This window comes from Amycolatopsis sp. NPDC104863 (assembly GCF_055582965.1).
The window spans coordinates 677,837-790,408 of sequence record NZ_JBVJOW010000004.1 but is presented as its reverse complement, the minus strand read 5'-3'; the positions used below and the strand labels follow the sequence as shown (position 1 = coordinate 790,408).

Here is a 112,572-nt window from a genome sequence, read left to right as displayed (position 1 = left end):
CGGCGCAGGGGGTCTTCCCCGGCGAGCGATCGGGTACCAGCGACTCGACGGTGGCAAAAGCAGCCCGCGGCAGTGCCCCCGGCGAGCGATCGGGTGGCCGAGCCGGCGATCATGAGCGGCTCGACGGTGGCGAAAACGGCCCGCCGAAACGCCCAGCGAGCGATCCGGTAGCCGAGCCGGCGGCCATCAGCGACTCAACGGTGGCGAAAACGGCCCGCCGAAACGCCCCGACAAACGATCGGGTAGCCGAGCCAGCGATCATGAGCGGCTCGACGGTGGCGAAAACGGCCCGAAGCGCCCGGCGAGCGATCGGGTAGGCGAGCCGGTGATCATCAGCGACTCGACGGTGGCGAAAACGGCCCGCCGAGGTGGCCCGGCGAGCGATCGGACACCCGAGGCCATCGAGGAACTCGCACCGCCGGCCAGGGTGAAGCCGCGGTTCAGCCGCCGACCGCCCTGCTGCCACCCGAAACTGTCGGTGCCCTCCGGTAGCGTGGAAATCGGGGGCTGCTCAGAACGGCGCCAACGCCGTAACCGCGTCCGGCGCCAACGAAGTCGTCAGAATTCCGCCAGCCGCGAGCGGCGTCCGCGACCACCACTCACCGGATTCCGCCGGCAGCTCCGGCCCCCCGACGACCAGATCCGTCGCCAGCACCCGACGCCCCGCGAGCACCGCCAGACTGGAGTCCAAAGTAGAATCCCCCACCGTCAAAGTCTGACGCAGCACCGGCACCGAACCCCGCGTCACGTTCTGCGTGGTGGTCAACAAACCCGGACGCTCCCCCGCCCGCCCCAGCACCAGCACCTCACGCGTGTGCAAATACGCGTCGGCAGCCAGCGACGCCCGGAACACGGCAGTGTGTCGAGCACGGGCCGTGACCACCGTCGGCTCAGGCAGGTACTCCAGCGAGCCACCATCCTCCACCGAAACCTCCACTGTGGACAGCGAACCCTCACCCCGAAGCCCCGGCAGCGCCAAAGTCGCCGCCACGCCCGAAAGGCGCAACGACGCACCCGGGCCGACATGAACAGTCAGCAGCAGGTCGTCGCCACCCAAAGGCGCCGTCGCCGAGTTGACCAGGTGGACCACCGCCGTCCTTCCGCCGCCGCGGCGGGGGAACAGCGTCAACGGCGCCATCGAACGCAGCTCGCGCAACACCGTGCGCGAGCCGTCGAAGCACGCCGTCAGCCGGGCGTGGGCCTTCACCCCGCGCGGACCGGCAGCAACGAGCGGACCCAGTCGGCCACCGCCGGGGCGTCCGGTGTGTCCACAAGGGACTGGGTGATGACCGGCAGCGATCCGCGCATCCGGTGCGCGTCCGACGTCATCACGTCCATGTCCGCGCCGACCAGGTGCGCGATGTCGATCTTGTTGATCACCAGCAGGTCCGCCGTCGTGACACCCGGGCCGCCCTTGCGCGGCACCTTGTCGCCGCCCGCGACGTCCACCACGAACACCTGGCTGTCGGCCAGGCCGCGGCTGAACACGGCGGTGAGGTTGTCGCCGCCGCTTTCGATGATCACCAGGTCCAGGTCCGGGAACTTCTCCTCCAGCCGCTCGACGGCGTCGAGGTTCGCGGTGATGTCGTCGCGGATCGCCGTGTGCGGGCACGCTCCCGTCTGCACCGCCTCGATCCGCTCCGGGTCGAGGACACCCGCGCGGCGCAGGAAGTCCGCGTCTTCGGTGGTGTAGATGTCGTTGGTGACCACGGCGAGGTTGACCTCGTCACCCAGCGCGCGGCACAGCGCCGCCGTCAGCGCCGTCTTGCCGGAGCCGACCGGGCCGCCGATGCCGATCCGGTACGCGCGCCCGGCCGTCGGCGCCGCGTCGTAGTGGTCGGGTTCGGCGGCCGTCGGGTCGAAGTTGACCTCGTGGAAGTGACCGTGGCCGTGGCCTTCAGCTGGCAAAGAGACGCACCTCTTCCTGGTGGTGCCGGGCGTGTGCCTCGGCGAACAGATCCAACGCGGGTGACCCCGGCGACGGCAGCGCCGCCGGATCGTCCCCGGCGACCGCGGCCGCGGCCTCACAAACCGAACGAAGATCGAGCCGCGCGACGACGGCGTTGACGGCGAACGGATCCAGTCCCAGCAGCCGCACCGCCGCACTGGCCGGCCCGCTCACCGCCAGGTAGGCGACGGCCATCGCGGCGTCGTACGGCGAACCGCCCGCACCACCGGCCAGCGCACCCAGCACGATCGGGTGGTGCGGCCGCGGAGTTTCCTCCAGCAGAGCGGAAAGCACCGGTGACGGCCAGGCGATCCGCCCGGCCCGCGCGGTTCCCCGCCCCTGCGCCCGCGACGCCTCCCGCTGCGCGAGTGACGGCGTTCGCGCGTCCAGCTCGGCGTCCAAGCGCGTCCAGTGTCCACTAGCGACAGACCGAGCGGCCGCATGCGCCGAGGCAGCAGCAAAAACCGCCGCCAGCGAGCCCGCCGTCCGCAACCGTCCGGAAAGGAATCCCGGGAGGTCGCGCACCGAAGTCACCAGCCGACGGGCGACGACTTCCTCGAGCCCGCCACTGTGGACGTGCCCGCCGCCGGGGAAGCGGGAGTCCGCGAGAATGAGCGCCGAAAGGTCCATCAGAACAAGAAGTACCGTTGGGCCATCGGCAGTTCCGTCACCGGCTGCGGCTCGATCAGCTCACCGTCGACGTGCACGGCGAAGCTGTCCGGCTCGACCCGGACGTCCGGGGTGGCGTCGTTGAGCACCATGTCCGCCTTCGTCCGCGCCCGCATGTTCGACACGGCGACGAGCGGACGCGTGATGCCGAACGTCTCCCGCAGACCACTGTCCAAAGCGGACGGCGCGACGAAGTGCAGGCTCAGCGCCGCGCCGATCGAAGCGCCGAACATCGGGCGCGCCATGACCGGCTGCGGGGTCGGGATGGACGCGTTCGCGTCGCCCATCGCCGCCCACGCCGGAAAACCGCCCTTCAGCACCACATGCGGCCGCACGCCGAAGAACTTCGGCTCCCACAGGACCAGATCCGCGAGCTTGCCGACCTCGACCGAGCCGATCTCGGTCTCCATGCCGTGCGCGATGGCCGGGTTGATGGTGTATTTGGCGACATACCGACGTGCACGCAGGTTGTCCGCGGCGCCGTCGCCGGGCAGGGCACCGCGTCGGCGTTTCATCACGTGCGCCGTCTGCCAGGTCCGGATGATCACCTCGCCGATCCGGCCCATCGCCTGCGAGTCCGAGCTCATCATCGAGATCGCGCCCATGTCGTGCAGGACGTCCTCGGCGGCGATGGTCGACGGCCGGATCCGGCTCTCGGCGAACGCGAGGTCCTCGGGCACCGACGGGTTGAGGTGGTGGCAGACCACCAGCATGTCGAGGTGCTCGTCGAGGGTGTTGGCCGTGTGCGGCCGGGTCGGGTTGGTCGACGACGGCAGCACGTTCGGCAGCGAGACGACCTGGATGATGTCCGGCGCGTGCCCGCCGCCGGCGCCTTCGGTGTGGTACGCGTTGATCGAACGGCCGCCGATCGCGTCCACAGTGGATTCCAGGAACCCGGCTTCGTTCAACGTGTCCGTGTGGATGGCCACCTGGACCCCGGCTTCGTCGGCCACCGTGAGACACGCGTCGATCGCGGCGGGCGTCGTCCCCCAGTCCTCGTGCAGCTTGAACCCGCCCGCGCCGGCGGCCAGCTGCTCCCGCAGCGCCTCGTGCCGGACGGTGTTCCCCTTGCCCAGCAACAGGACGTTGACCGGGTAACCGTCCATCGCGGACAGCATCCGGCCGAGGTTCCACGCGCCGGGCGTGACGGTCGTGGCCTTCGTGCCCTCGTTGGGCCCGGTGCCACCACCGACCAAAGTGGTCAGTCCGGCCGCCAGAGCCGTGTCGACGAGCTGCGGGCAGATGAAGTGGACGTGGCAGTCGATGCCGCCCGCGGTGAGGATCTTCCCGTTGCCGGACAGCACTTCCGTCGACGGGCCGATCACCAGCGCTGGGTCGACGCCGTCCATCGTGTCCGGGTTGCCCGCCTTGCCGATGCCGACGATCCGGCCGTCGCGCACACCGACGTCGGCCTTGACGACACCCCAGTGGTCGAGGATCACGGCGCCGGTGATGATCAGGTCCGGCGCGCCCTCGGCGCGGGTCGCCGTGCCCTGGCCCATCGACTCGCGGATGACCTTGCCGCCGCCGAAGAGCACCTCGTCGCCCGAGCCGCCGGGGCCCATCGAGCGGTCCTCGGTGACCTCGATCAGCAGGTCGGTGTCGGCGAGCCGGATCCGGTCACCGGTGGTCGGCCCGAAAAGCTCGGCATAACGCTCGCGGTCGATCTGCGGCATTTCAGAACTCTCCCGAAAATTCGGACCGCAGGCCCGGAACACGACGAGCCCCGGCGAGCGGCACCAGGTCGACCTCACGCTCGACGCCCGGTTCGAACCGCACGGACGTGCCGGCCGGGACGTCGAGCCGGTGCCCGCGGGCGGCGTCGCGGTCGAATTCGAGGCCCGGGTTCACCGCGGCGAAGTGGTAGTGCGAGCCGATCTGCACCGGCCGGTCGCCGAGGTTGCGCACGAGCAGCCGGACGCGGGCGCGGCCCGCGTTCAGCTCGACCGGCTCGTCGCCGGGGATGATCTCGCCAGGGTGCATCGCGGACCTCTCAGACGATCGGGTCGTGCACGGTGACGAGCTTCGTGCCGTCCGGGAAAGTGGCCTCGACCTGCACGGAGTCGACCATCTCGGGCACGCCGTCGAGCACCTGCGCCCGGGTGAGCACGGTCCGGCCGCTCGCGACCAGCTCGCTGACCGTGCGCCCGTCACGGGCCCCTTCGAGGACGTGGTCGGTGATCAGCGCGACGGCCTCCGGGTAGTTGAGCCGGACGCCCCGGTCCAACCGCCGCCGCGCGACGTCCGCCGCCACGTGGATGAGCAGCTTGTCGCGCTCCTGCGGACTGAGGTGCATCGCTCAGGTCTATCACCCGGACCACGGTCCCGCCTGGTTCGGAAACATACCTTTAACCTGGCTTTCGTCACAGTCCGTGGCGAAAATTCTCCGGTCGGACGGCCTCGGTGACTGAATCGTTCTCGTAATCGTGACCGAAACCACCGCTTCTTTCGATTGCCCCCCGGCGATCGAGGGAGCAAGGTCTATCCATCCGTGCGATGGCGCGCGCGTTCCGTGCGCATTTCCGTCCGCGCGAGCACCACCACCAAGACGGGGAAAAAGCGCACCGAAAGGTTCCGCGAAACAGTGACTACCTCCACGATCAGCAAGCCTCAGCCGTCCGGCCAACCCGACGACGGCTTCCGACCGGGTCTGGAGGGCGTTGTCGCCTTCCACACCGAGATCGCCGAACCCGACCGGGACGGCGGTGCGCTGCGCTACCGCGGCGTCGACATCGAGGACCTCGCCGGAAAGGTGACCTTCGGCGACGTGTGGGGCCTCCTCGTCGACGGCCGCTTCGGCCACGGCCTCCCGCCCGCCGAGCCGTTCCCGCTGCCGGTGCACACCGGTGACGTCCGCGTCGACGTCCAGGCCGCGCTGGCCATGCTCGCCCCGATCTGGGGCTACCGCGCACTGCTCGACATCACCGACGAAGAGGCGCGCGAGCAGCTGGCCCGCGCCTCGGTCATGGCGCTGTCCTACGTCGCGCAGTCCGCGCGCGGCATCGGCCAGCCCGCCGTCCCGCAGACCCGCGTCGACGAGGCCCACTCGATCACCGAGCGCTTCCTGATCCGCTGGCGCGGCGAGCCGGACCCCGCGCACGTCCGGGCGCTGGACGCCTACTGGGTGTCGGCCGCCGAACACGGCCTCAACGCCTCGACCTTCACCGCCCGCGTCATCGCGTCCACCGGCGCCGACGTCGCGGCGGCCATGTCCGGCGCGATCGGCGCGATGTCCGGCCCGCTGCACGGCGGCGCGCCGGCGCGCGTGCTGCCGATGATCGAAGAAGTCGAACGCACCGGTGACCCGGCGGGCCTGGTCAAGGGCATCCTCGACCGCAAGGAACGCCTGATGGGCTTCGGCCACCGCGTTTACCGCGCGGAGGACCCGCGGGCGCGCGTGCTGCGGCGCACGTGCCAGGAGCTCGGCGCGACCCGCTTCGAGGCGGCCGCCGCGCTGGAGCAGGCGGCGCTGAAGGAGCTGCGCGAGCGGCGTCCGGATCACCCGATCGAGACGAACGTCGAGTTCTGGGCCGCGGTCATCCTGGACTTCGCCCAGGTCCCGCCGCACATGATGCCCGCGATGTTCAGCTCGGCCCGCACCGCCGGCTGGGCCGCGCACATCCTGGAGCAGAAGCGCACCGGACGCCTGGTGCGGCCGTCGGCCAAGTACGTCGGCCCGGCGCCGCGCACCCCGGAAGAGGTCGAGGGCTGGGAGCTCGTCACCAAGCACTGACCCGCTCGGAGGCCGTCACTTTCCCGGGAAGGTGGCGGCCTCTTCGTGGGTGGCGGTCGCGCCGAGCATGGCCGTGAGCTGGTCGACCAGCCAGGTGTCCAGCAGCTCTCGCGGGACCGTGCGCTCCTGCAGCCAGCTGAGCAGGGCGCCTTCGACCACCGCCGTCCAGCAGCGCAGGGTGAGCAGCAGCAACGGCGAAGGGTGCTCGACGGCCAGCGCGTCCAGGATCAGGGCCACCGCGCGGTTGCGGACCTCGTCGACCGCCGCGTCCGTTTCGGACGTCGCGATCACCGAACCGCTGCGCAGCAAGGCGATGTAGCCCGCGCGGTAGTGGTCGGCGACGTCGACCAGGCCACGCACGGCCGCGCGCAGCCGCACATCCGGCGGGCCCTCCTCGAGCCCGGCCAGGCCGTCGATCAGCCCGTCGGTGACCGTGCGCAACGCCTCGACCTGCAGCTCGCGCAGGCTGGAGAAGTACCGGTAGAACAACGGCCGCGACACTTCGGCGCGCGCGACGATGTCGTCCACCGTCACCAGCTCCGGCGCCCGCGAGCCGAACAGGTCGAGCGCGGCGCGGATCAGGTCGTCCCGGCGGGCCTGCGGGGACATCCGCCGCGGTCGGACGGTCAAGGTGTCAGGTCCAGCTTGGCCGCCTGGCGCAGCAGTCCCGGTGTCAGTCGCGAAAGGACCAGGGCGGCCTTGGCCTCCGGTGTGGACGGTGCGATCGCGGTGTCCTTTTCGACCGCCCGCAGGATATCCTTCGCGACGCCTTCGGGGCCGAACCCGCGCCGGGCGTAGAGCTTCGAGCTCTCCTTCTGCCGCCGTCGCTGTTCCTCTTCGGACACTCCGACGAACGTCGTCGTGTTGGTGATGTTCGTCTTCACGATGCCCGGGCACACGGCCGTGACGCCGATGTGGTGCTCGGCCAGCTCGGCCCGCAGGCAGACGCTCAGCGTCAGCACCGCGGACTTGGTTGTCGCGTACGCGGTGAGGATCTTCGACGGCAAGTAGGCGGCGGCCGAGGCGAGGTTGACGATCTGGCCGCCCTCGGCGCGTTCGGCGAGCATCGGCGCGAACGCGCGGCAGCCGTGGATCACGCCCCAGAGGTTGACGTCGATGACACGTTCCCAGTCTTCGACGGACGTGTCGAGGAACGGGCCGGACATCCCGATGCCCGCGTTGTTGACCACGATGTCCGGCACACCGTGGTTCTCGCGGACATCACGAGCGAAGCGGTGCACGGCTTCACCGTCACTGGAGTCCACTGTGTACTCAGCGACCCCGTGGTCTTCCAGGAGTTTCAGGGTTTCCGCGGCCGCCGTCGGGTTGATGTCGGTGATGACGACATCGGCGCCCTCGGCGGCGAAGGCGAGCGCGGTGGCCCGGCCGATGCCGCTCCCGGCGCCGGTGACGACGACCAGCTTGTGTTCGAAGCGGCCGGCGCCCACCCGCGACCGCTTCAGCGCGCGGCTCTCGACGCCGGTCTCGACGTACTCGATCAGCTCGGCGGCGGCGCCCGCGATCACCGCCGGCCGCGCCCGGGTCACCCAGTGCGTCCCGACGATCGGACGAACACGCAGGTCGGGCACCCAGCGCGCGATCTCGGTCTGGAGCGGTGTGGTGACGTAGGCGTCGCCGGTCGGCGCGAGGACCTGCACCGGGACGTCGGCGGCGCGCGGCGCCGGGCGCGAGAGCCGCGTGAACATGTTCGCGCGGTAGAGCTCGAGACCGTGGATGCCGTCCTGGACGCTCGGCTTCGCCGCGTCCGGCTCCATGCGCTGGATCTGCGCGCCCAGCAGGCCCGTGCGCCAAAGCAGCTGCGGGACCAGCGGGATCTGGAACGCGAGGATGTACCAGGAGTGCAGGAACTGGCTGAGCGCGTTCTTGAGCCGCTTCGGCGTCGGGCGGGTGACCTGGGCGCGGAACCACGCGCCGGCGTGGTCGAGGCTCGGCCCGGAGATGGACGTGTAGGACGCGATCCGCCCGCGCAGGCCGTCGCCGGTGACCGCGTGCCAGGTCTGGATGGAGCCCCAGTCGTGGGCGACGAGGTGGACCTTGCCGTGCGGCTGGACCTCGTCGACGACGGCCCGGAGGTCGTCGGCCAGCTGGTCCAGCCGGTAGGACGCGCGTCCCGACGGCTTGTCCGACTGTCCGGCCCCGCGGACGTCGTAGGTCACGACGCGGTGGTTCGGCGTCAGCTCGGCGGCCACGCCACCCCACATCGAGCTGTTGTCGGGATAGCCGTGCACGAGCACGACCGTGGGCCCGTCTTCGCGGCCTTCGACCTGGACCGAGAGGCGGACACCGTCGCTGGCGGTCACCCACTTGTGAGACATTCTGTCATGTTAGACAACTTGTCAACAGTGCGGTTCACCCACGCGGCGGCTGGCGGACCGCCGCCGTTCATGCAGAAGGCCCGTTTTTGCTTGTATGACAGCGTTTTTGTGGTTCCACGGGAAACCAAGCCGGGTCCGGCTGACACCGCTGTCCACCGATCGGTGGACAGCCGGATTCAGCTGGCCGTTGCTCCTCTCCGCGGCTCCGGGCGACCAAGCTTGAGCCATGACCACAGCAGTGAGCGTGCGCGGCCTGCGCAAGCAGTACCCCGGTCACCTCGCGGTGGCCGGGCTGGACCTGGACATCGCCCCGGGGGAGGTCTTCTCCCTGCTCGGCCCGAACGGCGCCGGGAAGACCACGACCGTCGAGATCCTCGAAGGCCACCGGCAGCGGACCGCCGGCGAGGTCACCGTCCTGGGTGAGGACCCCGGGAAGGCCGGGCGCGCGTGGCGCTCGCGCATCGGCATCGTCCTGCAGACGGCCAACGACGCCGCCGAGCTGAGCGTCGCCGAGACCGTCCGGCACTTCGCGAAGTACTACCCGGACCTGCGCGACCCCGACGAGGTGATCGAGAAGGTCGGGCTCACCGAGAAGGCGAAGGCCCGGGTCAAGTCGCTCTCCGGCGGCCAGCGGCGCCGCGTCGACGTCGCCCTCGGCATCATCGGCCGCCCCGAGCTGCTGTTCCTCGACGAGCCGACCACCGGCTTCGACCCCGAGGCGCGGCGGCACTTCTGGACGCTGATCAGCGAGCTCGCCGCCGAAGGCACCACCATCCTGCTGACCACCCACTACCTCGACGAGGCCGAAGCGCTCGCCGACCGCGTCGCGGTGATCGCGCGCGGCGAGATCGTCGCGCAGGACACCCCGCAGAAACTGGGCGGGCGGGCCGCCGCCGAGGCCACCGTGCGGTGGACCGACGACCGCGGCGACCACGTCGAGCGCACGTCGTACCCGACCAAGCTCGTCAACGAGCTCTCTGCTGGGGGTAGAGAGCTCGCCGGGCTGACCGTGACGCGGCCGAGCCTGGAAGACGTCTACCTGGACCTGATCGGAGACAAGGCATGACCACGCTGACGCTGCCGGGCACACTGTCACTGGGGCTGGCCCGCGGCGGCACCGAGCTGCGGCAGTTCTTCCGCCACAAGGAGCAGGTGGTCTTCACCTTCTCGCTACCCGCGGTCCTGATGATCCTGCTCGGGTCCATCCTGGACGGTCCGACCGCGCTCGCCGGCGTCACGTCCGGGCAGCTGCTGGCGGCCGGCATGATCGGCTCCGGCATCGTCTCGACGTCGTTCAACAGCATCGCGACCGGCGTCTCGGCCGACCGGGAAGCCGGCGCGCTCAAACGCCTTCGCGGCACGCCGATGCCCTCGGCGTCCTACTTCATCGGCAAGATGGTGCTGGTCGCGGTGTCCAGCCTGGCGCAGACCGTGCTGATGTCCGCCGTCGCCGTGCTGCTGTTCGGGCTGAAGCTGCCCACCGAGCCGGCGAAGTGGCTGACGCTGTTCTGGATCTTCCTGCTGGGGATCATTTCGTGCACGCTGCTCGGGATCGCGCTCAGCTCGGTCGGGAAGTCCTCCACCGGCACGGTCGCCGTGGTGCAGATGGTGTACCTGGTGCTGCAGTTCATCTCCGGCGTGTTCGTCAGCCCGATCACGAACCTGCCGAAGATCATGGTGGACATCGCGTCGTTCTTCCCGCTGAAGTGGATCTGCCAGGGCTTCCGGTCGGTGTTCCTGCCGGACGGCGCGGTCGGAATGGAGATGGCTGGGTCATGGGAACTCCCGCGGGTGGCGTTGGTGCTGGGGATCTGGTGCGTGGTGGGCGCGGTGCTGGCGCGGCTGAGCTTCCGGTGGACCGACGCGAAGTGAGTGACGCCTGGGACCGGTTCAACTGGCTCTGGGAAATCCTCTTCGCGGTCGCCTACGCCGCCACGACGGCGTTGGTGATCCTCGACGAAACCGATCCGGTGCGGACGGTGGTCGCGGTCGGGGCGCTCACCGCACTGGCCCTCACCTACCTCGTGTGGGGCCGCCGGGTCGTGCGGGACGACGGGCACCCGGTACAGCGGTGGACGCTGGCCGTGCTCGTCGTCGTCCTGGTCGCGGTCGCGCTGCTGGCCAACACCACCGCCAGCTTCATCCTGTTCATGGTGTGCCCGCTGCTGTTCACGACGCTCACCTTCCGCCCGGCGGCGGTGCTCACCACGGTGGTGATCCTGATGTCGCCGGCGTCGTCGATCGTGAACGACGGGCTGCGGGGCCCGGTGCTGCACATCCTGCTGCCGATGACCGCGATCCTCATCGTGTTCGGGGTGCTGTCCGGCAAGTTCATCCTGCACGTCATCGAGGAGAGCCGGGCGCGGGCGGAGCTGATCGACGAGCTCGAGGCGAGCCGGGCAGAGGTGGCCCGGCTCTCGCGGGAGGCGGGCACGGCGGCCGAGCGCGAACGGCTGGCCCGCGAGATCCACGACACCCTGGCCCAGGGTTTCACCAGCATCGTCACCCTCGCGCAGGCCATCGAGTCCGAAGTGGACACCGACCCGGCGGCGGCGCGGCGGCACGCGGAGCTGGCCACCCGCACCGCGCGGGACAACCTCACCGAGGCCCGCGCGATGGTCGCCGCGCTGGCGCCGGCCGACCTCACGTCGGGGTCGCTCGTCGACGCCGTCCGCCGTCAGGCCGACCGGCTCGCCGACGAGACGGGGCTCGCGGTGCGGTACGAAGTGGACGAAGGACTGCCCACGCTGGCCATGGCGAGCGAAGTCGTGCTGCTGCGCGGCGCGCAGGAGGCGCTGAACAACGTCCGGCGGCACGCGTCCGCGGCCGAAGCGGCGGTCCGGTTGTCCCTTGTGGACGGTGCGGTGCGGCTGTCCGTCCGCGACGACGGCGTCGGCTTCGACCCGGACCGCACCGCCGGGTTCGGGCTGCGTGGCATGCGGTCCCGCGCCGAACAGGTCGGTGGCACACTGAGCGTCCGGAGTGGCCCCAGCGGCACCGAACTCACCTTGGAGGTGCCCGCTTGATCCGCATCATGCTCGTCGACGACCACCCCGTCGTCCGCGAAGGGCTGCGCGGCATGCTCGAAGCCGAGCCCGACCTCACGGTGGTCGGCGAAGCGGGTTCGGGGGACGAAGCCGTCGCGCTCGACCGCGTCGCCCGGCCCGACGTGGTGCTGATGGACCTGCGGATGCCCGGCCTGGACGGCGTCGGCGCTACCAAGCGGATCCTGCGCGAGCAGCCCGGCCGCCGGATCGTCGTGCTCACCACGTACGAGACGGACGCCGACATCCTGCGCGCGGTCGAGGCGGGCGCGTCGGGCTACCTGCTCAAGGACGCCTCCCGAACGGAGCTGGCGAACGCGATCCGCGCGGCCGCCCGCGGCGAGACGGTGCTCGCGCCGTCGGTGGCCGGGAAGCTGGTCAACCGGGTCCGCAACCCGGAGCCGCAGACGTTGTCGGCCCGCGAAGCCGAGGTGCTGCGGCTGGTCGCGACGGGCGGCACCAACGCGGACATCGGCCGGGCGCTGCACATCAGCGAGGCCACGGTGAAGACCCACCTGCTGCGCGTGTTCGGCAAGCTCGGCGTCTCGGACCGGACGGCCGCGGTGACCACCGCCATGGCCCGCAACCTCCTCGGCTGACCCCGGCGCTCGTCGTCCCGGTGGCTGCCGGGTCCGGCGCCGCGCGGCAGAATGCCCCCATGCTTGAGTCGACCGAACACGTCCTGCTCCGCCGGATCGCCCATGAGCAGGCGGCCTGTCGCGCGCCGTCGCTCGTCGCCGCCGTGGTGCGGGACGGGGAGATCGTCTGGTCCGGGGCCCGCGGGCGCGTCGGGGACTCCCGGCCCGGCACCGACACGCAGTACCGGCTGGGTTCGATCACCAAGACGCTCGTCGCCACCGCCGTCATGCGGCTGCGCGACGAAGGCCTGCTCGACCTCAACGACCCCCTCGAAAAGCACGTTCCCGGCACGCCCTTCGGCGCCGCGACCGTCGCCCAGCTGCTCTCCCACACCTCCGGCCTGACCTCGGAGTCACCCGGGCTCTGGTGGGAGCGGACGCCGGGCGCCGACTGGGACGCGCTCGCCGGCAGCCTCGCCGACGGCGCCACCAAGCACCGGCCGGGCGCGCGGTTCCACTACTCGAACGTGGGCTACGGCGTGCTCGGCGAGCTCGTCGCGCGCCACCGCGGCAAGGGCTGGCTCTCCGTGCTGGACGAGGAGATCCTCGGCCCGCTCGGGATGACCCGCACCACCCCGCACCCGGTCGGCGCGCACGCCGAGGGCTTCGCCGTGCACCCCTTCGCCGACGTCCTGCTGCCGGAGCCGCACCCGGACGCCGGCGCGATGGCCCCGGCCGGGCAGCTGTGGTCGACCGCCACCGACCTCGGGCGCTGGACGGCGTTCCTCGGCGGCCACGGCGGCGGGGTGCTCGCGCCGGAGACCATCGAGGAGATGCGGACGATGGTGACCGTCGACGACACCGACGTCTGGACGACCGGGTTCGGCCTCGGCCTGATGCTCGTGCGCTACCAGGGCCGGCGGCTGGCCGGGCACACCGGCTCGATGCCCGGGTTCCTCGCCGCGTCGATCATCGACCCGGTTGCGCAGACGGGGGCGCTGGTGCTCACCAACTCGACGTCCGGGGTCGGCATCACCCAGCTCTGCCTCGATCTGATCACCACAACCGACACCCTCGAGCCGCGCGTGCCCGCCGAGTGGGAGCCGTCCGCCGTCGACCCCGCGCTGCTCGCGCTGACCGGGCTCTGGCACTGGGGCCCGACGCCGTACCACCTGCGGATCCAGGGCGACGGCCTGCTCCAGCTGGCCCCGGCCGAGGGTCCCGGGCGCAGCTCCCGCTTCCAGGCGACGGGCGAAGACACCTACCTCGGTCTCGACGGCTACTACGCCGGCGAGACGCTCGTAGTCGGGCGAAACACCGAAGGCGTCGCGACGCACCTCGACCTCGCCACGTTCGTCTTCACACGCACGCCGTACGACCCGGCCGCGCCGGTGCCGGGCGGCGTCGAGAACTGGCACTGAGCCCGAGCCGGGCCCCGCTCACACCCCCAGAGTGAGGTGAGCGGGGCCCTCAGGTCAGTGCCGGGACGCCGGCGGCCTGGGCGACGGCGGCCCCGAGGCGGTTGCCCCCGGCCCAGTCGAAGAGGCCGAACTCGAGGTTCGCCTGGACGATGGGCGTCGATCCCGGCCGTCGACGAGACCGCCCCAGCCTGGACCCGCCGGGAGCGCGTTCCACAGCACCTCGGGCGGCGCCGCGAAGGCCAGCTGCACAGTCGTCACGACCGGGAACCTAGCGGCCGCCGGGCCCGCCGGTAACCGTGTTTTTACGGTCACGGCGGGTTCCGTCCGGACCGGTCCCACTGCGCGGAACAGCCGCTATTCCACATACCGGGCAGTTCCGCACCGCTTCGACCTGCCGCGTCCCGACCTGAGAGACTGGCGGCATGACCGACGCTGAGTTGACCATCCCCGCAGACCTCAAGCCGGCCGACGGCCGCTTCGGCTGCGGACCGTCGAAGGTCCGCGCCGAGCAGCTGAGCGCCCTGGCGGAGTCCGGCTCCACCTACCTCGGCACGTCGCACCGGCAGAAGCCGGTCAAGTCCCTCGTCGGGCGCGTCCGGGCCGGGCTGTCCGAGCTGTTCTCCCTCCCCGAGGGCTACGAGGTGATCCTCGGCAACGGCGGCACCACGGCGTTCTGGGACGCGGCCGCGTTCGGCCTGGTCCGCGAGCGCTCGCAGCACTTCACCTACGGCGAGTTCTCCTCGAAGTTCGCCTCCGTCACCAAGGGCGCGCCGTTCCTGGCCGACCCGATCGTCGTCAAGGCCGACGCCGGCAGCGCGCCGGACATCGCCTACGAAGCCGGCGCGGACCTGGTCGGCTGGGCGCACAACGAGACGTCGACCGGGGTCGCCGTGCCCGTCCGCCGCCCCGAGGGCAGTGACGGCGCACTGGTCGCGATCGACGCCACCTCCGGCGCCGGCGGCCTGCCGGTCAAGGCCGAGGACTTCGACGTCTACTACTTCGCGCCGCAGAAGTCGTTCGCCGCGGATGGCGGCCTGTGGATCGCGCTGGCCTCGCCCGCCGCGGTCGAGCGGATCGGTGAGATCGGCGGCGGCGACCGCTGGATCCCCGAGTTCCTCTCGCTGACCACCGCGCTGGACAACTCCCGCAAGGACCAGACGTACAACACCCCGGCCGTCGCGACGCTCTTCCTGCTCGCCGAGCAGATCGAGTGGATGAACGGCCAGGGCGGCCTCGAGTGGACGACCTCGCGCACGAAGGACTCGTCGTCGCGGCTGTACGAGTGGGCCGAGAAGACGAGCTACACCACGCCGTTCGTGAAGGACCCGGAGCTGCGCTCGCAGGTCGTCGGCACGGTGGACTTCAGCGACGACGTCGACGCCGCCGCGGTGGCGAAGGTGCTGCGCGCCAACGGGATCGTCGACACCGAGCCGTACCGCAAGCTGGGCCGCAACCAGCTGCGCGTCGGCCTGTTCCCGGCCATCGACCCGGACGACATCTCGAAGCTCACGCAGAGCATCGAGTACGTCGTCGAGCGGCTCAGCTGACCTGAGGCTCCTTCGAGGGGACCTTCGCCGCTTCGGTGGCGGAGGTCCCCTTTTCCGTGCTCAGGCGACGGGCGCCGAACGCGGCCAGGACCAGCAGCGCGAGGCCGAACAGCTCGTAGGACTCCGTCGCCAGCCACCAGCCGGCCGACGGCGCCGGGCGCGGCGCGAACCACATCGGGCCCCAGATGAACAGCGCGAGCCCGGCGACGACCACCGCGGTCGCCGTCCACCGGATCGCCCGGCCGAAGCGCCACGCGTACCACCCGGCGAGGACGAGGATCGGCACGCACCACGTCCAGTGGTGGGTCCACGAGATCGGCGAGACCAGCAACCCGCCGAGCGCGCAGGCGGTGAGCCCGAGCACCGGCTCGGCACGCGCGACGACCACCGCGACCAGGGCCATCACCACCAGCGCAGCCAGCACCCAGGCGAACTCCGGCCAGCCGGCGCGCACGGTCAGACCGTGTAGCGACTGGTTGCCGACGTAGTCGACACCGCCGATCCGCCCCGCGTCGAAAACGAGCTTCGTCCAGTAGGTGAAGGACGCCGACGGCCGGACCAGCCACAGCAGCGCGCCCGCGGCCAGGAACCCCACGACGACCCGCGCGGCCGACTTGAAGTCGCGGCGGAACAGGAAGTACACGACAAAAACGGCGGGCGTCAGCTTGATCGCCGCGGCGACGCCGATGAGCAGGCCCTTCGTCCGCCGCCGCTCCCCGGGCAGCAGGACGTCGAGCACCACCAGGACCATGAGCAGCGCGTTGATCTGGCCGAAGCCGAGCGTCGAACGGACCGGCTCGAGCAAGGCCCCGGCGAGCTGCGCGCCGATGGCGACCAGCGCGGCCACCGCGCGGCCACGGACCTTCGACGCATCGGTCAGCGAGCCGTTGAGCGTCGCGACGTAGAGGTAGGCGACCACGCCGGTCGCGAGGATCGACGCGATGCTGACCAGCTTCATCGTCGCCGCGAACGGCAGCAGCGTGCCGGGCAGGAACACCGCGGCGGCGAACGGCGTGTAGGTGAACGGCAGCAGGATCTGGTGCGTGGTCGGCACCCAGGCCTCGTACGGCGAGCCCTGCTCGGCCAGCGCCTTCGCGCCGCCCAGGTAGACCTCCAGGTCGAGGCCGTCGAACCGCTTCAGCAGGAGGACCAGCACGACGGCCGCGATCTCGAGGACGGCCAGCGACCATGCGAGCTTCCGCCCCGACAGCACCACGCGTCCCCCTCAGCCAGGTCTTCGACCGGCCGAGATTACCGGGCGCGCGGCGGCCCTCTCCCACCGGCAACCGCACTGACCTGGCGTTCACCGCCGCCCCGGGGCGACGAGGCGTCACCCCGGGACGTCGGTCAGGCGAGGGCCTGGGTGGGGGCGAGCCGCGCCGCGCGCACCGCCGGGTAGGCCCCGGCGACCGCCCCGACCAGCGCCGCGACGCCGACACCGCCGGCCAGCGCGCCCCACGGCAGCACCGCCGGCCAGCCCTGGCTCAGCGCGTACCCCGCCGTCACCAGCACCCCGGCCAGCACCCCGGCGAGCCCACCGAGCCCCGACAGCAGCACCGACTCGGCCAGGAACTGCCCGCGGACCTGCCGTTTGGTGGCCCCGAGCGCGCGGCGCAGGCCGATCTCACGACGTCGTTCGAGCACCGAAATCACCATCGTGTTCGCCACCCCGACCCCGCCGACGAGCAGCGCGACCCCGCCGAGGCCGAGGAACAGCGCGCTGTAGGTCGTGTCCGTCAGCTTCTGCGCGGCGAGCGCGTCCGACGGGCGGCGCACCTCGACCTCGTTCGGCGCCTGCGGGCTCAGCGTCGCGGCCAGCACCGACCGCACACCGTCCACTTGGGACTCTTCGGCGCGGACGTACACGGTGGACGGGTGGCCGTCGAAGCCGAGCAGCCGCTTCGCGACGTCCCAGCCGACCAGCGCCGACCGCTCGACCTCCGGCGCGAGCGGCATCGGGGAGAGGATCCCGACGACGGTGAACCACTGCGTCCCGATCAGCACCTGCGGTGGCCGCGCCGGGTCGACGCGGTCGATGCCGAGCCGGGCCGCCGCCTGCGAACCGAGCACCGTCACCGGGTAGTCCTGGTTCCCCGCCGCCAGGAACGACCCGACCCGGACCTTCCCGCCGAGCACGCCCAGCAGGTCCGGCCGCGCGGCGAACACCGCGAGCCCGGAGGTGTCGTCCACCGCGATCTTGTCGCTGCGGCGGACGTTCGCCGACGTGTTCCCGGTGCCGCTGGCCGCCTGCACCGGGCCGATGCGCTGGGCCATCGGGATGGCGTCGTCGGGCAGGGTCGCGTCCTTGCCGAACAGCGTCTGGCCCGGCCCGGCGGTGAGCAGGTTGGTGCCGAGCGCGGCCAGCCGGTCGTGCAGGGCCTGCGCGCCGGACGCCGGGATCGCCAGCACCGCGACCATCGCCGCGACGCCGATCGCGATGCCCAGCGCGGAAAGCACCGCGCGCACCGGCCGCGTGCGCATGCCGTGGGCGCCGAGCGCGACGACGTCCGGCGGCTTGAGCCGGGCCGGCTCCGGGAGCGTCACCATGGTCATCGCGCACCCACCAGACCGGTGTCGAGCCGCAGGTGCCCGTCGAGCAGCTCGATCCGCCGCGGCATGCCCGCGGCGATCTCCCGGTCGTGGGTGATCACGACGATCGTGGTGCCGTCGGCGGACAGCTCGCCGAGCAGCCCGAGCACGGACGCGCCGGTCCCGGTGTCGAGGTTGCCGGTCGGCTCGTCGGCCAGCAGGATCGCCGGGTTGTTGACGACCGCCCGCGCGATCGCGACGCGCTGGCGTTCCCCGCCGGACAGCTCGCCCGGCCGGTGCCACGCCCGGTGCCCGAGCCCGACGCGGTCGAGCGCGGCCAGCGCCCGCCCGCGCCGCCGTCGCCGCGGCACCCCCGCGTAGAGCAGGCCGGTGCAGACGTTGTCCACCGCGCTCATCCCTTCGTCGAGGAAGAACTGCTGGAACACGAACCCGATCCAGCGCGAGCGCAACGCGGAGACCTTGCGGTCCGACAGCGCGGCGACGTCGTGGCCGTGCAGCTCGACCCGGCCCGACGACGGCCGGTCGAGCGTCCCCATCAGGTGCAGCAGGGTCGACTTCCCCGACCCGGACGGCCCGACGATCGCGACCATTTCGCCGTCCTCCAGCGAAAGCGAGACGCCGTCGAGCGCGGCGACCCCGCCGGGGTAGGTGCGCGTGACCTCGTGGACGCGCAGCACGGGCGTCACGACGTCGTCACCACCCTCATGCCTTCGGTCAGCCCGGCGCCGGTGACCTCGACCTTCCCGCCGCTGAACAGTCCCGTTTGGACACCGATCAGCCGGCGCTGCCCGTTTTCGTCGACCTCGACGGCGTAACCGCCTTCGGCGAGCGCGAGCAGCGCGCCGACCGGGACCGCGAGCACCCCGGAGTGGACGCTCTTGGTGAACCGGACGGTTGCCGGGGCCGAGTCGAGCGAGCCGGCGACGGCCGGGTCGTCGAGCCGGACGGTCACGGTGATCTTGGGCTTGCCGTCGTCCTGGCCCGCCGCGTCCTTGCCCTCGACGGCGGTCCGCCCGACGTCGGTGATCGTGCCCTGCGTCGTCTTCCCGTTGATCGTCACCGACGCCTTCGCGCCCTGCTGCGCGAGATCCTGCTTCGCCGCGTCGAGCTTCACCTGCACCGAGCGGACGGTGCCGGTCGTCTTGAGGACGTCACCCTGGGCCGGCGCGCCGAGCTTGGCCGACAGCGCGGACACCCGGACCTCGCCGGCCGCGAGCACGACGTCACCCTGGCCGAACGCGCCGGTCTGCTCCAGCCCGAGCGACTTCTGCCACTTCTTCAGCGCCGACGCCGTCGCCGACGTGAACTTCTTGTCCGGCGTGCCGAAGCCGCCGAACCCGCACGCCTTGAGGTTCTCCTCCAGCTGCTTGACGTCGGCGCCGTCGGCCGCGCCCGCCGCGAGGTCGCGGTAGAACGGCAGGGTGCCGTAGAACAGCGGCACCGGCTTGGCGTCGACTCCGTACACCGGCTGGCAGCGGGTGAGGGTGGCGCCGGCGGCGGGCAGCGACGTGATCGTGCCGGGCTTGCGGCCCTGGACGCCGTCCTCGTCGCCGTACCCGAGCGTGCCGTCGGCCTCCTCCTCCTCGCTCAGGTCGGTCTTGGCCACCTCCGCCGTCTCGACGGACGGCGGCGCGGCCTCCTTGACGGGGGTCGCGCTCGAAACCCGCGTCAGGATCACGACGGAGCTGGTGCCCAGCACCACGACGATCACCGCGGCGGCGACGAACCAGCGCGTCCGGCCACGACGGCGGGGCTTCAGGTGGGTCACTTCGCTCATTGGTCCGCCCCGCGGGCGCTGATGCTCGCGCCCATCCCGCAGGCCTTCGCGGCGGCTTCGAACTTCTTCGGGTCGTCGCCCGGCCCGCCGAGCCGCGTCGCGCCCTTGCCGCTCGGGTCGGGGTCGGGCATGTCGATGCCGTGCTCGCGCATGCACTTGGCGTCCTTGCGCATCTTGTCGAGCTCCTCGGCGCTCGGCGGCTTCATCTCGCCGCCGTTGGGCATAAGGTGCTTGCACGCCTTCTGCGCGGCCTCGATCTTCCCCATGTCGGCGCCGTCGCCGCCGAGGGTGACCGCCATCCCGCCGCCCTCACCGGCCGGCTTCGGGTCGGGCATGTCGACGCCGTGCTCCCGCATGCACTTGGCGAAGTCGCGCATCTTGTCCTCGTCGCTCTTGCCGCTGTTGTCCGCGGCCGTGGGGCCGCCCGGCTTCGGCGGCGTCGAGATCGACGCGACCTTCGACCCGTCGTCGCCCTTCGCGCCGCAGCCCCCGAGCAGCAGGGCCGCCCCGAGCGCCGCGACGACGATCCGTGTCCGCATGGCTCGCTCCTTTCTCCTTCGGTTGGGTGCCAGGTCTACGGATCGGGGGATTCGGGCGCGCTAAGCGACGTCGCTTATGCGGTCCTTATGGCCCTCCTGCGCAGACTGGGCGGGTGCGGGTGCTGGTGGTGGAGGACGAACGGCTGCTGGCCGACTCGGTCGCGGAGGGGCTGCGGCGGTTCGCCATGGCCGTCGACGTCTGTTACGACGGCGAGCAGGCCCTCGAACGCGTGGGGGTACACGGCTACGACGTCGTGGTCCTGGACCGCGACCTGCCGAAGGTGCACGGTGACGACGTCTGTGCCGCCGTGGTCCGGGCGGGCGGCGAGGCGCGGGTGCTGATGCTGACCGCGGCCGCCGACGTCACCGAGCGGGTGGCCGGCCTGGGCGCCGGCGCCGACGACTACCTGACGAAGCCGTTCGCCTTCGCCGAGCTGGTCGCCCGGGTGCAGGCGCTGTCGCGGCGCGCGCGGCCCGCGTTGCCCCCGGTGCTGGAGCGCGACGGCGTCGTGCTCGACCTGCCGCGCCACCAGGCCGCCCGTGACGGCCGGTTCCTGCTGCTCTCGCCGAAGGAGTTCGCCGTGCTCGAGGTGCTCATGCGGGCGGAGGGCGCGGTCGTCAGCGCCGAGGCCCTGCTGGAAAAGGCGTGGGACGAGCACGCGGACCCGTTCACCAACGCGGTGCGCGTCGCGGTGATGACCCTGCGGCGCAAGCTCGGCGACCCGCCGGTGATCGAGACCGTGCCCGGCGCCGGCTACCGGTTCGGCGCCCGGTGAACGGCATTTCGGTCCGCGCGAAGCTCACCGCCTGGTACGGCGGGCTGTTCCTGCTGGCCGGGCTGGTCCTGGTCGTCATCAACTACCTGCTGGTGCAGAGCACGCTGCCGGACCCGGCCCGGGTCGCCTCCTCGACGATCGGCACGGCCGACCTGACCTACGGCGTCCCGGCCGACACGGTGGGCTCCCAGGGTGTCGCGGTGCGGCTGCTCAGCGGTTCACTGGCGGACTACCGCTCCTCGACGCTGTCCTCGCTGGTGGTGGGCTCGGCGATCGCGCTGGTCGTGACGGCGGCGCTGGCGGTGCTGTTCGGCTGGCTGATGGCGGGCCGCGCGCTGCGGCCGCTGCACGACATCACCTCGGCCGCGCGGCGGCTGGAGGCGGGCAAGCTCGACCGGCGGATCAACCTCGAAGGCCCGCCCGACGAGCTGAAGGAGCTCGCCGACACTTTCGACGGCATGCTCGACCGGCTCGCGGAGTCGTTCGACAGCCAGAAGCGGTTCGTCGCGAACGCGTCCCACGAGCTGCGGACGCCGCTGGCGGTGCAGCGGACGCTGATCGAGGTCGCGATGGCCGACCCGGAAGTGGCGCCCGAGCTGCGGAAGCTCGGCACGCACCTGCTGCACACCAACGAGCGCAGCGAACGGATGATCGAGGGCCTGCTGGTCCTCGCCCGCAGCGACCGGGGACTGACCGCGCGCACCCCGGTCCGGCTCGACGAGGTGGTGGCGTCGGTCGTGCGGGCGACGTCCGCGCAGGCCGAGTCGGCCGGGGTGAAGGTGGAGACCCGCCTGCGGCCGCGGGTGGTCGCGGGCGACCCGGTGCTGCTGGAGCGGCTGGTGACGAACCTGGTGGTCAACGCGATCACGTACAACGCCGCGGGCGGCTGGGTGTACGTCGAGGTCCGCGGGGATCCGGCCCTGGAGGTGCGCAACTCCGGGCCGGTGGTGCCGCCCGAAGCCGTGCCGACGCTGTTCGAGCCGTTCCGCCGGGTGGGGTCGGAGCGGACCGGGGACACGCGCAACGCGGGGCTGGGGCTGTCGATCGTCCGGTCGGTGGCCCAGGCCCACGGCGGGTACGCGGACGCCCAGCCCGGCCGGCGCGGCGGCCTCACCGTGGTCGTCCGGCTGCCGCCGGCGTGATCCACTCGATCGTGACTGACCGTGTCCGGCGTGTCACCCGGCGGCCGCCGACCTGGGTGATCCATGATGCGGACGTCGCTAAGTGAACAGTGGGCAGTTCGGTGCGGACTCGGCGCGCCTCGCACGTCAAGCCGACGCGCCGTTCTAACGTGGGCACCCACAACGGTGAAGCATCGGGGAAGGCGAACAATGCGCGCGCTTCGGGTAGTCGGGTTGCACGAGGACGGTAAGTCCATCGTGTGCGAAGACTCGGCGAGCGGTACGCGCTTCCTCCTCCCGGCCGATGAAAGACTGCGCGCGGCGGCGCGGGGTGACCTCACCCGCCTCGGCCAGATCGAAATCGAGTTGGAGAGCCAGATGCGGCCACGCGAGATCCAGGCGCGAATCCGTGCCGGCGAGTCAGTCCAGCAAGTCGCGGCGGGCGCCGGGATTTCGGAGCAGCGCGTCGAGCGGTACGCCTACCCCGTCCTGCTCGAGCGGTCCCGGACCGCCGAGCTCGCCCAGAGCGCCCACCCCGTCCGCGAGGACGGCCCCGACGTGCAGACGCTCGGCGAGGTCGTCGCGTACGGCTTCGGCGTCCGCGGGCACGACTACTCGAAGGCCGCCTGGGACGCCTGGAAGGGCGACGACGGCCGCTGGGTCGTCGTGCTGCAGTGGAAGGCCGGGCGCTCGGACAACCGCGCGCACTGGGCGTTCGCACCCGGCGCGCACGGCGGCACGGTCGTGGCGCTCGACGAGAACGCCGAGGTCCTGCTCGACCCGAACGCCTACCGCGCCCCCCGCACGGTCCGCGCCCTCGACCCGGCCCGCGACGCGGAGTTCCAGCCGACGCTGGACTCCGTCACGCCGGAACGCGCCGAGCTGCCGGCCGCCGAGCCGGACCCGGACGACGACACGCGCGAGATCCCGCGTGTCCCGGCCGACCCGGAGGACGACACCGCGGCTAACGACGAGCCGCGGCCGAAGGCCAAGAAGAATCACCCGATCGTGCCGTCCTGGGAGGACGTGCTCCTCGGGGTCCGCTCGCAGCGCGGTTAGTCCACCAGCGCCGCGAGTGTCTTCGGCGCGACCAGCCGGTAGGCCTCGCGCACGATCCGGTCGATTTCAGCCCAGTCGACGTCGACGTCCAGCCGCACGCCCAGCCAGCCACGATGCCCGACATAGGCCGGCCGGAAGAACCGCCCCGGCTCGGTGCGCACGAGTTCCTCTTGCGCCCCGGGGCGGAGCGGGACACCAGAAGGCGAGCCGGCCATCACCGTGGTGGTCGTCGGCGAACATGACGAAGGTCTTCTTGCCGCGCACGAACCAGGCGGGCGAGCCGTGACTGAGGCGCTCGGTCGCTTCCGGCAGGGCCAGGCACACCTTCCGCAACGCGTCGAGCTGCTTCATCCCGCCAGGTTACGACCTGCGTCCGACGCCGTCTGCTGAACAGGCGCCGCGGTGAGCTGAAGTTCCGGTTGTTCTCCCGTGGCATCCGGACAGTGGGGGCTCGACCCGGCACCTCTGGGTCGGTCGGGCCACTGGTTCTGCTCGTCGCCAGACTGCCGATGCTCGGCGGCGGGTCGTCGTCTGGAGGTCATCGCACCCGCTAAAGCGCGATGACCAGCACCCCGATCCAAGCGATGACCACACCGCCCGCCGCCCCGTAAGCGGCCCAGCGCAAAATCGGCGTCCGGCGGACCAGCCACAACGACGGCGCGATCCCGGCCGTCACGACCACCGACGCCACCAGCGCCAGCCAGCCGCTGGTCTCGCGGGCCAACGTCGAGGCCAGCGCCAGCATGGCGACCACGACCACCGCCGCGATGAACGCCGAGACCGTCAGCCCGGTCAGCCACGGCGTCGGCTCCCCCGGCTCGCCCGGCGGGCCGAGCAGCGAGCGGACCAGGCGCTGGCCGGGTTCGGTGGGCCGCGGCGGGGGCTCGACCACCGTGTCGGCGCCGGTGACCGGGTCGACGAACCGGACCGTCGTGCCCATCACCGAGGCCAGCCGGCCGGCCAGCTGGCGGCCGCGTTGGGAGACGACCGCGCCCGCCTCGGCGCCGGAGTCGACCGACACCGCGGCCGCCACGCGCGCCCACTCGTGCAGGGCCTGCGCCAGGTCGGCGCCGATCGCGAGCTTGTGCGGGTCCACCTCACGGGCGTGTTCCCCGCCGGGGCCGGCCAGCACGGCGCGCTCACCGCGGATCCGCAGCTCCATGGGGTCCTTTCGCGCCGCTCGACCAGTCCCGAGACCAGAACCTTAGTCGGCGTCCGCCAGTTCGTAGAAGGCCACGGCGGCGGCCGTGGCGATGTTGAGGGAGTCGACTCCCGCCGGCATGGGTATCCGGACCGCGTGATCAGCCGCCGCCAGCGCCGCCTCGGTCAGTCCGGGGCCTTCGGCGCCGAACAGCAGCGCGACCCGTCCGGGCGCGTGCTTCCGCAGCTCGCGCAGCGGAACCGAGCCCGGCCGAGGGGTGAACGCCGCGACCGAAAAGCCGTGCGCCCGCAGCTCGTCCAGGCCGCCGGGCCAGTCCGTCAGGTGCCCGAACGGCACCCGCAGCACGTGACCCATCGACACGCGCACGCTGCGCCGGTACAGCGGGTCGGAACAGCCCGGGCCGAGCAGCACCCCGCCGACGCCGAGCGCGGCCGCGTTGCGGAAGAGCGCGCCGAGGTTTTCGTGGTCTCCCACGCCTTCCAGCACGGCGATCGTGCGCGCTTCGGCCACGACGTCGGAAACCGTGAGCGGCGCGGGCCGGCCGGCGACGGCGAGGATCCCGCGGTTGAGGTGGAAGCCGACCACGTCGGCCATCGTCTCCGCGGAAGTGACGTACTGGGGCACATCCGTCCCGTCGAGATCGCCGGCCAGCTCGGCGAACCGCCGTTCGACGCCCAGCAGCGCCCGCACCGGGTACCGGGACGCCAGCAGCCGGGACACCACGACGGTGCCCTCCGCGATGACGAGTCCCTTGCCGCCCGGGCGGTCCGGGCGGCGGTCCGCTGTGGACAGGTCGCGGAAGTCGTCGACGCGCGGGTCGCCGGAGTCGTCGATGTGGATCACGCCCATCCGCCCAGTCTGTCATCCGCCCACCGGGTGCCCGACTGGTCCGAACGTCGATCCCGGAGTGGTACGAACGGGTCTATTTTGCTGTCGGTTAACCCCTCGTGACGGAGAGCACCAGTTTGGCCGCTAGCCCGGTTGCAACGGCTGTGAAACGGTTGTCCGCCAGGACTTGAAACACGTCCTAGTTCCACACCGACACAAAGCAGGGATGGTCATGGGGATGGACCTCGCGGCTCAACCGTTCAACACGCTCGACCGCGGACGGTACCGCCGCAAGGTGCAGCGTTGTCTCGACACGTTGGCCCGCATGCTCACGGACGGCAGTTTTTCGTTCCCCCGCAAGAACATCGGCCTCGAGGTCGAGCTGAACCTGGTCGACCGCGAGATGCGCCCGTCGATGACGAACGCCGCGGTGCTGGAGGCGCTCGACGACCCGTCGTTCACCACGGAGCTGGGCCAGCACAACCTCGAGCTGAACGTGCCGCCGCGGCCGCTGGCCGGCGATTCGGCCCTCCAGCTGGAAGACGACCTCCGCGCGTACCTGGCGACGGCGTCGGCGAAGGCGCGCGACACGGGATCGGCGCTGGCGATGATCGGCATCCTGCCGACGTTGAAGCACGAGCACTTCGACCAGAAGTGGCTCACCAACAAGACCCGGTACTCGACGCTGAACGACCAGATCTTCGCCGCGCGCGGCGAGCGCACGGTGCTGGCCATGGAAGGCGCGCCGCTGTCGGGCCAGCAGCCCGAGCGGTTGCGCAGCTACGCCGAGTCGATCCTGCCGGAAGCCGCGTGCACCAGCGTGCAGCTGCACCTCCAGGTCGCGCCGGAGGAGTTCGCGGCGCACTGGAACGCGGCGCAGTGCCTGGCCGGGCTGCAGATCGCGCTCGCGTCGAACTCGCCGTTCCTGCTGGGCAAGGCGTTGTGGCACGAGACGCGCATCCCGCTGTTCCTGCAGGCGACCGACACCCGGCCGGAAGAGCTCAAGAACCAGGGTGTGCGGCCGCGGGTCTGGTTCGGCGAGCGGTGGATCACGTCCATCTTCGACCTGTTCGAAGAGAACGTCCGCTACTTCCCCGGTCTGCTCCCGGAAACCGACGCCGAAGACCCGATCGAAGCGCTCGACGCGGGGCAGGCGCCGAAGCTCACCGAGCTGCGCATGCACAACGGCACCATCTGGCGCTGGAACCGGCCGGTGTACGACGTCGTCGACGGCCTGCCGCACCTGCGCATCGAGAACCGCGTGCTGCCGGCCGGGCCGACGGTTGTCGACACGGTGGCGAACGCGGCGTTCTTCTACGGCGCCCAGCGCGCGCTCGCCGAGGCGGAACGCCCGGTGTGGAGCCAGATGTCCTTCCAGGCCGCGGAGGAGAACCTCTACGCCGGCGCGCGCCGCGGTTTCGAAGCGCAGCTGTACTGGCCCGGCATCGGCTGGATCCCGCCGGACGAGCTGGCGCTGCGCGTCCTGCTGCCGCTCGCCCACGAGGGGCTGCGCCGCTCCGACGTCTCCGACGAGGCCCGTGAGCGCTACCTGGGCATCATCGAGCGCCGGTGCCTCGCCCGGAAGACCGGGGCGACCTGGCAGCGCGACTACGTCGTGCGCGCACAGGAACGCGGCCTCGACCGCGAGGCGGCGCTCACCCGGATGCTGGCGCGCTACCTGGAGCTGTCGGAGTCCGGTGAGCCGGTGCACACCTGGCCGCTCGACGACTGAGCGCTAGCCTGGGCCGATGCCGAAGATTCTCGGTGAGTCGCTGGAAGCGCACCGGCGCGAGGTCCGGGCGCGGGTCTTCGACGTCATGCGCGCGCAGCTCTACGAACGCGGCTTCGACGCGATCACGCTCGCCGGGGTCGCCGCGGCGGCCGGCGTGGGCCGCACCGCGCTGTACAACCACTTCCCGGACAAGGAAAGCCTGCTGGTCGCCTTCGTCGAGGACGAGGCCGCCCGGTACGTCACGCGGCTGACCGAGGCCGTCGAGGCGCAGGCCGACCCGGTGGACCAGCTGGCCACCTTCGTCCGGCTGCAGCTGCGCGTGCTGGCCGAGTACCACATGCCGCCCGGCGCGGCGCTCGCGTCGGCGCTGGCGCCCGCGGCGTACCGCCGGATCAGCGCGCACGCCGACCCGATCACCGACCGGCTGCGCGCGATCCTCGCGGGCGGCGTCGACCTGGGGCGCTGGCCCGCGGCCGACCCGGACGTCCTGATCCCGATGATCACGGCGGCGCTGGGCAACCGGACGCTGGTCGACGGGCCCGCCGAGCAGCTGGAAGACGTCGTCGAGGCGGCGGTCCGGTTTGTGCTCCGAGCGGTCGGAGCCGCCATTTAGGGTAGCCTAACCCGGAAATATGCCCTACGATCTTTCTGACAGCGTGTCAGATCGATCGCCGGGAGGCTGCCCCATGTCGGTGACCACGGATGCTCGCCCGTTCTCGGCGACCCTGCGCGCGTCGACGCTCGAGGTGCACGAGAAGGCGAACTACTCGACGTACATGCGCGCCCTGCTCGGCGGCGAGCTGACGCAGGAGGGCTACACCCAGCTCGCGATCCAGTACTACTTCGTCTACGGCGCGATCGAGGCCGCGAGCGACCGCATGGCCGGCCACCCGGTCGGCGGCGAGTTCGTCTTCGACGAGCTGCGGCGGCTGCCCAACCTGGAGCGCGACCTCGCGCACCTGGTCGGCCCGGACTGGCGTTCGACGATCTCCCCTCTGGCCTCGACGCAGGCGTACGTCGCGCGAATCGGCGAAGCGTCTTCGTGGGCGGGCGGGTACGTCGCGCACCACTACACGCGCTACCTCGGCGACATCGCCGGTGGCCAGGCGATCCGGCGGCTGCTGGAGAAGAAGTACGACGTCGCCGAGTCCGGCACGCTCTTCTACCACTTCGAGGGCATCGGCAGCGCGCCCCGCTTCCGCGACCAGTACCGCGCGAAGCTGGACAACGCGCCGTGGGACGAGGCCGAGCGCGCCCGCGTCATCGACGAGACGCTGGTGGCGTTCGAGTGCAACGTCGCGGTGTTCGAGGAGCTCGCTTCGCGGCTGGACGAGTACCGCGCCTGAATGATCGTCGTCACAGCTCGTTGACCTCCAGTTAGGTCCAGGTAGCAGGCTCGGTTTCGGGTGGCGGACCCCCGGGTACGCCACTGTCGAGCCCCGGTCGTCCCACGCAGTGACGGCCACGCGCCCCCGCTCGCCGCGAGCGGGCGTGTGCTACTAGGTTCGATACCGGAAACTTGTGTCGAAGACAGAAGGAGGGCCAATGGCCCGCTACGAGCTCCCCGATCTCGACTACGACTACAGCGCCCTCGCGCCCCACATCTCCGGCGAGATCAACGAGCTGCACCACAGCAAGCACCACGCGACCTACGTCAAGGGCGCGAACGACACGCTCGACAAGATCGCCGAAGCGCGCGACGCCGGCGACTTCGGTTCGATCGTCGGCCTGGAGACCACCCTGGCCTTCAACCTGGCCGGCCACGCCAACCACGTCGTGTGGTGGAAGATCCTGTCGCCGGAAGGCGGCGACAAGCCGACCGGCGAGCTGGCCGCGGCGATCGACGAGGCCTTCGGCTCCTTCGACAAGTTCAAGGCGCAGTTCACCGCCGTGTCGACGACGATCCAGGGCAACGGCTGGGGCGCGCTCTCCTGGGACCCGATCGGCAAGACGCTGATCACCCAGCAGCTGCGCGACCACCACAACAACCTGATCCTGCCGACCGTGCCGATCCTGCTGGTCGACGTCTGGGAGCACGCGTTCTACCTGGACTACAAGAACGTGAAGCCGGACTACGTCAAGGCTCTCTGGAACATCTTCAACTGGGCGGAGATCTCCAAGCGCTTCGACAACGCCGTCGCCGGTGGCAACGGCCTGCTGCTCGGCTGAGTTTCTCCCTCGGCAACGGGGTCCTTCCACCCGGAAGGGCCCCGTTTTTCGTCGGCGGGTGAAATCGCTTGACCTCGAGTGCGGTCGAGGTGTGAGAGTGGCGGCATGGACGTTGACGCGTATCTGGCCCGCCTGGGGGTCGCGTGGCCCGCGACGGCCGACCTGACGACCTTGCGCCATCTGCAGGAACGCCACCTCACCACGGTGCCGTTCGAGAACCTGAGCATCCACCTCGGCGAGCCCGTCGAACTCGGCGAAGAGGCGTTGTTCGACAAGATCGTCCACCGGCGTCGCGGTGGATTCTGTTACGAGCTGAACGGCCTGTTCGCGGCGCTGCTGCGCGAGCTCGGCTACGACGCCTCGCTGCACGCGGCGCAGGTGTTCCGGCCGGACGGGACGCTCGGCCCCCCGCTGGACCACGCGGCGATCATCGTGTCCCTGGATGAGCCCTGGCTGGTCGACGTCGGCTTCGGCCGGTTCTCCCGCCACCCGCTGCGACTGTCCGGCGTGGACGGCCAGTCCGATCCGGACGGTGAGTTCCTGCTCCTGGACGCGCCGCACGGCGACGTGGACGTCGTCATGGACGGCAAGCCCCAGTACCGCCTCGAGCGCCGGCCGCGGCCGCTGTCCGACTTCGTCCCGATGGCCTGGTGGCAGGCGACGTCCCCGGAGTCCCACTTCACGAAGTCGCTGACGTGCTCGCGGCCGACGTCCCAGGGCCGGGTGACGCTGTCGGGCAGCAAGCTGATCGAGACGGTCGACGGCGTCCGGCACGAAATCACGCTGACGGGTGAAGCCGCGATCCGCACGGCGTACCGCGTCTACTTCGGCCTCCCGCTGACGCGGCTGCCCACTCCGCCGGGTGAGAGCCCCTTGACGAGCGGATCGCTCAGCCCGACACTTCCCGTGCAATGAACGAAGCCCCGGCCTGGGGTTCCCAGGGCCGGGGCTCCGTCCGTTCCCGAACTGACTGCCGCTCCCACCACGAAGCGGACATGTATGAGGTTAGCCTAACCTCATCTCCCGGGCAAGAGGCTCCTTGCGGAGACCCCGATCTCACCCGTTCGTGTGGCCTCAGGTGTGCGAAAACGCCGGATTCTGTCGGTGCGTGCCGATACGGTCACAGCGTGAACACCAGGGGGAAGTACAAGGACCACACTGTGTTGATCGCGGTGACGACGGCTGCCGCGGTCAGCTTGCTGGGCACTGCGGCCTGGTTCCTGACCCGTGATCCACCGGCGGAACCACCACGAGCACTGCCGTTCTCGTGGCCGTCGGCGAACGGTGAGGCGATCCGCCCGGTCCCGATGCCGACCGGGGAAATGGCCGCGGCGCTGCCGGCCGGAAGCCGGGGTCAGGTGCTGTGCAACGCCGTCCCGGAAGAAACTTGGCGCAGGGTGCTGGGCGGCCCGGTCCTCCGCGAAGTGTCGGGCACCTCGTGCCACGTGGTCACCGCCGAGCTGGAGGTCACCGCGAGCACCTACGACCGGCCTCCGGTCGACGGCGTCGAACCGGCCCCGGTCACCGTGGCCGGGCGCCAAGGGAAGGTGGCGAAGAGCCCGACCCGGCCCGCCATCGACGCCGTGCTGACTGTCCGGCTCGCCGACACCGGTGACCCGTGGGCGGCGCCCGAACTCCAGCTCCGCGTCGCGAACCAGGTCGGCGTCCACGCCGAGCGCGACTTCCGTGGGATGGCGGAGGAGCTCGGCACCACGATGGTCCGCGCGATCACCACGCCGGGGCCGGCACTGCCGAGTCAGGAGGAGCAGGCGCACCCACCCGAGATGACCCCGATCACCGGTACCGGCATCGCCGACACCGCCTACCCCCTGATCATGCGGCAGCTCTGCACCCAGCTGGCCCGGGCGCTGGGCCTCGGTCCCGACGCCGTCGAGCCGAAATGGCCTGGCACCTGTGAGCACAACACGGACGGCGCCGAGGTCGAGCTCTCGTACAACCCGGCCAGCTCGACCCGGGCTTTCGGCGATCGCTTCGCGGGCCGGCCGGCGGACGTGAGCGAGCCAGGCGGGGTCATCGAGGTCCAGCTCGTCGACGGTTCCGCGCAGACCCTCGTCATCCGGAGGTACGACTTCGAACGAACCCTGCCGGGGATCCGCGACCTGGCCGAGAAGGTGGTGCCTCCGCTGCTCGGTCGCTAGACCTTCGCCCGCTTCAACACCCGAAGCCCGAACCCGCGCTGCACCGGCCAGGAAACCCCGCCCCGCCGGATCAAAACCACCGCGCACACCACCGCGGCCAGCGCCGAAACCGCCCCGCCGATGTAGAAGGGAGACCGTCCGCCGAACGCCTGCGCCATCCAGCCGACCATCGGCCCGCCGATCGGGTTGCCGCCGATCAGCACCAGCACGTACAGGCCCATCACGCGGCCGCGCATCTCGGGGCTGACCGAGGTCTGCACCAGCGCGTTCGCGGTGTTGAGGAACGTCATCGTGGCGAAGCCGAGCGGGATCAGGCCGAGACCGAACGTCAGGTACGTCGGCATGAACGCCGTGAGCAGCTCGAACACGCCGAGGAAGAACGCCGAGATCAACATCAGCCGCACCCTCGGCCGGCCCTTCGTCCCGCGGCGGGCCGACATGATCGCGCCGGTGAAGGTGCCGACCGCGACCAGCGTCGACAGCAGCCCGTAGCCGTCGGCGGCGGTGTGGAACACGTTCGCCGCGACGATCGGGAGCGAGCTGAAGTACGTGATGCCGAACGTGCTGACGAACAGCACCAGCACCATCACCGTCATCAGGTCGGAGCGCCGCCGGACGTACCGCAGGCCCTCGACCAGCTGGCCCTTCTCGCGCGGCACCGCCGCGACGCGGAAGAGCTTGTCCGGGTTCATCAGGATCAGCCCGGTGATCACGGCGACCGTGCTGGCGGCGTTCGCGATGAACAGCCAGCCGGTGCCGATCCAGGTGATCGCGAACCCGGCGATGGCCGGGCCGACGATGCGCGCCATGTTGAAGATCGACGAGTTGAGCGCGACGGCGTTGGCGACCTGGTCGCGGCCCACCATCTCGGCGACGAACGACTGGCGCGTCGGCACTTCGAGCGCCGCGGTGACGCCGAGCGTGAAGCACAGGACGTAGACCTGCCACAGCTCGACGAACCCGCTCAGGTCGAGCACCCCCAGCACCACGGCCTGGGAACACGCCGCGGCCTGGATCCAGGTCAGCAGCCGGCGCTTGTCGACACGGTCGGCGAGCACGCCGGCCCACAGCGAGAGGAACAGCGTCGGCGTGAACTGCAGCGCGACGGCGACACCGAGGGCGATCGGGTTGTTGCCGCTGAGGGTGAACACCAGCCAGTCCTGGGCGATGCGCTGCATCCAGGTGCCGATGTTCGAGATGACCTGGCCGGTGAAGAACAGCCGGTAGTTGCGGACCCGCAGCGACGCGAACATGCTGCCGCGCTTCGGAGGAGATGGTGGCGAGGCGGACGGCGGTGGGGCCGTGTCCCGGGTAGCAGTGGTCTCGATGGAACGTTTGGTTTCGCTACCCGTGGCCGTCACCGTGGTTAGTTCCCCGCCATCCTGTCTATGATTTCGGCGGCTTTCGAGAGCACTTCGCGCTCTTCGTCGCCGAGTTCCGCCAATTGCCGGTCCAGCCAGGCCTCTCGCACGGAGATGGCCTTGCGCACGTACGCCAGCCCGCTTTCGGACAGCTCGACGATGGCCTGCCGGCCATCGGTCGGGTGCGGGCGCCGCTCGACGAACTTCATCTCCTCGAGCGCGGCGATCACCCTCGTCATCGAAGGTGGCTGGACGCCTTCCTTCGCGGCGAGCTGACCCGGGGTCAGCGGACCGCACTTGTGCAGGGTGGACAGCGCGGCGACCTGCGTCAGCGTGAGGTCGTCCCCGACGCGCTGTGCCCGCAGCCGGCGGTTGAGCCGGACCACCGCGAGACGCAGACGGCTCGCCAAGGAGCGTTCGTGCGTGTCGCCGGACATATAGTTAGCATACCTTACGAAACTTCCACCGCACGGGTGATCTCCGTCAACCGCAACCCGGAAGAGGGCCGCGCGTCCTCACCAGGGGGACGCACCTGGGGAGTCGGATGAACAAGAAGCTGGTGGGCTCGGCCGTGGTCGGCGCGGCGGTCCTGGTGATCGTGGCGGCGCAGTTCTTCCGCGGTGAAGACGCTCCGGCGGCCGCCCCACCACCGCCGTTGCCGTCGATGCCGACGACCACCACGCTCCCGTACCAGGAGACGAAGGAGATCTACGACTTCCCGGCCCAGCCCGGCAGCGAGACCGGCGGCTTCGACTTCGAAATCCCGGTCCCGACCGGCTGGGCCGCCACGCACGACAAGGACCGCGCGACCTACCGCAGCGGCGAGCTCGTCCTGGAGACCGACCGCGTGCCGATCACGCAGGAGGACGCGCTCAGCGCCCTGCAGGCCATCGCGAAAGCGAGCCCCCACCCCGGCACCGTCGCGAAGCACGCCGATGTCGCCTACGACGAAGCCGCCGAATGGGACTACTCCTACGTCCGCGACGGCGTGCTCCGGCAGGTGAACCTCGTCGGCGTCGGTGTCGGCGACGTGCTGATCACCATCCGCTACGAGGCTCCCCAACCGGAGTTCCTCAGCCACCTGAACGTCCTGGCGGACGCCCTCGAGGTCAGCGGCGCGGGCTGATCAGCGGAACGCCGCCTGGATCGGCCCGACGGCGAAGTAGGCGACGAACGCCAGCGCGATCACCCACATCAGCGGGTGCACCTGGCGCGCCTTGCCGGTGGCCGCGCGGATCACGACGTAGCTGACGAAGCCCGCGCCGATGCCGTTGGCGATCGAGTACGTGAACGGCATGACGACGATCGTCAGGAACGCGGGCAGCGCGATCGAGTAGTCGGTGAAGTCGATGTCGCGCACCTGCGCCATCAGCATCGCGCCGACCACGACCAGCGCGGGCGCGGCCGCCTCGACCGGCACGACCTGGTACAGCGGCGTGAGGAACATCGCGGCGATGAACAGCACGCCGGTGACGACGTTCGCCAGGCCGGTCCGCGCGCCCTCGGCGATGCCGGACGCGGACTCGACGAACACCGTGTTCGAGCTGGCCGAGCCGAAACCACCGGCCGCGCCGGCGAGGCCCTCGACGAACAGTGCCTTGCCGACGTTGGGCAGCTGGCCGTCCTTCGGCAGCAGGTCGGCCTCCTTCGCGAGGCCGGTCATGGTGCCCATCGCGTCGAAGAAGTCGGCCAGGACCAGCGTGAACACCAGCAGGCAGACGGTGATGATCGGCAGCCGCGTCCAGGCGCCGAACGAGACGTCGCCCACCAGGGACAGGTTCGGCAGGCCGACGACCTGGTCCGGCAGCGCCGGGTAGCCGAGGTTCCAGCCCTTCGGGTTCGTGCCCTGCGACGGCCCGGCCTTGACGATCGCCTCCACGACGATGGCCAGCACGGTCGAGGACAGCACGCCGATCAGGATCGCGCCCTTGACCTTGCGCACCACCAGGATGCCGGTGACCAGCAGGCCGACGACGAACACCGCGGTCGGCCAGGAGGCGATCGAGCCGTTGATGCCGAGGCCCACCGGGACGGTGGTGTGCGCGTCGTCCGGCAGCCGGCGGACGAACCCGGCGTCGACCAGCCCGATCAGGCAGATGAAGACGCCGATGCCGACCGCGATCGCCGACTTCAGCGACGCGGGCACGGCCCGGAACACCGCGGTGCGGAAGCCGGTGAGCACGAGCAGCACGATGATGACGCCCTCGATGACCACCAGGCCCATCGCCTCGGGCCAGGTCATCTGCGGGGCGATGGTGACCGCGACCAGGCTGTTGATGCCCAGGCCGGTGGCGATGGCGAACGGGTAGTTCGCGACCAGGCCCATCAGGATGGTCATGACACCGGCGACGAGCGCCGTGACCGCCGCCACCTGCGGAACCGGCAGGATGCCGCCGAGGAGGTCCTTGTGCGCGCCCGCGTCGTCAGCGGCGAAGCTGCCGATGATCAGCGGGTTCAGCACCACGATGTAGGCCATCGTGACGAAGGTGACCAGGCCGCCGCGCAGCTCGCGCGGGACGGTCGAACCCCGTTCGGTGATCTTGAAGAACCGGTCCAGTGTGGACGTCCCGGTGCGGGTCGTCTCCTGCTCCGCCATTCGCCTGCCCATTCTCTCGCTGCTGCGGAGTACCCTGCACCTCGTGAGTGATCCGAGCAATCCACCGGAGGTTACGGGCTCGTTGCGGCACACGCCGGAGCTGCCCAAGCGGCTGACCGACCTGACGCCGGTGGTGATCGTAGGCACCTCGATCTGGACTGTCGCGCTGGTGGTGCTCTTCTTCACGACTTCGGGGCTGTGGGTGCAGACGGCGCTGTCCGGGTTCGTGCTCGGGTTCATCGGCCTGGCGATCATCGCCTGGCAGCGCGCGGCCGCTCGGCGGGGCTCGAAGTCGGCTCAGCGGCTCTGACCGCTACGCCAAGAGTGTCCTCGGCGACGGGTCGTCGAGCAGCGCCGTGACCAGGTGCCGGTCGGGCCAGCGCCCGGCCGCCCAGGCGAAGGCGCGGGCCAGGCCCTCGGAGGTGTCGGCCGCGTGCAGCCGATCGTCGGACCACCACTGGACGTCGTGTTCGGCGCCCCGGATCACCACGGTCAGGGGGTCGTGCACCAGCACCCCGCCCTCAGGCAGCCGGATGCCGAGCTGGTCGGCGACGAGCTTCAGCGCGGGCAGCTCGGCCCAGGGCGCGTACTCACCCTGGCTGGTCACCTCGGCGTCCTCGGTGCCGGCCAGCGGAAGGTCGAGCAGGGCCGAGAGCCGCTCCGGCTCCTCCGGCGCGACGACGTACTGGTTCGGTTCGAGGGCGCCGGCCACCCAGGGCACGTCGAGGACCAGCGCGTCGTCCACAACGGACCCGTCCGCGGCCCGGACGGCTTCCGGCGGTCGCGGGTCCAACCCGGACTCGACAACGGCGTCGTAGGCGCGGGTGGTCAGTCCCGGTGAGACTGTCCTATCGGGATCGGCAAGCCGTTTCAGGACGTCTTCCGCTTCATCCACAGTGGACAGCGTCAGGTCCGTGCGCACACCCGCGACTTCGAGCAGGTCCGTGCTCAGTCCGACGTCGGGAACTTCGTCGTAAAGCCCGGCCAGGTCGGCGTTCCCGAGTCGCCATTCGTTCGGCGCGAACCCGCCGAGCAGGGCGTACTGCGCGATCCACCAGGACGCGTGTCCACGCAGGGCGCGGAACGTCTCCGGCCGCGCGGCCAGCAGCTTGAGCGCGGCGGGCCAGGCGTCGTCGGCGACGAGGTCGAGGTCCCGGATCGCAACGAGCGTCGACGGCGGCTCCGTCAACGAGTCCCACCAGGCTTCTTCGTCCGGCAGGTCGTGGTCAGGTTCGTGCGGTTCGTCGTCGACAACGAGCGCGAAGGAGTCGAGCACCCCGGCGGCTTGCAGCGTCTCGGCGGGCCAGTCTTCCGCGAAGTCCTCGTCGAGGACGTCGAGTGCACCGTCTTCCTCGAAGACCTCTTCGTCGAAGATGTCGAGCAACGGCGAGTTCGGGAGCAGCAGTTCATCGGCGCGTCGCCAGGAATCTGTGGCGGGCAAGGCAAGTGCGCCCACCCAGCGCGGGGCGTCGTTTCCGCAGTCGGCGATCAACCGGAGAACAGCGCCCGCGAGAGTCGTACCGTCCAATCCGGACCGAACGTCTTCGACACTGCGCTCCACGGCGTCCCGCAGCTCATCGGCGTTGAGCAGCTCACGAGCGTCGGCTTGCTTGGCACCCAGGCGTTCCAGCAGCGGGTGCGACGCGGCCGGGTGCACCAGCCGCAGTCCCGGAATGTCCACATCGGACAGCAGTTCGAGCAGCTCGGCGGAACCTTCGACGAGCAGACACCCCTTGGCCCCCGGCAACGTCCGGCCGTCCGACAGCGGAACGGGAAGACCGTCCAACCTGGACACGGCCAGCGCGTGCGACTCGACGGCGATCGTCAGCGCGGCGTAGACGTCGTGCCACCAGCCGGGCTCCCGGCTGATCCCGGTAAGCGTTTCCAGCACCTCTTCGATGCTGATCACCTGGACGGAGACGGCTTTCAACGTCTGCGCGGGCGCGGAACTCTTGATCAGCCCAGGCACAACGTCAGCCAGGAGCTTCGCGAGCCCAGGCACCTCAACGTCGATGACTCGCGCCTGGCGTCCACTCACCTCGACGCCGTCCTGAGTGGACAGCCAAGGCTCCCTCGCAAGGTTCGCCAGCACTTCGTCGTGCAGCTTGGCGTCCACAGTGGACTTCGGAAATCCTGGCTTGGGAACAAGACTGAACCGGTTCTCGTCCGGCAAAAGCCGAACGAGCCCGACGTACTCGGCAGCGGCACTCTCAAGTGCCTTGGCGAGTTCGTCGCCAGGCAGCGCGCGCCGACGCGAAGGCTCGACCGGCACGGACGCAAGAAGCCGGGCGGGAAGCGACAAGGCGTCATCGGTCGGCGTCGGCGCGTGCAGGACGTCCTCGTCGAGCGGTTGCGGAATGCCTTCCCGGTCAACCGGAACGGCCCAGACGACGTCACCGCGGTGGGTCAGCCAGCGAGTCTCCCGCTCCGGCCCCCGCACGACAACAACGTCACCCTCGGCAACCCGAGTCCAAACGCGACCGTCCACATCGGCTTCCGCCAGCCAGGGCAGAGCAAGGAGCAGATCGGCGACGTCGCTGGCAAGCTGGTCGAGCAGCGCGCGCCCGTCAACGTCGTCCCGAAGCGGCAACCGAACTTCGGTGTCGAAGCCAGCGGGAACATCGGCGGCCACGGGCCACGGCAGCCGCAGCACGGGGACGTCACCGCTGATACCGGCGGCTTCCCGAGTGCGATCGGCGGAGAAGACAACCCCACCGGTCGTGGAGACGACGCGGGGTTCGTCGGAAACGGTGCGCACGGCGGCAAAACCAACCCCGAACCGCCCGACGGTCTCACCGGTTTTACCGGAGGCCCGCAGCGAAGCGAGCGACGCGACGCCACGTGCGTCAAGCGGAGCCCCGGTGTTGGCAAACCGGAGTTCACGGTCCACAAGAGACACCCGAACCCGCCCAGGCTTACCGGCGGCCATGGCGGCGTCGGCGGCATTCTGGGCGAGCTCGACAAAAAGCCGATCCCGATAGGCGCCGACGCGAAGGTCCCGCTCGACGTTGGTGTCTTCGGTGAGCCGGGTGGGCGAGTCCTGCCAGGCGCGCAGGGTCGCTTCGCGGAGCCGCGCAGTGCCGAAGGGATCGGCACCGTGCGGCTCAGCCGTTGCGCTGGTCACCGCGCTCTTCGGTCCCGCCGTCGGTCGCCTCGACGTCTTGGTCGGTCACGTCGACGAGCCGCTCACCGGAGGTGTCGGTCGCGAGGGATTCAGCAACCCCAGCCGCCGAAAGCCGGCTCGCCTCCGGGGGAATCCCTTGAGTTTCAGCCGCGGATTCGTGCGAGCCAGGGGTTGTGTGCGCCTCAGCGGCGGAGTCGGTCACGTCGCCCTGGGTCGGCTCGGCAGGCTCCACCACCGCTTCGGCCGCCGCCTGCGACTCAGCGACCGCATCAGCCACCTCAGCCTGCGTCGGCCCGGCATCGGCAGGCTCCGGCACCTCGGCAGCAACCGGCTCGGCGACCACATCGGCCTGCGCCGACTCCGGCGCCTCGGTCTCAGCCACCTGCGGCTCTGTGACCGCATCAGTCACCTCGGGCCGGGTTGTCTCCGCATCGGCGGGCTCCGCCGCCTGAGCGGCCACCGGCTCGGCGACCACATCGGTCACCTCGACCTGGGCTTGGTCCGCGCCGGCAGATTCCGCCGCGACCGGCTCAGCAACCACATCGGCCTGCGCCGACTCCGGTGCCTCGGCGACCGCCGCGGCCTCGGCCACCTGCGACTCTGCGACCGCATCGGTGACCTCAGGCTGGGTGGGCTCAGAATCCGCGGGCTCCGCCACCTCAGCGACCATCGGCTCGGCAACCACATCGGTTGCCTCGGTCTGCGTCGGCTCGGCAACCGCGGGCTCGGCCACCGACTCCGCAACTCCATCGGTCGCCTCGGCCTGCTGTGCTTGCTCCTCGCCGGTCGCCGCCTCGGGAGCCTGCGGCTCCGCGACCGCATCGGTGACCTCGGCCTGAGTCGGCTCCGCATCCGCGGGCTCCGGCACCTCGGTCACAACCGGCTCGGCGACTGCATCTGTCGCCTCGGTCTGCGTCGGCTCCGCAGCCGCGGTGTCCGCCGCCGGGATCGGCTCGGCGGCCGCTTCCTTCACCGGCTCCGCGTTCACAGCCTCCGGCACCTCGACCGCCAATGACTCGGTGACCGCACCAGTCGCCGCCGCCCCGGGGAGCTCCGGCTCTGCGACCGCGCCGGTCACCGCCGCCTCGGGAACTTCCGGCTCGGCGGCCGCACCGGTCGCCGCCTCGGGGGACTCTGGCTCGGCGACCGCCTCAGCCGGCGAACTCTCCGAAACCACCCCCGGCTCCACCTCCGCCGGTGAGACATCCGCCTCCGCGATCGCCGTCTCCGACTCGACCGCCGCCGACTCCACCGTCTCCGGCTCCGCCGCCGCCTCGACCGCCTTCGCAGACTCCGGCTCCGCCGCCGACTCCGGCTCCGCCTTCTCCGGCTCCTCCACCTCCGGCGCCGGCGTGAAATCCAACAGCGAATCGTCGTAAACCAGCTCCGCCACCGGAACAGACGACGTCACCTCGACCTCGACCTCCGAGTGGGCTCCACAGCCGTACTCGACGTCGACCACGTGGCCGTCTGCTGGGGCTATGTCGTTGCTGCACACTCCGAACACTCCGCGCAGCGAACCCGCCAACGGCACGAAGAACCCGCACGTCCCGCACACGTCCGGGGCGCTGCGGGCCATGTCGGACCGGGGGCCGAACTCGCCCGAGTGCCAGCGGGCCGCCGCGTCCGTGCGGCCGAAACGGGACAACACGTGTACCCGGCCGAGCCCCGCGTCGTGGGCCACTGCCTCTACTGCCGGGTCGTCCGACTGGACGTATGCCGGGGCCAGGCGGGGGTCGTTCTCGTCCGTCGGGAAGATGTCGCCGACGCCGAGGTCGCCCGCTCGGACTCGGCGCTCCCACGGCACCCACGCCGGGGCGATCCGGGCCTCGGGGCCGGGCACCAGCACGACCTCGCTGACCGTCACCGGCTCGTCGTCGCCCGCCAGCGCGATCGTCACCGACCAGCGCCAGCCGCGATAACCCGGGACCTGGGCCTCGAAGAGGTGACTCGCCGTGACCGCGTCCTCGCGGGCGGCGCCCACGTGGGCGCCGATCTGCTCCTCGGGCGCGTCCTCCAGCACCGCGGCTCGCGCGAACTCCACCGCGTCGGCGAGTTTGCGCTGCACGGAGCCGTCGTCGAGGGTCAGCAGCAGAGTCATGCGGCCAATTGTGCCGCACGCATCCTCGGCGCCCGTGCCAGGCTGTTCTACGTGCGCACGCCGATCATCACCTCACTGCTGCTGGCCGCCGCGCTCGGCGGCTGCGCCGGGGCGCCCGAGCAGGAGCCGGGCCCCGAACAGCTGACCGTCCAGGTGCTCTCGACCCTGCCGCATGACCCCGCCGCGTTCACCGAAGGCCTCGAGTTCGCCGGCGACACGCTCTACGAGAGCACCGGCCTCGCCGGCGCGTCGACGCTCACCGCGGGCCCGGCCGGCGGCCCGCCCATCACGAAGGCCACGCTGCCCGCGCCGCTCTTCGGTGAGGGCGTCACCGTGCTCGGGCCGACGCTGTGGCAACTCACCTGGCAGGACGGCTTCGCCATCGAACGCGACTCCAAGACCCTCGCCGAGCTGCGGCGCGTCCCCTACCAGGGTGAAGGCTGGGGCCTCTGCCACCAGCCGGACGGCCGGCTCGTGATGAGCAACGGCTCGTCGTGGCTGACCTTCCGCGACCCGAAGACCTTCGCCGTCACCGGCAGCGTCGACGTCGGCCGTGATCAGCTCAACGAGCTCGAGTGTGTCGGCGACGAGGTGTACGCAAACGTTTGGCACACCGACACCGTCCTGCGGATCAACGCGGCCACCGGACATGTCACCGGGACGATCGACGCAGGTCAGCTGCGTGCCCAGCTGAACAAAACGGGCGCCGAAGACGTGCTCAACGGTATCGCCGCCGTTCCCGGGACGGACGAGTTCTTGCTCGCCGGGAAGCAGTGGCAGGTCACGTTCCGGGTGAGGTTCGTCCCGGTAACGCCGGGAAAGCACGGATGAGCAGGCGGGACCGACCTCCGGTAAGGCAGGATTGAGACGTGGCACTCTTCGGCTCCCGCTCCGACGGCTCCGGCTCGCAGCAGCGCGGCCGGAAGTCCAAGCGGCGCTGGGCGCCGGAGCCGGGCGCCGCGCAGGCCCGGTCCTGGCGGGACTCGGTGAGCCCGGCGCGCGCCGAACACCAGAGCCCGGCGCCCACCCGCGTCGAGCACCAGAGCCCGAGCCCGCCGCCGCCCACCCGCGTCGAACGGCCGGCCCCGCCGCCGCCCCCGCCGCGCGGCGGGTACTACGACGACCGCGTGCCGAACGCGAACGAGGCGCCCACCGCGGCCGCGCCGTCGGGACACCGGCCGCCGCCACCGCGCGGCGCCCGGCCGTACGACCCGCACCGCACCGAGCCGGTGCGCCGCGAGAAGCCCGGCTTCTACCAGGGTGAACAGCGGCCCGGCAGCGGTGAGTACGAGCACTACGACACCGGCGGTTACGCGGGCGAGCCGCGCCCGCCGCAGCCCGAACCCGAGCTGCCGCGGGAAGAGCCGCGGACGCCGGGTGGCACGCCGAAGCTGCCGAAGAAGATCACCGTCACGCGGGTGGCGGCGATGCGCAGCCGGCAGCTGACCGGCCAGGCCGTCGGCGCCTTCCAGCGCGCGACGAAGGCCGACGGCGCCGAGAAGTCCGGCCTCACCTCGCTGACCTACGCCGTGATGCTGAACTACGCCAGCGACGCGGCGATGGCGATCGCGCTGGCCAACACGCTGTTCTTCGCCGCGACCAGCGGGGAGAGCAAGGGCAAGGTCGCGCTCTACCTGCTCATCACGATCGCGCCGTTCGCACTGGTGGCGCCGGTCATCGGGCCCGCGCTCGACAAGGTGCAGCGCGGGCGGCGGCTGGCGATGTGCGCGTCTTCGGTCGGCCAGGGCCTGATGGCCGTGGTGATGGCGCTGCACTTCGACGACTGGCTGCTCTACCCCGCCGCGCTCGGGATGATGGTGCTCTCGAAGTCCTTCACCGTGCTCAAGGCGGCCGTGACCCCGCGGGTGCTGCCCTCGGAGATCACGCTCTCCAAGACGAACGCCCGCCTGACGACGTTCGGCCTGGTCGCCGCCGGGGTCTTCGGCGCGCTGGCCAGCGGCATCAACGCGATCTCCGGTTCGGCGGGCGCGCTGTGGTTCACGGCGCTGATCTGCGTCGCCGCGGCCGTGCAGTCGATGCGGATCCCGGCCTGGGTCGAAGCGACCGAAGGCGAGGTCCCGACGTCGCTTTCGGCCCACCCGAAGGAGAAGAAACGACGGCAGCCGCTGGGGCGCCACATCGTCGTCGCGTTGTGGGGCAACGGCTCGGTGCGCGTGCTCACCGGCTTCCTCATGATGTTCGCCGCCTTCGCGGTGAAGGCGCAGACCGAGGGCAGCGGGCACAGCCCGTTCATGCAGCTGCTGTTGCTGGGGATCATCGGCGCCGCGGCCGGCGCGGGCGGGTTCATCGGCAACGCGCTGGGGTCGCGGCTCAGCTTCGGCAGCCCGGACCAGGTGATCGTCGGCTGCGTGGCGGGCTGTGTGCTGGCCGCGCTGGTCGCGACGCTGCTGCCCGGCCTGGCCACGGCCGCGATCGTCGGCCTGATCGGCGCGACGGCGAGCGCGCTGGCGAAGATCAGCCTCGACGCCGTCATCCAGGAGGACCTGCCCGAGGAGTCGCGGGCGTCGGCGTTCGGCCGCTCGGAAACCGTGCTGCAGCTGGCCTGGTGCTTCGGCGGCGCGGTGGGCCTGCTGCTGCCGCCGACGTACTGGATCGGCTTCCTCGTGATCAGCGTGCTGCTGGCGGTCGGCATGACGCAGACGTACCTGGTGCGCCGCGGCGGCTCGCTGATCCCGGGCCTCGGCGGCGACCGGCCGCTGCGCCCGGAGCCGACCGGCAGCTTCCCGGCCCAGGGCCTGCCCAGGGACCCGTCGGCCCGCCGGTAGGCTCCGGCCCATGCGACGTTCCCGGGTGGTGGCCCTGCTTGCGGCCGGTGGGTTCGCGGTGGCCGGCTGCTCGGCGCCCGGCCCGGCCGAGGTCACGTTCTACGCCGACGGCCACACGATCAACACCACGCCGGTGCTGAGGTGCGACTACTCGCAGCAGCTCGCGCAGCCGTGCAGCGCGAAGGGCGGCACGCAGACGCTGAAGGTCCGCCCGGGCAAGCCGGTGCAGATCTCCGTGCCCGGCGAGGTCGCGGAAGCGCCGTGGCAGATCGTCTACGAGTACGTCACCCCGCAGGGCGAGTACAAGCAGAGCGACCCGATCCCGTTCACGTCACTGGATCGCTACGCCTACACGGTCACGCCGCCGACCCCCGCGGACCGCATCTCGGCGGTCGACGTCCAGCGGTACACGGCGGTGCTGAACGCGGGCACCGGCGAATCGGGCCTGCTGCCCAGCGACGTGTGGGGCCTCCGGCTCGAGGCGTAGCGGCTCAGCGGCTCAGGGATCCAGGTCCCGGGCGACGGCGCGCATGATCTCGCCGATCTGCTTGGTGTGCTTGCGGTCCGGGTACCGGTTGCGCCGCAGGTCCGGCTGCACCTTCAGCTCGAGGAGCTTGATCATGTCCTCGATCAGGCCGTGCAGCTCCTCCGCGGGGCGACGGCGCGCCTCGGCGACGGACGGCGGCGGGTCGAGCAGCCGGACGGAGAGCGCCTGCGGACCGCGGCGGCCGTCGGCGACGCCGAACTCCAGGCGCTGCCCGGCCTTGAGCCCCTCGACGCCCTGCGGCAGCGCGGCCTTGCGGATGTAGACGTCGGCGCCACCGTCCTGCGTGACGAACCCGAACCCCTTCTCCGCGTCGTACCACTTGACCTTGCCGGTCGGCACTTCCCTCACCAGTCCTTCTGCTGTCCCGCTCACGACGAACGCGCCCGGGGGCGTACCCAGGGCGCGCTGGGTAAAGGGTATCTCGCCACCTGCCCTGGGGAGAAGCCGATACTGTGCCGCTCGACACCAATCCGGCTCAAGCCACGGCCGATGGCTCTCGCACCAGCGGTTTCTCACCGCCGACGGGTCGGCCTGCTTCCGGTCGGATCGGTACCGCGGATACGCTCTTGCCCATGAAGACCGCGACGAAGGAGGCCGCCGTGGCGTCTCCCGGCAAACCGTTCCTGATGCGGATCGGCATCGGCCTCTTCGGCCTCGGCATGCTCGCCGTGCTGACGGTGTTCGTCATGTTCGCCGCCGGCCTCGAGAACCTCCCGGTCTGGCTGTCCGTCGCGGCCGGCGTGATCACCCCGCTCGGGCTGCTGCTGGGCCTGATCGCGCTGGTCCGCGAGGCGCGCGCCAAGAGCTAACGCACCGCTGCGAAGGTCCGCTCGAACCAGTCCGGGAACTCCGTCAGCGAGTCGAAGACCACCTCCGCTCCTTCGCTCAGCAGCAGCGCGCGATCACACGGACCCGTCGTGACGCCCACCGCGATCGCGTTCGCGGCCAGCGCACCGCGAATGTCACCGGCGTGATCTCCGACATACGCCCGCGCGTCGTGCGCCAGCAGCGCTTCGGCCTTGCGCGTCGACCACAGCTCGCCCACGACCTCGTCGACGTCCAGGCCCAGCGCGTCGACGTGCAGCTGCGCGTTCGGCCCGTACTTCCCGGTGACGACGAGCGTGCACCCGCCCGCGGCCCGCACCGCGCGCAGCGACTCGACCGCGCCCGGCAGCGCGACCGTGCTCGGCACCACCATCTCCGGGTACAGCGCGCGGAACCGGTCGACGAGCCCGGGGATGCGCTCCTCCGGCGCCTCGAAGCCGCGCAGGATGTCGTCGAGCGGCGGGCCGAGGTTGGCCGCGAAGGCGTCGCCGTCCAGCGGCAGGCCGGATTCCACGCCGAGCGCGTTCATCGCCGCGGCCATGCCCGGCCGCGCGTCGATCAGTGTCATGTCGAGGTCGAACCCCACCGTGATGCCCACGACAAACACGTTAGCCGCCACCACCGACAAATTTACACGTCAGCCGATCATGTACAGCACCTTGACAGCGGAGTGATCTGTGTCAAGGTGAGGGTGTGACCAGCTTCACTGACCGGACGAAGGCGTCCCTGCGGGAAGCGCTGCTCGACGCCGCCGCGGACCTGCTGCCGGACCGCGGGCACGCGGCCCTGCGGATGGCCGACGTCGCGGCGAAAGCCGGGGTGAGCAGGCAGACCGTCTACAACGAGTTCGGCAACAAGGCGGCGTTGACCCAGGCGGTGGCGCTGCGCACCGCGTCGGAGTTCCTCGACGGGATCCGGCAGCGGTTCGAAACGGCGGACGGGCTGCTGGCCGGCATCCACCACGCCGTCGTCTACACGATCGAGCACGCGCGGGAGAACCGCCTGGTCGCGGCGGCGCTCGGCACCGAAGCCGGCGAGGACCTGCTGCCGCTGCTGACGACAAAGGGCGAGCCGATCCTCAGCGCGGCCGCGGAGCTCGCCGCCGGGCAGTACCGGGAGCTCGAGCCGGACCTGTCGGCCGAAGCGGCCGCCCTGCTCGCGGAGACCGTCGTACGGCTTTCGCTGTCGCACCTGGTCCTCCCGACGCATTCGGCGACGGAGGCGGCCGACGCCGTCACCGCCGTGCTCGCTCCCGCCATCCGCCAATTCGTCCACTGAATCCTTATCGGAGTGAAACGATGACCGACACGCTCTCCGAACTGCGGACCGGCTTTTCCTCGCTGCGCAAGGGCGGCCTGAACTGGGACTCGTTCCCGCTGCGGCTGTTCGTCAAGGGCAACAAGAAGTTCTGGAACCCCGCCGACATCGACTTCAGCCGCGAACGCGAAGGCTGGGACACGCTCAACGACGAGCAGAAGCGCAGCACGACGTACCTGGTCGCGCAGTTCATCGCCGGCGAAGAGGCCGTCACCGAGGACATCCAGCCGTTCATGCGGGCGATGTCGGCGACCGGCCGGTTCGGCGACGAGATGTACCTGACGCAGTTCTGCTTCGAGGAAGCCAAGCACACGGAGGTGTTCCGGCGCTGGATGGACGCGGTCGGGCTGACCGAGGACCTGCACCCGTACGTCGCGGAAAACCCGCACTACCGCAAGCTGTTCTACGAAGAGCTGCCGCAGTCGCTGCGGGCGCTGGAGGACGATCCCAGCCCGCTCAACCAGATCCGCGCGAGCGTGACGTACAACCACGTCATCGAGGGCAGCCTCGCGCTCACGGGGTACTACTCGTGGCAGCTGATCTGCACGCAGAACGACATCCTGCCGGGCATGCAGGAGCTGGTCCGCCGCATCGGCGACGACGAGCGCCGTCACATGGCGTGGGGCACCTTCACCTGCCGCCGCCACGTCGCCGCGGACGACTCGATGTGGGACGCCGTCCAGCAGCGGATGGGCGAGCTGCTGCCGCACGCGCTCAACATGATCCAGTGGGTGCAGGACCAGTTCGAGGAGGTCCCGTTCGACAACGACCCCGAGGAGATCATCCAGTACGCGGCGGACCGCGCGCAGCGCCGCCTGGGCGCGATCGAGTCGGCGCGCGGGACGCCGGTGGAGCAGATCGACCTCGACTACTCCCCGGAGGTCCTGGAAGAGACGTTCGGCGAGGAGGACGCGAAGGCGATCGCGGAAGCGGCCGCCGCGGTCGGCTGAGCCGGGCCGTGAGGGGCACCTTCGAAGGTGCCCCTCACTCGATCACCAGTCCCAGACGCGCTTCATACGATCACCAATCCCAGTTGCGGTTCACGGTCACCACTCCCAAGCACGCTTCACGACGATCACCACTCCCAGCCGCGCTTCACGGTCACCACTCCCAGACTCGTGCCATCGGTCACCACTCCCACTGACGGTTCCACTCGTTGTTGCGGGACCACTCCCAGCTTCGGACCACGCCGGATCTCCCTTCGTGTGACAAACACTGCGAAGGGCAACGCACGACCGGCGCTCCCGGTTTAGGCGTGCTTCGCGGCGGCCGCGGATTCCAGGCCCAGCAGCGTGATCGACTTCTCGCGCATCTCGACCTTGCGGACCTTGCCGGTCACCGTCATCGGGAACTCCTCGACGACGTGCACGTACCGCGGGATCTTGTAGCGCGCGAGCTTGCCTTCGCAGAACTCGCGCACCTTCTCCGTGGTCAGCGGCGAAGCGCCTTCGCGCATGCGGACCCACGCCATCAGCTCTTCGCCGTACTTCTCGTCGGGGACGCCGATGACCTGCGCGTCGAGGATGTCCGGGTGGGTGTACAGGAACTCCTCGATCTCGCGCGGGTACAGGTTTTCGCCGCCGCGGATGACCATGTCCTTGATGCGGCCGGTGATGTTGACGTACCCGTCGCCGTCCATGACCGCCAGGTCGCCGGTGTGCATCCAGCGGGCCGCGTCGATCGCCTCGCCGGTCTTGTCCGGCTGCTCCCAGTACCCGAGCATCACCGAGTACCCGCGGGTGCACAGCTCACCCGGCTCACCGCGCGGCACCGTCAGCCCGGTTTCCGGGTCGACGACCTTGACCTCCAGGTGCGGCCCGACCCGGCCGACCGTCGACACGCGACGCTCGATCGAGTCGTCCGCCCGCGTCTGCGTCGACACCGGGGACGTCTCGGTCATGCCGTAACAAATGGACACCTCGGCCATCCCCATCCGGTCGATGACCTGCTTCATCACCTCGACCGGGCACGGCGAGCCCGCCATGATCCCGGTCCGCAGCGACGACAGGTCGAAGCTCGCGAAGTCCGGGTGGTTGAGCTCGGCGATGAACATCGTCGGCACGCCGTAGAGCGAGGTGCACTGCTCCGCGGCGACGGCTTCGAGCGTCGCTTTCGGATCGAACGCGGGCGCCGGGATGACCATGCAGGCGCCGTGGCTGGTGCACGCGAGGTTGCCCATCACCATGCCGAAGCAGTGGTAGAAGGGCACCGGGATGCACACCTTGTCCTGCTCGGTGTAGTTGCAGAGCTCACCGACGAAGTAGCCGTTGTTCAGGATGTTGTGGTGGCTGAGCGTGGCGCCCTTGGGGAAGCCGGTCGTGCCCGAGGTGTACTGGATGTTGATCGGGTCGTCGGCCGAGAGCGCGGCCTGCTTTTCGGCCAGCGACGCCGGGTCGCCCTGCCAGCCGGCGTCCATCAGCGCCTGCCAGCTCTCGCCGCCCAGGATCACGACGTGGTCGAGGCCCGCGCACTTCTCGCGGACCTCGTCGACCATCGCGGGGTAGTCGGAGGTCTTGAACTTGTCCGACGCCACCAGCAGCCGGACGCCGGCCTGGTTGAGCACGTACTCCAGCTCGTGCGAGCGGTAGGCGGGGTTGATGTTGACGAGGATCGCGCCGATCTTCGCGGTCGCGTACTGCAGGAAGGTCCACTCCGCCCGGTTCGGCGACCAGATCCCCACCCGGTCACCCTTGCCGATCCCCTGCGCGACGAGCCCCAGCGCCAGCGCGTTGACCTCGGCGGCGAGCTCCCGGTAGGTCCACCGCCGCCCGGCGAAGCGGTCGACCAGCGCGTCCCGGTTGCCGTGGGCCGCGACCGTCCGGTCGAAGTTGTCGCCGATGGTGTCCCCGAGCAGGGGGACTTCCGAGATCCCCGAGGCGTAGCTCGGCAGGGCGGGCGCGTCAGGCATGGTGCCTCCTGAAGTCGGCGGTGACTAGGGCCGAGTCTAAGAACACACGGCCTGGTCAGCCAGATCAGCCGGCCAACACGCGGTCCAGGTTGATCGCCGAGCTGATCAGCGACAGGTGGGTGAACGCCTGGGGGAAGTTGCCCAGCTGGTCCCCCGTCAGGCCGATCTGCTCGGCGTACAACCCCACATGATTGGCATAGGTGAACACCTTCTCCAGCGCCAACCGCGCCTCCTCCACGCGCCCGCTGCGAGCCAAGGCCTCCACATACCAGAACGAACAGATCGAGAACGTCCCTTCAGCGCCCTCGACGCCGTCCGGGGCCTGGGCCGGGTCGTAGCGGAACACCAGGCTGTCGACCACCAGCGTGCGCTCGACCGCCCGGAGCGTCGAGGTGAACCGGGGGTCCGTCGGGACGCAGAACTTCACCAGCGGCATCAGCAGCAGGGACGCATCCGGGACGAACTCGCCGTACTGCCGCGAGTAAGCGCCGTCCGCTTCACTCCAGCCGCGCGTCTGGATCTGCTCGTGGATCTCGTCGCGGACGGTCGTCCAGCGGGTGAGGTCGGCCGGTAGCCCGCGGCGGCGGGCGACGCGCACCATGCGTTCGATCGCCACCCAGCACATCAGGCGGGAGAACGTGTGGTCCTGGCGGCCCGCGCGGGTCTCCCAGATGCCCTGGTCCGGCTGGTCCCAGTGCTCCAGCAGCCAGTCCAGCACCCGGGTCAGGTTGTGCCACGCGTCGTACGAAATCCCCGAGCCGTGCTTGTCGAACAGGTAGATCGAGTCGATCAGCTCGCCGTAGATGTCCAGCTGCAGCTGCTCGCCCGCCGCGTTGCCGATCCGGACCGGCGACGAGCCGCGGTAGCCCTCCCAGTGGTCGAGCACCTCCTCCTCGCGGGCCGGCTCGCCGTCGATCGTGTACATCACCCGCAACGGCCCGAGGTCGCCGTCGCCCGGGTCTTCGAAGCGGCCGGTGAGCCAGCCGAAGAAGTCCTCGGCCTCGGTCGTGAAACCCAGGCGCAGCAACGCGTACAGCGAGAACGCCGCGTCCCGGATCCAGACGTGCCGGTAGTCCCAGTTGCGCTCGCCGCCGACCTGTTCGGGCAGCCCGCACGTCGGCGCGGCGATGATCGCGCCGGACGGCTCGTGCGTCAGCAGCTTCAGCAGCAGCGCCGAGCGGTGCACCATCTCCCGCCAGCGCCCGGTGTAGGTGGACTGGGCGAGCCAGTCCCGCCAGAACGCCACCGTCGCGCGGAACAGCTCCTCGGCCTCGTCGTCTTCGAGCGGCGCTTCGGGCGGGTCGCCGTCCAGCACCTCGAGGACGAACAGCGCGGTCTCGCCGGGGCCGAGCTCGAACTCGCCGGTGACGCCGCCGTCGTCGTCCTTCAGCGGCACCGATGTGCGCAGCCCGAGCCGCAGGTCGCCGCCGTCGAACACCACGCCGTGGTCGGTGCTCTCGACGCGGTGCGACGCCCGCGCGTAGTCGAACCGCGGCCGGACGTCGGTGGTCAGCCGGATGTGGCCGCGGACGTTGACGACCCGCCGCACCAGCCGCTGCCGGTGCGCGGGGTCGCGCGGGCGCAGGACCGGCATGAAGTCCTGCACCTCGACGATGCCGTCCTCGGTGAGGAAGCGCGTGACCAGGATGTTCGAGTCCGGGATGTAGAACTGGTGGCGGTTGGTCACCTCGCAGACCGGGTGCAGGCTCCAGTGCCCGCCGCCGTCGGCGTCGAGCAGCGCGCCGAACACGCTCGGCGAGTCGAAGCGGGGCGCGCAGAACCAGCCGATCCGCCCGTCGGTGCCGACGACGGCGGCCGTGCGCAGGTCACCGATCAGGCCGTGCTCGGCGATCGGCGGGTACCGCTCGCTCATGCCCCCGCCTCCGGTCCCCAGGAACCTCGCTCGTACCGCCGGGTCTCCGGCGGCGCGTCGAGCAGGGGCGCGCACACCTCCCACAGCCGTTCGACCTCGTCGGCGCCGGTGAACCACGAGCGGTCGCCGCGCAACGCCTCGAGCAGTAGCCGCGCGTACGGCTCACCCTCGCTGTCGTCGGTGAGGTCGGCGTGGAGCGAACCGGCCGTGACCTCCGCGCGCGTCTCCGCCATGGCCTTGCCGGTGCGCAGGGAGAACGGCACTCCGCGCCAGCGGTCGTTGTCCACGAAGGCTTCCAGCGCGACGAACGTCTCGCGGTCGGAGTCCGGGTCGACGTCGTCCTCGTCGCGGTAGCCCTCGTACTGCCCGAACACGGCCCGCGCCGGGTCGAACGGCCGCAGCGCGCGGAACACGTCCAGCTTCGAGGTGCCCGGCTCCGCCGCGAGCACACCCAGGACCTGGCAGAGGTGCGTCGGCACCATGTCGCGGAAGGTGCCGGTGGCCTCCATGAACGACCCGCGGCCCTCGATGCCGATCTCCTCCGGGACGTCGATCCGCACCGGCTTCGCGTCCGGGGTGGCTTCGGCGAGCTCCCGGACCGCGGCCTTGCCGAGGAAGTGGTCGATCCGGAACACGCGCTCCTCGTCGAACACGCCGTGCACGGTCCGGTTCAGCTCCTTCGCCGACGCGAGGTCGTGCCCGAACGGCTTTTCCAGCACCAGTCGCGCGTCCTCGGCCAGGCCGGACGCGCCGAGCATCTCGACCATCGGGCCCATCGCGGCCGGCGGGACCGACAGGTAGAACAGCGTCCGGGCGTCCTCGCCCAGGTCGCGGCGGGCTTCGCGGACGGCCTCGGCCAGGTCGGCGCCGTCGTCGCTGTCGGAGACGACGAACGACACCCGGTCCTCGAAGCCGCGGATCGTGTCACCGAGGCTCTCGCGGAACTCGTCGTCGGTGCCCGGCGAGTGGCGGCCGGAGCCGATCACGCGGAAGCCGTCCGGCAGGAACCCCCGCTCGTGCAGCCGGGCGACGCCGGGTAGCAGCAGCCGCCGGGCGAGGTCGCCGGTGGCGCCGAAGATCACCAGGACGTGCGGCGGGATCGCGGCCCGTTCGTTGTCGATCACCGTCGGCGGATACCCCGAGGTAGCCGGGCCGAACCACCCCCCGCTGGTAGCATCCGGACCCGAATCGAGGGGGCGATCGATGGCCGGCCAGGGGTTTCGCGACGAGCTGACCCAGCTGTTGCAGGCGCGCTACCCGTTGCTGGTCGTCGAGACGCACGAAGAGCAGCGGGTGCTTCGGGAGATCCGCGCGGTCGCGGAAGACCAGCAGCGGCTGCGCACCCCGCGGCGCGTCTACGTCTGGTCGTCGACCACCGGCCTGGCGCCGGCGGGCGGGCCGCCGATCTCGGAGACGCGGGCCGCCGCGGCCGCGCTCGAGCGGGTCTACAGCTGGGGCGAGCCCGCCGTGTTCGTCTTCGTGGACCTGCACCCGTCGCTGGTCTCCGAAGGTGGGCACCGGCCGGATCCCGACGTCGTCCGGCGGCTGCGGGAGCTCGCCGCCGCGTTCAAGACGCGTCCGGTGCCGCTGAGCCTGATCCTCGTGTCGCCGTCGCTGCCCGTGCCGCCGGAGCTGGAGCACGACGCGACCGTCGTCGACTTCCCGCTGCCCGACCAGCGCCAGATCGGCGAGCTGCTGGACGGCATGGTCGCCGCGCACCGCCAGAACGTCCGGATCAGCATCGACCGGGACGACCGCGACATGATCGTCGCCGCCGCGCGGGGCCTCACGCTGCCCGAAGCCGAGAACGCCTTCGCGCGGGCGCTCGTCGAAGGCGGCGGGCTGGACCCCAGCGACCTCGAGCTGATCCTCGCCGAGAAGCGCCAGGCCGTCCGCCGGTCCGGGATGCTCGACATCGTGCCCGCGGAAACGAGCTTCGACGCCGTCGGCGGCCTCGACCGGCTCAAGCGGTGGCTCACCAAGCGCACCGGCACCTGGACCCCCGCCGCGGCGGCGTACAACCTCGCGGCGCCGAAGGGCCTGCTGCTCACCGGCGTGCCCGGCTGCGGCAAGAGCCTGTCCGCGGTGTGCGTCGCGAACATGTGGCGGCTGCCGCTGCTGCGGCTCGACCTGGGCCGCGTCTTCGCCGGGCTCGTGGGCTCCAGCGAGAAGAACATCCGCACGGTCATCCGCACCGCGGAAGGCATCGCGCCCTGCGTGCTCTGGGTCGACGAGATCGAGAAGGGCCTCGCCGGCGCGGGCGGCGGCGGGGACGGCGGCACCGCGCGTCGTGTGTTCGGCACGTTCCTGTCCTGGATGCAGGAGAAGACGGCGCCGGTGTTCGTGATGGCCACCGCGAACCAGGTCGGCTCGCTGCCACCGGAGTTCCTCCGCAAGGGCCGCTTCGACGAGATCTTCTTCGTCGACCTGCCCTCGGCGCCCGAACGCGCCGCAATCTGGCGCATCCACCTGCACCGGCGCGTCACCGACGACTTCGTCCGCAGTGAGCTGCGGATGGACGACGCGCTGTTCACGGAGCTCGCCGACGTCAGCGCGGGCTACAGCGGCGCCGAGATCGAGCAGGCCGTGCTGTCCGGCCTGGTGGACGCGTTCGCCGAGAAGCGGCCACTGCGCCGGGACGACCTGGTGCGCGCGGTGAAGTCGACCGTGCCGCTGTCGGTCACCCAGGCCGACGAGATCCTGGCCATCCGGAACTGGGCGGAGACGCGCGCCGTCGCCGCCACCGACAACGGCGAAGACGTCGAGGCTCCCCCGCCGCCCGTCGCGCCGCCGGAATCCCCGAGGGGAAGGACGATCGACGTATGACGCACCGCGTGACCGTCACCATCGGCAAGGACGGGTCGATCAGCGCCGAGACCCACGGCGTGACCGGCTCCAAATGCCTCGACTACATCCCGCTGCTGGAGGACATGCTCGGCGCGGAAACGGAAACGTCGGAGTTCACCGAGGACTACCGGCGCACGTCGGCGTCCGCCGAGAACACCGCGTCGCAGCAGCAGTCACAATGGAACTCCTGAACCTGCACCGGATCGTCGACACGACGGCGGCGGAGGGCCCGGGCCTGCGGTGCGCGGTGTGGACCCAGGGCTGTTCGGTCCGCTGCCCCGGGTGTTTCAACCCGCAGACGTGGACGACCCGCGGCGGGTTCCGGCTGGCGTGGCCCGACCTGGTTTCGCGCGTCCTGGCGATTCCCGGGATCGAGGGAGTCACGCTGCTGGGCGGGGAGCCGTTCGACCAGCCGTCGCCGCTGGGCGAGTTCGCTTCGGCGGTGCGCGCCGAGGGGCTGTCCGTCATGACGTTCACCGGGCACGTCCGGGAGGAGCTGCCGCAGTCGAAGCTGCTCGCGTCGACGGATCTGCTGGTGGACGGGCCTTTCCTGGCCGAGCGGCCCGAGCCGTCGCGGCCCTGGGCGGGCTCGGTCAACCAGCGGTTCCACTTCCTGACCGACCGCTACGACGAGTCGATCTTCACCGCCCCGAACCGCCTCGAAGTGACGATCGCCCCGGACGGCGCGATCGAGCTGAACGGGTTCGCCACCACCGAAGTGCTCGAAGCCCTGCTCGAAAGGGATCACCGATGAGTGTCACGCTCAAGCTGCGCAGCGAGGCGCTGGCCCAGCTCAACGCGGCCACGATCGCCGCGCACACGCAGGCGCAGCCCGGCGTCGTCACCGTGCGGACGCGGATGCGGCACCGCGACCTGCTGACCCGCGCGCTCACCGGGCTGCGCGCCCAGGTCAGCGACACCGGCAACGCCGTCACGGCCGCGTGGGAAGGCCGGCGGATCACGTTCGTCTACGGCCCGGACGGGGTGCAGCTCGCGCACGTCGACGGCCCCGGCCTGGCGCCGGCGGAAGCCGAGCGGCTCGTGCTGTCCGTCGACGAGGCGTACGCGGCCGAAGTGCAGCGCGCCGTGCTCGCCCGGCTGAAGGAGCGCGCGGCTTCGAACGGGATGGTCGTCGAGTCCGAGCGCGTCAACGCCGACCAGTCGATCAGCGTCACGCTGGCCGCCACGTCGTGACCGAGGTCAGGGTCGGCCTGATCGAGTTCGGCAAGGCGCTCAACGACTCGGTCACCCTCCCCGGCCTCGGGGAGCTGCCCGGCGGGCAGGTGAGCATCGGGCGCGCGGTCCGCGGCGCCCGCGCGCGGCTGAAGCGCGGCGACCGGATCCTGGCGGACAACCTGCGTCTCGGGATCATGGTGCGGAAGAAGTTCTTCTCCAGCGACGTCGAAGCGGTGACCGACGCCGGGTTCCTCAAGGACGTCTTCGTCGCCGTCGGGCGGCGCGACATCGGGAACGGCGACGCGCTGGAGCTCTACACCGACGACGCCGTCGGACCCGACACGAGCCGGCCGGACACCGTCGCCGCGGTGCTCGCGCCGGCGTACGACCAGGTGACGGGGTTCCACCTGCAGGTGCGGCCACAGAACGGCGTGCTGCGGTTCGGGGTGCTGACCACGCTGCTGCGCGCCGGCCGGGCGGTCGGCGAGCCGATGCGGGTGCTGGGGCTGTTCGGCCCGGCGGGGCCGGTCGAGGAGCTGCCGGAGGGGCAGCCGGGCACGGTGCTGCTCGGTTTCCAGTGCGACGTGCCGCCGATGGCGGGTGACACGCTGGCCGCGTTCCCCGAGCCCGAGGCCGACCACCTGGAGCGTCGCGAGGGGGTGGCGGTGGTGCACGGCCTGAACGACCTCGGCAACGGCACCGTCGTCGCGGCGGTCGAGGTGCCGGAGGGGCGCGGCGCGCTGTTCACGGTGGGCCGGCAGGCCCGGGTGCTGCGGCCGGCGGGGACGACGTTCAACGAGCGGAGCACGGTGGTCGCGGCCGACCTGCGGATCCTGTCGCTGGCCCGGGGCGGGGTCGCGACGCGGACGAACGCCGGGTCGCGGACGTTCACCGTGGGGATCGCGTTCCGGGACCTGCGGCAGAACGACACGATCGAGGCGTACGTCCCGGCTGACGCGGTTGCGTTGGCGCCGCCGCCCGCACCTGCCCCGGTTCCTCTCGCGCTTGTGGACGTCAACACGGCTTCCGGACCCGAGCTGGCGCAGCTGCTTCCGGCGGACAAGGTGACCCGGGCGCTGGAGCTGCGGCAACGGCAGGGCGGCTTCCCGGACGTCGAGGCGTTCGGCGTCGCGATCGGCCTGCAGCCGCACGAGATCGTCCGGCTGCGCACCCGGGCGACGGCCGGGCGGGTGCCGTTGCGCGAGACGGGTGTCCGGCAGCTCGACATCTGAGCGCGGGGTGGCGGGTCCGCTACGCTCGGGGACGTGCCGGAGCAATTTTCCCTGGGCCTGACCGAGGTCGACACGGCGATCCGGCGCACCGGTCTCCCGGCGAGCTGGCACCCGTTCGAAATCCGCAGCCCCGGCCACACCCTGGACGAGCACTCGCGCATCGCGGCGGAGGCGTGGGAGTCCCTTCGCGCACGCGGCCTGGCGGGCCCGGACAAACTGGACATCGAGGTCGAGCAGACGCTGCGCGCCTGGACCCAGCCGGACGTGTTGATCGTCGTCCGCGCGGCGGAGGAGGGCCGCCAGGTGTTCTACCGGGCGGCTGTCGGGCACGGGCTGGGGGTGTTCTCGGAGCTGGCGGGCGAGGAGATCCTGTTCGCCCAGTCCCGGCCGGACCGCCTGGTCGACCTGGTGGTCGGCATGTTGCCGGCGTACCGCCCGGTCCCGTTGCCGGAGCTGACGATCACCCGCGGCGCCCCGGCCCGCGACGTCGAGGCGGCGGCGGAGTTTTCGGCGTGGCCCCTGCACCGGTACGGGACGTTCGAGCTGTCGGTCCGCATGTCGGGGGCGTTGCGCCCGACGGGAACGGTGACGTTCATCGACAACGACGGCGGCCGCTTCCTGATGTTCAACGAGCCCCTACCGGGCGGCGAGACCCGCGTCAGGTTCACCCCATCGGATGGTTCCCACCTGCGCACCTGGCTCCACGACCGTGGCCGGAACCACTGACGCGGCCGGTTCGTCACTAGTACAGTGCAGAGGGACCACGCAGGGTGGTGCCGAACGACGGGGAGGGCGTCATGAGCGGTTCACAGTTCGGCGCACCTGGGTCTTTCAAACCACCGCCGACCGCGGGCGACGCAGGAGCGAACTTCCTGTCCGGGATCGTCGACGGGCCGGTCGATTCGGAGGCCGCGAGGAGGGTCAGCGAGGGCGGCCACAACCTGAAGGCGCTCGCCGAAGGCGGTCAGTTCGCGGTGAACGAACAAGGCTTCCAGGCGTATATCAAGGCCTGCGATTTTTTCCTCGACGGTTACAACCGGATGATCCTCGACGTCCGCGACCTGAGTGCGCAGGCCAAGATGGGTGGCAGCGAATACGCCAAGGCTGTCGCCGCCTTCAACGTGAAGGTGGCTGATGGTGACGAGCAGTCGCTGATCCCCAACCTGATCCGGATGCGTGATGGCGTCCAGCAGGCCCGCGAAGCAATGGTGATCGCGAGGAAGAACTATCGTGAAACCGAGGATGCCCACAGCATGACCTTCGCCCAGCTCAACAAGGGGCTGCAGGAGAAGTGAGCGCACGACGTGCCGCAGTCGCGTTCGCCGCGCTGACCCTCACCCTGACAGCGTGCACGAGTCAGGTCGGCGGCCAGGCGACCCCCAGTTCACAGGTGTCGAGCACGTCCACCGCAACCGCGGATCCGGGCGATCCGTTCGCCGGACTGAGTCCCTGCTCGATCCTCGACCAAGCCCTTGCCGGACAGGGGTTTCCCAAGGCGGAGCCGCTGGTCGCAGACCCGAAACACGCCTGCCGCACCACAAAACCGACGGCCGGCGACACGCCTGGCGTGGACGTGGGGCTCTCCCTCGACGCTGGCAAAGGTTACAAGGACAACGTCGGGAACCCGAGCCAGGCGAGTGAGGGAACGGTCAACGGCCGAGCCGCGATCGAAGAGCGCGAACCGGAGAATTCATCCGGCCAGTGCGACGTCTTCTTGGAAGTGAAACCCAGCTCCCGAGCTTTCGTTCTGCTCGCTTCGGGTACGGATACCGCGAAAGCCTGCAAGCAGGTTGAAGAAATCGCCGCGAAGGTCGAGCCACTACTGCCGAAGAACTGATACGGAGTCCTGTCATGAGTCAGCCGCACCGGGCGCAACATCGCCAGTCCGAGGGTGACTACTACGCGGCCACCGAGCAGAAGCTTCAAGGTCACGGCGCAGACGACCAGCGGCTGACGCAGAAAGCCGCATCGGACTACTCGGTCGCACAAAGCAAACTCCTGCAGGCGGGGCAGAACCTGCGGGGCGATTCTCCGGCACCAGGCGAGAATTACGCGAACAGCCCGCACGAAGTCCTGTACGACATGGTGCACAAGGACCTCGACATCGAGGGCATCAACAACCGAAGCCGCGTAGCAAACACGTATGGCAACTGGCTCGCCGACGCCTCCAACCAGTTCCGTGACGCGGCCACCGCGGCCGGCGGCTCCTGGCAAGGCCCCGCAGCGGACCAGGCGAACGGGTTCTTCCAGAGCACTGCGGGTCACACCGAGCAGACCGGCAATGCCATGCAGCTCGTCTCCAACCACTACTCCCAGCAGTCGGCCGCCGCGCACTACGCCAAGACCAACATGCCTGAGCCCACCGGTTTCAACCAGCAGGCCGAGCTCGACAAGGCCAAGCAGCAGTACAACTCCGGTGACCTCATCGGCATGAGCTCCACCATGGTCGACATCCAGGCCAAGCAACAACAAGCCGACGCTGCGCACCAGCAAGCCGTTCAGGTGCTTCAGAACCTCGATGGCACCTACCACGAAACCGCCAGCTCCCAACCCACCTACGCGCCGCCGCCGCAGTTGGGGGGTGGGGACTCCACCTCCGCCGCTGGTTTCCACGGCACCAGCAGCACCAGCTTCACCGGCACCCCCACCATCGGCGGCGGAACAGGAACGAGCACCGGCACCGGCGGCATCACCGGAACCGGACCCGGCGGGACGACCGGTGGCGGTTTCCCAGGAACCACAACACCTCCCGGCACCACCCCGCCCGCCTACGTCCCGCCCGGTGCCACCAGCGGCACCGGCGGCACCTTCGGCGGCGGCAACACGAGCTTCCGCGGCGGCGGCCCGGCCCCCAGCGCCTTCCCGCGCATGACCCCCGACGGCCTCGCCATGACCGGTGGCGGCAATCCCGGCGTCGGCTCAGGTAGCGGTGACATCACGCGGGGCAAGTCCGGCGCCGGCCGCGCCGGGTCCGGGTTTGCCGGGTCGCGGGTCTCCGGGGCCGGTGGTGGCCCGAAGGAAGCCGGTGCGGAGAAGACCGGGGGCAAGGTTCCCGGCGAACGGCTGGAACGCGGGGCCACCGCCGCCGCGGCGGCCAAGGGCAAGGTCGGGGCCAAGGCCGGGGCCTCCGGTGCCGCCGGGGCCGGTGGTGCGGGCAAGAAGAAGGAAGACGACAAGGAGCACAAGAACAAGTACGCCGTCGAGGAAGACGTCTTCGACCTCAAGCCCGAACGCGGGCCGGACGGCGAGAAGATCGTCAAGCCCACCATCGGGGAGACCTCCTAGGGGCGAACCCCTAAATCTCGCCGAGGGGAACCGGGTCGCCGCTAGATTGGAAGCCATGCGCTTCTTCATCGTCGACGCCTTCACCGACCGGGCCTTCACCGGGAACTCCGCGGGAGTCGTCCTCCTGGACGAGCCCGCCGACGCCGCCTGGATGCAAGCCGTCGCCGCCGAGATGAAGCACGCCGAGACCGCCTTCGTCGTCACCACGGACGGCCCGAAGTCGCTCCGGTGGTTCACGCCCGAGGTCGAAGTCGCGCTGTGCGGGCACGCCACCGTCGCCGCCACCCACGTCCTCGGCGGCGAGCAGGTCTACACCACCAAGAGCGGCGAACTCCGCGCCCGGGCCGACGACGGCTGGGTCGAGCTGGACTTCCCCTCCGACCCGCCCACGCCGACCGACGACGACCTGTCCGGAATCCTCCCCGGCGTCGAGATCGAGTACACCGGGCGCGGCGTCGAGAACCTCTTCGCCGTCCTCCCCGACGCCCAGACGGTCAGAACCCTCGAACCCGACCTCGCCCGGCTCAAGGACACCTGGAAGGGCCGCCTGCTCGTCACCGCGAAGGGTGACGACTACGTCAGCCGCTTCTTCGCGCCCGGCGTCGGCATCGACGAAGACCCGGTGACCGGCTCCGCGCACTGCATCCTGTCGCCCTACTGGTCGGAGCGGCTCGGCAAGAAGGAGCTCACCGGCGAGCAGGTCTCGCAGCGCGGCGGGATCGTCCGGACGCGCCAGGACGGCGACCGGGTGCACCTCGCCGGTCAGGCCGTCACCGTCGTGAGCGGGGAGCTGCACGTCTGATGCGCACGCTGCTGAACATCATCTGGCTCCTGCTCTGCGGCCTCTGGATGGCGCTGGGTTACCTGGTCGCGGGCGTCATCTGCTGCATCCTGATCATCACGATCCCGTTCGGGCTCGCGTCGTTCCGGATCGCGGCCTACGCGCTGTGGCCGTTCGGGCGCACGGTCGTCGAGCGGCGCGACGCCGGCGCCGCCTCCTGCCTCGGCAACGTCATCTGGTTCGTCTTTGCCGGGCTCTGGCTCGCGATCGGCCACATCTTCACCGGCGTCGCGCTCTGCATCACGATCATCGGCATCCCGCTCGGCATCGCGAACTTCAAGATGATCCCCGTGTCGCTGATGCCGCTCGGCAAGGAGATCGTCGAGATCGGCTGATCAGGACTCCGGCTCGTAGGGCAGCTCCACCACCAGGCAGGGCCCGCCGACGAACAGCCCGCCGTCGACACCGAGGGCCTTGCCGCCCGCGTACAGGAACGGCCCCTCGATCTGCGTCGGGTGGATGCCCAGCTGGTCGGCGATGACGCTGTGCCCGTGCACGATCCGCGAGCCGCCCAGGGCGCCCATCAGCTTCTCGGCGTTCTCCTCGCCGTCGGGGCCGCGGAACGCGTAGCGCGTCGTCATGCGGCGCCAGACGTCCCACCACGACTCGAGGTCCGACCCCGTGAGGATCTCGGCCGCCGCCTCGTTGATCGCCTCGATGGACGACCCCCAGTCGAGGTACTCCAGCGTGTCCGAGTGCAGCAGCAGGTGGTCGGCGGCGAGCGCGGCCAGCGGGCGCGCGGTCAGCCACTCGATGTGCTCCGGGGTCAGCCGGTCCTGGTCCGACAGCAGGCCGCCGTTGATCTCCCAGCTGCGGGCGAAGCTGCGCGGGCCGAAGTCGGACGGCACCGGCTCGTCGCCGAAGTGGTACATCCCCAGTGCCAGGATCTCGTGGTTGCCCAGCAGCGTCTGCACCTGGCCGCCGGCCTCGGCCGCCTGGGCTTCGAGCTGCATGACCAGGTCGATCGCGCCGACGCCGTCCGGGCCGCGGTCGACGAAGTCCCCGAGGAACCACAGCTGGTCCTCGGCCCCCGACCAGTTGTCTTCGTCGTCGACCAGGCCTTCGGCGCGTAGTGCGTCGGCCAGTTCGTCACGGTGGCCGTGCACGTCGCCCACTACGTACGTGGACTTGCTCATCCGCTGACGATAAGCCCTTCTTCCACCCGGCTCACCGTCAGCCTTCGCCGAACGGGTCCGTGGTTCGCCCGATCAGGTCGGCGATCGAGTCGAGCACGAGGGTGGGCCGATACGGATAGCGTTCGGCCGACTCCCGGGTGGATATGCCGGTGAGCACGAGGATGGTCTGCAGCCCGGCTTCGATGCCCGAATGCACGTCGGTGTCCATCCGGTCGCCGATCATCAGCGTCGACTCCGAGTGCGCACCCAATCGGCGCAACGCCGAGCGCATCATCAGCGGGTTCGGCTTGCCGACGTAGTACGGCGAGCGCCCGGTCGCCTTCTCGATCAGCGCCGCGACCGACCCCGTGGCCGGCATCGAGCCTTCGATGCTCGGCCCGGTCGCGTCCGGGTTGGTCGCGATGAACTTCGCGCCGCCCTCGATGAGCCGGATCGCGCGGGTGATCGCGCTGAAGCTGTACGTCCGCGTCTCGCCGAGCACGACGTAGTCCGGGTCGCGCTCGGTCAGCACGTAACCGACCTCGTGCAGCGCCGTCGTGAGGCCCGCTTCGCCGATGACGTACGCCGAGCCGTTCGGCCGCTGCGAGGAGAGGAACTTCGCCGTCGCGAGCGCCGAGGTCCAGATCGACTCCTCGGGGATGTCGAGCCCGGTGCGCTCCAGCCGGGCCCGCAGGTCGCGCGGGGTGTAGATCGAGTTGTTGGTCAGCACCAGGAAGTCGATGCCGTTCGCCTTCAGCTCGGCGAGGAACTCGTCCGCGCCCGGGACGAGGTGCTCCTCCTTGACCAGGACGCCGTCCATGTCGGAGAGATACGTCCACCGGCGCTCGTTCATGCGCGAAACCTATCACGCGCGCGAGGCGCCTGCGGCTCTCGCCGAAAAGGGCTACAGTGGGAATTGCCGGTGTTGCGAGGGAAGTCGCGTATCCGGCCACCGAGGGGGTTCGGGGGAATACTTTTCGACGTCGCCGGCGTAATCGCCGGGGCGCAATTCGTCCTGCCCCCGAACATGTGAGGGGGAGAATCGAATGACCGAAATCATCGAACGCCCGGCCGCCGCCGGGCTCGTCACCGGGCCGAACTGGGGGCTCACCAAGTTCCTCGACCCACTGCGGGTTCCGCCGGTGCTGCGGCTCCGGAGCCGGGACACGATCACCATTCCGATGGTGACGAGGAAGCAGCGGCTGCACTCACAATTGCCCGAAAGTACTTTGTGGACGTACGCGGGCCATTTCCCGGGTCCGACTATCGACGTCCGAAGCGGCAAGCAGCTGCGGATTTCGTGGTCGAACGAAATCGACGGCGAGTTCCCGTTGGTCGCGGTTCAGGGCCCGGTGACGGACGCGCCGACCAGCCGGCCGGGCCGCGAGCTGGACAAGCCCGGCTACTCGATCGTCGACGGCGTCGCCGACCTGCCGGCGTGGACGGTCGTGCACCTCCACGGTGCGCGCACCAACGCGGGCAACGACGGCTGGGCGCACAACGCCGGCCTCAAGGGCACGTCGCAGCTGGCCGAGTACCAGAACCGCCAGCCGGCGATGCCGCTCTGGTACCACGACCACGCGATGGCGATCACCCGCTTCAACGTCCACACGGGTCTCGCCGGGATGTACCTGATCCGCGACGACGAAGAGGACGCGCTCGACCTGCCGCACGGCGACCGCGAAATCCCGCTGATCCTCACCGACCGCAACCTGGACACCGACGCGACCGGCGCGCTCACCGGGCAGCTGCTGTTCAAGTTCCCGTACGTCCCGAACGGCCCGATGATCCCGTTCTCCGGTCCGTTCACCCTGGTCAACGGCGTGATCTGGCCGCACCTGGACGTCGACGCGAAGTGGTACCGCTTCCGGCTGCTCAACGCGGCGAACTCGCGGTTCTTCACGCTCAACCTGGTCGACGAGGACAACACCCCGGTCAACGACGCCGTCCGCCTGATCGGCACCGACGGCGGCCTGCTGCCGGCGCCCGCGGCGCTGCCCGCCGCCGGCCTGACCGTCGCCCCGGCCGAACGCTTCGACGTCCTGATCGACTTCAGCCGCTTCAAGGGGCAGAAACTCAGGCTGCGCAACGCCGACCCGCGGCTGGGCGGGATCGAGCCGGACGTCATGGAGTTCCGCGTCGACGGCTGCGCGAAGCACGACTCGTTCCGGCTGCCGGAGAAGGTCTCGACGTCCTACACGCGGCTGGTGCACGGCTCGACGCTGCCGGAGGACCACGACCACGTCTGGGTCGCGCTGCTGCTCAACGCCGAGGGCCACCCGGAGATGTGGGACCTCGAGCAGGTCGACGCGGACCCGGGCGGCGCGGGAATCATCCAGCTGGACGACCCGGCCGGCGGGCTCAAGACGTTCCGGATGATCGGCCGGCTCTTCGACGACACCACCGGCATCTTCATCAACCACGACCGCTGGGCGGTGTGGAACCTCGTGCACGTCGCGAACGGCGGCCCGGCGCACCCGGTCCACATCCACCTGACGGAGTTCCAGGCGCTGTTCCGGCGGAGCTTCACCACGACGTTCGACCAGGCCGCGGAGCGCACGACCGCGCCGATCAGCGGCTTCACCGACGTCCCGCTGGAGAAGTACGAGGAGGGCTGGAAGGACACGATCATCGTGAACCCCGGCCAGTGGGTCAGCGTCGCCGGGCAGTTCGGCGGCGGCACCGGCGAGTTCATGTACCACTGCCACATCCTCGACCACGAGGACGAAGGCATGATGCGGCCGTTCGTCGTGCACCCGCCGGAAGTGGCGAAGTTCCACGTCCACCCCGGCGGCGGCCACCACCACGAGGGCTGAGGTCTAGGAGGCCGCGGCCGGGTGGACGGACACGGTCGCGGCCTTCACCGACAGCGTCACCGCCGAGCCGGGCTCCAGCGCGAGCTCGGCCACGGCGGCCGGCGTGAGGTCCGCGGTGAGGCCGTGGGCCCAACCGTCACCCTCGGCGCGGACCCGGATCACCGGCCCGTGCGGCTCCAGCGCGGCGACATGCGCCTCGGCGGTGTTGCGCGGGCTCCCCCGGTGCTCACCGTCGTGCGGGTAGACGGCGACGGCGTTCGGCGGGAACACCGCCACCGCGGGCTCGCCGGCCACGACGTCCGGCGCCGCGATGCCCGCCACCACGTCACCCGACGCCGTCCGCAGGCCGTCCGGAACCGCGGTCCCGGAGATGAGGTTGAGCCCGGCGATCCGCGCGGTGAACGCCGTTCGCGGGGCGGACAGGACTTCGCGGGTGGGGCCGTGTTCGACGATCCGGCCGCCGTTCATCACCGCGACGTGGCCGGCGAGCGCCAGCGCGTCCAGCGGGTCGTGCGTGACGAGCACCGTGGTCGGCCCGGTCTTGAGCACCCGCCGCAGCAGGCCGCGGATCGCCGGCGCGGCGTCGACGTCCAGCGCGGCGAACGGCTCGTCGAGCAGCAGCAGGTCCGGCTCGGCGGCGAGCGCCCTGGCGATCGCGACGCGCTGCGCCTGGCCGCCGGACAGCTGCCCGGGCCGCCGGTCGGCGAGCTCGACGGCGTCCACTTCGGCCAGCCAGTAGTAGGCGCGTTCCCGCGCGGCGCGGCGGCCGGCGCCGGTCGAGCGCGGGGAGAACGCGACGTTGTCCGCCGCGGACAGGTGCGGGAAGAGCAGCGCGTCCTGGGACAGCAGGCCGATCCCACGGCGGTGCGGCGGCACGCCGGCCAGCGCGCGCCCCGACACCGTGATCTCCGCCGACGTCGGCGTGATCAGCCCCGAAAGGCAGCCCAGCACCGTCGACTTGCCGGAGCCGTTCGGGCCGAGCAGAGCCAGCACCGTCCCGGTGGGAACGTCGAGGTCGACGTCCAGCGAGAACGAGCCACGGACGGCCTCGATCCGGGCGGTCAGGCTCACCGCAGGCCGCCTTCCCACGAGCGTGGCCGCGCGACGGCGATGACGACTACCGCCACGACGATGAGCAGCAGCGACAGCGCGACGGCGCTGTCGATGTCCACTTCGGCCTGCGTGTAAACCTCGAGCGGCAGCGTGCGGGTGACGTCTTCGAGGCTGCCGGCGAAGGTGATCGTCGCGCCGAACTCGCCGAGCGCGCGGGCGAAGCTCAGGACGACGCCAGAGCCGAGCGCGGGCAGCAGCAGCGGCAGCGTGACCCGGCGGAACACCGTCCACGGGCGCGCGCCGAGCGTCGCGGCGACCTGCTCGTAGCGGTCGCCCGACCCGCGCAGCGCGCCTTCGAGACTGACCACGAGGAACGGCATCGCGACGAACGTCTGCGCGATGACCACCGCGGTCGTGGTGAACGGCACCGACTCCCCGGTCAGCGTGGTGATCAGCATGCCGAGGAAGCCCTTGCGGCCGAGCAGGTAGAGCAGCGCGAGCCCGCCGACCACCGGCGGCAGCACCAGCGGCAGCAGCACGATCGAGCGCAGCAGCCTGACCCCGCGGAACCGGGCCCGCGCGAGCACGACGGCCAGCGGCACCCCGAGCACCACACAGGTCAAAGTGGACAACGCGGCCGTGATCAGCGACAGCCGCAGCGCGTGCCACGACGACGGCGTGGCGACGAGCGACGGCAGCCGCGACAGGTCCGAGCGCACCAGCAGCCCGACGACCGGCAGCACCACCAGCGCCAGGGCCAGCGTGGCGGGGATCGCGAGCACCCACGGGACACGCGAACGGCCGGCCGGGACGGATCCCGGCCGGCCGTTCGCGAGACGCTTACTGCGCAGGGCCGAACCCGACCTTGCTCAGCTGGGCCTTGCCCTGGTCACCGAGGACGAACTCGTCGAACTCCTTGGCCAGCGCGCTCTGCCCGCCCTTGACCGCGGCGATCGGGTAGTTGTTGATCGCGCCGCTCGCCTCGGGGAAGTCGACCTTGTCGACCTTGCCCGCGGCCGAGGTGGCGTCGGTGACGTAGACCAGGCCCGCGTCGGCGTCGCCGGACTGGACCTTGGCCAGCACCTGCTTGACGTCCTGCTCCTCGCTCTTCGGCTTGAGCGTGACGCCGGTCGCGGTCTCGACCTTCTTGGTGGCCGAACCGCACGGCACCTGCGGCGCGCAGGTCACCACGGTCAGGCCGGCCTTGTTCAGGTCGGCGAAGGACTTGATGCCCTTGGGGTTGCCGGGCGCGACCGCGATGGCCAGCTTGTTGGTGGCGAACACCGTCGGCTGGCCGTCGATCACACCCGCCTGGACGGCCTTGTCCATGTTGGCCTGGTCGGCCGAGGCGAAGACGTCGGCCTTCGCGCCGTTGGTCAGCTGCTGGACCAGGCCGGACGAACCCGCGAAGCTGAACTTCACGGTGACGCCCGGGTGCGAGGCTTCGAACTCCTTGCCGAGCGCGGTGAACGACTCGGTCAGGGACGCGGCGGCGAACACGGTGATCGTGCCGCCGGCGTCGCCGGTGCCCTTCGGCGCGGGGGCGCTGGCCGACGACCCGCCGGACTGCGTGCTGGGCTGGTCCGAGCTGCTGCACGCGCCCGCGAACAAGGCGACGGCCGCGACGGCCAGAGCAAGCTTCTTCATCGACTTCCTTCCGGTGTTTCCACCACAACAGTGGTCGCTTTGACCACCGCGACCGCGAGCACCCCAGGGCGCAGGCCCAGCTCGCGGACGGCTTCCGTACTCATCAGGGACACCACGCGGTGTGCCCCGCACTGCATCTCCACCTGGGCCATCACCTTGTCGGCGACCACCTCGGTGACCAGCCCGACGAACCGGTTGCGGGCGGAGCGCCCGACCGCGGACGGGTCCTCGGGGCTGGTGGCCTGCGCCCGGGCGAACCCGGCCAGCTGGGCGCCGTCCACGACCTTGCGGCCGGCGGCGTCGTCGGTGGCGGTCAGCTGCCCCGCGCGCACCCACCGCCGGACGGTGTCGTCACTGACTCCGAGCAGGTGCGCGGCCTCGGACAACCGGAATTGCGGCATGGGGGGAAGATTATCTCCGCACTTGAGGAAAAGCTATGCGGGGCGCGAATTGTCCATGATCTCCGCGCGCAGCTGTTCGAGCATGACATTCTGATAACGCTCGATGACTTTTCGCTCGGCCGGTGAGAACTGCGCCAGGCTCTCGCGGAGCCAGTCGAAGGCCGACTCGAAGAGCGGCGCGAAGCGCTCGCCGGCCCCGGGCACGACCTCGACGAGGACCTTGCGGCGGTCTTCGGGGTCGCGGACGCGGCGGACCAGCCCGATCTTCTCCAGCCGGTCGATGACGCCGGTCACGGCCCCGGTGGACAGCCCCGTCAGGTCGGCGATCCGCCCCGCGGTCAACGGTCCGCCCGATTGGACGACCAGGTCGAACGTCTTGTGGTCGGTGCCGGACAGGCCCATCCGCTCGGCGATCCTGGCGTGCCGGATCACCGTGAGCGTGCTGCCGGCGCGACCCAATTCCGCGAAGCGGAAGAGCTCCTCTTCCGGGACCGGATAGCTCTTTTCCGCTGTGCCCGTCATCACTGTCCTTCGGTTCGCGCAGGTCGTTCGCCCACTGAACAGCTTACTGCCCAAAGTATCCGGACGATCACTGAGGTTTGCGCGACATGCGGGCTACTCTGTGCGTAATGACCGCAGTGGATCTCGGGTTTCCTCGTGTTCCCGGCACACGAGGTTCATCTCGCGCGCCCCGGCCCGAGAACCCCCGTCTCATCGACACGTTCGGCCGGATCGCCACCGATCTGAGGGTTTCCCTCACCGACCGGTGCAACCTGCGCTGCACCTACTGCATGCCCGCGGAGGGTCTCGACTGGATGCCGGGCGAGCAGGTGCTCTCCGACGACGAGCTGATCCGGCTGGTCCGGATCGCCGTCGAGCGGCTCGGCGTCACCGACATCCGGCTCACCGGCGGCGAGCCGCTGCTGCGGCCGGGCCTCGAGGACCTCGTCGCGCGGATCACGGCCCTGGAGCCGCGGCCCCGGCTGTCCATGACCACCAACGGGATCGGCCTCGCCAAGCGCGCGGCGGCCCTCGCGGAGGCGGGCCTGGCCCGGATCAACGTCTCGCTCGACACCGTCGACCCGAAGACGTTCCTCGAGATCACCCGCCGGGACCGGCTCTCGCACGTGCTGGCCGGCATGGCCGCCGCGCGCGACGCCGGGATGTCGCCGGTGAAGGTCAACGCCGTGCTGATGCGGGGCGTGAACGACGCCGAAGCCGTGCCGCTGCTGAAGTTCTGCCTGGCCGAGGGCTACCACCTGCGGTTCATCGAGCAGATGCCGCTGGACGCCCAGCACGGCTGGAACCGCGGCGAGATGATCACCGCGTCGGAGATCCTCGGCATGCTGGGCGAGGCGTTCACGCTGACGCCGTTCCCGGTGGCCCGCGGTGGCGCGCCGGCCGAGCGCTGGCTGGTCGACGGCGGGCCCGGCGACGTCGGCGTGATCGCGTCGGTGACCCGGCCGTTCTGCTCGGCGTGCGAGCGGACCCGGCTGACCGCCGACGGCGCGGTGCGCTCCTGCCTGTTCAGCAACGACGAAACGGACTTGCGGTCTCTCGTGCGCGCGGGCGCGCGCGATGAGGAGGTGGCGGACGCCTGGCGGGCCACGATGTGGGGCAAGCTGGCCGGCCACGAGATCAACGACGCCGGGTTCGCGCAGCCGATCCGGCCGATGAGCGCGATCGGCGGCTGAGATGACGACCCTGACCATCGTGGTGCGGTACTTCGCAGCGGCGCGCGCCGCCGCGGGCGCGGAAGAGGAGAAGGTGCAGCTGCCGTCCGGCGCGTCGGTCGCCGACGCGGTGGCCGAGCTGCGCCGCCTGCACCCCGAGAGCCTCCCGAAGATCCTGGACGCGGTCAGCTACCTGCTCGACGGCATCGCGGTCCGCGACCAAAACCGCCCCCTGACCGACGGCGCCGAGCTGGACGTCCTCCCCCCTTTCGCCGGCGGCTGACCCCTCCTCCCGCGTGACCGAACGGTCAACACGCGTGATCCAAAGGTCAACTCGCGTGTCTGGAGGGTCGACACGCGTGATTGAAGGGTCAACACGCCGCCGGGTCGGCCCACCACCCGTGTCGACCCTCTGATCACGCGCGCCGACCTCCCCATCACGCGTGTCGACCCTCTGATCACGCGAGTTGACCTTCCCAACACGCGTGTCGACCCTCTAATCACGCGAGTTGACCTTCCCAACACGCGTGTCGTCCCTCCAGGTACGGGTGCCGTCCGGCGCGGTTCGCGGGTTCGTCCTCTCCTTACTCGACCTACCGCTCGGGTACGGCAGCCGACCGCTCGCCGACACCTCTTTCTCCCCCGGCGTGGCGCGTCACCGGATCCGGCTGTTCGCGGCAGGCTGAACGGTGGCTGTCCACAACGCCATCCGGTGACGTGTTTCGCCTGGTCCGTCGCACTGCGTCGGCCCGCGGGGCCCGCCCCGGCCGGAAGAGCGCATCCGGCGGGACTTCAAACCCCACGAACAGGTGGGACTGCTGTGACGCAAGGGGCACCTGAGGCAGGATTGTCAAGTCTGGCGGACTACGGGAGTGCGCCATAAGATGCGCGCTTCATTCGCTCGCCCGACGTCGCGAATGGCCCATTCGCTGCGCAAAACACGTGATGCAAGCCTCACGATCCGTGTTTTATCTCGGCTTGGAAACGACCAGATAACGGCGCGCTGACCTGCGAAGACACCCACATCGATGGGGGTTGCGTGCTGTTACTGTGACGTAGGTCACGCCCCGAATGATTTCCGATCACGGCGCTCGTTACGTACCGTCGCTTTTCGGTTGGCCCCGACCAACCAGCACGACCGGGAATCCGTAGCGCCTAGCCCTGTCCGACGGATACCCGGACCCATACCCCGAGCGAAAGCATTTCCGGACAGGGACGAGGGGACGACGAAGACGCGACGTGCGTCGGACTCGTCTGCCGGCCCCCGAAGCCGGCGCCAGGACCCCGATCCTGACCCTCAGCACCGGCTCGTAGGCGCAGGGAAACCGAGATGCATTCAGATGTCTTACCGAGGCAAGCACCGCAAGATGTCCGCTGCCACCCGCACCGTCGCTCGCGTCGCCATCGCGGGCATCGCGGTCGGCGCTCCCCTCGCTATCGCCGCGACCCCCGCGTCGGCGACGAACTGGGACGCCATCGCGCAGTGCGAGAGCGGCGGCAACTGGGGCACCAGCACCGGCAACGGCTACTACGGCGGTCTGCAGTTCTCGCAGAGCACGTGGAAGGCCTACGGCGGCACCGGCAGCGCGCAGAACGCTTCGCGTGAGCAGCAGATCGCCGTGGCCGAGCGCGTCCTGCAGGGTCAGGGCATCGGCGCGTGGCCGGTCTGTGGCAAGAAGGGCGGCGGCGGCTCGTCGGCCCCCAAGGCCACCCACAAGACCACCACCAAGCAGTCGACCCCGAAGAAGACCACGACCGCCCCGAAGAAGGCGGCCCCCGCGGCTCCGGCGGCGACCGGTGTGTCGTCCTCGAACCCGGCCGGTGACTACACCGTCGTGGCGGGCGACACGCTGTCCAAGATCGCCAAGCAGTTCAACGTCCAGGGCGGCTACGCCAAGCTGCAGGACCTGAACGCGAAGTACATCCCGAACGCGGACATGATCCTCGTCGGCCAGAAGATCGCCACCAAGTGACGATCGCGCTCTGATGCGCAGGTCCGGCCTCGAGCCGTGACAGCCGAGCCCTCCACCGCCAATCCCCCGGGCGGTGGAGGGCTCGCGCACATCCGGGCCTGAGTTCGCCCGTGCGAGCTCGTGACCCGTGAACGGCCTCCCGGACCGCCTCGAGTCTTCAGGCGCGCACAGCGCCCCTCAGGCGCCGCGCCGGGTCACGGCGAGTTGACCCACTCGTCCGTGCCGTCGGTGAAGTGCTGGTGCTTCCAGACCGGCAGCCGCGCCTTGACCTCGTCCACGAGCTCCGCGCACGCCGAGAACGCCTGGCCGCGGTGTTCCGCCGCGACGGCGCACGCCAGCGCCACGTCCCCGATCGTCAGGTGCCCGACGCGGTGGCTCACCGCCACTGCCCGCACCCCGATCCAGCGCGCCGAGAGGTCCGCGACGACGTCGGCGATCACCTCACCCGCGCTCGGGTGGCCTTCGTAGGTCAGGTCGCGCACACCCTTGCCGCCGTCGTGGTCGCGGACCACCCCGGCGAACGTCACCACCGCGCCCGCCGCGTCGTCCTCGACCAGCCGCGCGTGCTCCTCGACCGACAGCTCCTCCTCGGTGACCAGCGCCCGCGCGACACGCACCGAAGGCGCGGAAGCGGCGGGCCGCGGGTGGTCACCGCCGGCGAGCTGGTCGACCGCGTGGTCCAGGATGCCGTCGAGCACGCCGAGGCCGTCCTTCACACCGCCGCTGGAGCCCGGCAGGTTCACGACCAGGGTCCGCCCGGCCACGCCCGCGACCCCGCGTGAGAGCACCGCGGTCGGCACCTTCGGCAGCCCGGCCGCGCGGATCGCGTCCGCGACGCCCGGCAGCTCGTGGTCCAGCACCCCGCGCGTGACGTCGGGGGTGCGGTCGGTCGGCGAGATGCCGGTGCCGCCGGTGGTGAGCACCACGGCGACGCCGTCGGCCAGCGCCGCCCGCAGCGCCACGCCGACCGGGTCGCCGTCCTCGACGACGACCGGCGCCAACACGTCGTACCCGCGGCCGGCCAGCCAGGCGACGATCACCGGGCCGGTCTTGTCCTCGTAGACACCCTTCGCGGCGCGGTTGGACGCCACGATCACCCGCGCGTCGCGCTTCACGGCCGCTCCCAGGTCCCGATCTTGCCGCCGTCCTTGCGGAGCAGGCGGACCTCGTCCAGCGTCGCCGCCGGGTCGACGGCCTTGATCATGTCGTGCAGGGTCAGCCCGGCGACGGCCACCGCGGTCAGCGCCTCCATCTCGACGCCGGTGACGTCGGTGGTCTTGGCCGTCGCGCGGATCCGGACGTCGGTCTCACCCAGCTCGAACTCCACCTTCACGCCGGAAAGCGCGATCTGGTGGCACAGCGGGATCAGCTCGGGCACGCGCTTGGCGCCCATGATCCCGGCGATCCGGGCGGTGGCCAGCGCGTCACCCTTGGGGAGGCCGTCGGACGCCAGCAGCCGCAGCACCTCCGCAGTGGTCCGCACGGTGCCGCCCGCGAGCGCGGTCCGCGCGGTGGCGGTCTTGCCGGAGACGTCGACCATCCGGGCCGCCCCGGTCTCGTCGACGTGGCTGAGTTCACTCACCAGCCGAGGCTACTTCCGCCGGCCCGCCGCCGGTCGCCGGGTGGAGCTGCGCCGGCGCCGCGAGCTGGGGGTCCCGGGCGCCGGCGCTCGCCGGTTGGTCTCGGCGACCCAGCCTAGGCCGCCCGGAACCCCGCTGTCTTCCGTCCGAAGGCGGACCCGGGGTCCGCCGAACTGTTTAGTCGCGCTCGGCGCGCACGGCCTTCCGGACCGCCTCGGCGACCGCCGGCGCCACCGCGCTGTCGAACACGCTGGGCACGATGAACGACGCGTTGAGCTTGCCGTTGTCGACGACGTCGGCGATCGCGTCCGCCGCCGCGAGCAGCATGGAGTCGTCGATGTTGTGCGCGTTCGCGTCGAGCAGGCCGCGGAAGACACCCGGGAAGGCCAGCACGTTGTTGATCTGGTTCGGGAAGTCGCTGCGGCCGGTCGCGACGACGGCCGCGTGCTGCTGCGCCTCGAGCGGGTCGATCTCCGGGTCCGGGTTGGCGAGCGCGAAGACGACCGCGTCGGACTTCATCGTGGCGACCTGGTCGGCGCCGAACAGGTTGGGCGCCGAGACGCCGATGAAGACGTCCGCGTCGACCAGCGCCTCGTGCAGGGTGCCGCTGACCTGCTCCTTGTTCGTGTGCGACGCGATCCAGGCGAGGTTGTCGTCGAGGTTGCCGCGCGCGGAGTGGACGATGCCGTCGATGTCCGCGGCGACGATGTCGCCCGGGTTCTTGCGCAGCAGCAGCCGGATGATCGCCGAGCCGGCCGCGCCGACCCCGCTGACCACGATCTTGCAGTCCTCGATGTTCTTCTTGACCACGCGCAGGGCGTTGCGCAGCGCGGCGACGACCACGATCGCGGTGCCGTGCTGGTCGTCGTGGAACACCGGGATGTCGAGCTGCTCGCGCAGCCGCTTCTCGATCTCGAAGCAGCGCGGCGCGGCGATGTCCTCGAGGTTGATCCCGGCGTACACCGGGGCCAGCGCCTTCGCGATCAGGATGATCTCTTCGGTGTCCTGGGTGTCCAGGCAGACCGGCCACGCGTCGACGTCGGCGAACTTCTTGAACAGCGCCGCCTTGCCCTCCATCACCGGCAGCGCGGCGGCCGGGCCGATGTTGCCCAGGCCGAGCACCGCGGAGCCGTCGGTGAGCACCGCGACGGTGTTGCGCTTGATGGTCAGCCGGCGCGCGTCCTCGGGGTTGTTCGCGATCGCCTGGCAGACGCGGGCGACACCCGGGGTGTAGGCGCGGGAGAGGTCGTCACGGTTGCGGAGCGCGACCTTGGGCGTGACCTCGATCTTGCCGCCGAGGTGGATCAGGAACGTCCGGTCGGAGACCTTGCGGACCTTGACGCCGGGCAGCGAGTCGAGTGCCGAGGTGATGTCGTTCGCGTGGTTCTCCGACAGCGCGTTGGCGCTGATGTCGACCACGATCGCGTCGGAGTGGGACTCGACGACGTCGAACGCGGTCAGGACGCCGCCGACCCGCCCGACGGCGGTGGTGAGGTCACCGGCCGCGCTGGACGAAGCCGGGGCCTCGACCCGGACGGTGATCGAATATCCGGGACCGGGAACCGGCATGGCACTTACCCCCGCATGGGAAAAGTCGGTTGGGACGGGAGCGAACCTACTCCCGTGACCGCCCTCACGAGGCCCCGGAACCGGTACTGACCAGTAACTATGCGGTCATCGATTGATCTCGGTCTCCGGGTGCACGTACGGCACGGTGTCGAGCGGGAAGGTGATGTCGCCGAACGGCGACAGCGAGCCCTGGCGGTCGGCCGCGAGCTCGGTCACGGGGTGCTCGCCCGCCTCGCCCGGCCAGGTCGGGTCGACACCCTTGTTCTTCTTCTCGCCCTTGGCCACAACGTCCTCCACAGCCGGTGTTCGCTCTCTCGGGAGACAGTGTGCCCGAGCCCGAGCGGCTTCGCGTAACCGCCCGGTATCCTGGCCTTCTATGCCCGCGACCTCCTTGGCGGACTGGCTGCGCACCGAGTCCGACGGCGCACTCGAAGAGCTGCTCCGAACGCGGCGCGACCTGTCCACGCCCCCGCCGTCCGACAGCACGGTGCTGGCCACCCGGGCCGGCACGCCGGGCTCGGTGGCGCGCGCCTGCGAAGACCTCGACACCTTCACCGTGGCCGTGCTCGAAGCGTGCCTGCTGGCCGGCGCGGACCGGGATCCGGTGCCGGTCGAAGACGTCGCCAAGCTGGTCGGCGCGGACATCACCGCGCCGCTGGCCCGGCTGCGCGCGCGGGTGCTGGCCTGGGGCCCGGACGACGCGCTGCGCGTGGCGCCCTCGGTCCGGGAGGCGCTCGGGCCGTTCCCCGCCGGGCTCGGCGCGCCTTCGCCGTCGCTCGCGGACGTGGACCTCGAAGCGCGGCTGGCCGAGCTGCCCGACGACGAACGCGGGGTGCTGACCGCCCTCGCCGCCGGGCCGCCGATCGGCCGGACGCGCGACGCCGGGCACGACGCGTCGCTCGAGAAGGCCAAGACGCCGGTGCAGAAGCTGCTGGCCCGCGGGCTGCTGCTGCGGCGCGACGACCAGACCGTCGAGCTGCCGCGCGAGGTCGGCGTCGCCGTGCGCGGCGGGGTCTTCGGACCCGGCACGCTCACCGAGCCCGCGCTGCCGGTGCACCCGCACCAGACGTCCACTTTGGACGCGGCGGCGGCCGGCGAGGCGATGGAGTTCCTGCGCCGCACCGAATCCCTGCTGCGTGCGTGGTCGGCGGCGCCGCCGCCGGTGCTCAAGTCGGGCGGCCTCGGCGTGCGCGAGCTGAAGAAGCTGGCCAAGGACCTCGAGGTCGACGACACGCAGGCGACGCTGTTCGCCGAGCTGGTCGTCGGCGCCGGGCTCGTCGCGGACAGCGAGTCGACCGCGCCCGAGTGGGTGCCGACGACGCTGACCGACTCGTGGCTCGCGTCGCCGACCGCGCAGCGCTGGATGACGCTCGCGCAGGCGTGGCTGGAGCTGCCGCGGCTGCCGGGGATGGCCGGCGGGCGCGACACGAAGGACAAGCCGATCGCGCCGCTGTCGGAGGAGCTTCGCCGCCCGCTGGCGCCGGTCGCGCGGCGGCGGGTGCTCGCCGCGCTGGCTGACCTGCCCGAAGGCGCCGGCGTGAAGAGCGTCGACGAGCTCGTCGCGGTGCTGGCCTGGCGCGCCCCGCGGCGCGGCGGGCGGCTGCGGGACGAGACCGTCCGCTGGACGATGGCCGAGGCGTCCGCGCTGGGGATCGTCGGGCTCGGCGGCGTCACGACGGCGACGCGGGCGCTGCTGGCCGACGACCGGCCGGGCGCGGTCGAGGCGATCCTGGACGCGCTGCCCGCACCGGTGGACCACGTGCTGCTGCAGGCCGACCTGACGGTGGTCGCGCCGGGCCCGCTCGAGCCGGAGCTGGCGGCGGAGATGGACGCGGTCGCCGACGTCGAGTCGGCCGGGCACGCGACGGTCTACCGGATCACCGAGACGTCGGTCCGGCGCGCGCTGGACACCGGCCGGACGGCGGACGAGCTGCACGCGCTGTTCAAGGCCAAGTCGGCGACACCGGTGCCGCAGTCGCTGAGCTACCTGATCGACGACGTCGCGCGGCGGCACGGCCGGCTGCGCGGCGGGGTGGCGGCGTCGTTCCTGCGGTGTGACGACGAGGCGCTGCTGGCCGAGGTGCTGGCCCACCCGGTGACGGCGGAGCACGACCTGCGGCTGATCGCGCCGACGGTCGTGATCAGCCCGGACCCCCTGCACGAGGTGCTGGCGGGCCTGCGCGCGGCCGGTTTCGCCCCGGCGGCGGAGGGCCCGGACGGCCGCGTGGTCGACATCCGCCCGGGCGGCCGCCGCCTGCCGGCGAAGGCCCGCGCGGCGCGGCGGAACCCGGGTGAGCAGGCGATCCTGACGTCGGATCAGGCGGCGCGAATCGTGTCGAACCTGCGAGCCGGCGACGCGGCCTCGGCACGCCGTCGCGGCTCGGCGGTCCGAGCCCCGGTCGGCGGCGGCGCGGACACATCGGCAACGCTGGAGCTGCTGTCCCGCGCAACGCTCGAGCGGCGCGAGGTGTGGATCGGTTTTGTCGACTCCCGCGGCACGGCCAGCCAGCGCGTGGTCCGGCCCATCCGCGTCGGCGGCGGGATTCTTGAAGGGGACAACAACGAGCGGTACTCCCTGCACCGCATCACGTCGGCCGCCCTCGTCGAGGACTAGGGCCGGACCTGAATCCATCGTCGAGCGTCCGCTCAGGTGTCGTGAATGGTAATTAGGGTTAGAACCCTAATTACCACTCACGACACGTCTAGAGCGCGCGCAGGCCCGCCAGGACGCGTTCCATGAACTCGCGGGACGAGCGGTCCCCGAGGATCAGCTCCGTCTGGTGGATCAGCACCAGGCCGATGTCGGCCATGTCGCCGACCAGCACCTTCACCACGCCCAGCGGCAGGTGCAGGTGGGCCGCGATCTCGGCCACCGAACGGGTGTCCAGGCACAGGTCGCAGATGCGGCGGTGCTCGACCGAACGGACTCCGCGGTAACGGCGGCCGTCGTCCGACGTCGAGACCAGCGCCTCCAGCGCCAGGTTGTGGTCGGACCGCGTGCGGCCGCCCGTGCGTGTGTACGGGCGCACTCGCGAGCCCACCGAGGCGACCGGGACCGGGCTCGACACGCTGCGGGCCGCGTCGTCCCACTGCTCCGGCTGGGGGACCCAGCGGGTCTCCGGGTCCGGCGGGGGTGTCCAGCCGGTCCGGGGGTCGATCGGCGGGGCCCACGCGGGCGGGGGCGCCGCCTGCGACCTCGACATCGGAGGCCGGGGCGCGGGGTGGCGTGGCGCCGGGGGCCGCTGCGCGGGCGGGCGCTGGGCCGGTGGACGCGGGGGTGCGGGCGGACGCGCGCCGCGGGGCGGGGTCCACGCCGGCTCCAGGGCCGGGGACTCCGGCGCGTACGTGTCGCCGTCCTGCCACTCCGGCTCGCCCGGGTCGTACCCGTCGTCCGGCGCGTCCCAGTCACGCTCGGCCGCCGCGGCGCGGCGGGGGTCCCACTCGCGCTCGACCGGGGCGGCGCGCCACTCGCGCTCGGCGGGAGCGTCACGCCATTCTTCCTCGGCGGGCGCGGCGGCCGGGTACTCGTCTTCGGCACCCCACTCGCGGGTGTCCTCGTCGGTGTACCCCTGCGGATCCGCCTTCGGCCGGGCCGGCTTGCGCTTGGGCATGATCGTCGACAGCGTCGACATGTCGAACTTGCTCGGCGAGTCGAACCCCTCGCGCTCGGTGCCGCGGTGCAGTGCGTCCCAGCCGCTGGAGTCCGGGTCGTCGAATCCCGAAATCCTCATCTCAACCTACCCACGCACGCCGCCCTGCAGCTGCGCGCGCAGCTCGGGGGTGATCTGCTGGCCGACCCGCTCGACGAGCAGGGTCATCTCGTAGGCGACGGTGCCGATGTCGCACGTCGGCGCGGCCAGCACCGCCAGCGACGAACCGTCCGAAACGGACATCAGGAACAAGTAGCCGCGCTCCATCTCCACCACGGTTTGGTTGACACCGCCCGCTTCGAAGCAGCGTGCGGCTCCGTGCGTCAGGCTGATCAGCCCGGACGCCACCGCGGACAGCTGCTCGGCACGCTCCTGGGGCAGCCCCTCCGACGGCGCCAGCAGCAGCCCGTCCGCGGACACCAGCACGGCGTGCGCGGCGCCGGGTACCCGGCGCACGAAGTCCGTGATGAGCCAGCCGAATGTGCCCTGGCCGGATGCCGTCACTACTGCCCCTCCTTGCTCGTGCGGCGCCACGCGCCGCACACCGGAGTGGCCGGTCGACGACGCCACGATAAAGCGTATTCGCACCGCCGGTGGTGTCGAGTCCACCACCGGCAGGCCGCTGCGCACCCTACGTGTGCGCGCGAGCGCGCACCGCACCGACCTGCGCCGGTCCACGCGTTCGTGGGTCACCCGGTGAGGTGTGCCGGGCCCGGCCGCCGATCGGCGTCCGCGCAGGTCAGCGTCGGTCCGGCGGGGTCCGCCGAGCGACCCCGCGCCGGGCGCTGCAGCCCCTGACGGACGGGTCGCCGTCACGGACGGCCGACACGCTCCCCGAAGTGGGTGAAGCGCGCGGAGTTCACTCCAACGGCCGCATCCGGTTCGGGACGTCATCCGGTTATCCCGCGCGCAACGCCGAATCGTGCGCGATCGCGTGCTGGACGACCGAGATCAGCACCTGCTTGGCGGAGTCGCGCTCGCGCGCGTCACACGCCATGATCGGGACCGACGGCGCGATGGTGAGCGCGTGCCGGACGTCCTCGATCTGGTGGTGCAGCAACCGGTCGAAGCAGTTGATGGCCACGACGTAGGGCAGCTTCCGGTTCTCGAAGAAGTCGATCGAGGGGAACGCGTCGGCGAGCCGCCGCGTGTCCACCAGCACGACCGCCCCGATGGCGCCGACCGCGAGGTCGTCCCACATGAACCAGAACCGGTGCTGACCGGGGGTGCCGAACACGTACAGCACCAGGTCCGAGTCCAGCGAGATGCGCCCGAAGTCCATCGCCACGGTAGTGGTGGTCTTGTTGGGCGTGGCCGAGGTGTCGTCGTGTCCGACGCTCGCCTCGGTCATCATGGCCTCGGTGGTCAGCGGGTCGATCTCGGAGATCGCCCCGACCAGCGTTGTCTTCCCCGAACCGAACCCGCCGGCGACCACGATCTTGGCCGACGAGGTCGGACCCGTCACCTGCGGCGCGTTCGCGTCGGAGTCAAATTCTCCGAAGCCCACTGAGCACCCTTTCCATGAACTCGATACTCGGGCGGTCACCCACGGTCTGGTTGCTGGAGTGCACCAGCACCAGGCCGAGGCCCGCCACGTCACCAATCAACACCCGCACCACACCGAGCGGCAGGCGCAGCAGCGCCGCCACTTCGGCCACCGACCGGGTGTCGAGGCACAGGTCGCAGATCGACCGGTGCTCGGGCACCCGGACCCGGTCGAGCATCCGGCCCTGTTCGCTTGTCGAAATCAGCGCCTCGATCGCGAGATCGAGGGTCGCCTTCGTCCGGCCCCGGGTCCGGAAGTACGGCCGGACCAGGCCGGACGTCTCCATCTCGGTCGGCGCGGGCTCGTCGACGTACTCCTGGTGGGCCTGCCGCGGCAGCGCCGCGGCCAGCTCACCGGAGTCCGGTCCCGACGAGAAGTCCCGCTCGGTGCTGTACGCGGCGAAGTCGTGCGCGTCGTACAGCGGCCCGCTCGACCCGCCGAACAGCTCCGCACCGGGACCGCCCAGGAGGCGGTCGCGGTACTCGCCGTTGTTGCCGGCCTGGATGGGCCGGATCGGTTCCTGCCCGGCGTTGCTGTCGGTCAGCCAGTTCGGTGGTTCCCGCACGGGGTCGCTGTCGGAGGCCTGGACGCGCCGTTGCCGCCATTCGCGGTCGACGCGTTCCCGGAACGACTGCCAGTCCTCCCGGCCTTCGTCCGGTTGCTCGGACCACCCGCCGGAGAAGTCGTCACCGAGCCGGCCATCACCCCTCAAGCGCCCGTCGTCCACGGCTCTCTCCTCGGTTCCCAGGTCCTCAGCGGCGGATCGCCGAGCCCTGCAGCTGCGCCCGCATCTCCGGGGTCAGCTGCTGGCCGACCCGCTCCACCAGCAGGGTCATCTCGTAGACGACCAGGCCGATGTCACTTTCCGGCGATCCGAGGACCGCCAGGCACGAACCGTCGGATACCGACATGAGGAAGAGAAAGCCGTTGGCCATCTCGACCACGGTCTGCGCCACCGTGCCGCCTTCGAACACCTTGGCCGCGCCGCGCGCGAGGCTGGTGAGCCCCGACGCCACCGCGGCCAGCTGGTCCGCCCGGTCCTTCGGCAGGCCACGCGAGGCCGCCAGGAGCAGGCCGTCGGCCGACACCACGACTGCGTGGGCCGCGCCGGGCACCCGGTGCACAAAATCCGTGATCAGCCATGCGAAGCTGCCGGCATTGCTCGCCTTGGCATGCGCCTGGCCGTTCGGCTGCGCGGAGCCACCCGGCTGCATTGCACCCGCCCGTGTCACTTTCACTCCTCACTGCTGTCTGTGGTGTTGCCACGCCCCGGAACCCCGCTGCCTTCCAGCCTCTCTTCGGCCGGGAGCTCCTTCAACGCATGTCGTCCCGAGGTGTACCCCCGCTGGAAGCTTGCCATCCGGTTCCGCGCCGCGGACGCCGAGCGGGTGATCGCACCCGTTCCGGGCATGCCCGCGGTGTTGTCCGCGAAGTTGTTCTGCGCCGGTTCGCCGGCCGAGGGACTGCTGATCGACCCCGGGACCAGGTACTGGTTCGGCACGCGCTTGGGCAGCCCGGCCGGGGTGATCTCCTCGTTCTTGGCTTCCAGCAGCGACTGCGCCGCGTTCCAGCCGTCGTCGGAGGCACTGTGCCAGCCGTCGTCGGGCGGGAGCAGGGGGTGCCGGGTCGCCGCGGTCGGCTGCAGCTCGTCCACCTGTTCGACGCGGTCCGGGACGTGGCCCGGGACCCGCTCCGGCAGACGCTCGCCGGCGGGTTCCGCGGCGGGCTCGTCGTAACCGGTGAGCGGCGGCAGGTTGGGGTCCTCCCGCTCGCTCTGCGGCGGCACCGGGTCGGCAGCCGCGTCGTCGCCCTCACTGAACCAGCGTGACAGCACCGACTGGTAGATGGGCAGCCGCCGGGTGGGTACATCGTCCTCGAGGGCCGACGGTCCGGCGTCCTCCACCCGCGGTGGCGGCGGTGGCGGCTCCTCCGGCGGGACGTACTTCGGCTCCCGCTTCGGCAGCACCAGCGGCGCGAACTGCGTGTCACTGGCGTGCGAGGCGCCGTCGCCGTTCGAAGACGGCGTCAGCGGCGCCAGGTCCTCGGCGGTCGGCCAGGCCGGGGTGTCCTGCTTCGGCAGCTCCGGCGACAGGAACGGGCCCGCCGCGCGGCCGCCGCTGACCAGGTCGTCCAGGCTGATCGGCTGGTCGAGCGGGACCAGCCCGCCCTGGTTCGCCACCGGCTCGTGCACCGGCGGGGCCGGTGGGGGCGGCGCGGACGGCGGCACCGGGGTGTGCGACCGCGTCTGCTCGAAGTCGGACGGCGCCGAGGGCAGCGGGATGCTGGGCAGCGACATCGACGTCTCGGACCGGTTCGCCGGCGGCGGCGTCTGCCGCTGCATGCCCGGGCGGAGGTGGGTGAGCAGCTCCGCCGGGACGACGACGCGGGCGATGACGCCGCCTTCGATGTCCTCGTTCTCGCGCAGCCGGACCTCGATGCCGTGCCGCTTGGCCAGGCGCGAGACCACGTACAGACCCATTCGCCGGGTCACCGACACGTCCAGGTCCGGCGGCTCGGCGAGCCGGCCGTTGACCTCGGCCAGCCGCTCCTCGCTCATGCCGACACCGTGGTCGGTGACCTGGATGGCGAGCGCCTTGCGGCGGGTCACGACGGCTCGCACGATGACCTTCGTCTCCGGCTCGGAGAAGTAGGTCGCGTTGTCGAGCAGCTCGGCGAGGACGTGCACGAGGTCGTGGATCGCGAGGCCCTGGACCGCGACGTCGGGGACGACCCCGACCTCGATCCGGGCGTACTGCTCGATCTCGGACACCGCGGCGCCGATGACGTCGGCGGCGGGCACCGGCTTGGGCACGGACTTCGCCAGGCCGGCGCCGGAAAGCACCAGCAGGGACTCACCGTTGCGCCGCAGCCGGGTGGCCAGGTGGTCGAGCTCGAACAGGCTGGCCAAGTGGTCCGGGTCCTGCTCGTCGGCCTCGAGGCGGTCGATGACGCCGAGCTGGCGTTCCACCAGCCGCTGCGACCGCCGCGAGAGGTTCACGAAGATGCCGTTGACGTTCTCCCGCAGGAGCGCCTGCTCGGCGGCCATCTTGACGGCCTGTTCGTGGACGATGTCGAACGACCGCGCGACCTCGCCGATCTCGTCGCGAGAGGTGACGGGCACCGGCGTGACGGCCTTCTTCGAGGCGCCGACCGGGTCCGGGTCGTCGAGGATCGCCTGCACGGTTTCGGGCAGCCGGGTGTAGGCCACGTCCAGCGCGCTCTTCCGCAGCACCCGCAGCGGGCGCAGCATCAGGCGGGCGACGACGAGCATCAGCGCGACCGCGAGCGCCAGCGCCGCGAGCACCACGGCACCACTGACCCAGGCGCGGTTGACGGCTTGGGTGGCCAGGTCGTCGGCCCGGGTCTTGAGCTGGGCCAGCAGGTTCGACTCGACGGCGTGCAGCTTGTCCGCCGACACCGTGCTGTCCTTGCCGAGCGCGGTGGTGTCGATGCTCGGCGCCTCGCCCAGCTGGGCGAAGGCGAAGGCCGCCGTCTGGATCCGGCGGCGGTCGTCGACCTCCGGACCGGAGTAGGTGTCGTTGTACAGCTGGCGCTGGTCGTCGTCGGCGTTCGCGAGGAAGGCCTGCACCGAGGCGTCCGCGCTGGACGCCGACGCGCGCGTCTGGTCCAGGAGGTCACCCGGGAAGTTCCCGCGGTACGCGGCGATCTGCAGCTCGGCGTCGGAGCGGGTGGTGAACTCCTTGGCCTCGCTGACCGCCTGCGTGCTGGTGCCGAGCCGGAGCACGTCCCGGTCGGTGACCGCGGTGGTCACCTCGCGGCCGAGCTCGATCAGGGCGTCGAGGATGCCGGAGTACGCGGTCATGACCGTGATGTCCGGCAGGCCGTTCTGCGTGTTGTACGCCGCGCGCAGCGGACGCAGCGCGTCGAGGCGCTGGATGCCGCGGGCGTAGCGGTCCTTGGTGGCCTGGTCGTCGTAGTTGAGGGCGGCCGCGGCGCTGCGCAGGTCGCCGACCTCGCGGTCGACCTTGCCGATCTGCGAGTCCAGCCCGGTCTGCAGCAGCGAGTTGCCGGACGAGAGCCGGGCGACCGCCAGCGAGCGCTCGTTCTGCAGCTCGTGCACCACCGTGGTGACCTTGACCGCGAACGCGACCTGGTCGGCGGTGCGCTGGAACTCCGCCGCCTGCTGGGCGTCGTCGACCACGCGCAGCGCCCCCAGCGCCAGCGCGGTCAGGGTCGGGATGATCAGGACCGCGGCCAGCTTGGACCGCAGCCGCCAGTCACGCATGCCGGAAAAGAACCCGGCCTTCCGGCCCGGATCCGCTCCGGGCAGCTGCGCAGGGGCCCCTCCCACCCCCGCGGTGTCTTCGTTCGGCACCGCCGCACCACCATCGTCGTTCGTGCTCGGATATCCCTGGTCGGTCCAGCGCCCGCCAGGGCGCATCACGTTCTCCTCAGCCACTCGTCTGCACGCTCCCCGCGCGCCGGCACACCGGCCGTCCGGGAGGAGCCCAGCGCGAGACGGTACCCGTACGGGTGAAAAGATCGTCTTCGGTGTCGGCCCTGGGGGTTCCTGAACCCCGTCCGGCCGGACGGAATCGGTTCAGCTCGAGCATCACGGTCGGGTCCCTGCGCTGGTCTCGCATCGGTCTCTGGTTCGGCCTATCCCACCGGCACGGCGGCTGTGCACGGCCAGGCAGTCGTCTTAGCGGGGGAGAATCTCTCAGGAAAAGCACAGCGTGCCCTGGTAAACCGAAGTTGATCGTCTTGATCGGCCATCCAGGCACTCTCTCTCACTACATCGGAGGTTGATACCTCCCCGCAGGTGCAGAGGGTAGCGAACGGCAGGGGAAGATGTAACCCTCCCGACAACACGTGCTGGATGTTGCACAGCGTTCGCTCAGTCGACGCGCAGCTGGTGATCTCTTTTTCCGGAACTGGGCCCTACGCTGGGTATTCAGCTACGGCGAGTGGAGCAGTGGGTCTAGACCAGAGGCCGAAAGAGTGACGCGTACCACGCTCGTGGGTGTTGATCCCACCCGTTGTGAGCAAGCTGTCACGTTCTCTACAGTGGCCCGCGTGACTCCGGGCAATGAGTCACACACACCCATTGGATTCGGTCCATCAACTTTTCACCAAGGAGCAGGCCTTGCTTGGAAACGCCATGAGCAGTGGCCGGGTTCGCACTCGCCGCGCCGCGCTCGGGCTCGCCCTCACCGTCGCAGCAGCGACAGCCGCCACCGGCTGCAGCGCCCTCGGCTCGGACGACTCGAACGCCTCGTCGAACGGGGGCGGCCTGGAGAAGTCGGCCATCACGGTCTCGATCATGCCCACCACGGACCTGGGACCGTTCTGGCTCGCGCAGGACGGCGGGTACTTCAAGGCCGAAGGGCTCGACGTCAAGTCGGTGGTCGCGGCCAGCGGGCAGGCGTCGATGACCAAGTCGATCTCCGGTGAAGCCGACATCGCGCTCTCCACCTACACCCCGTTCTTCATCGCGAAGAGCACCGGCGCCGCCGACATGCAGCTCGTCGCCGACGGCTCCTCGGTCAACGCCAAGAGCAACGCCATCGTGACGGTGCCGAACTCCCCGGTGAAGACGATCGCCGACCTCGCCGGCCGCCGCATCGCCATCACGGCCAAGAACACCGCCTCCGACCTGCTGACCCGCTCCGTGATGAAGGACCACGGTGTCGACGACAGCAAGGTCAACTGGGTCCCGATCCCGCTGCCGAACATCGCGGCCGCGCTCCAGCAGGGCCAGGTCGACGCGGCCTACCTGCCCGAGCCGTTCATCACCCAGGCCGCCAAGAACGTCGGCGCGACCCCGGTGATCGACATCAACACCGGCGCCAGCCAGGACTTCCCCCTGACCGGCTACGGCGCGACCAAGAAGTGGGTCCAGGAGCACCCGAAGACCCTGGCGGCGTTCCAGCGCGCCATGCAGAAGGCCACCCGCGACGCGATCAACGACCGCGCCAAGGTCGAGCCGCTGCTGGTCAAGTACGCGAAGATCGACGAAGACACGGCGAAGCTGCTGACGATCCCGGGTTACGGCTCGGTCCTCGACGCCCGCCGCATGCAGCGCGTGCCCGACCTGCTGCTGCAGCTGGGCGCCATCACGACGAAGATCGACGCGGCGCCGATGATCGCCCCGCAGGCAAACGCCGGCTGAGTCGTGTCCAAACTGCTCCGCAACCTGACCGGCCTGGTCGGCTTCCTCCTCTTGTGGGAGGTCGTCGTCCAGGTCGGCCTGGTCAGCAAGGCGTTCATCCCGCCGCCGAGTGTCGTCCTGGTCGCCGTCGGACAGCTGTTCGGCGACGCCTCCTTCGTCCGCGACGTCATCGCCACGATGCTGGCCTGGCTGATCGCCCTCGTGATCGCGATCGCCGTCGCCGTGCCCGCCGGCCTGCTCCTCGGCAGTGTTCCCGGGCTGCGCGCGGCCACGGCCGCGATCGTCGAGTTCCTCCGGCCGATCCCGGTGGCCGCGCTCATCCCCCTCGTGCTGCTGGTGATCGGCTCCGGCCCCGAGGCGAAGATCACTCTCGCCGTCTACGCGTCGCTGTGGCCGATCATGTTCAACACGATCTACGGCCTCAGCGAGATCGACCCGGTGCAGATGGAGACGGCGCGCGCGTGCGGGACCAGCCGGTTCCGCATCCTGACGTCGGTCGCGCTGCCCAACACGGCTCCGTTCATCTTCACCGGCGTCCGGCTCTCGGCGACCATCGCGCTGATCGCCGTCGTCAGCACCGAGTTCCTGGCCGGCTCCGAAGTCGGCCTCGGCAGTTTCATCCTGGTTTCGAGCTCCGGCTCGGCCCGGTTCGACCTGGTGCTGGCCGGTACCGTGGTGGCCGGGCTGCTCGGCTTCCTGATCAACGAGGGGCTCGAACAGATCGGGAAGCGGCTGTTCCGGTGGAGCACGGTCGACCGGGAGGCGATCGCATGACAACGGCAACACTGTCCGGGCGCGTCGGCAGGCGCGCCGCGCGGGGCGCCGCCACCGTGGTGCGGAACTGGCTCCTCTTCGCCGTGCTCGTGGTGGTCTGGGAGTTCGCCGCCCGCGCGGGCGGCAGCAAGTTCTTCCCGCCGCCGTCGGAGATCGCGGTCGCCGCGGCGAAGCTGTGGTTCACCGGGCCCGCGTCCCAGCTCTTCCTCACCGACGCGGTGTACGACAACGTCTTCCCGAGCCTCGGCCGGATGCTCGGCGGCTGGGCGCTGGCCGCGGTCATCGGCATCCTCCTCGGGGTGCTGCTCGGCCGGTCCGAGAAGGCGATGGACTACGTCGGCCCGCTGTTCGCGTTCTTCCGCTCGATCCCGCCGCCCACGCTGATCCCGGTGTTCGCGGTGCTGTTCGGGCTGAGCTCGGGCATGCAGACCGGGTCGATCATCTTCGGCGCGGTGTGGCCGGTGCTGCTCAACGCGGTCGACGGCGTCCGCTCGGTCGACCAGGTCAAGGTGGAGACGTCGCGGTCGTTCCGCACGCCCCGGCGGTACTGGCTGACGATGGTGGTGCTGCCGGCGGCGGCGCCGAAGATCTTCGCCGGCCTGCGGGTCAGCCTCTCCATCTCGCTGCTGCTGATGGTGATCTCCGAGCTGGTCGGCGCCTACAACGGCATCGGCCGGTCGCTGATGAACGCCCAGCAGGACTTCGACTTCCCGAACATGTGGTCGTGGCTGGTGCTGCTCGGCATCCTCGGGTACGTCTTCAACACGATCTTCCTGGCCGCGGAGCGGCGGGTGCTGGCCTGGCAGCCGACCCGCCTCGGCCGCGACTGACGCTGGAAAGGCCCTCTCCCATGTCAACCATGCTCGAAGTCTCCGGTGTGAGCCACCGGTACGGCACCGGCGCCAAGGCGCACACGGCGGTGAACGACCTTTCGTTCACCGTCGAAGCGGGACAGCTGGCCAGCATCGTCGGCCCGTCCGGCTGCGGGAAGTCGACGCTGCTGCGCTGCATCGCCGGCCTGACCCCGCCGACCGAGGGCACGGTCAGCCTGCACGGCGACCGCGTCACCGGCGTGCCGGACGACCTCGCGGTCGTGTTCCAGGACTACAGCCGGTCGCTGTTCCCGTGGCTTTCGGTACAGAAGAACGTCGAGTTCCCGCTGCGCTGGCTGTCGATCTCGAAGTCCGAGCGCCGGGCCCGCGCGGCCGAGGCGCTGGAGCACGTCGGGCTGTCCGGCGTCGGCGGCAAGTACCCGTGGCAGCTTTCCGGCGGCATGCAGCAGCGGGTGTCGATCGCCCGCGCGCTGGCCAGCCGCCCGGCGCTGCTGCTGATGGACGAGCCGTTCGCCTCGGTCGACGCCCAGACGCGGTTCGAGCTCGAGGACCTGACCAGGCGAGTCCAGCGTGAGCAGGGCAGCACGGTGCTGGTCGTCACGCACGACATCGACGAGGCCGTTTACCTGTCCGACCGCGTGCTGGTGCTGTCGAAGTCGCCGGCGTCGATCGTGGCGGACCTCAAGGTCGGGCTGCCGGTGGACCGCGACCAGATCACCACGCGCGAGTCGGCGGAGTTCGTGACGCTGCGCGGTGAAGTGGCCCGCCTGCTGCACGGCGGCACGCCGGCCGAGGCGGCCACGGCCGCGTCCGACGCCGCCGAGTGGGATCTGGCCGAGCACGCCAAGGTCGAGGAAGTGACGGAGAGCAAGACCGGGAGCTGAACCAGGCGCAGGGGAGCGTCCGACGGCCGGGTACGGCGCGTTCGCCACGGCCGCACCCCGCCCGCCGGCGGCGTTTCAGCGGGCGATGGCCGCGGCGACGGGGGACGCCGCGGCCGACCGCACGAAGATCGAGCCGCTGATGGTGAAGTACGCCAAGGTCGACGCGGCCACCGCGGCCCGCACCGGCCTGCTGACCTTCAAGTCCACTGTGGACGTCAAGCAGCTGCAGCGGGTGCCGGACCTGCTGCTGAAGACGGGCGTGCCAATCAGTACAGCGTCTTGCTCGACGAAGCGACCTTCACGTGCACCAGCGTCGGCCGCGGGTCGGCCAGGGCGGCGGTCAGGCCCGGGCGCAGGCCCGACGGCTCGGTGATCGTGACGCCCTGACAGCCCATGCTCGCCGCCAGGCTCGCGAAGTCGATGCCGCCCAGCTCGGTGCCCGGGAGCTTCGCGCCGCCGATCGCGTCGCCGAGGATGCGGACCGCCGCGTACTCGGAGTTGTCCATGATCAGGATCGTGACCGGGAGCTCCTGGCGCGCGGCCGTCCAGAGGGCCTGGATGCCGTACATGCTCGAGCCGTCGCCGACGACGCCGATCACCGTGCGGTCCGGGCACGCGAGCGCCGCGCCGACCGCGCCCGGGACGCCGTAACCCAGCGTGCCGCTGGCCATCGTCAGGAAGCCGGTGTCGGTCGCCGTGATCGGCAGGTGGTCGTGCAGGATCCCGCGGTGGCTGGGGGTTTCCTCCACGATCAGCGCGTTTTCGGGCATCAGCTCGGCGAGCGTCGAGTAGACGAGCTCGCCGGTGAGCGTGTCCCCGCTCGGCTTTCCGGGACGCACGAGCGGCGCCGGCGCGGGCCGTTCGCTCCGCTCGACGGCGTTCAGCAGGGCCCGCACGCCGAGCTTCGGCGTCGCGCGGATGCCGGTGCCTTCGAAGGCGCGCGCGAGGATTTGTTCGTCGTCGCTGACGATGAACAGCGGCGGCAGCGGAGCTTCCCCGCGGCCGCGCTCGACGTGGTAGGTGAAGGCGGGCGCGCCCAGCACGAGAACGAGGTCGTGCGCCGCGAGCTTGTCCGAGACGGCGCCGCGTTCGGGGTCGAGGAACCCTTGGAACAGCGGGTGGTCCTCGGGGAACGAGCACCGGAACGACATCGGCGCGACCCACACACCGGCGTTGAGCCGTTCGGCGAGCGCGACGGTCTCCACGACGGCCGAGTCCTGGTCGACGGCTCCCCCGACGACGATCGCCGGCCGCTCGGCGGCTTCGAGCGCGGCGGCGAGCTCGGTGACGGCCTCGGGGTCCGGCGCGAAGCCCCGGACGCGCGGGCGGGAGATGACGGGCCGTTCGGTCGTGACGGTCCAGTCGTCCGCCGGCACGGACACGAAAACCGGACCCGACGGCGCCTGCGCCGCGACGTGGTAGGCGCGCGCCAGCGCGGCCGGGACGTCCTCGGCCGTGGCGGGCTCGATCGACCACTTCACGTACGGCTTCGGGAACTCCGGCGCGTCCATCGCCCCGAGGAACGGATCGTGCGGGATGAGGGAACGAACCTGCTGCCCGGCGACGATGATCAGCGGTGTCCGGTTGCGGTAGGCGTTGAAGAGGCTGCCCAGGCCGTGCCCGACTCCGCCGGCGGAGTGCAGGTTGACGAGGACGGCCTGCCGCGTGGCCTGCGAGTAGGCGTCGGCCATCGCCACGACGGCGGACTCCTGCAGCCCCAGGACGTAGTCGAAGTCGTCCGGCCAGTCCGTCAGGAACGGGACCTCGGTGGTGCCGGGGTTGCCGAACACCGTGGTGAGGCCGAGTTCGCGGAGGAGTTCGCGGGTGGCGTCCAGCACCGTGCGCTTGATCATGCCCCCAGACTAATGCTTAGTCTTGCGAAGGAAAGCCCCCCAAGCGGCCGCACTGACGGCGAGGGTGCCGCCCGCGCGGTCCTTGGTGTCGCGGACTTGCGACACCGGGCCGAGCGCCACCTCCACGCAGTTGGTCTCATCGGTGTGACTCGATGTGCGCCACTCGCGCATATTCACTCCAGTCCGGCGATCACCCCCTGGATGAGCTCGAGCGATTCCCGCTCACTCAGCGCCAGGTCCGACAGGGTTTCCGCGGCGGCCCGGAAGGCGGCCACCTGTTCCCCATCGTAGACATGGGCGCTACCCCGGAGGTGCTCGATGTGGACCACCGAAGGCAGGTGGGCGAAGTCGAAGATCACGAAGTGGCCGAACAGGCCCGGGTGATAACCCGCATCCGCGGGCACCACGCGGATGCTGCTGGTGCGCGGCTGCGCCGCGCGCACCAGCAGCCGCAACTGCTCGGCCATCACCGCCGGCTCGGCGATGGCTCGGCGGAGAGCTTCTTCGCCGAGAAAAAGCTTGAGCACCAGCGGATCGGGGCGTGTGAGCACCTCGCGCCGCCGCTGGCGGACCGCCACCTGCTGCTCGATCATCCGCGCCGGGAGCCGGTGCGACTCGAGGATCGCCTCGGCATACCCCGGAACCTGGAGGAGGCCCGGCACCACGAACGGCTCCCAGTTGATCATCGCCGTCGCCGAGCGCTCGTACTCCACGTAGGTCGACAAGGCCGGGGAAACTCCGGGCACCGTCCGCTCGAGCCAGTTCGGCTCCTTCGCGTACTCCGCCAGCTCCAGCAACCTCTCCCGCTCCACCGGCTCCACCTGCATCGCCCCGAGCAGCAGCCCCACCTGCGCCACGTTCGGCACCCTCGTCCCGCTCTCCCAGTGCGACAGCACCTGCGGCGCGACGTCCACCTGCCGCGCCAGCTGCCGCAGCCCCAGCCCGCGCGCCACCCTCGCCGCGCGGAGGCCGAAGCCCAGTGCGCGGGACCTCGGGGTCGCCACTCGTGTTGACATGGGCACATTCTGTCACCGGGCACCGACAAAAACGGGACTCCGGGGCCGTCGCGAATCCGCGACAGCCCCGGCGTCCCACCACGTCAGCCGATCAGGCCCGACAACCCACTGCCCTTGAACGAGCCCCACCCGGTCACCTGGTCATACCCCGTCCCGGCGGTGAAACCGGTGGTGCCGTGGAGGGTGTTGTTGCCCGTCGTCACGTCGTGGAAGCCCGTGCCGTACGAGGACCCGTTGCCGATCGAGTAGAACTTCGGGTTCAGGTTGCCCAGACCGCCGCCGTGCACCTGGTTCTGCAGCGTCGCGAACGCCGCCCACAGCGGGGCCGCGCCCGACGTGCCCCACACCGTCTCCCACGAACCCGCCGTGTAGATGTAGTAACCCGAGCCGCTCGCCGCGTCGGCCGAGACGTCCGGGACCTTGCGGTTGGTCGTGCTCTGCGAGGACTGCCACGACGGCGCCGTGAACACCGTCGAGATGCCGCCGCCGGTGGACCCGTTGGTCGCGCCGTCGTTCCACGCCTTCTCGCTGCTGTAGGCGTTCGACGTCGTCACGGTCAGCTGCGTGCCGCCGACCCCGGTCACGTTCGGGCTGGACGCCGGGAAGTCCACAGCCTTCGCCGTCGAACCGTTCTGGCGGTAGCAGTCGGTCGTGCCGTCGTCGCCCGCGGCCGCGAAGTACGAGATGCCCTCCGCGGTGCCGGTCGCGATCGCGTTGCTGACGCTCTTCGCCGCGCTCGAACCCTCCGCGGATTCACAGGCGCCCCAAGAGATCGAGACGACGTTGACCGTGTGGTCCGACGCGATCTTCTGGTACATCGCCAGTTCGCCGGCGCTGGTGTTCGGAGCCTCGTATACGTAGTCGTTGGCCTTCGCCGCCAGCGCGTGCACGACCTCGATGTCGAGCTCGACCTCGATCTGGCCGTCCCCCGGCGAGGAGTCGTAGTTCGCGCCGCTGACCGGGACCGTCGTCACCGTGCCCGCCGACAGGCTGTACGTGCTGTCGTACTTGGTGATGTTGGACTTCTGGTAACCGTCGAACTCGACGAAGCCGACCTTCACACCGCTGCCGGTGGCCGAGAGACCGCTTGTCCCGTAAGCGGTCTTGAGCACCGGCGGGGTCACCGCCTTGATCGCGTTGGGCTGGGCGGCCACCGAAGAGTGCGTCCGGACGGCGTGGTTGTCGAGGCCGACGACGTTCGCCACCACACTCGAAACGTCCGAGGGCACGGCCGGCGCGGCGTCGTTGGCGAAGAAGTCGCGACCGGAAACCCGGTCGTGGTAGGTCCCGATCCGGGTGCGGAACGCCGATTCGAGCTGCGCCGCGGTGCCGGTGAACGTGATGGCCTGCCGGTTGCCGGAAACCTCGATCCCGGTCGCACCCGCTTTCCCGAGGAATGAGACGGCCTTGTCGACGTCAGCTTGGGTCGGGCCGAACTCGGCGGAGAACTGCGCCGGCGTCAAGAAGTGGTGGTATTGCGGCGACGCGGGGTTCTGGACGTCGGCGAGGAACTTTTCCAGCGCCTGCTGGTTGTGCAGTTTCAGCGAGAGCGCGGCGGTGATCCGCTGCCCGCCCGCGACGTCGCCGGTGCGGGCGCTGCCGACCAACGGCGCGGCACTGTCGGCCAGTGTGACCAGGGGTTCCGTAGCCGCGGCGGCCGGGACGGCCACGGCGAGGCCGAGCAACGCAGGCAACGGCACAGCGGCCGCGACGAGCTTGCGCAAGCGCATGGGAAATTTCCTCTCGGCGAGGGGGACCGGACCTGCGCGGAATGCTCGCCGCAGGTTGCCGAGAAGCATAAGAAACCGCTCTCACGCCGAGGAACCTACTTTTGTCTGCCGTTTCGCGGTTCCTCTTTTTGCTTTCCGAAAGGTTTACCTCAGCATAGCGAACTGATTATTGTCCGGAATGCCCGAGAGCGTCGACGCGGTCGGCGATCTCCTGCGCGTCCGCATTGCCGGAAAACCGGCGCGCGGCGGCCGACAGCGACCGCAGCCGATGCCGAGTCCGCGGGGACCGCAGCACGCCGGCCAGCTCGATGGCCTCTTCCCCGACGGCCCCGGCGACGTCGAGGTCGCCGTCCAGCGCGTGCACGGTGGCGAGCCAGATCAGCGTGAGCGACCGGCTGCGCGCCATCCCGCGGCCGTACCCGGCGATCGCCTCGGTGAGCGCCGGGATGCCGTCGCGGCCGTGCCGGATGTCGACGACCTGGGCCAGCTCGCCGTGCACCGTGCCGATCATCGCCGCCATGTCCGTCGCGCCGAAGAACGCGGCCCACGGCGACGGCTCGCGCCCCTCGGCCTCCGCGAACTCCTGGCGGGCCCGGCGCAGGTAGGTCAGAGCCTCCGTGACGTCGGCCTTCTTCGCGTGCGCCCACGCCTGGTTGGCCGACAGGATCGCCTGCGCGAGCTTGGAGTGCGCCAGCAACGCCGCTTCCCGGCCGCGCGCGAACTCCTCCAGTGCCGCGTCGACGGCGCCGTAGTGCAGGTGCAGCCGCCCGACGCGGTACCGGATGTTGGCCTGGAGGTCGTCGTTCCCGGCTTCCGCGGCCAGCTCCAGCGCCCGCGCGTACGCGGCGAGCGCGGCCGCCGGGCGGTCCTGGTCGAAGTTGGTCCAGCCGGCGAGGTTGTACAGATCGGCGACGGCGGTGCAGAGTCGCGCCAGGACGACGGTCTTGGTCACGCCGTCCAGCAGCGCCACGGCGGCGGGCAGCCGTTTCTCGACCGCCGCCCGGCAGGAGCCCCCGCCGTAGCGGTAGTCCAGCGTCCTGAGCTCGGCGACGACGTCCTCGAGCCGTCGCACGTCGGCGAGACCCACGCGTGTGCCACGCTGGTTGTCCCGCCCTCCACTGCCGTCCATGGCAGCCCTCCGTCCGTAGAGGGCCACCGGCCGGCAGCCCCCGTTCATTCCCCGCCGGGCCAGGCCGGAGCCCGCTCCCGCGAGGGACTGGCGCCGGGCAGCACCCCGGCGGCGGTCAGCACCACACCCGTGGCGGTTTCCGCGATCTTGACGGCGGCCAGGAGGCCGGTGAGGGCAAGCGAGCCGCCGAGCCCCAGCTTCGCGAACTCGTCTTCGGAGGTTTCGGGTCCGCGTTGCCGCGGTATCGCACCGGTCACGATTCGGCCTTCCGGGTTGTTCCGGACGCACTCGCGCGGCAATCGCGCGGAATGAGCCGCTCCCACGCGACAGAGATCCACCGCATGGTCATGCTCTTCGTTTCCTGTTGTCCTCGCAACGAGTTCGTCTCGAACTGAATACGCGCGCACACGGCGCCGCCTCCCGCACTGAGATCGATTCCTGCTGATCGGCCTGATCGCGAAATGCGGGACAACCGTAGCCAGCCCGGCGCGGCGAAATCAGCCGCCAACCAGGTCATAGCCCCGAAGTGCCCGTGCGGCCGCACGTGCAGCGCCGGCTCGCCCGCTGCACGGGACGAATGCAAATTCGCCGGACGGCGCGCGATTACCGCGCACGAAAGAACATCGGCGGAAAACGTTTTATCCCGCCGATGTTCCGAGAAGTTCCGGAAAACGATCAGGATTTGACGAGGTCGACCCAGGTGCGCACCGATCCGGCGTCCACCGGAAACTGCCAGCCGCCGGGCCGGACCGCGCTCCCGACATGGAACCCGCGCACCCCGCCCGCGCGCAAGAGGTGCACCTGCTGCGCGCGCAGGCCGCCGCCGACGAGCAGCTCCGGCCCGCCTTCGCGCTGCGCAAGCCGTTGCAGCACCGAAAGACCACTGGCTACCCCGTTCGGGTGGCCCGCCGCGAGCACCGTGTCACAGCCGAGCGCGGCGAGCTGGTCGTAGGCGCGCAACGGATCCCGCGTGCGGTCGATGGCGCGGTGGAACGTCCAGGACAGGCCGCCGATCTCCTTGACCAGCGCCTCACAGGCGTCCAGGTCGATCTCGCTGTCCACGGTGAGGAAGCCGAAGACGAACTCGCGCGCGCCCGCGTCGATCAGCCGGGCGGTGTCCGCGCGCAGTCCTTCGAGGTCACCCATGGCGAAGGAACCGTTGTCCCGCAGCATGACCCGCACCGGGAGGTCCGACGCCGCAAGCACGTCACGCAGGGTTTCGACCGACGGCGTGAGGCCGTCCTGAGCCATGTCGGCAACCAGTTCGAGGCGGTCGGCTCCACCCGCTTGCGCGGCTACGGCGTCCGCCGCGTCCAGCGCGATCACTTCCAGCAGGGGCGTCTTCGAGCTCATGCCTCATCCGTTTCACTGGTTCCGGGTGTCGTCTCCCCTCGCGTGCCGCCCTCGCCGGAAGCCGCCTTGAAGGCTTGTCATCCGCTCGCGCACCGCTTCCGGGGAAAGAGAGAGTATCGGCCGCTGCTGCGGCACCGCTCCCGGGCTCGCCGCGGAATCGGCGGGCTGAAGGAACGGCCAGGTGTCCTCCGCGCCGTCCTCCTGCTCCAGCTCGGCCGGCGTCGGCCACTGGTAGTCGGGCTCGATCGCGGCGGGCGGCGCGACGGGCGGAAACTGCGGATCGGTGTCCTCGTCGTCCGGGTTCGGCTCCGGCTCGGCCGCCACCGGCACGACGGCGGGCGGCGGGGGCGGTGGCGGAGGCGGGGGCGCCGCGGCGAGCGCGTGCCGCGGCTCCAGCGGGGCGGGCCGCGGCTCCTCGGCCACCGGACGCGGCTCCACGGCCTTGCGCGGCGCCTCGGGGGCCGCGGACGCGTCGAACCAGCGCGACAGGACGTCGCGGTAGGCGGGCATCCGCTCGGTCGGGGCGTCGAAGTCCAGGTGCGAGTCGTCGTCCGCGCTCGGCCACTCCGGGGCCTGGTCGCGCGCCACCACCGGCGCGCGGCGCGGCGGGCCGGCCTCGATCGACGGCGGGGTCAGCTCTTCCGGCTCGGCCGGCTCCGGCTCCGGCGGTGTGAGCGGGGCCAGCGGCGCGAGCAGCTCGGGTTCCGGGGCCGCGGCCGGCTCGGGCGGCGGGGGCGGCGCCGGCATCGGCGGCAGCTCGACGATCAGCGCGGACGGCACCAGCACGGTCGCGACCAGCCCGGTGTCCCGGCCCGCGCTGAGGCTGACGTCGATGTGGTGGCGCTTGGCCAGCGTCGCGACCACGAACAGGCCCATCCGGCGCGACACCTCGACGTCGACGTCCGGCGGGTTCGCCAGCCGCAGGTTGGTGCGGTTGATCTCGGCCTGCGGCATGCCGGCGCCGTGGTCGATGATCTCGATCTGCCAGTCGCCGTCGTGGGTTTCGGCGCTCGCGACGGTGACCGTCGTGTCGCCGGAGTAGCGCGTCGCGTTCTCCAGCAGCTCCGAAACGACGTGCACGAGGTCGTTGACGGCCTCCCCGCGGACCGCGACCTGCGGCGCCGGGCCGAGCTCGATCCGCTGGTAGTGCTCGACCTCTGACAGCGCGGCGCCGACGATCTCGTCGGCCGACACCGCGCCGGCGTCGTCCCGCGAGGAGTCCTGGCCGGACAGGACCAGCAGGTTCTCACTGTTGCGCCGCATCCGCGTCGCGAGGTGGTCGAGCTCGAAGAGGCCGGCGAGGGTGTCCGGGTCCTGCTCGTCGGCCTCCATCCGGTCGAGCACCGACAGCTGCCGCTCGACGAGGTCCTGGCTGCGCTGCGAGAGGTTGACGAACATCGCGTTGACGTTCTCGCGCAGCATCGCCTGTTCGCCGGCGAGCCGGACCGCTTCGCCGTGCACCGCGTCGAACGCGCGGGCCACCTGCCCGACCTCTTCGCGGGTGAACACCGGGACCGGCGCGATGGCGAGCCGCTTGCGGAGGTTCTCCGGCGCCGGCTCGGGGTCGGTGAGCAGGCCCTGGACGGCCGCGGGCAGCCGGTGCTCGGCCACCTCCAGCGCCGTCCGGCGCAGGATTCGCAAGGGGCGCAACAGGGACCGCGCGATCACGACCGACAGCACGCCCGCGACGAGCAGGACGGCGAGCACGACACCGCCGTCCCAGATCGCCGCCGTGCGTGCTTGCGCCGCAAGGGCGTCGGTGCGTTCCTGCAACTGGACCAGCAGCGCTTCCTGCACCTGGTGGGCGAGGTTCACCGTGTGGGTCGCCGAGGTGTCCCACTGGTTCGGGTCGAGGCCCGAGAGGTTCTGGTTGTTCTCGGTGCGGGTGAGCGCGGACTCGACCATGTCGTTGCCGATGTCGACGACCAGGCCGATCACCGTGTCGTCGAACATCCGCTGCTGGTCGGGGGTGGCGAAGGTGCGGTAGTCGTTGCGCGCGGCGGCCAGCTCGGCTTCCGCGCCGAGCAGCGCGCGCGTCCGGTCACGGTCGAGCGTGCCCGCGGCGAGGGCCTCGGCCATCACCGCGCGCTTGACCGACATCTGGTCCTTGATCCGCGCCAGCGCGTTGCCGGCCAGGCGCAACCGCGCGAGTTCGGGATCGGAGACGTCGGCGGCGGCCGAGTCGCTGATGTCGAGCAGGCCGGAGATCAGCTCGCTGTAGGAGCGCAGGACGGCGTCGGCGGGGAACGCCGAATGCTCCGCGGAGAACCGGAGACCGCCGAGCACGCGCAGCCGGTCGTCGGTCTGCTGCAGGCTTTCCGCGGCCTTCGCGTCGAGACGGGGCTTGCTGTCGGCGAGGGTCCGCTCGAACGTCCCGATGGCCTGGTCGACGCGTTTGCGCTGGCCGGCGAGGTCTCCGGTGTCGCCTTGGCGGTTCTGCGCGACGAACCGCACCGTGAGGTCGCGCTCGCGTTGCAGTTCGTGCAAGGCTTCGGCCACCGTGTTGTCGACCCGGCCGCGCGTGGCGAACTCCGCGAGCTGCCGGGCGTCGCGCAGGTCCGAGCTGATCCTCAGGCCGACGAGCGCGATCACCGCCAGCGCGGGAATCAGGAGGACGGCGAAGAGCTTGGTGCCGAGGCGCCAGTTCCGCAGCCGCCAGCGGCCGCCGGCCGGACGTGGATCCGCCGCGTCGCCGCCCTTGCGGGGACGCTTGTCGCGACGGGTCACCTGGTTTCCTTTTCCACCGCGGGAGGAACCCGCGGACCTACGACACCTCGAACCTACTGAACGGTAGCCCGCCCCATGAAGATCCGAAAGCCGTGCTGGCGCGAGACGGCCCTGCCCGCGATCGTATGGGGCGCGGACCATACGATCCAGCACGAGAACCAGATTCTCGCGGTAGGTGAAGGTTCATGATCAGACGCGGACGGACGATTCCGCTGGTAGCGGCGCTGCTGGCGACCGCTGGGTGCAGCGTGTTCTCTTCCGGCTCGCCCGCCGCCCCGCCGCCATTGGAACGGACCACTCTGCGCGTAGGTGTGGGAAATGCCATCGACACCGCGCCGCTGCGCATCGCCGTGGCGGCGGGAAAGTTCGGCTCCGCGGGACTGAACGTCCAGCTGGTGGAACTCGGCGGCGACGACGGCCTGGCCAAGCTGACCAGCGGCGACCTCGACGTCACGTTCGCTTCCGACATCGCGATGTTCCGCGCCGCGGCCGGCGGGGCGGCGTTGCAGCTGCAGGGCGAGGCGTACACGTCCGGCCCCAACACCATGGCCCTGGTCACACTGCCCGGCTCCGACTACACGGTCCCGACGGCGAAGAAGGCCCCCGAGATCGCGGTCAACATGCTCGACGACGTCGGCGCGCTGGCGGCGCGTTCGGTGCTGGGCACCGCGGGCGTGGACGTCGCGAAGATCAAGTTCAAGCCGGTCGGGTTCGACCAGATGCCGCAGGCGCTCCAGGCGGGCGACGCGGACGCGGCCCTGATGATCGAGCCGTACATCACCCGAGCCGAGAAGGACCTGGGCGCCCACATCCTGGCCGACGGCGCCCGCGGTGCGACGCTCGACTTCCCGCTGTCCGGGTATGCGTCGGCCAAGCCGTTCGCCCAGTCCAACCCGCGGACGCTGGCGGCGTTCCGGAAGGCGCTGGGGGCGGCCCAGCAGAGCGCGACGGACCCGGCGACGGTCCGGGACGCGCTGCCGAAGTTCTCCGACATCGACACGACGACGGCGTCGCTGATCTCGCTGGGTTCGTACCCGGCGTCGCTCAACGGCATCCGGCTGCAGCGGGTGGCTGATCTGATGCACAACTCGGGGCAGCTGGCGGATCGGTTGGATGTGCAGTCGCTGCTTCCGGACCAGAACAGCTACTAGCTTTCGCTTCCTGCCGTTATTCGCTTCCCCTTAAAATTGCACCTGGTCTACTTTCGCACTCAGTCTACCCAAGGAGTGCGCCATGACCGACGTCCTGATCACCGGAGCCGGGCCCACCGGCCTGCTCCTCGCCGCCGAGCTCGCCCTGGCCGGCGTCGAAGTGACCGTCCTCGAACGCCGCGACGGCCCCGGCCTCCCGCGCCCCGTCGGGCTCCAGCCCCGCACCGCCGAACTCCTCGACCTGCGCGGACTCGACGTCACCGCCCACGAGACCGACGGTCCGAGCGGCCACTTCGCCGGTCTTCCCGTCCCGCTCGACCACAGCGTCTGGCACACCCGCCACCCCCGCGTCGTCAACCGCACCCAGGACGACCTCGAGGCGATGCTGGCCGAGCACGCCCTCGAACACGGCGCGACCATCGAACGCGGCCACGAGGTGACCACCGTCAACACCGCCCCGGACGGCGTCACAGTCGACGGACACCGGGCGCGCTGGCTCGTGGCCTGCGACGGCGCGCACAGCACCGTCCGGCGTCTGCTCGGCGTGCCCTTCCCCGGCCGCGCCGAGACCTACGTCGCCACGCTTGCGCACGTCCGGCTCGCCGCCGCGTCCGAGCTCGTCCCGGCGCGCGCCGCGCACTTCAGTGAGGTCACCCGGCAGGCGCCACCACAACGCAGCCCGGCCGCGACGAACCGGTGTCGGACACCGAAGTCACCGAAGCGCTGACAGCCCTCTACGGCCCCGAGACGCGCTTAGGCGAGGTGTACGGCGCTTCGCGCTTCAACGACGCCACACGGCAGCTGGAGCGCTACCGGCACGGCCGTGTGCTCTTCGCCGGCGACGCCGCGCACATCCACCCACCGCTCGGCGGGCAGGGGCTGAACCTGGGCGTCCAGGACGCGATGAACCTCGGCTGGAAGCTGGCGGCGACCGTCCGCGGCACCGCGCCGGCCGGCCTGCTCGACAGCTACCACGACGAACGCCACCCGGCCGCCGCCCAGGTGCTGCGGCACACCGCGGCCCAACGCGTCTTCACGAGCCCGGACCGGAGCGAGAACGTCGAGGCGCTGCGAGAGATCGTCGTCGACCTGATGCGGCTGCCGGACGCCAACCGCCACTTCAGCGGGCTACTGTCCGGCCTCGGCCTGAGCTACCCGGGCGCACACCGGATCCCGGACCTCGACCTGACGACGGCGGCCGGCCCGACGCGGCTTTCGGCGTTGCTCCACGGCGGCCGCGGGCTGCTCCTCGACCTCGGCGACCACGCGGTGCCCGCCGGCTTCACCGGGCAGGTCGACCACGTGCGCGCCGCGACCGGCGACGCCGAGCACCGCGGCCGGCTGCTGCTCGTCCGGCCGGACGGGTACGGCGTCGACCCCGCGGACCTGGGCCGGTGGTTCGGCTAGATGTTCTCGCCGGGCGGCGCCAGGCAGACCGTCCGCCGCGGCGGGCCCGAGTACGTCAGGACCTTCTCGGCCCCGCCGCAGGCGTCCTCGCCGCCGAGCCCCGAGACGACCTCGGCGCGTTCCTCGGCCGCCGGGTCGGTGCAGCTGACCTTGCCGATCGTGGCTTCGTCGTCGACGTTGCGCAGGCAGTCGCCGGTGTCGACGTTCAGCGCCAGGCAGAGCGTGCGGTCCGTGGTGGAGCCGCTGCCGGTGATCTGGAACCGCACGTAGTCGCCGGAGCCGCACCGGAAGGACCCGCGGTAGCTGTCGTCGACCTTGTAGGTCGCGCTGTCGCTGGCGCAGCCGACGCGGTGGTAGGCGAGCTTCCCGCCGCCTTCGCGCGTCAGGTAGAGGCAGCTGCCGTCGGACGGCGTGCCGCTGCTCCCGATCCAGTAGATCGCCATCGCGCCCAGCGCGCCCAGGCCCAGCGCGGCGACGACGCACGCCACCAGCGTGATCCGCACCTTCACCGTGAACCAGTGCGGGATCGGCGCCTGCCCGGGCGCGGGCGGCATCGGCGCGCCCGGCATCGGCGTCCCCGGCGTGGACGGCGCCGGCGTCGCGTAGTCCGGCGTCCGGAACGGGTTGTCGTCGGTCACATGCCCTCCAGTGATCCCCTCGGCACATCGCCGCGTCCCCGGACCCGCGACGGGTGCGGGCCGGAGCGAGGCACGTATAACAGTAGTTGTGACTGATGGCCCGCTGATCGTCCAGTCCGACAAGACCGTGCTCCTGGAGGTCGACCACCCCCAGGCCGATGACGCGCGGATCGCCATCGCGCCGTTCGCCGAGCTCGAACGGGCGCCGGAACACGTCCACACCTACCGCATCACCCCCCTGGCCTTGTGGAACGCGCGCGCCGCGGGCCACGACGCCGAGCAGGTCGTCGACGCGCTGACGACGTACTCGCGCTTCCCGGTGCCGCAGCCGCTGCTGATCGACGTCGTCGACGTCATGGGCCGGTTCGGCCGGCTGCAGATCGCCAACCACCCGGCGCACGGGCTGGTGATGTCGACGACCGACCGCGCGGTGCTCACCGAGGTCTCGCGGAACAAGAAGATCAGCCCGATGCTCGGCGCCCGGATCGACGACGACACCGTCATCGTTCACCCGTCCGAGCGCGGCCGGCTGAAGCAGGCGCTGCTCAAGGTCGGCTGGCCGGCCGAGGACCTCGCCGGGTACGTCGACGGCGAAGCGCACCCGATCGCGCTCGACGAGAGCGACTGGCACCTGCGCGACTACCAGCGGATGGCCGCCGAGGCGTTCTGGGCGGGCGGCTCCGGCGTCGTCGTGCTGGCGTGTGGCGCGGGCAAGACGCTGGTCGGCGCGGCGGCGATGGCGAAGGCGCAGGCCACGACGCTGATCCTGGTGACGAACACCGTCGCCGGGCGGCAGTGGAAGCGCGAGCTCGTCGCGCGGACGTCGCTGACCGAAGAGGAGATCGGCGAGTACTCCGGCGAGAAGAAGGAGATCCGGCCGGTCACCATCGCGACGTACCAGGTCGTCACCCGCAAGACCAAGGGCGAGTACCGGCACCTGGAGCTGTTCGACTCGCGCGACTGGGGCCTGGTCGTCTACGACGAGGTCCACCTGCTGCCGGCGCCGGTGTTCCGGATGACGGCGGACCTGCAGTCGCGGCGGCGCCTCGGCCTGACCGCGACGCTCGTGCGCGAAGACGGCCGCGAGGGCGACGTCTTCTCGCTGATCGGGCCGAAGCGCTACGACGTGCCGTGGCGCGACATCGAGGCGCAGGGCTGGATCGCGCCGGCGAAGTGCACCGAGGTCCGCGTGACGCTGACCGACGCCGAACGGCTGGAGTACGCGACCGCCGAGGCCGACGAGCGCTACAAGCTGGCGGCGACGGCGCTCACGAAGACCCCGGTGATCAAGTCCATCGTGGCCAAGCACGCCGGCGAGCCGACGCTGGTCATCGGCGCCTACCTCGACCAGCTGGAGATGCTCGGCGACGAGCTCGACGCACCGGTGATCCAGGGCGCGACGAAGAACAAGGAGCGCGAGGAGCTCTTCGACAAGTTCCGCCGCGGCGAGATCAAGACGCTGGTGGTGTCGAAGGTCGCGAACTTCTCGATCGACCTGCCCGAGGCGTCGGTGGCGATCCAGATCTCCGGCACGTTCGGCTCGCGGCAGGAGGAGGCCCAGCGCCTCGGCCGCCTGCTGCGTCCCAAGGGCGACGGCCGCCAGGCGCACTTCTACTCGATCGTCTCGCGCGACACGGTCGACACGGAGTACGCGGCGCACCGGCAGCGATTCCTGGCGGAGCAGGGGTACGCGTACCACATCGTGGACGCGGACGACCTGCTCCGGCCACTCTGACCGGTCAGGTGAGCGCCGGCGTGATCTCCCGGGCCACGCGGTGGCCCGACTCGGCGGCGCCGTCCATGTAGCCCGCCCAGCGCGTGGCGGTCTCGGTGCCGGCCCAGTGCAGCGGCCCGATCGGCGCGCGCAGGGCCGGGCCGAAGCGGGTCAGGGTGCCGGGAGCGGCGAACGCGCCGTAGCAGCCGCGGCTGAACTCCTCCTCGGCCCAGTCGCGCTCGAGGTACGCGATCGGGTTCCGGGCCCGGGGCCCGAAGTAGCCGGCGAGGTCGTCGAGCACCCGGGCGCGGCGGTCCGCCTCGGTCAGCCGCGCCCCGGCGTCGGCGTGCCGTCCTTCGAGGAAGCCGACGAGCACCGCGGGCGAGCCGTCGTGCGGGGTGTTGTCGAAGACCGTGCCCAGCGTGCGCCGGTCGCTGTTGGCCTGGCCGCTCAACCCGTCCGTGCGCCAGAACGGCTCGTCGTAGACCACGTTGACCTTGATCACCCGCCCCATCGGCAGCCGCTGGACGAGCTGGTCGCGGTCGCCGGGCAGCCCGGGTGTGAACCGCACGCGCGCGGCGAGGGGCGGCGGCACCGCGAACACGGCGCGGCGAGCGCGGACGACCGTGCCACCCGCCTTCACCCGGACTCCCGCGGTGTCCCATTCGACGTCGGTCACCGCGGCGCCCAGCACGACCCGGTCACCGAGCTCGTCGGCGAGGGCGAGCGCGATCCGCTGCGAACCGCCGACGACGCGGTCCTGCTGCGCGCCACCCGTCGTGGTGATCATCGGGTCGAGGCCGCCCGCCGAGTTGAGGTAGAAAGCCGTCCACAGCAGGGAAAGGTCCTCGGGTTCGGCGGAGAACACGGCCTCGGTGATGACGCGGAAGAACGACCGGCCGCCGGGAGTGCGGGCCGTGCGCCGCAGCCAGGTCGCGAAGGTCTGGCCGTCGAGGTCCGCTGCCCGCTTCGCCCGCCAGGGCTCATCAGTCGGCACCCGGCGGGTCAGGCGGTCCAGCCGCAGCTGCGTCTGGGCGATGTCCGCCAGCGCCACGGGGTTCAGCCGCGGGATCCGGCCGTTGTACTCGGCGCGTCGCCCGGCGAACTCGGCGATGTGCCGGCCGGTGTCGTGCGTGGGGTAGGTGCGCAGGCCCAGCTCCTCGATGAGCGCGAGCACCTCGTGCTGGCCCGGCCCGACCCACTGACCGCCGACCTCGATGGGGCCACCGCCGGGCAGCTCGCCGTTGAGCAGCCGGCCGCCGACCCGGTCCCGGGCCTCCAGCACCAGCACGTCGGCCCCGGCCCGGACGAGGTCACGCGCGGCGACCAGTCCCGCGATCCCGGCCCCGACGACCACGACGTCCACGGACTTCTCCATCGGCCACCGCTCTCATACACGCTGTATCTGACATTCAGAGTGTATGTGATAGTCATGGCGAATGGAATCGGTGCGCGTGAAGTACGCGGAACACACCCGTCAGGCCCTGTTCGACGCCGGCCTGCGCCTGTTCACCGAGCGCGAGTACGCGAGCCTGTCGGCGGAGGAGCTCGTGCGCGCCGCAGGCCTGACGCGGGGCGCCCTGTACCACCACTTCGACGGCAAGCGCGGCCTGTTCGAAGCGGTCATGGACGAGCTGGAAGGCCAGGCCGCCCAACGCATCCGGACGTCGATCGCCTCGACGGACGACCCCTTCGAGCGCGCCGGCCGCGGCGTCGCGGAGTTCCTGGCGGTCTGCGCCGAGCCGGGCTACCGCCACGTGGTGCTCCTGCAGGGCCCGATCGCCCTCGGCTGGCACCGCTGGCGCGAACTGGACCAGCAGCACCTCGGCGGCTTGCTCGCCGGAGCGGTCCAGACGCTGCTCGCGACGGGCGCGTTCCGGCCGCACCCTGCCGGCCTCCTCACCGCAGCTTTCTACGGCGCCCTCACCGAACTCGCCCTGGTGATCGCCGAGACGGACGACCCGGACCGGGCGCGAACCGAGGCCGCGGACCTCGTCCGCGACCTGATCGCCGGCTTGACGACCCCGGGCTGACCACCCCTTCGGCCCAGCGAATCGTCACAGGAGCAACTTCCGCCACTTCCTTCTCGCATCAGGCCCTGACCTGCGGTTTTCCCGATTCACTCGAACGGATGAGCGGCCAGATCACTGGAAATTGTCGAACCCTCGAACTACTGTTCGACATGCACCAGCCGAACACAAGTTCGAGGGGACGCTCCATGACGATCGCACCGCTCCGCCCCGGCACACCCGCGCCGCCGGTCCAGACCCTGCCACCGGGGTCCTGGCACGGCCGGCTGTGGGTGTCCGACCTGCCCTTGACCCGCCCCGAGCGTTACCTCGGCTGCGTGGCCGAGTTCGAGCGGTCGGGCCTGTGGCCGGTGCTGATCCCCCACGACCAGCGTTTCGCGGCGAACGGCGAGGACTGGATCGACGACCGCGGCCGCTTGGCCCCGGCAGGCCACCGGGTGGCCACGGCAGACCCGGCAGCGGTCCTGGACCGCTGGTGGGACGCGTCGTGCTGCGACGGCGCCTGCCTGCGCCCGTTCGGCGCCCGCTTCCCGGGCTTGGCAAAGAGGAGCCCGCGCCGCTCGGACCCGCTGGCGGAGGCGGGCAACACGGGCTCGATCCTGGCCAACCGCGCCCCGCACCGCCTGGGCCTGGTCCAGACAGAGCGTCCGGCGGACATCCCGGCCCTGCTGGGCTGGACAGGAATGATCAAGTGCACGGACCAGGTGGCCGAGCTGTCGGCGGTGCTGCGCAGCTGGGAGGACCGTTTCGGGGCAACGCTGGTGGTGCTGGGTTACGACACAGTGGAGCTGTCGGTGGCGGCCCCGCCACGGAACCAGGCACGAGCGTTGACGGTGGCGGCCGAGCACCGAGCGTTCAGCCTGCCGACGTTCGCAGGCCAGCCCGGGAACTTGAGGGAGTACGCATCCGACCTGGTCCAGACCCGCCACTGGCGTTTCTCCTGGGCGTAAGGGTTCGTCCCGGCCCCGGCGTGCCCCGGCCGAGCGTCCGTCTGGGGAACCCGGAAAGGAGCGGCGTTGGTCATCCCGTCGCCTGAGGCCGTGAAATCACTTTGAGCCAGGCCCGCAACACACAGCCCAAAGCAAGCCGAGAGCGCAACCTTGCGGGCCTGGCTCAAAGTGATAGGCCTCAAGTCAGGCGACGGGATGACCACGAGCGGCCAACCGACGAAGGTGAGATGAAAGCAATCCCGAGGGTCATCCCAGAGCCTGCCCGTCCGGCGAGGACAGTCTTTCCGACAGCGACAACCCCATGAGCAAACGCCTGAAGGGCCCAATAAGACGCCCGTCCCCAAAACTAGGCCACCTGTCCCACCCGACGGTCCACCGGTCCAACCACAGCCGAGTTTGCCCACCCCGCCAACCGGGAACCACCCACGGCGGAAAGGCGGTGAGCAGAATCGCCAAAATCCGCATAGGCACATCAGGCTGGCGCTACCCACCCTGGCGAGGGGTGTTCTACCCGCACGACCTGGCCCAGCGACGCGAGCTGGAGTACTTGTCCCACCGGATGACCACGGTAGAGATCAACGGCTCGTTCTACTCCCTGCAACGCCCAGCCCGCTACCGAGCCTGGTTCGCCGAAACCCCCGCCGACTTCCTCTTCGCAGTAAAGGGCGGCCGCTTCATCACGCACATGAAGCAGCTAAGAGACGTCGAGACGGCTCTGGCGAACTTCTACGCATCAGGAGTCCTGGCACTGGGAGCAAAACTGGGCCCATTCCTCTGGCAGCTCCCCCCAAGACTGACGTTCGACCCGAACCGCCTGGCAGACTTCTTCACCCTCCTCCCACGCACGACAACGGAGGCGGCCGAGCTGGCAACAAAGCACGACGACAAGCTGAAGGACCCCCCATACCTCGAAGCGGGCAAACGGCGCCCCCTCCGGCACGCACTCGAAGTCCGCCACCCGAGCTTCGCCGAACCCGCAGCCAAGGAACTACTGCGGAAACACGGAATCGCCCTGGTGGTAGCGGACACGGCAGGCAAGTGGCCATACCTCGAGGACCAGACGACGGACTTCACCTACATCCGCCTCCACGGCGACGAAGAGCTGTACGTAAGCGGCTACTCGGACAAGGCCCTACGAACCTGGGCCGACAAGATCCGCACCTGGCACGAGGACGGCCACCGCGACGTACACATCTACTTCGACAACGACGTAAAGGTGGAGGCCCCCCGCAACGCCGAAACGCTGGCCAACCTGCTGGGGGTAGCGCCACAACCAAGCCAGTGAGCGAACAGTGAGCGCAATCAGCTTGGGTGATGAGGGCGGCCCGGACCGTCTCGCGCGCTGTCACTGGGGGTCGGCACGCGAGCGGTCCGCCGCCACTAACTCCACCCCGCGTAACGCACCTGCGACGGCCTGCCGCCAGCCGCGCGACCGCCAGCGAACCAGCCCACCGCGGGCGCCCGCTATCCACGCCGACCTGGGCCGCCAGCCACTCAACCCGCGCCGCAAGCCGCCTGCTGCCGAAGCCAGATCGCGCGCCGCAGGCAGCCCCACCACCGCGAGCCGCCGTCCCCGCGCCGCCGGCCACGCGCGCCCAACCCTCGCCTTCAGCCGCCGCGCTGCTGGCCGGCGCAGCCTGATCGCGAGCCGCAGCCAGCCACTCCACCGCGGCCCACCATCCCCGCGCTGCAGCCGCAGCCGTCATCTACGCCGCCTGCCGCCTGATCGCGAGCCCCAGCCGGCCACACCACCGCACGCCCGCATCGCCGCGCTGCAGCCGCAACAACCATCCACGCCGCCTGCCGCCTGATCGCGAGCCACAGCCAGCCACTCCACCGCACGCCGCATCCCGCGCTGCAGCCGCAACGACCATCCGCGCCGCAAGCTGCCTGCCGCCGAAGCCTGGTCGCGGGCCGCAGCCAGCCACACCACCGCGAGCCGCCATCCTCGCGCCGCAGCCGCTACCGCGGGCAGCGCCGCCCACCGCGCGCGCAACCCTCGCCTTCAGCCGCCGCGCCACTGGCCACCGCAGCCTGATCGCGAGCCGCAGCCAGCCACTCCACCGCGGGCAGCGCCGCCAGGCGCGCGCGCCCAACCCCGCCCTCAGCCGCCCGCACCCACCAGCGCCGCCAACTTCGCGCGCACGTCATCCGCGTCCGGGTGCCCCAGCTCGGTCAACAACCGCACCGACCGCAGCCAACACTCCCTCGCCGCCGCCACATCCCCGTGCCGCAAATACACCGACCCCAGCTGCGCCAGCACGTCCGCCCCCTCGTACTGCTCACCCATCGCGAAAAACATCCCCACCGACTCCCGCATACACGCAACCCCCTCATCGAGCCGCCCCAGCCCGACCAGCGCCAACCCCCGCGTGTGCTGCGTGAACCGTGAATCCACCGGCTCCCCGTCCTCATCCACCACCGCCAGCGCCGCATCGGCCAGCCGAAGCGCCTGCTCGTGATCACCCATCGACGTGCAGATGTCACCCAGCGCCCGCAGCACACTCGCCTCGAACCCACCCAGCCGCAGCTCGCGGACGATCTCCAGCGCCTGCTTCCCGTGCTCGTACGCCCAGGCGTAGTCATCCAGATTGTGCGCCGCCAGCGCCAGGTTGTAGTGCGCCCGCGCCTCGCCCTCGCGCGCGCCGAGCTCGCGCTGGATCGTCAGGACCTGCTCCAGGTACCGCCGCGACTCGCCGTACTCGCGGGCGACGCCGTTGACCACCCCCAGCCCGCTGAGGATCCCCGCCTCGCCCGGCCGGTTGCCGCTCGCCCGCGCCGCGTCCAGGGCCACCGCGAACACCGAGCGCCAGTCGTCCAGCCGTGAGCGCGTCACGAAGTAGCTCTGCAGCAGCCACGCCAGCTTCCAGCAGACGTCGTCACGGCGGCCGCGTGCCAGGTGCACCGCCGCGATGAGGTTGCCGTGCTCCTCGTCGAACCAGGTCAGCGCGTCCTGGTGCCCGGAAAACACCAGACCGCCGCTCGGCTCCAGCTCCAGCAGCCGGTAGTAGCGCTCCGGGCGCATCCGCTGGGACGCGTTCAGCGCCGACGTCACGTACCAGCCCAGCAGCCGATCCAAAGCGGCTTCACGCTGCGAAGCCGTGTCGACCTGCGAAGCGACTTCGCCGGCGTACGCCCGGATGAGGTCGTGGAACTGGTAGCGGCCCGGCCGCGGCTGGGCGAGCAGGTGCGCCGCGGCCAGGGTTTCCAGCATCGGCCGGGTCGTCGTGACGTCCAGGCCGGCGACCGCGGCCGCCGCCGGCGCGGTGAAGTCGACGCCGGTCGAAAGCCCCAGCAGCCGCAACAGCCGCGCCGTCGGCGGCTCGAGTGCCTGGTAGGAGTACGAAAGCACCGAGCGGATGTTCGTCCCCTCGCCGTCGGCGAGGTCGAACGAGCCGAGCAGGTCCGTCTCCAGCGAGCGGGCGAACTCGTCGAGCGCCAGGCCGGGGAACTGCGCCGCCCGCACCGCGAGGATCCGGATCGCCAGCGGCAGCCCGCCGCAGTAGCGCACGAACCGCTCGGCCGCCGCCGGGTCACTCGCGACGCGCTCGACGCCGATCGTGGACGCCAGCAGCTCCACGGCGTCCTCCTCACCGAGCTCCTCGAGCGCGATCCGCCGCGCGCCGTGCGTCGCGACCAGCGCACGCAGCTGCCAGCGGCTGGTGATGACGACCAGGCAGCCCGGCCCGGGCAACAGCGGCGCGACCTGCTCGGTGCGGTTGGCGTTGTCGAGCAGGACGAGCAGCCGCCGCCCGGCGCTGTGCGTCCGCAAGCTCGCCGCGCGGCCGTCGAGGTCACCCGGGATCGCCTCGCTCGGCACACCCAGCGCGGTGAGCATCGCGTCGAGCGCCGCCGACGGCTCGACCGGTTCGCCGGGCCCGTAACCGCGCAGGTTGAGGTACACCTGGCCGCCGGGGAACCGGTCGGCGACCTCGTGCGCGAAATGCACGGCCAGGGTTGTCTTGCCGATGCCGCCCATGCCTTCGACGGACGCGATCGGCGTCGACGCGTCGGCGTCCAGGGCCTCCGGCAGCAGTGTGTGCAACGCCTTGAGGTCGGACTCGCGCCCGGAGAACGTCGGCAGGTCGGCGGGCAGCTGGTGCGGCACCTGCGGTTCGGCGCCGAGCCGGTAGCGCACCGGCGCGGCGCCGTCATCGGCGCCGGTGAGGATCGCCTGGCGGGTGCGCTGCAGCGACGGCCCGGGGTCGAGCCCGAGCTCGTCGGCGAGCACGTCGCTGATGCGGCGGTGGACGTCGAGCGCTTCGGCCTGCCGGCCCGACCGGTACAGCGCGATCATCAGCTGCTCGTGCAGGCGCTCCCGCAGCGGATTTTCCCTGGTCAGGCGTACCAACTCAAACACGACGGTGTCGTAGTCGCCGACTTCGAGCAGCGCGTCGGCCCACTGCTCGCGGACGTGCAGCCGTTCTTCGGCGAGCTGACCGCCTTCGTCGCGGTGCAGCGCGTCGGACTCGACGTTCAGCAGCGCCGGCCCCCGCCACTGCCCGAGGGCTTCGGCGAAGTGCGCGGCCGCCTGCCGGCTTTCGCCGCGGTCCATCGCCGCCTTGCCTCGCGTGGCGAGCGCGCGGAACCGGGTCAGGTCGAGCAGGTCGTCCGCGAGCTCGATCCGGTACCCGCCGCTCTCGGTGCGGATCGCGACCTGGTCACCGAGGGCGCGGCGCAGGCGCAGCACGTACGTCTGGAGCGCGCCCTTGGAGCGGCGGCGGTCGTCGTCCCACAGCCAGCGGCCCAGCTCGTCGACCGGCACGACCCGGTTCGCGCGCAGCAGCAGCCCGGCCAGCACGATCAACGGCCGGCTGCCCCCGAGGGGCACCGGGTGGCCGTCGGCCGTGACCTCGGCCGGACCCAGCACGCGGAAGTCGAGGACCACGTGGTCATTCTGGCCGGAAACGCGCTGTTCGGCACTTGTTCGCGAAACCCGCGGCGGTGGCATGATCGGCGGCGATGAAGGTCTACGCGATCCCCCTGCGCAACCGGTTCCGCGGCATCACGGTCCGGGAAGGCGTCCTGCTCCACGGCCCGGCGGGCTGGGGTGAGTTCTGCCCGTTCGCCGACTATTCGGACGCCGAGAGCGTGCCGTGGCTGCACGCGGCGCTGGAGGCGAGCGAGCGGGGCTGGCCGGCGCCAGTCCGCGACCGGGTCGAGGTGAACACGACCGTGCCGGTGGTCGGGCCGGACAAAGCGTACGAGCTGGTCCGCGCGTCCGGCTGCCGCACGGCGAAGGTGAAGGTCGCGGACACCCGCGCGTCCCTGGCCGACGACTGCGACCGGGTGGCGGCGGTCCGCGACGCGCTCGGCCCGGACGGCGCGATCCGCGTCGACGCCAACATGGCGTGGGACGTCGACACGGCGGTGCGCGCGATCGCCGACCTCGACAAGGCGGCGGGCGGGCTGGAGTACGCCGAGCAGCCGTGCCCGACGATCGACGACCTCGCCGCGGTGCGCCGCCGGGTGTCGGTCCGGATCGCGGCCGACGAGTCGATCCGCCGCGCGGAGGACCCGCTGAAGGTGGCGGTCGCGGGAGCGGCGGACATCGCGGTCCTGAAGGTGGCGCCCCTGGGCGGCGTGCGGCGCGCGCTGGAGGTCGCCGAGGCGTGCGGGCTGCCGTGTGTGGTGTCGTCGGCGGTGGAGACGAGCGTCGGCCTGGCGGCGGGGCTCGCACTGGCGGGCGCACTGCCGGAGCTGGAGTTCGCTTGTGGACTCGGGACGATTTCGTTGCTGGAAGGCGACGTGTGCGCTTCGCCACTGTCCCCTGTGGACGGTTACCTGCCGGTCCCGCGCCGGGCCCCGGACCCGACGGCCGCCTACCCGGCTTCGGCCGAAGTCGAAGCCGGGTGGGCGGCGCGGCTGGCGCGGGTGCGGGGTCAGGCGGCCTGCCAGGCCGAGTCGTAGGCGTGCACCAGCCACCGGTCGGCCCAGGCGTGGTCGGGCTGTTCCGGCAGCGGCGAGCCGCCCCGGACCAGCCGGTCGAGCCGGTCTTCCAGCTCGGCCGCGGCGGCGATCGCCTCGTCCTGGGAGTGCTTGCCCCGCCGCAGATCCCGTAGCCAGGTCAGCCACGGCTCCGCGATCGGCAGCGTCATCCGGCCCGTCTCGAGCAGTTCGACACCCTGGACGCCGAGCCGCACCATGTGCATGGCGTACTTCGTGTCGAAGCCGTACTTCTCGACGAGCTCGGGCCGGTTGACCTTGATCGCGCCTTCGAGCAGCCGCGTGCGCTGCGTCCGCAGGTAGCCGGCGAACCGCAGCCCGGCCTGGCGCGACAGGATCCGGTCCGCGTTCGCGCGCAGCTCGTGACCGAGGCCGGTGATCCGCACGATCTCGGCTTCGGGCACGAACAGCGGGAGCAGGATCGTGGGGTTCCCGGTGAGGGCCAGGCGCATCCACTTGCGCAGCGAGTAGACGATCAGGTCGAGATCACCGGGCCCGGACCGCACGCCTTCCGGTTGGCTGCGGAAGACGTACTGCTCGAAGCTCCGAAGCCCGCTGACGTACTCGGCCGGCTCCACGCACAGCCCCATTTCGTCCCGGTCGTCCTGACCGTCGACGGCGGTGCCGTGCAGGCCGGACCCGACCTGGCAGCGCAGGATCGTGCCCTGCTCGGCGATCGCGGCGAACTCGGGGTTGTCGTGTTTCATGGTCGAAAGTTGTACCGGCCACGCGCCGGGGAGAGCACCTGGTTTTCCGGCGCCGGTTCAGTTCCCAGCCGCGCCACACCCATCCCCCGCCGCGGCACGTGGTTTCCGCGCCGGTGCCGCTCCCAGCTCCGCGCATCCCCGCGCGGACCCCGACCCGCAACGTTGCCAATGACCATTCGCGACGCTGGAGCCGGCCACGCGCCGGGGTGAGCACCTGGTTTTCCCCGAGGCAGAGTTCAGGGTCCGGCTCCGGGCCCTTCCCGATGTGCCCCGGCGGGCCCGAAAGCCACTATTGAGCCATGACGAACAGCGTGTACACCCCGGAAACCAAGAAGCTCCGCCGCAGCAGCACCGACAAGATGCTCACCGGCGTCTGCGGTGGCTGGGCCACCTACCTCGGCATCGATGCCAACGTCCTGCGGATCGGCATGGTCGCCGCCGTGTTCCTGTCGGTCGGGATCGCCATTCCGGTCTACGTCGCCGCCGCGATTCTGACTCCCGAAGAGAGCTCCTGACCCGGGCGGGGGGGGGGGGGGGGGGGGGGGGGGGGGGGGGGGGGGAGGGGGGGGGGGGGGGGGGGGGGGGAGGGGGAGGGAGGGGGGGGGCG

General features: G+C 71.0%; 109 protein-coding genes and 1 pseudogene. 53 read left to right on the top strand and 57 right to left on the bottom strand.

Going from position 1 to position 112,572, the window contains the following annotated elements; all coding sequences use genetic code 11:
• Positions 1-511: 511 nt before the first annotated feature.
• The 6 genes from ACZ63J_RS25390 to ACZ63J_RS25365 are packed head-to-tail and all read right to left on the bottom strand — an operon-like array spanning position 512 to position 4,913.
• Positions 512-1,207 (bottom strand): urease accessory protein UreD, encoded by a 696-nt coding sequence (locus tag ACZ63J_RS25390; protein ID WP_465400256.1) that lies wholly within the window; start codon positions 1,205-1,207, stop codon positions 512-514.
• A complete protein-coding gene (ureG, locus tag ACZ63J_RS25385; protein WP_465400257.1) occupies positions 1,204-1,908 on the bottom strand; it encodes an urease accessory protein UreG in 705 nt (234 codons plus the stop codon). The genes ACZ63J_RS25390 and ureG overlap by 4 nt, the downstream gene beginning before the upstream one ends.
• The gene (locus ACZ63J_RS25380; protein ID WP_465400258.1) at positions 1,898-2,578 is read right to left on the bottom strand and encodes an urease accessory protein UreF; all 681 of its coding nucleotides are present in this window, start codon (positions 2,576-2,578) and stop codon (positions 1,898-1,900) included. The genes ureG and ACZ63J_RS25380 overlap by 11 nt, the downstream gene beginning before the upstream one ends.
• Positions 2,578-4,293: an urease subunit alpha gene (locus ACZ63J_RS25375; protein ID WP_465301966.1), complete on the bottom strand. Its 1,716-nt coding sequence runs from the start codon at positions 4,291-4,293 to the stop codon at positions 2,578-2,580. Before ACZ63J_RS25375 ends, ACZ63J_RS25380 begins: the two co-directional genes overlap by 1 nt.
• 1 nt (position 4,294) lies before the next feature.
• The gene (locus ACZ63J_RS25370; protein ID WP_465400259.1) at positions 4,295-4,600 is read right to left on the bottom strand and encodes an urease subunit beta; all 306 of its coding nucleotides are present in this window, start codon (positions 4,598-4,600) and stop codon (positions 4,295-4,297) included.
• 10 nt (positions 4,601-4,610) lie between these two features.
• Entirely contained in the window at positions 4,611-4,913 is a 303-nt protein-coding gene (locus tag ACZ63J_RS25365) for an urease subunit gamma (protein ID WP_465400260.1), read from the bottom strand.
• A 288-nt stretch (positions 4,914-5,201) separates the two neighbouring features.
• Here ACZ63J_RS25365 and ACZ63J_RS25360 point away from each other — a divergent pair, with 288 nt between their 5' ends.
• Entirely contained in the window at positions 5,202-6,350 is a 1,149-nt protein-coding gene (locus tag ACZ63J_RS25360) for a citrate synthase 2 (RefSeq protein ID WP_465341258.1), read from the top strand.
• A 15-nt stretch (positions 6,351-6,365) separates the two neighbouring features.
• Here the strand turns inward: ACZ63J_RS25360 and ACZ63J_RS25355 are convergent, their stop codons facing one another.
• Positions 6,366-6,959: a TetR/AcrR family transcriptional regulator gene (locus tag ACZ63J_RS25355; protein ID WP_465400350.1), complete on the bottom strand. Its 594-nt coding sequence runs from the start codon at positions 6,957-6,959 to the stop codon at positions 6,366-6,368.
• A gap of 17 nt (positions 6,960-6,976) precedes the next feature.
• The gene (locus ACZ63J_RS25350) at positions 6,977-8,671 is read right to left on the bottom strand and encodes an SDR family oxidoreductase (protein ID WP_465400351.1); all 1,695 of its coding nucleotides are present in this window, start codon (positions 8,669-8,671) and stop codon (positions 6,977-6,979) included.
• Positions 8,672-8,912: 241 nt separating this feature from the next.
• Between ACZ63J_RS25350 and ACZ63J_RS25345 the strand changes: the two genes are divergently transcribed.
• From ACZ63J_RS25345 to ACZ63J_RS25325, 5 genes are read left to right on the top strand one after another with little or no spacing between them, the layout of a single operon-like run.
• The gene (locus tag ACZ63J_RS25345; protein ID WP_465400261.1) at positions 8,913-9,752 is read left to right on the top strand and encodes an ABC transporter ATP-binding protein; all 840 of its coding nucleotides are present in this window, start codon (positions 8,913-8,915) and stop codon (positions 9,750-9,752) included.
• The gene (locus tag ACZ63J_RS25340; protein WP_465400262.1) at positions 9,749-10,558 is read left to right on the top strand and encodes an ABC transporter permease; all 810 of its coding nucleotides are present in this window, start codon (positions 9,749-9,751) and stop codon (positions 10,556-10,558) included. Before ACZ63J_RS25345 ends, ACZ63J_RS25340 begins: the two co-directional genes overlap by 4 nt.
• The gene (locus ACZ63J_RS25335; RefSeq protein ID WP_465400263.1) at positions 10,555-11,712 is read left to right on the top strand and encodes a sensor histidine kinase; all 1,158 of its coding nucleotides are present in this window, start codon (positions 10,555-10,557) and stop codon (positions 11,710-11,712) included. Before ACZ63J_RS25340 ends, ACZ63J_RS25335 begins: the two co-directional genes overlap by 4 nt.
• On the top strand, positions 11,709-12,329 hold the full coding sequence (locus ACZ63J_RS25330; protein ID WP_465400264.1) for a response regulator transcription factor: 621 nt from the start codon (positions 11,709-11,711) through the stop codon (positions 12,327-12,329). Before ACZ63J_RS25335 ends, ACZ63J_RS25330 begins: the two co-directional genes overlap by 4 nt.
• 59 nt (positions 12,330-12,388) lie before the next feature.
• A complete protein-coding gene (locus tag ACZ63J_RS25325; protein WP_465400265.1) occupies positions 12,389-13,729 on the top strand; it encodes a serine hydrolase domain-containing protein in 1,341 nt (446 codons plus the stop codon).
• Positions 13,730-13,778: 49 nt separating this feature from the next.
• On the opposite strand, the gene ACZ63J_RS25320 is transcribed toward ACZ63J_RS25325, so the two are convergent.
• The gene (locus ACZ63J_RS25320; RefSeq protein WP_465400266.1) at positions 13,779-13,943 is read right to left on the bottom strand and encodes a hypothetical protein; all 165 of its coding nucleotides are present in this window, start codon (positions 13,941-13,943) and stop codon (positions 13,779-13,781) included.
• A gap of 208 nt (positions 13,944-14,151) precedes the next feature.
• Between ACZ63J_RS25320 and serC the strand changes: the two genes are divergently transcribed.
• Entirely contained in the window at positions 14,152-15,276 is a 1,125-nt protein-coding gene (gene serC / locus ACZ63J_RS25315) for a phosphoserine transaminase (protein ID WP_465400267.1), read from the top strand.
• Here serC and ACZ63J_RS25310 read toward each other — a convergent pair.
• From ACZ63J_RS25310 to ACZ63J_RS25290, 5 genes are all read right to left on the bottom strand, one after another.
• Positions 15,269-16,492 carry a glycosyltransferase 87 family protein gene (locus tag ACZ63J_RS25310; protein WP_465400268.1) on the bottom strand — a complete coding sequence of 408 codons (1,224 nt, stop codon included), beginning with the start codon at positions 16,490-16,492 and terminating at the stop codon, positions 15,269-15,271. The two genes, serC and ACZ63J_RS25310, sit on opposite strands and share 8 nt — an antisense overlap.
• A 131-nt stretch (positions 16,493-16,623) precedes the next feature.
• A complete protein-coding gene (locus ACZ63J_RS25305) occupies positions 16,624-17,829 on the bottom strand; it encodes an ABC transporter permease (protein WP_465400269.1) in 1,206 nt (401 codons plus the stop codon).
• Positions 17,826-18,512: an ABC transporter ATP-binding protein gene (locus ACZ63J_RS25300; protein WP_465341249.1), complete on the bottom strand. Its 687-nt coding sequence runs from the start codon at positions 18,510-18,512 to the stop codon at positions 17,826-17,828. The genes ACZ63J_RS25305 and ACZ63J_RS25300 overlap by 4 nt, the downstream gene beginning before the upstream one ends.
• A complete protein-coding gene (locus ACZ63J_RS25295; protein WP_465400270.1) occupies positions 18,509-19,603 on the bottom strand; it encodes a peptidoglycan-binding protein in 1,095 nt (364 codons plus the stop codon). Before ACZ63J_RS25295 ends, ACZ63J_RS25300 begins: the two co-directional genes overlap by 4 nt.
• Positions 19,600-20,142, bottom strand: a complete 543-nt coding sequence (locus tag ACZ63J_RS25290) for a hypothetical protein (protein ID WP_465400271.1) — start codon at positions 20,140-20,142, stop codon at positions 19,600-19,602. The genes ACZ63J_RS25295 and ACZ63J_RS25290 overlap by 4 nt, the downstream gene beginning before the upstream one ends.
• A 113-nt stretch (positions 20,143-20,255) precedes the next feature.
• Here ACZ63J_RS25290 and ACZ63J_RS25285 point away from each other — a divergent pair, with 113 nt between their 5' ends.
• The 3 genes from ACZ63J_RS25285 to sepH all read left to right on the top strand — a co-directional run bounded on the left by ACZ63J_RS25285 (position 20,256) and on the right by sepH (position 23,098).
• Positions 20,256-20,918, top strand: coding sequence for a response regulator transcription factor (locus tag ACZ63J_RS25285; RefSeq protein ID WP_465301936.1), 663 nt, complete (start codon positions 20,256-20,258; stop codon positions 20,916-20,918).
• On the top strand, positions 20,915-22,060 hold the full coding sequence (locus ACZ63J_RS25280; RefSeq protein WP_465400272.1) for a sensor histidine kinase: 1,146 nt from the start codon (positions 20,915-20,917) through the stop codon (positions 22,058-22,060). Before ACZ63J_RS25285 ends, ACZ63J_RS25280 begins: the two co-directional genes overlap by 4 nt.
• A 189-nt stretch (positions 22,061-22,249) precedes the next feature.
• Entirely contained in the window at positions 22,250-23,098 is an 849-nt protein-coding gene (sepH, locus tag ACZ63J_RS25275) for a septation protein SepH (protein WP_465400273.1), read from the top strand.
• On the opposite strand, the pseudogene ACZ63J_RS25270 reads toward sepH, so the two are convergent.
• The 3 genes and pseudogenes from ACZ63J_RS25270 to ACZ63J_RS25260 all read right to left on the bottom strand — a co-directional run bounded on the left by ACZ63J_RS25270 (position 23,095) and on the right by ACZ63J_RS25260 (position 25,109).
• Positions 23,095-23,449 (bottom strand): annotated as a pseudogene (locus ACZ63J_RS25270) (MmcQ/YjbR family DNA-binding protein). The gene sepH and the pseudogene ACZ63J_RS25270 overlap by 4 nt on opposite strands.
• Positions 23,450-23,648: 199 nt before the next feature.
• Complete coding sequence (locus ACZ63J_RS25265; RefSeq protein WP_465400274.1) at positions 23,649-24,260, bottom strand: DUF2537 domain-containing protein; 612 nt, start codon at positions 24,258-24,260, stop codon at positions 23,649-23,651.
• Between the two features lie 42 nt (positions 24,261-24,302).
• Positions 24,303-25,109, bottom strand: a complete 807-nt coding sequence (locus ACZ63J_RS25260; RefSeq protein WP_465400275.1) for a TrmH family RNA methyltransferase — start codon at positions 25,107-25,109, stop codon at positions 24,303-24,305.
• Positions 25,110-25,320: 211 nt separating this feature from the next.
• Between ACZ63J_RS25260 and ACZ63J_RS25255 the strand changes: the two genes are divergently transcribed.
• The 6 genes from ACZ63J_RS25255 (at position 25,321) to ACZ63J_RS25230 (ending at position 31,148) form a co-directional block, all read left to right on the top strand.
• A complete protein-coding gene (locus ACZ63J_RS25255; RefSeq protein WP_465400276.1) occupies positions 25,321-26,820 on the top strand; it encodes a glutamate-cysteine ligase family protein in 1,500 nt (499 codons plus the stop codon).
• A gap of 16 nt (positions 26,821-26,836) precedes the next feature.
• The gene (locus ACZ63J_RS25250; RefSeq protein WP_465400277.1) at positions 26,837-27,433 is read left to right on the top strand and encodes a TetR/AcrR family transcriptional regulator; all 597 of its coding nucleotides are present in this window, start codon (positions 26,837-26,839) and stop codon (positions 27,431-27,433) included.
• Between the two features lie 73 nt (positions 27,434-27,506).
• Complete coding sequence (locus ACZ63J_RS25245; RefSeq protein WP_465400278.1) at positions 27,507-28,166, top strand: biliverdin-producing heme oxygenase; 660 nt, start codon at positions 27,507-27,509, stop codon at positions 28,164-28,166.
• Positions 28,167-28,365: 199 nt separating this feature from the next.
• The gene (locus ACZ63J_RS25240) at positions 28,366-28,989 is read left to right on the top strand and encodes a superoxide dismutase (protein ID WP_103355325.1); all 624 of its coding nucleotides are present in this window, start codon (positions 28,366-28,368) and stop codon (positions 28,987-28,989) included.
• Between the two features lie 105 nt (positions 28,990-29,094).
• Positions 29,095-29,904, top strand: coding sequence for an arylamine N-acetyltransferase family protein (locus ACZ63J_RS25235; RefSeq protein ID WP_465400279.1), 810 nt, complete (start codon positions 29,095-29,097; stop codon positions 29,902-29,904).
• Positions 29,905-30,116: 212 nt separating this feature from the next.
• Positions 30,117-31,148 (top strand): hypothetical protein, encoded by a 1,032-nt coding sequence (locus ACZ63J_RS25230; RefSeq protein ID WP_465400280.1) that lies wholly within the window; start codon positions 30,117-30,119, stop codon positions 31,146-31,148.
• Here the strand turns inward: ACZ63J_RS25230 and ACZ63J_RS25225 are convergent.
• Both ACZ63J_RS25225 and ACZ63J_RS25220 read right to left on the bottom strand, forming a co-directional pair.
• On the bottom strand, positions 31,145-32,401 hold the full coding sequence (locus ACZ63J_RS25225; RefSeq protein ID WP_465400281.1) for an MFS transporter: 1,257 nt from the start codon (positions 32,399-32,401) through the stop codon (positions 31,145-31,147). The two genes, ACZ63J_RS25230 and ACZ63J_RS25225, sit on opposite strands and share 4 nt — an antisense overlap.
• Before the next feature lie 113 nt (positions 32,402-32,514).
• Positions 32,515-32,946, bottom strand: coding sequence for a MarR family winged helix-turn-helix transcriptional regulator (locus tag ACZ63J_RS25220; RefSeq protein WP_465400282.1), 432 nt, complete (start codon positions 32,944-32,946; stop codon positions 32,515-32,517).
• A 107-nt stretch (positions 32,947-33,053) separates the two neighbouring features.
• On the opposite strand from ACZ63J_RS25220, the gene ACZ63J_RS25215 reads away from it, so the two are divergent.
• Positions 33,054-33,635: a hypothetical protein gene (locus ACZ63J_RS25215; RefSeq protein ID WP_465400283.1), complete on the top strand. Its 582-nt coding sequence runs from the start codon at positions 33,054-33,056 to the stop codon at positions 33,633-33,635.
• On the opposite strand, the gene ACZ63J_RS25210 is transcribed toward ACZ63J_RS25215, so the two are convergent.
• Positions 33,636-35,105, bottom strand: a complete 1,470-nt coding sequence (locus ACZ63J_RS25210; protein WP_465400352.1) for an NCS2 family permease — start codon at positions 35,103-35,105, stop codon at positions 33,636-33,638.
• 82 nt (positions 35,106-35,187) lie between these two features.
• Between ACZ63J_RS25210 and ACZ63J_RS25205 the strand changes: the two genes are divergently transcribed.
• Positions 35,188-35,415, top strand: coding sequence for a DUF2530 domain-containing protein (locus ACZ63J_RS25205; RefSeq protein WP_465400353.1), 228 nt, complete (start codon positions 35,188-35,190; stop codon positions 35,413-35,415).
• A gap of 3 nt (positions 35,416-35,418) precedes the next feature.
• Here ACZ63J_RS25205 and ACZ63J_RS25200 read toward each other — a convergent pair whose 3' ends face one another.
• Positions 35,419-38,229, bottom strand: coding sequence for a sacsin N-terminal ATP-binding-like domain-containing protein (locus ACZ63J_RS25200; protein WP_465400284.1), 2,811 nt, complete (start codon positions 38,227-38,229; stop codon positions 35,419-35,421).
• Positions 38,210-40,330 (bottom strand): DUF3027 domain-containing protein, encoded by a 2,121-nt coding sequence (locus tag ACZ63J_RS25195; protein ID WP_465439621.1) that lies wholly within the window; start codon positions 40,328-40,330, stop codon positions 38,210-38,212. The genes ACZ63J_RS25200 and ACZ63J_RS25195 overlap by 20 nt, the downstream gene beginning before the upstream one ends.
• Before the next feature lie 51 nt (positions 40,331-40,381).
• Between ACZ63J_RS25195 and ACZ63J_RS25190 the strand changes: the two genes are divergently transcribed.
• The 3 genes from ACZ63J_RS25190 to ACZ63J_RS25180 are packed head-to-tail and all read left to right on the top strand — an operon-like array spanning position 40,382 to position 43,603.
• Positions 40,382-41,161, top strand: coding sequence for a glutaminyl-peptide cyclotransferase (locus ACZ63J_RS25190; RefSeq protein WP_465400354.1), 780 nt, complete (start codon positions 40,382-40,384; stop codon positions 41,159-41,161).
• 38 nt (positions 41,162-41,199) lie between these two features.
• Complete coding sequence (locus tag ACZ63J_RS25185) at positions 41,200-43,116, top strand: MFS transporter (RefSeq protein WP_465400286.1); 1,917 nt, start codon at positions 41,200-41,202, stop codon at positions 43,114-43,116.
• Positions 43,117-43,126: 10 nt separating this feature from the next.
• Positions 43,127-43,603, top strand: a complete 477-nt coding sequence (locus ACZ63J_RS25180; protein ID WP_465400287.1) for a DUF2771 family protein — start codon at positions 43,127-43,129, stop codon at positions 43,601-43,603.
• Between the two features lie 12 nt (positions 43,604-43,615).
• On the opposite strand, the gene ACZ63J_RS25175 is transcribed toward ACZ63J_RS25180, so the two are convergent.
• Positions 43,616-44,002, bottom strand: a complete 387-nt coding sequence (locus ACZ63J_RS25175) for a cold-shock protein (RefSeq protein ID WP_086861937.1) — start codon at positions 44,000-44,002, stop codon at positions 43,616-43,618.
• 233 nt (positions 44,003-44,235) lie between these two features.
• On the opposite strand from ACZ63J_RS25175, the gene ACZ63J_RS25170 reads away from it, so the two are divergent.
• Complete coding sequence (locus ACZ63J_RS25170; RefSeq protein WP_465341224.1) at positions 44,236-44,472, top strand: hypothetical protein; 237 nt, start codon at positions 44,236-44,238, stop codon at positions 44,470-44,472.
• On the opposite strand, the gene ACZ63J_RS25165 is transcribed toward ACZ63J_RS25170, so the two are convergent.
• Entirely contained in the window at positions 44,469-45,086 is a 618-nt protein-coding gene (locus ACZ63J_RS25165; protein WP_465400288.1) for an HAD family hydrolase, read from the bottom strand. The genes ACZ63J_RS25170 and ACZ63J_RS25165 overlap by 4 nt on opposite strands.
• A 95-nt stretch (positions 45,087-45,181) precedes the next feature.
• Between ACZ63J_RS25165 and ACZ63J_RS25160 the strand changes: the two genes are divergently transcribed.
• Together ACZ63J_RS25160 and ACZ63J_RS25155 are read left to right on the top strand one after the other, a co-directional pair.
• Positions 45,182-45,766, top strand: coding sequence for a TetR/AcrR family transcriptional regulator (locus ACZ63J_RS25160; RefSeq protein ID WP_465341222.1), 585 nt, complete (start codon positions 45,182-45,184; stop codon positions 45,764-45,766).
• 20 nt (positions 45,767-45,786) lie between these two features.
• Positions 45,787-46,755: a R2-like ligand-binding oxidase gene (locus ACZ63J_RS25155; protein ID WP_465301894.1), complete on the top strand. Its 969-nt coding sequence runs from the start codon at positions 45,787-45,789 to the stop codon at positions 46,753-46,755.
• Positions 46,756-47,054: 299 nt separating this feature from the next.
• Here ACZ63J_RS25155 and ACZ63J_RS25150 read toward each other — a convergent pair whose 3' ends face one another.
• From ACZ63J_RS25150 to ACZ63J_RS25140, 3 genes are all read right to left on the bottom strand, one after another.
• Entirely contained in the window at positions 47,055-48,713 is a 1,659-nt protein-coding gene (locus ACZ63J_RS25150; RefSeq protein WP_465341221.1) for an AMP-binding protein, read from the bottom strand.
• 64 nt (positions 48,714-48,777) lie between these two features.
• Entirely contained in the window at positions 48,778-50,586 is a 1,809-nt protein-coding gene (locus ACZ63J_RS25145) for a glycoside hydrolase family 15 protein (protein WP_465400289.1), read from the bottom strand.
• Positions 50,583-51,710, bottom strand: a complete 1,128-nt coding sequence (locus ACZ63J_RS25140) for a glucose-6-phosphate dehydrogenase (RefSeq protein WP_465400290.1) — start codon at positions 51,708-51,710, stop codon at positions 50,583-50,585. Before ACZ63J_RS25140 ends, ACZ63J_RS25145 begins: the two co-directional genes overlap by 4 nt.
• 79 nt (positions 51,711-51,789) lie before the next feature.
• On the opposite strand from ACZ63J_RS25140, the gene ACZ63J_RS25135 reads away from it, so the two are divergent.
• From ACZ63J_RS25135 to ACZ63J_RS25085, 11 genes are all read left to right on the top strand, one after another.
• A complete protein-coding gene (locus ACZ63J_RS25135) occupies positions 51,790-53,412 on the top strand; it encodes an AAA family ATPase (protein ID WP_465341217.1) in 1,623 nt (540 codons plus the stop codon).
• A complete protein-coding gene (locus ACZ63J_RS25130) occupies positions 53,409-53,624 on the top strand; it encodes a DUF2997 domain-containing protein (protein ID WP_465400291.1) in 216 nt (71 codons plus the stop codon). Before ACZ63J_RS25135 ends, ACZ63J_RS25130 begins: the two co-directional genes overlap by 4 nt.
• A complete protein-coding gene (locus ACZ63J_RS25125; protein WP_465400292.1) occupies positions 53,612-54,187 on the top strand; it encodes a 4Fe-4S single cluster domain-containing protein in 576 nt (191 codons plus the stop codon). Before ACZ63J_RS25130 ends, ACZ63J_RS25125 begins: the two co-directional genes overlap by 13 nt.
• Positions 54,184-54,627, top strand: coding sequence for a hypothetical protein (locus tag ACZ63J_RS25120; protein ID WP_465400293.1), 444 nt, complete (start codon positions 54,184-54,186; stop codon positions 54,625-54,627). The genes ACZ63J_RS25125 and ACZ63J_RS25120 overlap by 4 nt, the downstream gene beginning before the upstream one ends.
• A complete protein-coding gene (locus tag ACZ63J_RS25115) occupies positions 54,624-55,841 on the top strand; it encodes a hypothetical protein (protein ID WP_465400294.1) in 1,218 nt (405 codons plus the stop codon). The genes ACZ63J_RS25120 and ACZ63J_RS25115 overlap by 4 nt, the downstream gene beginning before the upstream one ends.
• Before the next feature lie 33 nt (positions 55,842-55,874).
• On the top strand, positions 55,875-56,567 hold the full coding sequence (locus ACZ63J_RS25110) for an ESX secretion-associated protein EspG (protein WP_465400295.1): 693 nt from the start codon (positions 55,875-55,877) through the stop codon (positions 56,565-56,567).
• Positions 56,568-56,638: 71 nt separating this feature from the next.
• Complete coding sequence (locus tag ACZ63J_RS25105) at positions 56,639-57,136, top strand: hypothetical protein (RefSeq protein ID WP_465400296.1); 498 nt, start codon at positions 56,639-56,641, stop codon at positions 57,134-57,136.
• Complete coding sequence (locus tag ACZ63J_RS25100) at positions 57,133-57,678, top strand: DUF3558 family protein (protein WP_465400297.1); 546 nt, start codon at positions 57,133-57,135, stop codon at positions 57,676-57,678. Before ACZ63J_RS25105 ends, ACZ63J_RS25100 begins: the two co-directional genes overlap by 4 nt.
• A gap of 14 nt (positions 57,679-57,692) precedes the next feature.
• On the top strand, positions 57,693-59,126 hold the full coding sequence (locus ACZ63J_RS25095; protein WP_465400298.1) for a hypothetical protein: 1,434 nt from the start codon (positions 57,693-57,695) through the stop codon (positions 59,124-59,126).
• A gap of 55 nt (positions 59,127-59,181) precedes the next feature.
• Positions 59,182-59,928 carry a PhzF family phenazine biosynthesis protein gene (locus ACZ63J_RS25090; protein ID WP_465400299.1) on the top strand — a complete coding sequence of 249 codons (747 nt, stop codon included), beginning with the start codon at positions 59,182-59,184 and terminating at the stop codon, positions 59,926-59,928.
• Positions 59,928-60,302, top strand: a complete 375-nt coding sequence (locus ACZ63J_RS25085) for a YccF domain-containing protein (protein ID WP_465400300.1) — start codon at positions 59,928-59,930, stop codon at positions 60,300-60,302. The genes ACZ63J_RS25090 and ACZ63J_RS25085 overlap by 1 nt, the downstream gene beginning before the upstream one ends.
• Here the strand turns inward: ACZ63J_RS25085 and ACZ63J_RS25080 are convergent, their stop codons facing one another.
• Together ACZ63J_RS25080 and ACZ63J_RS25075 are read right to left on the bottom strand one after the other, a co-directional pair.
• Positions 60,303-61,103: a metallophosphoesterase gene (locus tag ACZ63J_RS25080; RefSeq protein WP_465400301.1), complete on the bottom strand. Its 801-nt coding sequence runs from the start codon at positions 61,101-61,103 to the stop codon at positions 60,303-60,305.
• A 37-nt stretch (positions 61,104-61,140) separates the two neighbouring features.
• Positions 61,141-61,935 carry an HAD-IIA family hydrolase gene (locus ACZ63J_RS25075; protein WP_465301860.1) on the bottom strand — a complete coding sequence of 265 codons (795 nt, stop codon included), beginning with the start codon at positions 61,933-61,935 and terminating at the stop codon, positions 61,141-61,143.
• Positions 61,936-62,128: 193 nt separating this feature from the next.
• Here ACZ63J_RS25075 and ACZ63J_RS25070 point away from each other — a divergent pair, with 193 nt between their 5' ends.
• Positions 62,129-63,898, top strand: coding sequence for a multicopper oxidase family protein (locus tag ACZ63J_RS25070; RefSeq protein ID WP_465400302.1), 1,770 nt, complete (start codon positions 62,129-62,131; stop codon positions 63,896-63,898).
• A gap of 3 nt (positions 63,899-63,901) precedes the next feature.
• Here the strand turns inward: ACZ63J_RS25070 and ACZ63J_RS25065 are convergent, their stop codons facing one another.
• From ACZ63J_RS25065 to ACZ63J_RS25045, 5 genes are read right to left on the bottom strand one after another with little or no spacing between them, the layout of a single operon-like run.
• Positions 63,902-64,969, bottom strand: coding sequence for a sulfate/molybdate ABC transporter ATP-binding protein (locus tag ACZ63J_RS25065; protein WP_465400303.1), 1,068 nt, complete (start codon positions 64,967-64,969; stop codon positions 63,902-63,904).
• The gene (locus tag ACZ63J_RS25060; protein WP_465301854.1) at positions 64,966-65,733 is read right to left on the bottom strand and encodes an ABC transporter permease; all 768 of its coding nucleotides are present in this window, start codon (positions 65,731-65,733) and stop codon (positions 64,966-64,968) included. The genes ACZ63J_RS25065 and ACZ63J_RS25060 overlap by 4 nt, the downstream gene beginning before the upstream one ends.
• Positions 65,734-65,791: 58 nt before the next feature.
• Positions 65,792-66,598: a molybdate ABC transporter substrate-binding protein gene (modA, locus tag ACZ63J_RS25055; RefSeq protein ID WP_465341203.1), complete on the bottom strand. Its 807-nt coding sequence runs from the start codon at positions 66,596-66,598 to the stop codon at positions 65,792-65,794.
• On the bottom strand, positions 66,595-66,999 hold the full coding sequence (locus ACZ63J_RS25050) for a TOBE domain-containing protein (RefSeq protein ID WP_465301850.1): 405 nt from the start codon (positions 66,997-66,999) through the stop codon (positions 66,595-66,597). The genes modA and ACZ63J_RS25050 overlap by 4 nt, the downstream gene beginning before the upstream one ends.
• Positions 67,000-67,032: 33 nt before the next feature.
• On the bottom strand, positions 67,033-67,521 hold the full coding sequence (locus tag ACZ63J_RS25045) for a MarR family winged helix-turn-helix transcriptional regulator (RefSeq protein WP_465400304.1): 489 nt from the start codon (positions 67,519-67,521) through the stop codon (positions 67,033-67,035).
• Between the two features lie 107 nt (positions 67,522-67,628).
• Here ACZ63J_RS25045 and moaA point away from each other — a divergent pair, with 107 nt between their 5' ends.
• The 3 genes from moaA to ACZ63J_RS25030 all read left to right on the top strand — a co-directional run bounded on the left by moaA (position 67,629) and on the right by ACZ63J_RS25030 (position 70,645).
• Positions 67,629-68,693, top strand: coding sequence for a GTP 3',8-cyclase MoaA (moaA, locus tag ACZ63J_RS25040; RefSeq protein WP_465400305.1), 1,065 nt, complete (start codon positions 67,629-67,631; stop codon positions 68,691-68,693).
• 1 nt (position 68,694) lies between these two features.
• Positions 68,695-68,955: a MoaD/ThiS family protein gene (locus tag ACZ63J_RS25035; RefSeq protein ID WP_465400306.1), complete on the top strand. Its 261-nt coding sequence runs from the start codon at positions 68,695-68,697 to the stop codon at positions 68,953-68,955.
• A 1,057-nt stretch (positions 68,956-70,012) separates the two neighbouring features.
• Positions 70,013-70,645 carry a LysM peptidoglycan-binding domain-containing protein gene (locus ACZ63J_RS25030; RefSeq protein WP_465341199.1) on the top strand — a complete coding sequence of 211 codons (633 nt, stop codon included), beginning with the start codon at positions 70,013-70,015 and terminating at the stop codon, positions 70,643-70,645.
• A gap of 194 nt (positions 70,646-70,839) precedes the next feature.
• Here ACZ63J_RS25030 and ACZ63J_RS25025 read toward each other — a convergent pair whose 3' ends face one another.
• The 4 genes from ACZ63J_RS25025 to ACZ63J_RS25010 form a co-directional block, all read right to left on the bottom strand.
• Positions 70,840-71,760 carry a molybdenum cofactor biosynthesis protein MoaE gene (locus ACZ63J_RS25025; RefSeq protein WP_465400307.1) on the bottom strand — a complete coding sequence of 307 codons (921 nt, stop codon included), beginning with the start codon at positions 71,758-71,760 and terminating at the stop codon, positions 70,840-70,842.
• Positions 71,757-72,227, bottom strand: coding sequence for a cyclic pyranopterin monophosphate synthase MoaC (gene moaC, locus ACZ63J_RS25020; protein WP_465400308.1), 471 nt, complete (start codon positions 72,225-72,227; stop codon positions 71,757-71,759). The genes ACZ63J_RS25025 and moaC overlap by 4 nt, the downstream gene beginning before the upstream one ends.
• A 175-nt stretch (positions 72,228-72,402) precedes the next feature.
• Entirely contained in the window at positions 72,403-73,794 is a 1,392-nt protein-coding gene (locus ACZ63J_RS25015) for an NAD-dependent malic enzyme (protein ID WP_465400309.1), read from the bottom strand.
• A 105-nt stretch (positions 73,795-73,899) separates the two neighbouring features.
• Positions 73,900-74,079: a hypothetical protein gene (locus ACZ63J_RS25010; RefSeq protein ID WP_465301834.1), complete on the bottom strand. Its 180-nt coding sequence runs from the start codon at positions 74,077-74,079 to the stop codon at positions 73,900-73,902.
• 91 nt (positions 74,080-74,170) lie between these two features.
• Between ACZ63J_RS25010 and ACZ63J_RS25005 the strand changes: the two genes are divergently transcribed.
• Positions 74,171-76,408 (top strand): helicase-associated domain-containing protein, encoded by a 2,238-nt coding sequence (locus ACZ63J_RS25005; RefSeq protein WP_465400310.1) that lies wholly within the window; start codon positions 74,171-74,173, stop codon positions 76,406-76,408.
• An 88-nt stretch (positions 76,409-76,496) separates the two neighbouring features.
• On the opposite strand, the gene ACZ63J_RS25000 is transcribed toward ACZ63J_RS25005, so the two are convergent.
• The 6 genes from ACZ63J_RS25000 to ACZ63J_RS24975 all read right to left on the bottom strand — a co-directional run bounded on the left by ACZ63J_RS25000 (position 76,497) and on the right by ACZ63J_RS24975 (position 83,392).
• Entirely contained in the window at positions 76,497-77,525 is a 1,029-nt protein-coding gene (locus ACZ63J_RS25000) for a DUF742 domain-containing protein (protein WP_465400311.1), read from the bottom strand.
• 6 nt (positions 77,526-77,531) lie between these two features.
• Positions 77,532-77,948 carry a roadblock/LC7 domain-containing protein gene (locus tag ACZ63J_RS24995; protein WP_257920920.1) on the bottom strand — a complete coding sequence of 139 codons (417 nt, stop codon included), beginning with the start codon at positions 77,946-77,948 and terminating at the stop codon, positions 77,532-77,534.
• A gap of 394 nt (positions 77,949-78,342) precedes the next feature.
• Positions 78,343-78,951, bottom strand: a complete 609-nt coding sequence (locus ACZ63J_RS24990; RefSeq protein WP_086861435.1) for a GTP-binding protein — start codon at positions 78,949-78,951, stop codon at positions 78,343-78,345.
• On the bottom strand, positions 78,932-79,717 hold the full coding sequence (locus tag ACZ63J_RS24985; RefSeq protein ID WP_465301826.1) for a DUF742 domain-containing protein: 786 nt from the start codon (positions 79,715-79,717) through the stop codon (positions 78,932-78,934). Before ACZ63J_RS24985 ends, ACZ63J_RS24990 begins: the two co-directional genes overlap by 20 nt.
• A gap of 25 nt (positions 79,718-79,742) precedes the next feature.
• Positions 79,743-80,204: a roadblock/LC7 domain-containing protein gene (locus ACZ63J_RS24980; RefSeq protein WP_364624061.1), complete on the bottom strand. Its 462-nt coding sequence runs from the start codon at positions 80,202-80,204 to the stop codon at positions 79,743-79,745.
• 20 nt (positions 80,205-80,224) lie between these two features.
• Positions 80,225-83,392, bottom strand: a complete 3,168-nt coding sequence (locus ACZ63J_RS24975) for a sensor histidine kinase (RefSeq protein ID WP_465400312.1) — start codon at positions 83,390-83,392, stop codon at positions 80,225-80,227.
• Between the two features lie 720 nt (positions 83,393-84,112).
• Here ACZ63J_RS24975 and ACZ63J_RS24970 point away from each other — a divergent pair.
• The 4 genes from ACZ63J_RS24970 to ACZ63J_RS24955 are packed head-to-tail and all read left to right on the top strand — an operon-like array spanning position 84,113 to position 87,614.
• Complete coding sequence (locus ACZ63J_RS24970; RefSeq protein WP_465400355.1) at positions 84,113-85,123, top strand: ABC transporter substrate-binding protein; 1,011 nt, start codon at positions 84,113-84,115, stop codon at positions 85,121-85,123.
• Positions 85,124-85,126: 3 nt separating this feature from the next.
• Positions 85,127-85,897 carry an ABC transporter permease gene (locus tag ACZ63J_RS24965; RefSeq protein WP_465400313.1) on the top strand — a complete coding sequence of 257 codons (771 nt, stop codon included), beginning with the start codon at positions 85,127-85,129 and terminating at the stop codon, positions 85,895-85,897.
• Positions 85,894-86,727 (top strand): ABC transporter permease, encoded by an 834-nt coding sequence (locus ACZ63J_RS24960; RefSeq protein ID WP_465400314.1) that lies wholly within the window; start codon positions 85,894-85,896, stop codon positions 86,725-86,727. Before ACZ63J_RS24965 ends, ACZ63J_RS24960 begins: the two co-directional genes overlap by 4 nt.
• Before the next feature lie 20 nt (positions 86,728-86,747).
• Positions 86,748-87,614 (top strand): ABC transporter ATP-binding protein, encoded by an 867-nt coding sequence (locus tag ACZ63J_RS24955; RefSeq protein WP_465400315.1) that lies wholly within the window; start codon positions 86,748-86,750, stop codon positions 87,612-87,614.
• Between the two features lie 75 nt (positions 87,615-87,689).
• On the opposite strand, the gene ACZ63J_RS24950 is transcribed toward ACZ63J_RS24955, so the two are convergent.
• The 9 genes from ACZ63J_RS24950 to ACZ63J_RS24910 all read right to left on the bottom strand — a co-directional run bounded on the left by ACZ63J_RS24950 (position 87,690) and on the right by ACZ63J_RS24910 (position 97,422).
• The gene (locus tag ACZ63J_RS24950; protein WP_465439618.1) at positions 87,690-87,815 is read right to left on the bottom strand and encodes a hypothetical protein; all 126 of its coding nucleotides are present in this window, start codon (positions 87,813-87,815) and stop codon (positions 87,690-87,692) included.
• 65 nt (positions 87,816-87,880) lie between these two features.
• Complete coding sequence (gene mdlC, locus ACZ63J_RS24945) at positions 87,881-89,467, bottom strand: benzoylformate decarboxylase (RefSeq protein ID WP_465400317.1); 1,587 nt, start codon at positions 89,465-89,467, stop codon at positions 87,881-87,883.
• A gap of 9 nt (positions 89,468-89,476) precedes the next feature.
• On the bottom strand, positions 89,477-89,638 hold the full coding sequence (locus ACZ63J_RS24940; protein ID WP_465342514.1) for a DUF397 domain-containing protein: 162 nt from the start codon (positions 89,636-89,638) through the stop codon (positions 89,477-89,479).
• A gap of 2 nt (positions 89,639-89,640) precedes the next feature.
• Positions 89,641-90,483 (bottom strand): helix-turn-helix domain-containing protein, encoded by an 843-nt coding sequence (locus tag ACZ63J_RS24935; protein ID WP_465400318.1) that lies wholly within the window; start codon positions 90,481-90,483, stop codon positions 89,641-89,643.
• Between the two features lie 83 nt (positions 90,484-90,566).
• Positions 90,567-92,213 (bottom strand): S53 family peptidase, encoded by a 1,647-nt coding sequence (locus ACZ63J_RS24930; protein ID WP_465400319.1) that lies wholly within the window; start codon positions 92,211-92,213, stop codon positions 90,567-90,569.
• A 166-nt stretch (positions 92,214-92,379) separates the two neighbouring features.
• Positions 92,380-93,342: a hypothetical protein gene (locus ACZ63J_RS24925; protein WP_465400320.1), complete on the bottom strand. Its 963-nt coding sequence runs from the start codon at positions 93,340-93,342 to the stop codon at positions 92,380-92,382.
• Positions 93,343-93,386: 44 nt separating this feature from the next.
• Positions 93,387-93,599: a hypothetical protein gene (locus ACZ63J_RS24920; protein WP_465400321.1), complete on the bottom strand. Its 213-nt coding sequence runs from the start codon at positions 93,597-93,599 to the stop codon at positions 93,387-93,389.
• Between the two features lie 418 nt (positions 93,600-94,017).
• Positions 94,018-94,695, bottom strand: a complete 678-nt coding sequence (locus tag ACZ63J_RS24915) for a copper homeostasis protein CutC (protein WP_465301804.1) — start codon at positions 94,693-94,695, stop codon at positions 94,018-94,020.
• Positions 94,696-94,707: 12 nt separating this feature from the next.
• Complete coding sequence (locus ACZ63J_RS24910; protein ID WP_465400322.1) at positions 94,708-97,422, bottom strand: sensor histidine kinase; 2,715 nt, start codon at positions 97,420-97,422, stop codon at positions 94,708-94,710.
• 185 nt (positions 97,423-97,607) lie between these two features.
• On the opposite strand from ACZ63J_RS24910, the gene ACZ63J_RS24905 reads away from it, so the two are divergent.
• The 3 genes from ACZ63J_RS24905 (at position 97,608) to ACZ63J_RS24895 (ending at position 99,980) form a co-directional block, all read left to right on the top strand.
• Positions 97,608-98,573: an ABC transporter substrate-binding protein gene (locus ACZ63J_RS24905; RefSeq protein WP_465400323.1), complete on the top strand. Its 966-nt coding sequence runs from the start codon at positions 97,608-97,610 to the stop codon at positions 98,571-98,573.
• 82 nt (positions 98,574-98,655) lie between these two features.
• Positions 98,656-99,300: an FAD-dependent monooxygenase gene (locus tag ACZ63J_RS24900; RefSeq protein WP_465400324.1), complete on the top strand. Its 645-nt coding sequence runs from the start codon at positions 98,656-98,658 to the stop codon at positions 99,298-99,300.
• Positions 99,270-99,980: an FAD-dependent monooxygenase gene (locus tag ACZ63J_RS24895; RefSeq protein WP_465400325.1), complete on the top strand. Its 711-nt coding sequence runs from the start codon at positions 99,270-99,272 to the stop codon at positions 99,978-99,980. Before ACZ63J_RS24900 ends, ACZ63J_RS24895 begins: the two co-directional genes overlap by 31 nt.
• Here ACZ63J_RS24895 and ACZ63J_RS24890 read toward each other — a convergent pair.
• Positions 99,977-100,618, bottom strand: coding sequence for an LppU/SCO3897 family protein (locus ACZ63J_RS24890; protein WP_465400326.1), 642 nt, complete (start codon positions 100,616-100,618; stop codon positions 99,977-99,979). The genes ACZ63J_RS24895 and ACZ63J_RS24890 overlap by 4 nt on opposite strands.
• Before the next feature lie 88 nt (positions 100,619-100,706).
• Here ACZ63J_RS24890 and ACZ63J_RS24885 point away from each other — a divergent pair, with 88 nt between their 5' ends.
• Positions 100,707-102,353 (top strand): DNA repair helicase XPB, encoded by a 1,647-nt coding sequence (locus tag ACZ63J_RS24885; RefSeq protein ID WP_465400327.1) that lies wholly within the window; start codon positions 100,707-100,709, stop codon positions 102,351-102,353.
• Between the two features lie 4 nt (positions 102,354-102,357).
• Here the strand turns inward: ACZ63J_RS24885 and ACZ63J_RS24880 are convergent, their stop codons facing one another.
• Complete coding sequence (locus tag ACZ63J_RS24880) at positions 102,358-103,710, bottom strand: flavin monoamine oxidase family protein (protein WP_465400328.1); 1,353 nt, start codon at positions 103,708-103,710, stop codon at positions 102,358-102,360.
• A 61-nt stretch (positions 103,711-103,771) separates the two neighbouring features.
• On the opposite strand from ACZ63J_RS24880, the gene ACZ63J_RS24875 reads away from it, so the two are divergent.
• From ACZ63J_RS24875 to ACZ63J_RS24865, 3 genes are all read left to right on the top strand, one after another.
• Positions 103,772-104,365 (top strand): TetR/AcrR family transcriptional regulator, encoded by a 594-nt coding sequence (locus ACZ63J_RS24875; RefSeq protein ID WP_465400329.1) that lies wholly within the window; start codon positions 103,772-103,774, stop codon positions 104,363-104,365.
• A 185-nt stretch (positions 104,366-104,550) separates the two neighbouring features.
• Complete coding sequence (locus tag ACZ63J_RS24870; protein ID WP_465342501.1) at positions 104,551-105,312, top strand: DUF4253 domain-containing protein; 762 nt, start codon at positions 104,551-104,553, stop codon at positions 105,310-105,312.
• Between the two features lie 439 nt (positions 105,313-105,751).
• Positions 105,752-106,597 (top strand): DUF72 domain-containing protein, encoded by an 846-nt coding sequence (locus ACZ63J_RS24865; RefSeq protein ID WP_465400330.1) that lies wholly within the window; start codon positions 105,752-105,754, stop codon positions 106,595-106,597.
• An 819-nt stretch (positions 106,598-107,416) separates the two neighbouring features.
• Here the strand turns inward: ACZ63J_RS24865 and ACZ63J_RS24860 are convergent.
• Positions 107,417-110,200 (bottom strand): AfsR/SARP family transcriptional regulator, encoded by a 2,784-nt coding sequence (locus ACZ63J_RS24860; protein WP_465439615.1) that lies wholly within the window; start codon positions 110,198-110,200, stop codon positions 107,417-107,419.
• Positions 110,201-110,274: 74 nt separating this feature from the next.
• On the opposite strand from ACZ63J_RS24860, the gene ACZ63J_RS24855 reads away from it, so the two are divergent.
• On the top strand, positions 110,275-111,222 hold the full coding sequence (locus ACZ63J_RS24855; RefSeq protein ID WP_465400332.1) for an o-succinylbenzoate synthase: 948 nt from the start codon (positions 110,275-110,277) through the stop codon (positions 111,220-111,222).
• Here ACZ63J_RS24855 and ACZ63J_RS24850 read toward each other — a convergent pair.
• Positions 111,195-111,965 (bottom strand): nucleotidyltransferase domain-containing protein, encoded by a 771-nt coding sequence (locus tag ACZ63J_RS24850; RefSeq protein ID WP_465400333.1) that lies wholly within the window; start codon positions 111,963-111,965, stop codon positions 111,195-111,197. The two genes, ACZ63J_RS24855 and ACZ63J_RS24850, sit on opposite strands and share 28 nt — an antisense overlap.
• Before the next feature lie 299 nt (positions 111,966-112,264).
• Between ACZ63J_RS24850 and ACZ63J_RS24845 the strand changes: the two genes are divergently transcribed.
• Positions 112,265-112,480: a PspC domain-containing protein gene (locus ACZ63J_RS24845; RefSeq protein WP_465342496.1), complete on the top strand. Its 216-nt coding sequence runs from the start codon at positions 112,265-112,267 to the stop codon at positions 112,478-112,480.
• The last annotated feature ends 92 nt before the right edge of the window (positions 112,481-112,572 follow it).

Bases quoted from the DNA above. Each gene is read 5' to 3' on its own strand.
- ACZ63J_RS25380 (WP_465400258.1), bottom strand. From the start codon at position 2,578: ATGGACCTTTCGGCGCTCATTCTCGCGGACTCCCGCTTCCCCGGCGGC.
- ACZ63J_RS25375 (WP_465301966.1), bottom strand. From the start codon at position 4,293: ATGCCGCAGATCGACCGCGAGCGTTATGCCGAGCTTTTCGGGCCGACC.
- ACZ63J_RS25370 (WP_465400259.1), bottom strand. From the start codon at position 4,600: ATGCACCCTGGCGAGATCATCCCCGGCGACGAGCCGGTCGAGCTGAAC.
- ACZ63J_RS25365 (WP_465400260.1), bottom strand. From the start codon at position 4,913: ATGCACCTCAGTCCGCAGGAGCGCGACAAGCTGCTCATCCACGTGGCG.
- ACZ63J_RS25355 (WP_465400350.1), bottom strand. From the start codon at position 6,959: ATGTCCCCGCAGGCCCGCCGGGACGACCTGATCCGCGCCGCGCTCGAC.
- ACZ63J_RS25345 (WP_465400261.1), top strand. From the start codon at position 8,913: ATGACCACAGCAGTGAGCGTGCGCGGCCTGCGCAAGCAGTACCCCGGT.
- ACZ63J_RS25340 (WP_465400262.1), top strand. From the start codon at position 9,749: ATGACCACGCTGACGCTGCCGGGCACACTGTCACTGGGGCTGGCCCGC.
- ACZ63J_RS25325 (WP_465400265.1), top strand. From the start codon at position 12,389: ATGCTTGAGTCGACCGAACACGTCCTGCTCCGCCGGATCGCCCATGAG.
- serC (WP_465400267.1), top strand. From the start codon at position 14,152: ATGACCGACGCTGAGTTGACCATCCCCGCAGACCTCAAGCCGGCCGAC.
- ACZ63J_RS25305 (WP_465400269.1), bottom strand. From the start codon at position 17,829: ATGACCATGGTGACGCTCCCGGAGCCGGCCCGGCTCAAGCCGCCGGAC.
- ACZ63J_RS25295 (WP_465400270.1), bottom strand. From the start codon at position 19,603: ATGAGCGAAGTGACCCACCTGAAGCCCCGCCGTCGTGGCCGGACGCGC.
- ACZ63J_RS25290 (WP_465400271.1), bottom strand. From the start codon at position 20,142: ATGCGGACACGGATCGTCGTCGCGGCGCTCGGGGCGGCCCTGCTGCTC.
- sepH (WP_465400273.1), top strand. From the start codon at position 22,250: ATGCGCGCGCTTCGGGTAGTCGGGTTGCACGAGGACGGTAAGTCCATC.
- ACZ63J_RS25265 (WP_465400274.1), bottom strand. From the start codon at position 24,260: ATGGAGCTGCGGATCCGCGGTGAGCGCGCCGTGCTGGCCGGCCCCGGC.
- ACZ63J_RS25260 (WP_465400275.1), bottom strand. From the start codon at position 25,109: ATGGGCGTGATCCACATCGACGACTCCGGCGACCCGCGCGTCGACGAC.
- ACZ63J_RS25255 (WP_465400276.1), top strand. From the start codon at position 25,321: ATGGGGATGGACCTCGCGGCTCAACCGTTCAACACGCTCGACCGCGGA.
- ACZ63J_RS25250 (WP_465400277.1), top strand. From the start codon at position 26,837: ATGCCGAAGATTCTCGGTGAGTCGCTGGAAGCGCACCGGCGCGAGGTC.
- ACZ63J_RS25245 (WP_465400278.1), top strand. From the start codon at position 27,507: ATGTCGGTGACCACGGATGCTCGCCCGTTCTCGGCGACCCTGCGCGCG.
- ACZ63J_RS25240 (WP_103355325.1), top strand. From the start codon at position 28,366: ATGGCCCGCTACGAGCTCCCCGATCTCGACTACGACTACAGCGCCCTC.
- ACZ63J_RS25235 (WP_465400279.1), top strand. From the start codon at position 29,095: ATGGACGTTGACGCGTATCTGGCCCGCCTGGGGGTCGCGTGGCCCGCG.
- ACZ63J_RS25225 (WP_465400281.1), bottom strand. From the start codon at position 32,401: ATGTTCGCGTCGCTGCGGGTCCGCAACTACCGGCTGTTCTTCACCGGC.
- ACZ63J_RS25220 (WP_465400282.1), bottom strand. From the start codon at position 32,946: ATGTCCGGCGACACGCACGAACGCTCCTTGGCGAGCCGTCTGCGTCTC.
- ACZ63J_RS25215 (WP_465400283.1), top strand. From the start codon at position 33,054: ATGAACAAGAAGCTGGTGGGCTCGGCCGTGGTCGGCGCGGCGGTCCTG.
- ACZ63J_RS25210 (WP_465400352.1), bottom strand. From the start codon at position 35,105: ATGGCGGAGCAGGAGACGACCCGCACCGGGACGTCCACACTGGACCGG.
- ACZ63J_RS25195 (WP_465439621.1), bottom strand. From the start codon at position 40,330: ATGACTCTGCTGCTGACCCTCGACGACGGCTCCGTGCAGCGCAAACTC.
- ACZ63J_RS25180 (WP_465400287.1), top strand. From the start codon at position 43,127: ATGCGACGTTCCCGGGTGGTGGCCCTGCTTGCGGCCGGTGGGTTCGCG.
- ACZ63J_RS25170 (WP_465341224.1), top strand. From the start codon at position 44,236: ATGAAGACCGCGACGAAGGAGGCCGCCGTGGCGTCTCCCGGCAAACCG.
- ACZ63J_RS25155 (WP_465301894.1), top strand. From the start codon at position 45,787: ATGACCGACACGCTCTCCGAACTGCGGACCGGCTTTTCCTCGCTGCGC.
- ACZ63J_RS25150 (WP_465341221.1), bottom strand. From the start codon at position 48,713: ATGCCTGACGCGCCCGCCCTGCCGAGCTACGCCTCGGGGATCTCGGAA.
- ACZ63J_RS25145 (WP_465400289.1), bottom strand. From the start codon at position 50,586: ATGAGCGAGCGGTACCCGCCGATCGCCGAGCACGGCCTGATCGGTGAC.
- ACZ63J_RS25135 (WP_465341217.1), top strand. From the start codon at position 51,790: ATGGCCGGCCAGGGGTTTCGCGACGAGCTGACCCAGCTGTTGCAGGCG.
- ACZ63J_RS25130 (WP_465400291.1), top strand. From the start codon at position 53,409: ATGACGCACCGCGTGACCGTCACCATCGGCAAGGACGGGTCGATCAGC.
- ACZ63J_RS25125 (WP_465400292.1), top strand. From the start codon at position 53,612: ATGGAACTCCTGAACCTGCACCGGATCGTCGACACGACGGCGGCGGAG.
- ACZ63J_RS25120 (WP_465400293.1), top strand. From the start codon at position 54,184: ATGAGTGTCACGCTCAAGCTGCGCAGCGAGGCGCTGGCCCAGCTCAAC.
- ACZ63J_RS25105 (WP_465400296.1), top strand. From the start codon at position 56,639: ATGAGCGGTTCACAGTTCGGCGCACCTGGGTCTTTCAAACCACCGCCG.
- ACZ63J_RS25095 (WP_465400298.1), top strand. From the start codon at position 57,693: ATGAGTCAGCCGCACCGGGCGCAACATCGCCAGTCCGAGGGTGACTAC.
- ACZ63J_RS25090 (WP_465400299.1), top strand. From the start codon at position 59,182: ATGCGCTTCTTCATCGTCGACGCCTTCACCGACCGGGCCTTCACCGGG.
- ACZ63J_RS25085 (WP_465400300.1), top strand. From the start codon at position 59,928: ATGCGCACGCTGCTGAACATCATCTGGCTCCTGCTCTGCGGCCTCTGG.
- ACZ63J_RS25080 (WP_465400301.1), bottom strand. From the start codon at position 61,103: ATGAGCAAGTCCACGTACGTAGTGGGCGACGTGCACGGCCACCGTGAC.
- ACZ63J_RS25075 (WP_465301860.1), bottom strand. From the start codon at position 61,935: ATGAACGAGCGCCGGTGGACGTATCTCTCCGACATGGACGGCGTCCTG.
- ACZ63J_RS25070 (WP_465400302.1), top strand. From the start codon at position 62,129: ATGACCGAAATCATCGAACGCCCGGCCGCCGCCGGGCTCGTCACCGGG.
- modA (WP_465341203.1), bottom strand. From the start codon at position 66,598: ATGAAGAAGCTTGCTCTGGCCGTCGCGGCCGTCGCCTTGTTCGCGGGC.
- ACZ63J_RS25050 (WP_465301850.1), bottom strand. From the start codon at position 66,999: ATGCCGCAATTCCGGTTGTCCGAGGCCGCGCACCTGCTCGGAGTCAGT.
- ACZ63J_RS25045 (WP_465400304.1), bottom strand. From the start codon at position 67,521: ATGACGGGCACAGCGGAAAAGAGCTATCCGGTCCCGGAAGAGGAGCTC.
- moaA (WP_465400305.1), top strand. From the start codon at position 67,629: ATGACCGCAGTGGATCTCGGGTTTCCTCGTGTTCCCGGCACACGAGGT.
- ACZ63J_RS25035 (WP_465400306.1), top strand. From the start codon at position 68,695: ATGACGACCCTGACCATCGTGGTGCGGTACTTCGCAGCGGCGCGCGCC.
- ACZ63J_RS25030 (WP_465341199.1), top strand. From the start codon at position 70,013: ATGTCTTACCGAGGCAAGCACCGCAAGATGTCCGCTGCCACCCGCACC.
- ACZ63J_RS25015 (WP_465400309.1), bottom strand. From the start codon at position 73,794: ATGCCGGTTCCCGGTCCCGGATATTCGATCACCGTCCGGGTCGAGGCC.
- ACZ63J_RS25005 (WP_465400310.1), top strand. From the start codon at position 74,171: ATGCCCGCGACCTCCTTGGCGGACTGGCTGCGCACCGAGTCCGACGGC.
- ACZ63J_RS25000 (WP_465400311.1), bottom strand. From the start codon at position 77,525: ATGAGGATTTCGGGATTCGACGACCCGGACTCCAGCGGCTGGGACGCA.
- ACZ63J_RS24980 (WP_364624061.1), bottom strand. From the start codon at position 80,204: ATGCAGCCGGGTGGCTCCGCGCAGCCGAACGGCCAGGCGCATGCCAAG.
- ACZ63J_RS24975 (WP_465400312.1), bottom strand. From the start codon at position 83,392: ATGCGCCCTGGCGGGCGCTGGACCGACCAGGGATATCCGAGCACGAAC.
- ACZ63J_RS24970 (WP_465400355.1), top strand. From the start codon at position 84,113: ATGAGCAGTGGCCGGGTTCGCACTCGCCGCGCCGCGCTCGGGCTCGCC.
- ACZ63J_RS24960 (WP_465400314.1), top strand. From the start codon at position 85,894: ATGACAACGGCAACACTGTCCGGGCGCGTCGGCAGGCGCGCCGCGCGG.
- ACZ63J_RS24955 (WP_465400315.1), top strand. From the start codon at position 86,748: ATGTCAACCATGCTCGAAGTCTCCGGTGTGAGCCACCGGTACGGCACC.
- mdlC (WP_465400317.1), bottom strand. From the start codon at position 89,467: ATGATCAAGCGCACGGTGCTGGACGCCACCCGCGAACTCCTCCGCGAA.
- ACZ63J_RS24940 (WP_465342514.1), bottom strand. From the start codon at position 89,638: ATGCGCGAGTGGCGCACATCGAGTCACACCGATGAGACCAACTGCGTG.
- ACZ63J_RS24935 (WP_465400318.1), bottom strand. From the start codon at position 90,483: ATGTCAACACGAGTGGCGACCCCGAGGTCCCGCGCACTGGGCTTCGGC.
- ACZ63J_RS24930 (WP_465400319.1), bottom strand. From the start codon at position 92,213: ATGCGCTTGCGCAAGCTCGTCGCGGCCGCTGTGCCGTTGCCTGCGTTG.
- ACZ63J_RS24925 (WP_465400320.1), bottom strand. From the start codon at position 93,342: ATGGACGGCAGTGGAGGGCGGGACAACCAGCGTGGCACACGCGTGGGT.
- ACZ63J_RS24915 (WP_465301804.1), bottom strand. From the start codon at position 94,695: ATGAGCTCGAAGACGCCCCTGCTGGAAGTGATCGCGCTGGACGCGGCG.
- ACZ63J_RS24905 (WP_465400323.1), top strand. From the start codon at position 97,608: ATGATCAGACGCGGACGGACGATTCCGCTGGTAGCGGCGCTGCTGGCG.
- ACZ63J_RS24900 (WP_465400324.1), top strand. From the start codon at position 98,656: ATGACCGACGTCCTGATCACCGGAGCCGGGCCCACCGGCCTGCTCCTC.
- ACZ63J_RS24880 (WP_465400328.1), bottom strand. From the start codon at position 103,710: ATGGAGAAGTCCGTGGACGTCGTGGTCGTCGGGGCCGGGATCGCGGGA.
- ACZ63J_RS24875 (WP_465400329.1), top strand. From the start codon at position 103,772: ATGGAATCGGTGCGCGTGAAGTACGCGGAACACACCCGTCAGGCCCTG.
- ACZ63J_RS24870 (WP_465342501.1), top strand. From the start codon at position 104,551: ATGACGATCGCACCGCTCCGCCCCGGCACACCCGCGCCGCCGGTCCAG.
- ACZ63J_RS24855 (WP_465400332.1), top strand. From the start codon at position 110,275: ATGAAGGTCTACGCGATCCCCCTGCGCAACCGGTTCCGCGGCATCACG.
- ACZ63J_RS24850 (WP_465400333.1), bottom strand. From the start codon at position 111,965: ATGAAACACGACAACCCCGAGTTCGCCGCGATCGCCGAGCAGGGCACG.
- ACZ63J_RS24845 (WP_465342496.1), top strand. From the start codon at position 112,265: ATGACGAACAGCGTGTACACCCCGGAAACCAAGAAGCTCCGCCGCAGC.